This is a genomic window from Klebsiella pasteurii (genome assembly GCF_018139045.1).
GTDB classification, from domain to species: Bacteria; Pseudomonadota; Gammaproteobacteria; order Enterobacterales; family Enterobacteriaceae; genus Klebsiella; species Klebsiella grimontii.
Genome location: NZ_CP073236.1, coordinates 288,357 through 400,968, shown reverse-complemented (window position 1 = coordinate 400,968; position 112,612 = coordinate 288,357). Strand labels below are relative to the sequence as shown.

Sequence of the window (112,612 nt, the reverse complement as noted above, 5' to 3'; positions counted from 1 at the left end):
CCCGGCAACAACGGGAAAGACAATATGGTGAGGTGTCCGAGTGGCTGAAGGAGCACGCCTGGAAAGTGTGTATACGGCAACGTATCGGGGGTTCGAATCCCCCCCTCACCGCCATACTCAAAGAAGAGCTCGTACGCAAGTACGGGCTTTTTTTTCGCATATAGCACCTGCCGGGGGGAGGAGAAGCCCCGACCGGGGTTCGACAACTGGCGACAGCCAGTTGGACAGATGACGAGCCTGCGAGGAATCTGCCCCCCTCACCGCCATCTTCGAAGAAGAGCTCGTACGCAAGTACGGGCTTTTTTTTCGCCTGTTGCACTCCGCCCGGTAGCCCGGACAGGCGCATCGCGCCGCCTCCGGGAACAGTCGCCATCCCGCGGCTTCAGACTCTCTCCGATAGCGCAGCGCCGCCGGGATAGCGGCAAATGCTAATCCTCCTCCATCCGCTGATACTCTTCGCTCAGGAAATCAACCAGCGCCCTGACCGAGGGCAGCAGCCCGCGGCGCGAGGCAAACACCGCATGGATCACCTCCCTGCGCGGTTGCCACTCATCAAGGACAACCACCAGCTCTCCGGCGGCCAACTGATCGCGCACCATTAATAAAGGAAGCTGTACCACCCCAACGCCGGCAATGGCCGCTTCACGAAGCGCCAGCATATCCGTGGTCACCAATCGGGGAGTGAAATAGATCTCCGCCCTTGCGCCCTCTGGACCGGTCAACTGCCACTTATGCTGATGTTTACCTGCGCCCAGGCTCAACCCCGGCCAATCGCTTAATTCTGATGGAACCCGCGGCTGCCCTTGCCGCTCAACCAACCCGGGACTGGCGACCAGACGGTGCCCGCGATCGGCCAGGACACGCATCACCAGGTCGCTGTCTTCTATCGGTCTTGGGCGCACGCGAATCGCCACGTCGACGCCCTCGCCAACGACATCCACTCGCCGATTGGTGGCTTCCAGTTGAAGATTGACGCCCGGGTAGCGCACCATAAACCGTGCCAGCATCGGCCCAATATGCGCATGCAATAACGTTACCGGACAGGTCAGCTTCACGCTGCCGCGCGGTTCGGAACGCAGGGTTTCCACCGCCTGTTCTGCCGCTTCCGCCTCGATCAGCATCGCCTTGCAGTGTTGATAAAAAGTAAGCCCAACTTCCGTTACCGCAAATTGGCGGGTTGTACGTTGAATCAAACGTACGCCAAGGCGTTCTTCTAACTGGGCGATTCGACGGCTCAATTTTGATTTGGGTTGATCGATCGCCCTTCCCGCCGCAGCAAATCCACCGTGATCGACCACCTGCACAAACCAGGCTAAATCATTAAGATCCTGCATCCTTCCTCCATCGTTCCATTTTTAGAACAGTATAGGTCGTTTTTGCTATCTAGCGGACTATTAGTGGCGAATATATGCTTATTCACATCAGAAACAGACATTCAGGAGACTGCCATGAAACAAATTACAGGTATCTACACTGCGCCTTCACAGCACTGGGTAGGCGACGGTTTCCCGGTTCGCTCAATGTTCTCTTATCAGACACACGGCGAACAGCTAAGCCCCTTCCTGCTGCTTGACTATGCAGGACCGCATCACTTCCCGGCGGGAACGGAGAAACGCGGCGTCGGCGAACATCCGCATCGCGGATTTGAAACCGTCACCGTGGTCTATTCCGGCGAAGTTGAACATCGTGACTCAACCGGTAGAGGCGGCGTTATTGGGCCGGGTGATGTGCAGTGGATGACCGCGGGCGCCGGGATCCTGCACGAAGAGTTCCACTCCGCGGCGTTCACCCGTACCGGCGGCGAGCTGAAGATGATCCAGCTCTGGGTCAACCTTCCGGCTAAAGACAAAATGACGCATCCGGGATACCAGAGCATTACGGCTGATGTGATTCCTGACGTTGACCTGCCGAACAATGCCGGCCGCATACGGGTTATTGCCGGGCGCTACGAGGATACGGTTGGCCCCGCCCACACGTTTTCTCCGCTGAACGTATGGGATCTTCAGCTTAACCAGAGTCAGGAGATCACCCTGCATCAGCCTGCTGGCTGGAGTACGGCGCTGGTCGTCCTGGAAGGTGAGATTGTCGTGAACGGCGAGGGCAACGCCCACGAGGGACAGCTGGTTGTGCTCAGCCAGAAAGGAGAAGCGCTCCACCTCGCGGCCAGTACCAACGCAAAAGTACTGCTGATGGCCGGCGAGCCGCTGCAGGAGCCGATCGTGGGCTACGGCCCGTTTGTGATGAATACCAAAGCGCAAATCGCAGAAGCGGTTCGTGATTTTAATAGCGGCCACTTCGGCCAAATCTGATACTGAATGAGGTGAAGAATATGTCTACCCCAGCTAACTTTAATGGTTCTCGTCCGGTTATTGATGTCAATGATACCACCATGCTGCTGATCGACCACCAGAGCGGTCTGTTCCAGACCGTGGGCGATATGCCGATGCCGGAGCTACGGGCGCGCGCCGCCGCGCTGGCGAAGATGGCCTCGTTAGCCGGCATTCCAGTGATCACCACGGCGTCAGTGCCGCAGGGCCCGAATGGCCCGCTGATCCCTGAGATCCATGAAAATGCGCCGCATGCGCAATATATTGCGCGTAAAGGAGAGATTAACGCGTGGGATAACCCGGAATTTGTTGCCGCGGTAAAAGCGACCGGGCGTAAAACGCTGATTATCGCCGGTACCATTACCAGCGTCTGCATGGCGTTCCCGTCCATTGCCGCCGTCGCCGATGGCTATAAGGTTTTTGCCGTCATTGATGCTTCCGGTACCTATAGCAAGATGGCGCAGGAAATCACACTCGCCCGCGTCGTCCAGGCTGGCGTCGTGCCAATGGATACCGCGGCGGTTGCTTCTGAACTGCAGCGCACCTGGAATCGACCGGATGCCGCTGAGTGGGCCGAGGTGTATACCAAAGTCTTCCCGGCATACCAGCTGCTGATCGAGAGCTACGCCAAAGCTCAGGACGTGGTCAAGAACAACGAACAGCTTGATTCACAGCGTTAAAATGCCTGCCTCGCCGCACTACGGCGGGGCAGTGTTCATTGCTTAACCGAACGATAGCAAAAGAATAAATACTGCTTGACCGTTTTAGCACAACTCCCTATAGTAGCGCCCCGTTGCCCACCCAAGGTGAGCAGCAAAACAATATGGTGAGGTGTCCGAGTGGCTGAAGGAGCACGCCTGGAAAGTGTGTATACGGCAACGTATCGGGGGTTCGAATCCCCCCCTCACCGCCATATTCAAAGAAGAGCTCGTACGCAAGTACGGGCTTTTTTTTCGCCTGTTGCACTCCCCCGGGGGGGGATGAGAAGCCCCGACCGGGGTTCGACAACTGGCGACAGCCAGTTGGACAGATGACGAGCCTGCGAGGAATCTGCCCCGACAAAATTGCCGGGAGCAATTTTGAACAGCGCCTGCGCTGACCCCGAAGGGGCGAGGCCCAGGGATGGGCCGAGTAACGGCGAGCGCAGCGAGTCAATCCCCCCCTCACCGCCATATTCAAAGAAGAGCTCGTACGCAAGTACGGGCTTTTTTTCGCCTGTTGCACTCCACCGGGGGCAACCTGTTTTATCAAGCGGCGTGACGCCTTTTCCAGTATCTCCCCATCTCCAGCAACATGCTAAAAGACGCCGGAAGCACGGTTAACGTGACGAGCGTGGCGACGATGAGCCCGCCAATGATGGCATACGCCATCGGCCCCCAGAAGACCTGGTGAGAGATGGGGATCATGCCCAGGATCGCGGCGCAGGCGGTCAGAAATATTGGCCTGGCCCGGTGCTCTGCGGCGGCAATAATGGCGGCCTCGCTTTCCATACCCTGAGCCAGATTATTATCGACCTCACTGATAAGTATCACGGCATTGCGGATAATCATCCCCGCCAGCGCGATCGCGCCGAGCAGAGCCACAAATCCCATTGGCGTATCGCTCGGCAGCATGGCCATGACGATCCCCGGTAAGCCGAACGGGGCCATTAACAGAGCCAGCAGCATACGAGAATAGCGCCGTAGCTGGAGCATCAGCAGTAACAGCATCACCCCGAGGGTGACGGGTAAAATATCAAAAACCGAGCTATTGCCTTTTTCGGACTCCGCGACCACCCCGCCTTCTACAATGCTGTAACCGATGGGTAGACCCGCGCGCAGTTTATCCACCGTCGGGCGCAAACCGTCCGATACGCCTTCTGCCCGCATCCCCGGCGCGAGGTCGGTTTGTACGGTGATGAACGGCAACCTTTGCCGACGCCAGAGTACCGGATCGTCCACTCCCCAGTCCGGCGTGGCTACCGCGCCAAGGGGAATTTTTTGTCCATCGCGCCCCTCCACCGTCAGCGATGACAGGGTAGCAAGATTCAACCGCTCGCTATCATTCGCCCGCAGCACCACGTCAATCAGCCGATCGTCATCCCTTATCGACGTCACCGTCGTGCCGGACCAGACAGTATTAAGCGTCTGCGCCAGACTCTGCGACGACACCCCCGCCGCCCGCGCAGCAGTCTGGTTCACCTGCAGAACGAGGGTTCTCTCCGGCTCGCCCGCGGTCTGATTCACCTCCCGGGTTAACGGCGAGCGCCCTATCGCCTCGGCCAGACGCCCGGCATACTCTCTGACCTTGAGATAATCCGGACCGCTGATCCGGTATTTGATCGGCCAGCCCACCGGCGGCCCCAGCTCCAGCGGCGAAACGCGCGAAGTCAGATCGCTGAATTGCGTCGCCAGCAGCGTATTTAACTGTTCCCGCAGGCGGTCCCGGGCGGCAAGATCCTTCGCCACCACCACCAACTGCGCCGTATTTTCATTATCCAGCAGAACATCCATCGGTAAGTAAAAGCGTATAGCGCCCGAACCCACATAGGTCGAGTAATGATCAATATTGCGATTCCCGGCAAGCGCCCGTTCCAGCCTTTCCGTTTGTTTCTCCGTGGCAGACTGCGAAGCATTGGCCGGCAGCGTCAGGCTGACCAGCAGCTCCGGACGATCGGATGAAGGGAAAAACTCCCCCTGCATAAACGTTGTGCCATACACCGATACCCCTAGCGCGGCCAGCGCAATTCCCAGGGTGGCGAGCCGGTGGCGCAGCGCCGTTCGCAGAAGTCGTCCATATCCCCGCGCCATTCGGCCCGGGCCCGCGGCATGATGTTTAAACTTTTCCGGCAGCAGCCATGCTCCGGTCAAAGGAGAGAACAGAATCGCCACGATCCATGAACTCAGCAGCGCCATCAGTACCACGGCAAACAGCGAAAAGCAGTATTCGCCAGCGCTGGATGAGGCAAAACCGACGGGAATAAACCCGGCAATCATAACCAGCGTACCGGTCAGCATTGGAAATGCCGTGGTTTTGAAAGCATAGGTCGCCGCCAGCCGTCGCGTATCCCCGGCCTCCAGCCGGGATACCATGGTTTCCACGGCGATCATGGCATCATCCACCAGCAGCCCAAGCGCAATAATCAGGGCCCCGAGAGAGATTCGCTGCAGGCCGATGCCTGCCAGCATCATTCCGGCAAAGGTCATCGCCAGCACCAGCGGGATCGCCGCGGCCACCACCAGCCCGGCCCTTAATCCCAGGGAGACAAAAGAAACCGCCAGCACAATCAGCACGGCTTCCACCAGCACCCGGACAAACCCGCTTACCGCGCCGCTGACCACCGCCGACTGGTCAGCCACTTTCACCATCTCGATACCGTGCGGCAGCCCGGCGCCGATGGCGCTCATTCTGTTGTTCAACGTCGCGCCAAAGCGCAGCATATTTCCCGTTGGCGCCATGGAAATCGCCAGTCCAATGGCAGGACGCCCGTTAACGCGAAACGCCGCAGAAGGCGGTTCGGCCGCTCTTCTCTCGATGGTGGCAATGTCGGTCAGGGGAAGATAGCGATCGTTAATGCGCAGGGTGACGGCGCGTAAGCTCTCTTCGCTCCTGAGCGCCCCGCTGACTTTTATCGTCATCTTCTCCTGCCCGGTGCGCAGAACGCCGGCCGGAACTACCGCATTCTGGGCCCGCAGAGCATCCGTAACCTGCTGAATGCTGAGCCCCATACCGGCCAGTCGGGCGGGTGAAAAAGCGATCGCAATCTGCTCCTGCTGTTCGCCAAGCAGAACCGTTTTGCCGATATCCGGCACGGACATCAGTTCACGGCGGATCGTCTCCACCTGCTGGCGCACCTCCTGAAGGGTATATCCGTCAGGAACAAAGCCATAAATCGTGCCGTACGTGTCGTCAAACTCATCGTTCACGCTCGGCCCCTGCGCGCCTTCGGGCAGCGATGGCGCGATATCCTGCATTTTTTTGCGGATCTGATACCAGATCGCCGGGACTTTTTGCGCTGGCGTGTCATCGCGGAGATTAATATAGATAACCGTTTGTCCGGCCCGGGTTTCACTTTCGATATAATCGAGCCAGGGCGTTTCCTGCAATTTTTTTTCCAGCACATCCGTCACCAGATGGGTCGTATCCGTTACCGATGCGCCCGGCCACTGTGCGGATACCACCGCCGTTTTGATAGTGAACGCCGGATCTTCATTACGCGGCAGCAGCGTATAGCTGAGCGAACCGATAACTATAATCAGCAGCATAAAAAAGCTGACCATTTGCGGATTTTCCAGCGCCCAGGCGGAGAGGTTAAAGGTATATTTTGACGACGCTATTTTCACGGCTGCTTCTCTCCGGCGACGACTTTTTCCCCCGGACGAAGTTTACTCACGCCAGCGGTAATAACCCGGTCGCCGGGCATAAGGCCTGAGGCGATGATAACGAAAGAAGCCGTGTAGCTAGCGGGAACGACAACGCGCAGCTGCGCCTGCATCTGCGGGGAAATCACAAAGACGGCCGGTTTTTCTCCGCAACGGCTCAGCGCCGAAGCCGGTACCGCGTAACCCGCCGAGCCTGATGCCGGTAGCCTTACCGTGACGCTGGAGCCCAGCGCCATCGCAGCGGGCGGTTTCTTGAGAGTAGCCCTGACGCGCCATGTCCGGGTCTGGGGATCGGCCTGTGGGCTAATATCACGCAAAATGGCGAAAGCGTTCACTCCGGCATCGCTGAGCAAAGCAACCTGAAATTCCTCCGCCTTTTGCGCCTCAATCTTAGCGGGATCCGGGATATCAAACACCACGTCGCGCGCCTGCCCGGCCGCCAGCGTCACCACCGTCTCACCGGCGTTGACGACCTGACCGGGAGAGGCGCTGACCGCCGTAATGATCCCCTCGCCCGGAGAGGTCAGCCGAGTCCAGCCAAGGCTTTCCCTGGCGTTGCGCAAAGCGGCCTCGCTGCTCTTCACCCGGGCGCTGGCGACCAGCCAGTCCGCCCGCGCGCTGTCGAGCTGGGAGCGGGCGATTGCCCCTGTCGCGATGAGTTTTTGCATCCGGCTAACGTTCAGCGCGGCTACCCGGGCGGTCGCTCTGGCGCTCTCTTCGTCAGCCGTCGCGCTATCCAGCTGGTTTTGTGCGCTGGTATCGTCAAGCGTGGCCAGCAGTTGCCCGTAATTGACCCGATCGCCAATATCCACCGCGCGCGTCATCATCCTGCCCGCCGTACGGAAGCTCAGGGCCGTCTCATCGTGCGCATGGATCTCGCCGGTTCTTTCCAGAGAGGGAAGCGTTGCCGGGGAGCCGATGACCACGTAGCGCACCGGGCGGGCGGGAGCCGGCTTATCGCCGCTTTTATCGCCACAGCCCACCAGCGGTACGATCATCAGGGCCAGTACGATCGGCGGCAACAGCGCAAACCAGGGTAGCGACCGCTCGGCGCCGAGCAAAGCGTACACGCACTGACGAAGGGAAAGAACTAACTCATATAACATAACGCCACTCCGTTCGGGAAATGGCGCCATTACATGACACATTAATCGAGAATGGCTCGACGTTCTGTCAAGGGATTATCAAGACGGGCTCTTTTCTTCCACGCCGGGATCGTACGGCAGATGAACGCGAATCAGCAGACCGCCGCTCGCCGGTAACGACGCGCTAATGCGCCCCCCGTGCGCCGCGCAGATAGCGCGCGCAATGGATAATCCCAGGCCGCTGCCGCCGGAATGTCTGGCGCGGGACGCCTCCTCGCGGGTGAAGCGCTGGAACATTTCCGGTAAAAAATGCCGCGCCACGCCGGGCCCGTCATCAACAAAATCGATGAGGTAAGCCCCCTCTTCGCGGCGCAGTTTAATGGCGAGATGGCCCCCCTTGCGCCCATAGCGAACGGCATTTTCCATCACGATGGTAAAGACCTGCCCCATGCGGAAGGCGTCGCCGCGAAAGGGGCATGACGGCGAAGGCTGAATGGCGATCGTGACGCGCTGAGCGTCCGCCTGCGGCGTTAACCATGCGGCTCGCTCCTGAAGGAGCTCATCCAGAGAGAATGGCTGGTCATCCAATACCAGATTGCCGGCATCCGCGAGGGAAAGGAGATGCAGCTCATCCGTCAGCCGATTCAGATGCTGGAGCTGTTTCATCACCATCTCCAGCTGCTGCGGCTGGGTATCAAAAACGCCATCCAGCATGCCCTGCAGACGGCCAATCGCCGCCGTCAGCGGGGAGCGAAGCTCATGCGCCATCGCCACATGCGAGGCGCGGAGTTCTTTATCGTAGCGGGCCAGCTGGCCGGTCATTTTGTTAAAGTCGGCGGCAAAGCGGATCATTTCCGCCGGCGCGTCCTCAATCAGCTCCGCCTGGCGGCCAAATTGCCCTCCGGTCACATCCTTCGCCGCATCACGAAGACGGCTGAACTGCAGCGATAGCGGACGGGCGTAGCGCAGCCCCATAACAACAATGAAGGGGATCATGACCAGCACCAACACCGCTACGGTCACCCAGTCCGCCGAGGCGATAGAGGGAGTGGAATAACTCAATCCCCACCAGGTATCGACAATCTGATGAAAACGCGCCGGGTTGGCCTCGGGATTGCGGCTGAGCGCGACAAATTCCTCGCGCAAGGCGGGCGGCATTTTGTGCATGATCCAGTAGTTCTGCACGGCAAAGCGCAGCCACATACAGGTGGCGATAACAATCACGCTGCCGATAGCCAGCGCCAGAATACGCCCGCAAATCCAGCGCCAGAGAGAAGAGTGTCGGGTCTTGATCATGGTTGTCTGAACCTGTAACCCACGCCGCGAACGTTGACCAACGCGCCGGATACTCCCGCGGCCTCCAGTTTTTTACGCAGGTTATAAATATGCGTATCCACCACGCGCTCCAGCGCTTCGCTCTCGGGAAGGCAGCGCTCCAGCAGATATTGTCGCGAAAAGGGGCGAACGGGGGCGCGCATCAGCGTGGCCAGAAGCGAAAACTCGGTCGGAGTCAGGTCGAGAATAGACGCAGGTTCCCCCGAGCGACTGACGGTCGCGACAATGGCCGCGACATCGACCTCCAGCCCCTGCCAACGCAGAATGTCTTCCCGGGCGTCGTCTTTGCGACTACGCCGGAGCACGGCCTGAACGCGCGCCACCACTTCGCCAGGGTGGTAGGGCTTGACCACATAATCGTCGGCGCCGTAGCGCAGCGCGCCAATACGATCGGGCATGTCTCCCATTGCGGTCACCATAATCACCGGCACATCGCTTTTTCGCCGCAAGCTGGCCAACACCTCGGTTCCGTTTAGCCCGGGCAGCATCACATCCAGCAAGATCAGGTCAGGCTTCCAGCGCTGCGCCATATCCAGCCCGGAGAGTCCGTCCATGGTCACCGCCACGTCATAGTTTTCCCGGCGTAAATAGGCCTCAAGCACGCCGGCCGCGTCGGCGTCATCTTCAATTATCAGCACTCTTCTGGACAACATCTGTTCACCTTGACCGTTTCTTAACACTATCCCGACCGTTTATTGATTTAGCAAAACCATACTGCAGCGGCATTCTGCGGCGTCCCCGATCGGACGGCGCCCGTTTCCATATGGAGAACAGTATGATAGCCAGAAAAATTTCGCCGTATATGGTCGTGCCGTTTTTAATGGTGATAACGCCCGGCGCGCGCGCCGATGAAGCCGCCGCGCCTTCCGATGGGCTGACTATCGGGGTGGGGGGAAAGTACGCGCCTCGTTACAGCGGTTCTGACAAGCAGATTTGGCAGGTGGTTCCCGTAATACAGGGTCGGAAAGGCGCTTTCTTTATTGATAGCCAAAAAGGCATAGGCTACGACCTGTCAGGCGACAGCGGCCTCTACTTCGAGCACACGCTCGGTTACGACCTCGGGCGAGCGGAAAAAAACTCGAGCTGGCGCGATGGGGCTAATACGCTGAAGGGGATGGGTAATATTAAAGCCACCATGAATACCGCCTTTGCCGTCGGCTGGTCGGTCACGCCGTGGCTCACCGTTGAAGGCAAGGCTACACTTCCGCTCACCGACGCCCAAGGCGTGCATTATCAAACTTCCGCCACCCTCCTGCTGGTTCAAAACACGCAAGATATCGTTGCTTTAAAGTCCGCCGCGCTGTTTGGCGACAGCCGGTACGTCAATACGTTTTACGGCGTTGACCACCAGCAGAGCCTCCGTTCCGGCTATCGCCCCTATCGCTCAGCCGGCGGATTTTACGGCATCGATAACGCGCTGACCTGGAGCCATCAATATGACGAGCATTGGGGTTCCACGCTCAGCGCCGGCTATAGCTGGCTCGGGGAACACGCCGCTGACAGCCCGCTCGTCTCCCGGCGCAATGAAGGTTCCGTAACGGCGGCAATCACCTGGACATTTTGAGCTATAGGTCAGCAACAATTATCCGCTCTATAGCAGTAAACCGCCGTTATTTTCGTTTGTAGCGCGCCTGGATAACGTGATGAAAAAAGCCAGAAACCCCATCCACGCTAATGATAAACTTCTGCAGCGTTACCTTTAAATGTTAAGGAAGGAATATGAGCACCATTGCCGTTGTTGTTCTGACTTACGTTAAACCGCTTGAGGAAGTTGACGCCCAGCTTGCTGCACACGTGGAGTGGCTGAAGCAAGGGTACGCTGACGGAATATTTCTCGCTTCGGGGCGTAAAATCCCCAGGTCCGGCGGCGTGATTCTGGCTAAAGGCGATGATCTGGATGCGCTGCAAAACTGGCTGAGCCAGGATCCGTTTCAGCAATCGGGCGTAGCGAAAGTCGAGATCGTTCCTTTTGAAGCAACGATGGCCAGCCCCTCGCTGCAGGCTCTTCTGTAGTGCGCTAAAAACAAAGCCCGGTCGCCCGGGCTTTGCAGACTCAAAAGGACTCAGTAATAGGCTTTCAGCGCGCGCTGGCAAAGCGTTGAGCGCACGCAATCGTCGGTCGTAAAACGCACAATACCGACCATCTCATCCTCCTCAAAACGCGCCAGCGCATCGCTCAGGCCCGAGCGGACTCCAGAAGGCAGGTCGCACTGGGTAATATCGCCGTTGACGATAACCGTCACGTTCTCCCCGAGGCGGGTCAAAAACATCTTCATTTGCGCAGCGGTCACGTTCTGGGCCTCGTCCAGAATCACTACCGCATTTTCAAATGTACGTCCGCGCATGTAGGCGAACGGCGCGATTTCCACCTTGCCGATTTCCGGGCGCAGGCAGTACTGCATAAAGGAAGCCCCTAGCCTTCTCACCAGCACGTCATAAACCGGGCGGAAATAGGGAGCGAACTTCTCGGCGATATCTCCCGGTAAGAAGCCGAGATCTTCGTCGGCCTGCAGAACGGGACGGGTAACAATAATTCTGTCCACATCCTTATGGATCAGGGCTTCAGCTGCTTTTGCCGCGCTAATCCAGGTCTTACCGCACCCGGCCTCGCCCGTGGCGAAGATCAGCTGTTTATTGTCGATGGCATTCAAATAATGCGCCTGAGCCTCATTCCGTGCTTCGATTGGCGATGCATCGCGGCTGTCCCGCGCCATGCCAATGGCTTCTACGCCACTCATTTGCACAAGCGATGTGACCGATTCTTCTTCGCGCTGCTTATGGCTTCGCGAATCCTGTCTCAGCACACGTTTGGCCTCACGACGAGCTCTGGTCACTGCTTTTTGTCTTCCCATGGATAGCACCTTGCGTTGTTGGTTTACATCACACGCGCCACGATCGACGCGATTATGCGCACTAACGATTGAGGTTTGGCTTCCTTGTAAGCCATTGCTTGCCTGACGAATTGGCAGAGGGTCACGGCTACGCGCACCGGTAACCTTGCCTGGGTTCGGGTTTTCTTTGCGAGAGGAGGAGGATTTTGCGGTGTGAAAATCGCGGCCGGAAGTTGGGCTCCCGTGCTGATGAGTACGGTCTGGGGTTTGACGTTTTCCGTTACAGCAATCGGGCATTCGCGATCTCCATAATGAAACGAGACTACTGCCGAGAACTACCGCGCCTGTAATAAGTACATCAGAAATAATTCTAAGCGCAACTTATTTTTCACATACAGACAACAAATAATTCTCATCACAGCTGAGGAGAGTTTCCGACTATAAGATTACAGAAAAATGAAACAAGGCAGGAAATACAAAAAATGAATGGAAAAACAGCAGAAAACGCCCTGCCCTTGCGGGCAGGTACGTCAGGCTTCGAGCAACGATTGCCCAAGATAATGCCGATCGTTGATAACCCCCGGCAGAACAAAGAAATAGCCGCCGCCAATGGGCTTCACGTACTCCTCCAGCGCTTCTCCGTTCAGGCGCTTTTGCACCGTCAGGAAGCCTTTTTCCAGATCGTGCTGATAGCAGACAAACAACAGCCCCATATCCAACTGCCCGGAATTGGTCACCCCCAGCGAATAGCTGTAGCCCCGGCGCATCATCAGGCTGGATTGCGTTTCCGGGGTGCGCGGATTGGCCAAACGAATATGGCTATCGAGCGCAATGGTATCGCCGTCAGGGTCTTTGCTGTAATCCGGCACGTCGTGCTCGTGCTGCATCCCAAGCGGCGCGCCGCTCAGCTTATCGCGGCCAAAAATGGTCTGCTGCTCTTTCAGCGGCGTACGATCCCAGAACTCAACGTGGAACTGAATAATCCGCGCCGCCTGATAGCTGCCGCCCGTCGCCCACGCGGGCTCTCCCTGGTCGGCGGTAACCCACACCACCTTATCCATTAGCGCCTTATCGGTGCTGATCGGATTCGCGGTGCCATCTTTGAAGCCCAGCAGATTCACCGGCGTCTCTTTACCCTTGCTGCGCGCGGCGCTGTCGGAGATGAACCCTTCCCGCTTCCAGCGCACGCTGAGCAGATCCGGGGTGTGCTTAATCACGTCCCGCAGGGCGTGAATCACCGTATCCTGGGTATTGGCGCAAATTTGCAGCAGCAGATCGCCGTGGCACAGCGCCGCATCCAGCGAATCGTTCGGAAAACGCGTCATCTTCTGCAGCGCCTTCGGCGCCTGATTAGCCAGGCCGAAACGCTCGTCAAACAGCGAATGCCCCACCGAGACGGTGATCGTCAGGTTATCCGGCGCGATCCACGGCCCGAGAATGCCTGAGTCCATCGGCGGCAGCCGCGGGTTCGGCGTATCCGGCGCAGGGCCGCCTTTGGTCAGAAAGGCGATACGCCCGGTCAGCAGGCGAAACAGCCGCTCAAGGTCCGCTTTATCGCTGGCGAGCACGTCAAAAGCGACCAGCATCATCGACGCCTGCTGCGGCGTCAGCACGCCGGCCTGATGCGGACCATAAAACGGCTGCGCTTCCATACGCGCGTTTGGTGACAGCGTGCCCGGAGAGCTATTGTCTTTTGCCGCGTGCGCCACCGGACAGCCGCCGGTTATCGCCAGCGCGCCGCCAAGCGCGCCGATCCCTTTTAATAACCGCCGCCGGGACGGTTCATTAACATCATATTTTTGCTCAGCCATCGACTTAGTCCAGACCCAGGATCCCGCGCAGCTGGGCCAAATCTTCCGCCAGCGTGGTGATCGGGCCTTTCAGCGCGTTACGATCGGCATCCGTCAGCTTGTCATAGGTCTCGAAGCCGTCTTTGGTGCGGTATTTGCTGAGAATGGTATCCACTTTTTTGAAGTTGGCGTCCACCTTCGCCAGCAGCGCGCTGTTCTCTTTCTGCAGCTGCGGACGCAGCAGGTCGACGATTTTCTGCGCGCCGTCAATGTTGGCCTGGAAATCCCACAGGTCAGTATGGCTGTAGCGATCTTCTTCGCCGCTGATTTTGCTGGCGGCCACTTCTTCAATCAGACCGGCAGCGCCGCCGACCACTTTTGACGGCGGGAACGCCAGTTCGCTAATGCGTTTTTGCAGATCGAGAACGTCGGCGTTCAATTGATCGGCATAGTTATCCATTCCCTTGACGCTATTATCGCCAAACAGCGCTTTTTCCAGCCGGTGGAAACCGGTGAATTTCGGATCTTCGGCTTTTTTCTCGTAGTCATCCTCGCGGGCGTCGATGCTACCATCAAGATCGGAGAACAGCTCGGCGATCGGTTCGATACGCTCATAGTGCTGGCGCGTCGGCGCGTACAGCGCTTTCGCCTTCTCGATATCGCCCGCTTTCACCGCATCGGTAAAGGCTTTGGTGCCGCTAACCAGCTCCGCGGTCTCGGCGGTAACGTAGGCTTTATAGGCGGTAATAGCCTCACCCAGGCTGAGCAGCGCATCGGCTTTGGCGGCATCTTTGGTCGCCTCGCCGGTCACCGTCAGTTTGCCTTTCGGGTTGGTCAGCAGACCACAGGTCATATCATATTCGCCCGGCTGTAGGTTGGCCGTCAGCTTTTGCGTAAAACCGGGAGCGATATTCTCCCGCTCCTCCACCACCATCACCCCTTTCAGAATTTCCCACTCCAGCGCTTTCTGGCTGTGGTTCTGAATGATGAACTGGGTTTTACCCGCCTTCACGGTGACGTTCATCGGCTCGCACTGTTTGTCGGTGACGGTCACTTTGACCTGCGGAATATCGGCCGCCTGGGCGTAAAAAGCCGAGCTGAACAGCGCAGCGAGCGTAAGCTGCAGCGCATTACGACGAAAATGATTCATCATGACCATCCCTTTCGATAAGTATGTTGTCACTATTGCAATCCGCGATGCCCGACTACGCTGCCCGGGATGCGGTGGTTTTTTTACCCGGCGGCGAGACGTACAGCGCCAGCGCCGGGATCAAATAGATAAAGTAGACCGCCACTTCGCTGACGGTCGGCGTTTCCTGATAGCCAAAGATCCCCTCCAGCAGCGTGCCGAATAGCGTGTGCGTCGAAATGACGTTGCTCAGGTCGAAGGCGACCTCCTGGAAGTGGTTCCACAATCCGGCCTCATGGAAGGCGCGGATAGCTCCCGCGGCGAGGCCAGCGGCCACCAGCAAAATAAACAGGCTGGTCCATTTGAAGAAGACGCCGAGATTCATGCGGATACCGCCCCAGTAGATCAGGAACCCTAAAACGATGGCCGTCGCCAGACCGAGCATCGCCCCAATGGGCGGCCAGATCCCGACATCCTGCTGGAAGGCGGCGAGCAGGAAAAAGACCGATTCCAGGCCTTCACGCGCGACGGCGAAAAAGACCATCATCACCAGCGCCCAGCCGTGATTATTCCCGCGCTGGAGGGCATTATCGACCGCCTGCTCAAGCTGCTGTTTGACGTTGCGCGACACTTTACGCATCCAGAACACCATCCACGTCAGAATGCACACCGCCACCACCGCCACGATGCCCTCAAACAGCTCCTGCTCGCGCTGCGGAAACTCGCCGGTGGTTTCGTTGATAAAGATTCCCAGGCCCAGGCACAGCGCCGCCGCAAGCAGCACCCCAATCCACATTACGCCAATCCAGCTGCCGCGCTGGGTGCGTTTCAGATAGCTGGCAATCAGGCTGACAATCAGCGCAGCTTCCAGGCCTTCACGTAACATGATGAGAAATGGGACAAACATGCCAACACCCTTAAATGTGAACCGCAGTCAACTGATGCAAAGATAGGTAAATATTTCTGATAGTGATTATCATTACAATAATCAGAAACACAAGTGAAATGTGGAGTGAATGATGACGATTTGTAAATTAGTCGCGAACAAATAATGACTTGCGCGATTATCTCGCAGCCCTGGCCCCACGGGTCAGGCGGACGGGATTTTTAGCGCCAGATATTTACCCGGCAGCCCAGCTGTGGCTAAATGGCGGCCTTATTGACCTGCGAAATAAACGACATGACTCAATTCTTGCACTTCCTGCTGGCGCTGGTGGTTATCCTCGCCCTTGCCTGGCTTGCCAGCTATGACCGTAAAAAAATCCGCATTCGCTATATTATCCAGTTAATTGTTATTGAAGTTGCCCTGGCTTTCTTTTTTCTCCACGCCGAAAGCGGCCTGTGGCTAGTGAAAAATATCGCTTCCTTTTTTGAGTCCCTACTCGGTTTTGCCGCCGAAGGTACCAATTTTGTATTTGGCGGCATGAGTGAAAAAGGACTGGCGTTTATTTTCCTTGGCGTGCTGTGCCCCATCGTCTTTATCTCCGCGCTCATCGGTATTCTTCAGCACTGGCGTATTCTGCCGATTTTCATTCGCCTGATTGGCACCCTGCTGTCAAAGGTTAACGGAATGGGTAAGCTGGAGTCCTTCAACGCGGTCAGTTCGCTGATCCTCGGTCAATCAGAGAACTTTATTGCCTATAAAGGCGTGCTCGGCGACCTCTCTTCACGCCGCCTGTTCACCATGTCGGCCACCGCGATGTCGACGGTTTCGCTCTCCATCGTCGGCGCTTATATGAGTATGCTCGACGCGAAATACGTCGTCGCCGCGCTGATCCTGAATATGTTCAGCACCTTTATTGTGCTGTCGATCATTAACCCGACGCGTCCGGGCAGCGAGGAGGAGATCAAGCTTGAAAAACTGCATGAGTCGCAGAGTTTCTTTGAAATGCTCGGTGAATATATTCTGGCCGGTTTTAAAGTCGCGATGATTATTCTGGCGATGCTGATTGGTTTTATCGCCTTAATTAGCGCGATTAATGCCCTATTCGCCACGATATTTGGCCTGAGCTTCCAGCAGATCCTTGGCTACGTCTTTTATCCGCTGGCGTGGCTGATTGGTATTCCGCTTAGCGATGCGCTGAATGCCGGGAGTATTATGGCGACGAAACTGGTGGCCAATGAATTTGTCGCCATGATTGAGCTGCAAAAAATAGCCGCCAGTATGACGCCGCGCGGGCTGGGAATTTTATCTGTGTTTCTGGTTTCCTTCGCCAACTTTGCCTCTATCGGCATTATCGCCGGGGCAATTAAAGGCCTGAATGAGCAACAGGGGAATATCGTTTCCCGCTTCGGTCTGCGCCTGGTGTATGGCGCAACGCTGGTCAGCCTGCTCTCCGCCAGCTTTGCGGGACTGGTACTGTAACCGAAGCGCGTTTGGCCAGTTATCCCGGGGGCGGCGCAGAGCGCCTTACCCGGGAATGTCATCGGATTCAAGTTAAAAATGTACGCACACCGGCTGGTCAACGCGCATCACCGACTCCTGCGCAAAGCGTGATTTATAGGTAGTGCGCAGCGCCTCAATCCCCTCTTCGCTCTTCGCATCTTTACCGTGAATCAGCATCAGCGCCTTGCTCTGCTCGCGCGCCACGGTACCGTCATTGCCCAGCCACTGCCCGCGCGCGTCAAAGACCGTCAGACCATCACGAAAGCGCGGCGTCACGTCGCGGTCAACGAACTGCTGCCACTCCTGAGCGGTGATATCCTTCCCGGCCGGACGGCTTAAGCCGAAATAAAGCGTGGTTTGCACCATCGCGTTATCCGCCGGGCAGGCGTTTGCATCGACCGCCGGGGTGGTCTTCGCGGCAGGCGCTACGCAGCCGCTCAATAATCCTGCCAGCACCAGCGCCACTGCACCCTGTCTGAAACTCATTTCGCTACCCTCATTGTTATTTGTGCTGAGATATCAGCGTATTTTCAAACGATTAGCAAGAGGCATAAATAACAAAGCCCGCAGAGCGCGGGCTTGATGGGGTTGCAGGGGCTTACTCGGCGGTCGCGCGCACCGGCGGCGCGGAGTGATAATGGGCGTCCGCTTCGGCAAAGCGTCGCTGCATCTCGGCGGAAGGCGCTTTACCCAGCAGGCTGACGACCACAATCCCCAGGCTACCAAAGATAAAGCCAGGGATGATTTCATACAGGCCCAGCCAGCCGAACTGCTTCCAGACGATGACCGTGACCGCGCCGATGATCATCCCGGCCAGCGCGCCGTTACGGGTCATTCGTGACCACATCACCGAGAACAGCACTACCGGGCCAAACGCCGCGCCAAAGCCTGCCCATGCGTAGCTTACCAGGCCCAGTACGCGGTTCTCCGGGTTGGCCGCCAGGGCGATCGCAATTAACGCGACGACCAGCACCATAAAGCGTCCTACCCATACCAGCTCTTTCTGACCGGCATTTTTACGCAAAAACGCTTTATACAGATCTTCGGTAATCGCGCTGGAGCACACCAGCAGCTGGCAGCTCAGGGTCGACATTACCGCCGCCAGGATCGCCGACAGCAGGATCCCGGCAATCCATGGATTGAAGAGAATTTGCGCCAGTTCGATAAAGACGCGTTCGGCGTTCTGATTAACCGCACCGGCAAGGGCCGGGTTGTTATTGAAGTACGCAATACCAAAAAAGCCGACGGAACAGGCACCTGCCAGGCAGAGGATCATCCAGGTCATGCTGATGCGACGAGCGTGAACGATGCTGTGATGCGAATCCGCCGCCATAAAGCGCGCCAGAATATGCGGCTGACCAAAATAGCCCAGCCCCCAGCCCATCAGCGAAATAATCGCCACGAAGTTCAGGCCCTTGAGCATATCAACGTTCTCGATGCTCTTTTGCTTAATCACTTCCAGGGAATCGCCAAAACCGCCGACGGAAATCACCACCATCACCGGCGTCAGGATCAGGGCGAATATCATCAGGCTGGCCTGAACGGTATCGGTCCAGCTCACCGCGAGGAAGCCGCCGACAAAGGTATAAATAATGGTTGCCGCCGCGCCAGCCCACAGCGCGGTTTCGTAGCTCATGCCAAAGGTGCTTTCAAACAGACGCGCGCCGGCCACAATACCGGAAGCGCAATAGATGGTGAAAAATAACAAAATCACCAGCGCCGAGATAATTCGCAGCACGCGGCTTTGATCTTCAAAGCGGCCGGTAAAATAATCCGGCAGCGTCAGGGCGTTATTATTCGCCTCGGTATGCACCCGCAAACGCCCCGCCACCAGCTTCCAGTTAATCCATGCGCCTAACGTCAGGCCAATGGCAATCCAGCTTTCGGAAATACCGGAAATAAATATCGCCCCCGGCAGCCCCATCAGCAGCCAGCCGCTCATATCTGAGGCCCCGGCGGAGAGCGCGGTGACGAATGGGCCAAGGCTGCGGCCGCCGAGAATATAATCATCAAAGTTCTTTGTCGAACGCCATGCAATAAAACCGATGAGTACCATGCCAAAAATATAAACAATAAAAGTCACCAACATGGGTGTGCTAATAGCCATGTAAAAATCTCCAGAATTTTTGTCGACAGCGTCCAAATTTGTCGTTTTATCCACTACCGGAACGGGGCAATGGCCTATTGGTTGTATTGGGCGACCGTATCCTGACGGAAGCTTTGTTTTTTCACAAACGATTTAACACAGCATTTACACGAAATGCTTCCAGGACCAAACTTCATTTTGTTATAGGTTGCACTCTCTCACGTTTTTAACGGTTGCACCACGCAAAAGTGTTAACTGACGCATAGAAATACCTTATTAGACAGGGGATAAATACCTGCTATTTTCGTCATTATTTTTAACATTACCGGCGTTTTACTACCTGCCACACATTTATCAATTAACAAGGTTGCACAAAGTTGCAACATGGTAGATATTTCTACGCAACCTCATCTTGGCACGAAGACGTTCTATTACAGGAGTTCCTGACATGGGCACCACCACCATGGGTGTAAAACTTGACGACGCGACGCGCGAACGCATTAAATCCGCGGCGAGCCGTATTGACCGCACGCCGCACTGGCTGATTAAACAGGCCATTTTCAACTATCTGGAAAAGCTGGAAAACGACGAGACGCTGCCGGAGCTGCCGGCGCTGCTGTCAGGCGCGGCCAACGAAAGCGATGAGGCCGGTAACCCGGCTGACGAACCTTATCAGCCCTTCCTCGATTTCGCCGAGCAGATCCTGCCGCAGTCCGTTTCCCGCGCGTCGATCACCGCCGCCTGGCGCTGGGCCGAAACCGACGCCGTACCGATGCTGCTGGAGCAGGCTCGCCTGCCGCAGACTCTCGGCGAACAGGCGCACAAGCTCGCGTATCAGCTGGCGGAAAAGCTGCGCAATCAGAAAACCGCCAGCGGCCGCGCCGGAATGGTTCAGAGCCTACTGCAGGAGTTCTCGCTCTCCTCGCAGGAAGGCGTGGCCCTAATGTGCCTGGCGGAAGCCCTACTGCGCATTCCGGACAAAGCCACCCGCGATGCCCTCATCCGCGACAAAATCAGCAACGGCAACTGGCAGTCGCATATCGGCCGCAGCCCGTCGCTGTTCGTCAACGCCGCCACGTGGGGACTGCTGTTTACCGGCAGGCTGGTCTCGACCCATAACGAAACCAGCCTGTCGCGCTCGCTGAACCGCATTATCGGCAAGAGCGGCGAACCGCTAATCCGCAAAGGCGTCGATATGGCGATGCGTCTGATGGGCGAGCAGTTCGTTACCGGCGAAACCATCGCCGAAGCGCTGGCCAACGCCCGCAAGCTGGAAGACAAAGGCTTCCGCTACTCCTACGATATGCTGGGCGAAGCGGCGCTGACCGCCGACGATGCCCAGGCCTATATGGTCTCCTACCAGCAGGCGATCCACGCCATCGGCAAAGCCTCCAACGGACGGGGCATTTATGAAGGACCGGGCATTTCGATTAAGCTCTCCGCGCTGCACCCGCGCTACAGCCGCGCCCAGTACGACCGGGCGATGGAAGAGCTGTACCCGCGCCTGAAGTCGCTGACCCTGCTGGCGCGCCAGTACGATATCGGCATCAACATTGACGCCGAAGAGGCCGATCGGCTGGAGATCTCTCTCGATCTGCTGGAAAAACTCTGCTTTGAGCCGGAGCTGGCGGGCTGGAACGGGATTGGCTTTGTGATCCAGGCCTACCAGAAACGCTGCCCGTTCGTGATTGACTACCTGATCGACCTCGCCACCCGCAGCCGTCGTCGCCTGATGATTCGTCTGGTAAAAGGCGCCTACTGGGACAGCGAAATCAAACGCGCGCAGATGGACGGCCTTGAAGGCTATCCGGTCTATACCCGCAAGGTCTACACCGACGTCTCCTATCTGGCCTGCGCGAAAAAGCTGCTGGCGGTGCCGAACCTGATCTACCCGCAGTTCGCGACCCATAACGCCCACACCCTGGCGGCGATTTATCAGTTGGCCGGGCAGAACTACTACCCTGGACAGTACGAATTCCAGTGCCTGCACGGCATGGGCGAGCCGCTGTACGAGCAGGTCACCGGTAAGGTCGCCGATGGCAAACTGAACCGCCCGTGCCGTATTTACGCGCCGGTTGGCACCCACGAAACGCTGCTGGCGTATCTGGTGCGCCGTCTGCTGGAAAACGGCGCCAACACCTCATTTGTTAACCGTATCGCCGACAGCACCCTGCCGCTGGATGAGCTGGTTGCCGACCCGGTCGCCGCGGTGGAAAAACTGGCCCAGCAGGAAGGTCAGGTGGGTCTGCCACACCCGAAAATCCCGCTGCCGCGCGATCTTTACGGTAAAGCGCGCAGCAATTCCGCCGGCCTGGATCTCGCCAACGAGCATCGTCTGGCCTCACTCTCCTCCTCGTTATTAAACAGCGCGCTGCATAAATGGCAGGCGCTGCCGATGCTGGAGCACCCGGTGGCCGAAGGCGAAATGCAGGCGGTCGTGAACCCGGCGGAGCCAAAAGATATCGTCGGCTACGTGCGCGAAGCCACCGATGACGAAGTTCAGCAGGCGCTGACCAGCGCGGTTAACAACGCGCCAATCTGGTTCGCCACCCCGCCGCAGGAGCGCGCGGCGATCCTCGAACGCGCCGCGGTGCTGATGGAAGGCCAGATGCCGACTCTGATGGGCATCCTGGTACGCGAAGCGGGGAAAACCTTCAGCAACGCGATTGCCGAAGTGCGCGAAGCGGTGGACTTTCTCCACTACTACGCCGGTCAGGTGCGTAACGATTTTGACAACGAAACTCATCGCCCGCTGGGCCCGGTCGTCTGTATTAGTCCGTGGAACTTCCCGCTGGCGATCTTTAGCGGACAAATTGCCGCCGCGCTGGCGGCCGGCAATACCGTGCTGGCAAAACCCGCCGAGCAGACGCCGCTCATCGCCGCTCAGGGCGTGGCTATCCTGCTGGAAGCGGGCGTGCCGCCGGGCGTTATTCAGCTGCTGCCGGGCCGCGGGGAAACCGTCGGCGCCGCGCTAACTTCCGACGAGCGCGTACGCGGCGTGATGTTCACCGGCTCTACCGAAGTCGCCACCCTATTGCAGCGCAACATCGCCAGCCGGCTTGACGCTCAGGGCCGCCCGACGCCGCTGATCGCCGAAACCGGCGGCATGAACGCGATGATCGTCGACTCTTCAGCATTAACCGAGCAGGTGGTGATTGACGTACTCGCCTCGGCGTTCGACAGCGCGGGACAGCGCTGCTCCGCCCTGCGCGTACTCTGCCTGCAGGATGATATCGCCGACCATACGCTGACCATGCTGCGCGGCGCGATGGCCGAGTGCCGGATGGGTAACCCGGGCCGTCTGACTACCGATATCGGGCCAGTGATTGACGCCGAAGCCAAAGAGAATATCGAGCGCCACATCCAGACGCTGCGCGCCAAAGGGCGCAAAGTCTTCCAGGCGGTGCGCGAAAACGGCGAAGATTCCCGCGAATGGACCAGCGGCACTTTCGTTCCGCCGACGCTTATCGAGCTCGACAGCTTCGACGAGCTGAAAAAAGAGGTCTTCGGTCCGGTGCTGCACGTGGTGCGCTATAACCGCAACGAGCTGGACGGGCTGGTCGAGCAGATCAACGCCTCCGGCTACGGCCTGACCCTCGGCGTGCATACCCGTATTGACGAAACCATCGCTCAGGTCACCGGCAGCGCCAACGTCGGCAACCTGTACGTCAACCGCAATATGGTCGGCGCCGTGGTCGGCGTGCAGCCGTTCGGCGGCGAGGGCCTGTCGGGTACCGGTCCAAAAGCCGGCGGTCCGCTGTATCTGTACCGACTGCTCTCCAGCCGCCCGCAGAACGCCGTCGGGATCACCCTCGCCCGCCAGGACGCGGAGTACCCGCTGGACGCGCAGCTGAAGACGCTGCTGGAAAAACCGCTGGTCGCTTTACAGCAGTGGGCGGCGGATCGCCCGGAACTGCAGGCTCTGTGCCAGCAGTTCAGCGAGCAGGCGCAGGCCGGAACCCAGCGTCTGCTGCCGGGGCCAACCGGCGAGCGCAACACCCTGACCTTTATGCCGCGCGACCGGGTGCTGTGCGTGGCCGATAATGAGCAGGATGCGCTCACCCAGCTGGCGGGCGTGACCGCCGTTGGCTGCGAAGTGCTGTGGCCGGACGCCCCTCTGCAGCGCGAGCTGGCGAAAAAGCTGCCGCGAGAGGTCAGCGAGCGGATCCACTTCGCTAAAGCGGAAACCCTGACGACCGAGCCTTTCGATGCGGTTATCTACCACGGCGATTCCGATCAGCTGCGGGAGCTGTGCGAACAGGTAGCGGCGCGCGATGGCGCGATCGTTTCGGTGCAGGGCTTCGCCCGCGGCGAGAGCAATCTGCTGCTGGAGCGCCTCTATATTGAACGTTCGCTCAGCGTCAATACCGCCGCGGCCGGCGGCAACGCCAGCCTGATGACGATTGGCTAAGCCTGCTTCCCGGGTTGCGGCTGATGCCTTACCCGGGCTACCCCAACGCAGGCCGCGCGTACCTGTAGCCCGGGCAAAGCGCTTTGCGCCGGCCCCGGGAAAGCAGACGGCACGATGTCAGCTAATGACACCAGACGCAGGCTGTGGTTAATTAAGGCTCCCGGACGGGAGCTTTTTTTATGGGAGTTGACCAATGAAACGCACTTTACTCGCTTTTGCCGCGCTGCTGGCAAGCACCCATGCGCTGGCGGACGAATGCAGCAACGCCAGCAATCAAACGGAAATGAACCAGTGCACCGCCGCGCAGTACCAAGCTGACGACAAAAAATTAAATGAAACGTATCAGGAAGCGCTGAAGCGCGCCTCCGGCAAGCAGCAGGAATTGCTGAAAAAAGCGCAGCTATCGTGGATTGCGCTACGCGACGCCGACTGTCAGTTCCTCGCCTCCGGCGCTGAGGGCGGCAGCGTACAGCCGATGCTGATCAACCAGTGCATGTCCGATAAAACCGTCGAGCGCGAGTCGTTCCTCGCCTCGCTGCTGCAGTGCGAGGATGGCGATCAGAGCTGCCCGCTGCCGCCCGCCAATTAACGCACACGGATCCCTTCAATAATCATCCGCTGGACATTATCGACGGTTTGCTGAAAAAACGTCTCATCGCGCAGCGTCGCGCCGGTTACCGCCTCAACCTGAGTGGCGAAATCGGCGTAATGCTGTGTGGTCGCCCAGATCATAAAGATCAGATGCTGCGGGTCAACCGGCGCCAGCCGGCCGCTCTCGACCCAGCCGGAAATAATCGCCGACTTTTCATCCACCAGCGCTTTCAGATCGCCGGTCAGTTCGCCCATCAGCAGCGGCGCGCCCTGCAGCATCTCCAGGCAGAACAGCCTTGACGCTTGCGGGTGATCGCGGGACACCTCCAGCTTGAGGCGAATATATTCGCCGATAGCCACCAGCGGACTGATATCTTCGCGAAAGGCCTTCAGCGGCGCCAGCCAGATAGCCAGAATCTGCTGCAGCACGGCAATATACAGCGCCTCTTTCGACGGGTAGTAGTAGAGCAGGTTCGTTTTCGATACCCCGGCCAGCTCGGCGACCTGCTCAAGCCGCGTACCGTGGATACCAAACTGCGAGAACGCATCGAGCGCGGCGGCCAGGATCGCCTCTTTTTTCGCGCTCACCGCCAGTGAACGTTTGCCGATCTTTTTCACGCTGCCCTGTGCCATTCGTCATCTCCTTCTTTTCACGCCATCAGCATAGCAAATGCCCAGCGCCGACACGACTCTCTGCACCCTGATTGCGCACGACTGCGGTTTTTTCGTGCACCGATTTTGACCATTCAGTCCACTTTTATTGCTGCTATTTTCGGCAACCATCCAGTAACACATTAATAACATTAGCCTTTGTAAAACTGGCATCGCCTTTGCTTTATTTTTCAGGCGAGGTGATTGAGGGAGATGCAGGATGCAGCGCCGCGCGCCTTCTTGTTCAACGACATGCAGAGAGGTAGGTATGAAAATTGGTGTTTTCGTTCCGATTGGTAATAACGGCTGGCTGATTTCCACCCATGCTCCCCAGTACATGCCGACGTTTGAGCTGAATAAGGCCATCGTGCAAAAAGCCGAACACTACGGCTTCGATTTCGCGCTGTCGATGATTAAACTGCGCGGCTTCGGCGGTAAGACCGAATTCTGGGATCATAATCTGGAGTCCTTCACCCTGATGGCCGGGCTGGCTGCCGTCACTTCGCGCATTCAGATCTACGCCACCGCCGCCACGCTGACGCTGCCACCGGCGATCGTCGCCCGCATGGCCTCGACCATCGACTCCATTTCCGGCGGCCGCTTTGGCGTCAATCTGGTGACCGGTTGGCAAAAACCGGAATACGAGCAGATGGGTATGTGGCCGGGCGACGACTACTTCGCCAGCCGCTACGACTATCTCACCGAATATGTCCGGGTGTTGCGCGACCTGTGGGGGACCGGGCGTAGCGACTTTAAGGGCGACTACTTCACCATGAACGACTGTCGCGTCAGCCCGCAGCCGTCGCAGCCGATGAAAGTGATCTGCGCCGGGCAAAGCGATGCCGGTATGGCGTTCTCCGCCCAGCACGCGGACTACAACTTCTGCTTCGGTAAAGGGGTCAACACCCCAGCCGCCTTCGCCCCCACCGCCGCGCGCATGATGCAGGCGGCGGAAAAAACCGGCCGCGACGTCGGCTCCTACGTCCTGTTTATGGTGATCGCCGACGAGACCGACGAGGCGGCCCGCGCCAAATGGGATCATTACAAAGCCGGCGCCGATGACGAGGCGCTGGCGTGGCTTACCGAACAGAGCCAGAAAGACACCCGTTCCGGCAGCGACACCAACGTGCGCCAGATGGCCGACCCCACCTCGGCGGTCAATATCAACATGGGTACCCTTGTCGGCTCTTACGCCAGCGTCGCCCGCATGCTCGACGAAGTGGCGGCAGTTCCCGGCACCGACGGCGTGCTGCTGACGTTTGATGATTTCCTGATCGGAATTGAAGCTTTTGGTCAGCGCATTCAGCCGCTGATGCGCTGCCGCGACCATATCGCCACCATGACTCAAGAGGTTGCCTGATGATTACCCTACCCGCTCGCCCGGAATCCCTGACCTTCGCGCCGCAGCAGAGCGCGCTGATCGTCGTCGATATGCAGAACGCCTACGCCAGCCAGGGCGGCTATCTCGACCTCGCCGGATTTGACGTTTCCGCCACCCGACCGGTTATCGACAATATCAACCTCGCCGTGGCCGCCGCGCGTGCCGCCGGGATGCTGATTATCTGGTTCCAGAACGGTTGGGACGACCAGTACGTAGAAGCAGGCGGCCCCGGCTCGCCGAATTTTCATAAATCCAACGCGCTGAAAACCATGCGTAAGAACCCGGAGCTGCAGGGTAAGCTGCTGGCAAAAGGCGGCTGGGACTACCAGCTGGTCGATCAGCTGAAACCGCTGCCAGGCGATATCGTGCTGCCGAAACCGCGCTACAGCGGCTTCTTTAACACCGCGCTCGACAGTATCCTGCGCAGCCGCGGCATCCGCCATCTGGTGTTTACCGGTATTGCCACCAACGTCTGCGTGGAATCAACCCTGCGCGACGGCTTCTTCCTCGAATATTTCGGCATCGTGCTGGAGGACGCCACCCATCAGGCCGGTCCAGCGTTCGCCCAGCAGGCCGCGCTGTTCAATATTGAAACCTTCTTTGGCTGGGTCAGCGATGTCGCCAGCTTCTGTACCGCCCTTGAGCCCGCCGCGCCGCGCGCCTTTTCCGAGGAGAAACGTTATGCCTAAACAGGTGATTATTCCGCCAGGCACCACCACGCCTATCGCCCCATTTGTCCCGGGCACGCTGGCCGACGGCGTGGTTTACGTCTCCGGCACCCTGCCGTTCGATAAGCAAAACAACGTGGTGTATATCGGCGACCCAAAGGCGCAAACCCGCCACGTGCTGGAAACCATCAAGAGCGTTATCGAGACGGCGGGGGGCAGTATGGCGGATGTGACGTTCAACAGCATTTTTATCACCGACTGGAAAAACTACGCCGCGATTAATGAGGTCTACGCGGAGTTCTTCCCCGGCGACAAACCGGCGCGTTTCTGCATTCAGTGCGGGCTGGTGAAGCCCGATGCGCTGGTGGAGATAGCGACCGTCGCGCATATCGGGAAACCGGCATGATGAAGCTGAACATCTCCCCGGCGCCTTATCCGGGCGCGCCGGTGGTGGTTCTGAGCGCCGGGCTCGGCGGTGCGGGCGGCTACTGGCTACCGCAGCGGGCGGCGCTCGAACCGCACTATCAGCTGGTGAGCTATGACCATAACGGCACCGGCGAAAACGGCGGCCCGCTGCCGACAGGCTACAGCATGGCGGCCATGGCGCAGGAGCTTAACGCGGCGCTGCAGGCGGCGGGAATCGAACGTTTTGCGCTGGTCGGCCACGCCCTGGGCGCGCTGATTGGCCTACAGCTGGCGCTGGACTATCCCGCAGCGGTAAGCGCCCTGGTACTGGTAAATGGCTGGCTGACGCTCTCCCCGCATACCCGCCGCTGCTTCCTGGTACGCGAACGCCTGCTGCACGCGGGCGGCGCGCAGGCATGGGTGGAGGCGCAGCCGCTGTTCCTCTACCCGGCGGAGTGGATGGCCTCGCGCCTGCCGCGGCTGGAGGCCGAAGACGCGCTCGCCATCAGCCATTTCCAGGGCAAAGAGAATCTATTGAAGAGGCTGAACGCCCTCAAGCAGGCCGACTTTTCGCGCCGGGCGGCAGCGATAACCTGTCCGACGCTGATTATCAGCGCCGCTGACGATCTGCTGGTCCCGGCCTCCTGCTCCCGGGTGCTTCAGGCGGCAATCCCCGGCAGCCAGCTGGCGGAAATGGCCTGGGGCGGCCACGCCTGCAACGTCACCGATACCGCCACCTTTAACCCTATTTTATGCGACGGGCTGGCCGCGATGCTGCCCGTCCCCCAGGAGAACCTATGAGCGAAGCCATTAGCCCGGCCGCCTGCGCCGCGCTGTTTACCGAGGCCCGAACCCACAACGGCTGGCTGGATAAGCCGGTCAGCGACGAGCAACTGCGTGAAGTCTACGACTTGCTGAAAATGGGGCCGACCTCCGCCAACTGCTCCCCGGCGCGCATCGTCTTCGTGCGCACGGTGGAAGGCAAAGCGAAGCTGCGCCCGGCCCTGTCGAGCGGCAATGTCGAGAAAACCATGCAGGCGCCGGTCACCGCTATCGTCGCCTGGGACCGCGCATTTTACGATCGGCTGCCGGAGCTGTTCCCCCACGGCGACGCCCGCAGCTGGTTTACCTCCAGCCCGCAGATGGCGGAGGAAACCGCCTTTCGCAATAGCTCACTGCAGGCGGCATACCTGATTTTCGCCTGCCGCGCACTGGGCCTGGACACCGGCCCGATGTCGGGCTTTGACCGCGACAAAGTCGATGCGGCGTTTTTTGCCGACGGCGCCTGGAAGAGCAACCTGCTGATCAATATCGGCTACGGCGATCCCGGCAAGCTGTACGGCCGCCTGCCGCGTCTGCCGTTTGATGATGCCTGCCAGCTGGCATAAGGAGCCCGTATGTCTCTTGCCGATAAACAAAGCTTTCGCGACGCCATGGCCCACGTCGGGGCGGCGGTGAACATTATCACCACTGATGGTCCGGCTGGCCGCGCCGGCTTTACCGCCAGCGCAGTCTGCAGCGTCACCGACGCGCCGCCCACGCTGCTGGTCTGCCTGAATCGCTCCGCCTCGGTGTGGCCGATCTTCAGCCAGCACCAGGCACTGTGCGTCAACACCCTGGCGGCTGGCCAGGAGGAACTCTCGAACGTTTTCGGCGGTAAAACGCCGATGGCGGAGCGCTTCGCCGCCGCCGACTGGCAAACCGGCGCGACCGGCTGCCCGCGTCTGGAAGCGGCGCTGGTCAGCTTCGACTGCCGCATCAGCCAGATCGTCAGCGTCGGGACTCATGACATTCTGTTTTGCGAAGTGGCGGCGATTGTACGCCATCCGGAACCGCGCGGACTGATGTGGTTCGACCGCGGCTACCACACGCTGATGCGTCCAGCCTGTTAACCCTAAACCCAGGATCTCATCATGGCTCTCTTCGATTTTCCTCGCTGGCAGTTAACCTCCCCCTCCGCCGCCTCCGGCGTCGTCGCTCCCGATGAACGGCTGTCGGTCGGGCAAACCGTGGTGATGGGCGTGCAGCACGCGGTGGCGATGTTTGGCGCAACCGTTCTGATGCCAATCCTGATGGGGCTGGATCCCAATCTGTCGATCCTGATGTCCGGCGTCGGCACCCTGCTGTTCTTTTTGGTTACCGGCGGGCGCGTGCCGAGCTACCTGGGCTCCAGCGCCGCCTTCGTCGGCGTGGTGATCGCCGTCACCGGCTTCAACGGCCAGGGGCTTAACCCGCACCTCAGCGTCGCGCTGGGCGGGATTATTCTCTGCGGACTGGTTTATACCCTGATTGGCCTGGTGGTGATGAAAATCGGCACCCGCTGGATCGAGCGGCTGATGCCGCCGGTAGTCACCGGCGCGGTAGTCATGGCGATCGGTCTTAACCTCGCGCCAATCGCGGTGCGCAGCGTATCAGCGACGCCATTTGACGGCTGGATGGCGGTGCTGACTGTGCTGTGCATCGGTCTGGTGGCGGTGTTTACCCGCGGAATGCTGCAGCGGCTGCTGATCCTCGTCGGGTTGATTATCGCCTGCGCGCTCTACGCGCTGCTGGCCAACGGCCTCGGGCTGGGCAAGCCCCTGGATTTTAGCTTGCTTGCGCAGGCAGCGTGGTTTGGCTTGCCGCAGATAACCGCCCCGACCTTTAACGGCCAGGCGATGATGCTGATCACCCCCGTAGCGGTGATTCTGGTGGCGGAAAATCTCGGTCACCTGAAGGCGGTGGCCGGGATGACCGGACGCAATATGGACCCGTATATGGGGCGGGCGTTCGTCGGCGACGGACTGGCAACGATGCTCTCCGGCTCGGTTGGCGGCAGCGGGGTGACCACCTACGCGGAGAATATCGGCGTAATGGCGGTCACCAAAGTGTACTCAACGCTGGTGTTCGTCGCGGCGGCGCTGATTGCGATGCTGCTTGGATTTTCACCGAAATTCGGCGCGCTGATCCATACCATTCCGGGACCGGTGATCGGCGGCGCATCGATTGTGGTGTTTGGCCTGATTGCCGTCGCGGGCGCGCGAATTTGGGTGCAGAACCGCGTGGATTTGAGCCAGAACGCGAATCTGATTATGGTGGCGGTGACGCTGGTGCTGGGGGCGGGCGATTTCGCGCTTTCTCTCGGCGGCTTCACCCTCGGCGGGATCGGTACGGCCACCTTCGGCGCGATCCTGCTGCACGCTCTGCTTAACCGCCGTCCGCGTGAGGCCGGGCAAACCAACGTCACCCCGGTATGAAAGCGTGCGACGCCTGAAGACCCGTTAACGGAAGCGGCGCTTAACGCGCCTTGCCCCGGATACCGGTCCGCAGGCAACGGTAAACCCGTAGCCCGGTTAAGGCGTTTACGCCGTGAGCCGGGCGTTCCTCCCGCTCAACGGCAGCTGCGAAGAGAAAAAAAACCGCCGACGTGACGTCGGCGGCGAGGGTGATGGGGTCGGGCCCGGGAGATTAACCCCCATCAGCAAACAATCAGGGGACGCTAGCTTTCGCGGCTACCATGACTGTTTTTACCCCCTTTCTTACCCGCTTCGGATGCGCGTTGAGGATCGTTTTTAAAGTTCCCCCCGCTGTGCTGGCCACCTTTACGACCTGCTTCTGATGCTCTTTCACGGTCTTCGGCAAAGTTGCCGGCACCGCCACGATGGTTTGCCATTACTGACCTCCATTTAGGTTAGACATCATGCTGCATTAGGTGAAACACGAGGCTCAGGCCTCCGCGATACGGGTTGCGTATCACGTGCTTTTAAGGTTAGCGAAGGAAAACCGCGTCGGAGGGATATCGTCACATTCTGAAATAGATTTTGTATAAGAACTGCTGCTATTACGCCGGGCGCGCGCTAAGCGGCTCTTATGACAGCCTAAAATGGCGCCACTAAAGATGTATCTTTTTGCAACAGCCCTCGTTTTTTGCAATTTTGTTATAAATCAAATAAATGATTGTTGCATTTGCACTCTTCGCCACAAGTCTTATCTTTAAAGATAGCCAGTCAACTGGCTGGCACATAACGCAACCGAGGAGTGATGCAAATGGCTAAGATTCTGGTCATCTTACATACCTAAACACGATATGTAAAGAATCAAATACTTGGCTTACCAAATGATGAAACTTTAATCAAAATAGGTAAGCTTTATGAAACACATTCGTTTAACTCGCGGTCACGTGATTGGCCTTGCTCTGTCCGCTGGTGTCATCCTTGGTGCTGCTCTTTCTGCTCCTGCCCGTGCTGCTAACCTTGACGCACAATATGAAGTCCGTGGTGGTCGTGTATGCGTCTACATCGTCAAGGTCGTGAATACTTCCTGTCTATCCCGTGGTCTCAACGGTGCTCTTTCTATCTCCCAGACGCTGACGTTGTAGAAGGAGGTGACACCGAATGATTATCATCAATACTCAAAACCTGTTCGACCTTCTGACTATCCCTATGGGAATACTTGCCGCATTGATGCTCGTAGCTGACAGACTCTGGATAAACAAAATCTCTCCTCCGAAGAAGAAAGATGACTCTGACAAGAAGGATGGTGAGTGATAGCACATCTCCCCTTCTGTCAATTGACGAATTTTCAACAGGTGAGACTGTAGAAATTATCGGTGGTCAATTTCAGATGGTGAATAGAAAGCTATGCTCAGATGAAAATACAAGACAGGTGATAGCATGAAGTTGAATAAATTTGTGGCGGGATTTGTAGCAGTGGCGGCTTTGTTTGGTGCATACCGTTATGGTGCATCTCTGGGTTCAGACTGGCGCGATGAGTACCACCTGAAGAATGACCTTCGGGGGAGTGTCCTTTATGAGTGTGAGTCTCAGTTTTCAGATAAAACACGGAACCGTGATATCTATGTTGACTATGGTAATCAGCGTGTTTTCTATTCGAATGATGTTGATATCTACTACACGACCCACAACACAACGGTCACGAAGGGTGCCATCTCCATTGATGTCATGAACAATGGTTATTATGTGTCTCTGATGACGATGGACAATGGCGTGACTCGCATCTTCCTGAAGAGTAATGCACATATTATCGATTCTCTGTTCTGTACTGCAAAGGAGTAGAGATATGGGTAAAAAGAAGAAGGTGAAGCCTGTTGAAGCTCCGAAGAGACGACTGACCAAAGTGGAAAGAGCATTGCGACAGTCAAACATCTCTCTGCGTGGTGCAATAGTGTCTGAGTTTCCTTCCGCACACTTACCTCCAGAGCCTTCTGTTGAATTCATCGAGAAACAGGGCGTCAATCACGCTCATCACGACACGTGGACAGGTGTTAAGAAGTTTACACATTATCGCAGAAGACAAGCACGGAGACCTTGACAAAGAGTATGCCCGTAATCGTCGTCTGTACGCGCTGTAAGAGAGAAGAATTGTGAAGTGACAGATTGCCAATAGAACGACAAAAACCCCGTATAGAGCGTCCTGTGAAGGATTTGACCTATACGGGGTTTCTTTTTACATGACCGACTCTACGGCTCGTTTAAAGCAACTTGCCAATGCTATTGAACAGAGTGACCTGCTCCCCGTTGATTAATACACCCCGATGTTAGTAATGTCTTCATAAGCCACATGAGGACATCCCCATGAAGAAGCGTTTTTCCTGCTGTTCGGGGCTCTTTGGCGGCACGAACTGCATTGTCGGTTGCATCAGAGCCACTGCGATGGCCTGCGCATCATTACCATCATTTTTTTGCCCGCGGACAGCTGATGCGCATTTATCAGGGCGCATCGCTGAGCTGGCACTGGAGCGCAGGCGTTTTGGCTACCGCCGCATCTGGCAGCTGTTGCGTCGGGAGGGCCTTCACGTCAATCACAAGCGGGTATAAATGCCATTCGTGCCAACGGTAATCTTGCAGATGTTGATGAAGAAGCCATTGTTGGTGGTGATTACATTGCCATTAAAACAACCGCAAAACTCCAAGAAGTTCACCATGCAATTGAATGTCTGCTGATTAATTACGGGCAAGATTGCGAGATTGTCAGCTTCCAGAAAGCTGCACTTGAATTCCTGAAAATAAAACTGCTGGCAAACATCTACATAAGCACCATTAAACTAATCGGAAACTCCTACATGCTTATAAAATAATAAACCCGCCTTTTGAGCGGGTTTTGTCGTTTCTGTTATTTACCTTCTTCCGGTAAATATCCCGGTTCAGGTTCTACTTCCGGGAATTCCCTGTCATCGACACCACTATCAGATTCTTTCTCATTGGCATTGTAAACCGCTGGCAGGTTCTGCCCGATGATATCCAGCACTTCACGGTGTTACTCTTCGTCCGTCGCTTCTGTGAAGGATAGCGTATGGTCATATTTCCCTTCGAGTGAGAAACCTTCGATGACGTTACCGTTGTGAAGGTAGACATCAACCAACTTGTCACGACTATTGACGACAATTTCCCTCACCAACTTCTTGATGATGATATGCGCTTCAGTTCGACCTTCGACAGTCTCAAAATTCAATTTGGACAAATCCATGTCAACAACAGAATCAACACGTGCTTTCTCCCGTTTGAGTTCAAACAGTACAGAATCTTTCTCTTTATGCTTAGCATCCAGAGCATCACGAATCTGTGTGATGTTGGGAAGTGCAATCAGGGTCTCTGTCAGTTTGGCTAACTCATCATCAATCCGCTGAATATCACGCTGCAACTCTTCCAGTCTGGTAGCGTCAACATGCTCATCGAAAAGCTGTGACAGCTTGCTGAAGAGTCTGTTGCAAAGCTCTGTATCAAGCGTTTTACGGCTTACAGCACCATAGGGACAACGTTTCTCAGACATACCATTACAGCGATATGTTCCTTGATAGTTTGGTTTGCGAATCCCTGAAGGCTGCATTGTAAGACCGCAGGCACACCTGATGATTGTCCTGAAGATATTCGTATATAGCCAATGCTCGCCTTTGGTGATTCTGCCCTTCCCCGTTTCTGACAGGAGCTGTTGAACAGCGTAGAAAGTCTGGTCATCGACAATGCGCGGATAATAGTCAGGAATCTCTTCCCGCAACACTGTCTTGTAGTCTTCCTTGGATATTTTTGCAGGAAGGTAACCAAGCGTTGCACGCGATGTCAGGAGACACTTCACAGACAATGCTGACCAGTTTCCTCCGCCCGGTTTAGCAGTCTTGGAGATACGAACCTTCCTGTCATTGATGGGAGGCTTCCCGCTCTCGTTAAGCCACTTGGTCACAGCGAACATCGACATACCTGAAAGACGCTTCTTGAAGATGTCACGAACAAGTTCAGCCTTGTCTGGGATGATGTAGAAAGCGGTTCGTTCTTCGTTGAGTTCTAACCAACCGGGTGCTTGCTTACCAAGTGGTTTCTTTGACAGTTTCGCTTCCTTGGTCTTAGCGCTCCACACCTCTAATGTGCGTTGCTGTTTGACAAGGGATTCCTCATGCGCACGTTGCGCTATCAGGATGTGTTTAATCAGTTTGAACGGGTCAGAAAGCGATGATTTATCATAGGTCTCGTTGTCTGACAAGGTAATAATCTCGACACCTTTGTGCAGAATCTGGCGAACATCTTCAACAGCATCGTCATTATCTGCGCGTGACATACGGTCGAAACCTTCACAGGCAATGACACTACCCGCCTTGATAGTCCCGTTCATGACGTTGTCAAACATCCGTTTAAACTCGCCATCTGCTTTGTGTTTCTGATGGAAGCCTGATTTCCCTTTGTCTACATAACGATGTGTAGGCGAAGTGTAGAATTTATGACTATGCTTTTTATAGAAGTTGTCGAACATGGAGTTCTGACGACGCAACGAATCGCCTGAATCCTGCTCTGATGTGCTCCATCTGACATACTGAACTAACAGTTCCAATTTTGATTTCTCCAAAAACGATTACATAAGGATAACACACATGTCATCATCTGAACTACGCGGCAAGCCACGTATACTGGTGCTTTATTATTCTATGTACGGACACATCGAGACCATGGCGCATGCCGTCGCCGAAGGGGCAAACAAGGTAGATGGCGTTGAAGTGGTCGTGAAGCGCGTACCGGAAACCATGCAGGCAGAGGTGTTTGCCAAAGCAGGCGGGAAAACGCAAAACGCGCCCGTCGCCACGCCGCAGGAGCTGGCGGAGTACGACGCCATCATCTTTGGTACCCCTACCCGTTTCGGCAATATGTCCGGACAAATGCGCACCTTCCTCGATCAGACCGGCGGCCTGTGGGCATCCGGCGCGCTGTACGGCAAGCTGGCCAGCGTGTTCAGCTCAACCGGCACCGGCGGCGGCCAGGAACAAACCATTACCTCAACCTGGACCACCCTTGCGCACCACGGGATGATTATTGTGCCGATCGGCTACGGCGCCCAGGAGCTATTTGATGTCTCGCAGGTTCGCGGCGGTACGCCTTACGGCGCCACCACCATCGCCGGCGGCGACGGCTCGCGTCAGCCGAGCGAAGAGGAGCTGGCGATTGCCCGTTATCAGGGAGAGCACGTTGCTGGCCTGGCAGTAAAACTACACGGTTAATCTTCAGCAGGAGGAAAGCATGCCGAATCAAGAAGCAAAGGCCCATCGCGTCGGTGAGTGGGCAAGTCTGCGCAATACGTCTCCTGAAATTGCCGAGGCGATTTTTGAATTAGCCCATTACGATGAAAAGCTGGCGGAGAAAATCTGGGAGGAAGGCAGCGATGAAGTCCTGCCCCTCGCCTTCGCTAAAACGGACAAAGACTCCCTGTTCTGGGGCGAACAAACTATCGAACGCAAGAACGTGTAGCCCGAACAGGTACACAGTACCGCCTCCGGGAGTTCTTGCATGAGCTTCCCGGAGGCGACGCGTTGCGCCTGTCCGGGCTACAAGACCAGGCTAAACATCGGCAGTAAGACCCGGATTGCTCCGGGTTTTTTATGCTCTGTTATTTTGTCGCCTCGGCCATCACCTTTTTAAAGGTGTCCATCGGGCAGAAGCCGTTATCATCGACCGGACAGCCGTTCAGCGCCAGCGTCACCCGCTGCGGCGGCGACTGCAGGGTTAACGCATCGGCATTGCGCAACTGCTCGGTGCTTTGATAGACGTACTCAATCTTCATCAAATCACGATTGCCGCCGTTATCATGCCAGCGCTGGAATACCAGCTTGCCGCCGATAGGCGTGCGCTCGTACTGGTTATGCAGCTGATAGGGTTTAAAATCCAGCGCCGTCAGCAGCGAAGCGATGTTGGAGTCGTGTCCCACCAGCAGCGTCACTTTCGCCGCCTTCGCCGCATCGCCCACCAGCGCGTTATCAATATATTTCACCAGCGGCTTAGCCACGTTGCGCGCCACTTCAGGGGAAGTAAACAGGCTATCCTGATAGCCGTTTTTCAGCTTCGACAGCACCTGCCACTGCTTATCGGTTTTGATTTCGCCCCAGGCGACCTGGTCTTTCGGGAACCCCTCGTAATACTGCAGCGTAAAGGCGTCAACCAGCGAGTTACCGACCTTAAGCGGACCGGAAACGCCCGGTTCCTGCTGATATTTGGCGCTAAAGGTATCTTTCCCTTCGCTCAGGGAGCACTGCTGTTTCTCTTTGCAGGACGGAGAATTGCGGTAGTCGGTAATCGCCTCCAGCAGCTTATAACTTTCGCCCAGCTGCATCCCCTGCCGCTCTTTCTCCATCGCTTGCACCGCCTTTTCGCTGAAAGCGGCGGAATCGTCGACGATCACCGGATTAAACGTTGGGTCCATGGTGCCCATTTTTTCCTGATGGTGCACCGTCACCCCGCAGCCGGGAAACGCGCCGGTAATAAAGAACTGCGCGGTCGCGACGGTACGCTGCAGGCTATTGGCATAGGCGTAGACCGCGTTCTCCGGCGGACATTCGCCGCTGGTCACTAGCCCCTGCTGCGCCAGCCATTCACGCATATAGTGCCCCATATAGACTTCCAGTACCCCGCCCTTGGTCGTCAGCTGACCGCCGGGAACATCCCACTCCGGCCAGGATTTCGGCGTGGATTGCTCCAGCACGCTGCCGTTGTTCGCCAGCGGCGCGCGCAGGTTATGGCGGCTCATGATCAGTACCTGCTGAAGCTGATACCCTTCCGGTGCGGCCTGCTCCTGCGCCTGGACGCCAGCGGACAGTAAGACAACGCCGGCCACGGCGGCGGCGAGTAGACTTTTTCTCATCCCTTAACCCTCAGTCAGTGATTATCATCGCCTTAATTGTGACAAATTTATGACATTTTTCCGGGCAATGGCTCGCAAAGTGCGGAAAGAATTACACTTTCCGCCATGACGCAGGAAGAGTGAAATCAGAGGGATGGCGTTACTCCGGCAGCGGCACCGCCGCAAGGGTACAGATAGCTTCATGCTTGCCGCCGCGATGGTCGACGATCAGCACTTTATCGCCGGCTTTTTTACCTTCGCAGGGTTTTAAAACCTGATCGACAATACGTTCGCGAATTGACGGGTTCCCGGGATCGGCCAGGCTATTGAATGACGTCAGAACCAGCAGTGGCCCAACAACAGCGATGATTTGCTTATTAACCATTTGTTACTCTCACCCCTTATTTAGCGGGCCAAGGGTAGCAGCCCGTCGCGCGCTCGTCTGTAAATTCGCTTAACCGAGTGTTACTCGTTCATTTTTTCACCATCACCGCGCTTTACTCTTCACATTTATTCATGTAAATAATAATTTCAGTGCATTGCTGGCAGTCTATTCTCGTCTGATTCATCGGGTCATCTTTAAGAAATATCCCGATGCTATTATCCCGATATCACGGTATTTTTTCTTCATGTTAAACATAACATTAGGTTAATCTATGTCAGGTATCCTGCTCTTTATCGTCGCGGTGGTTTTGCTGGGAGTAGCCATCTACAGCCTGGTCTCCTATGTCAAGGATCGGCGCTCCGCACAGCTGCCAACCCATAAGAAAAAGAAATAATTCATCCTCACTATTCTTACCTTCTGCCCCTGCTATTTCTCCCCGACTGCCTGATTTCAAACGAGAATGAAAAAAAGAAGGCAGGCTCGCCGGCCTGCCTTTATGTGTGAGTTAAAAATCGTTACGATTCCCAGGCCTGTTCCGCTTTAGCCCCGTCAAACTGCGGCGGCGGCTTACGGAAACGGCGGGTCAGATAAGTCAGATACAGCAAACCCAGCCCCGCCCATATCAGACCGAGCGTCAGCGAGGTCGCCTCCAGGTTAATCCACAGAACGCCCACCGTCAGCGCACCGACCATCGGCAGCAGCAGATAGTGAAAGCGATCTTTCCAGGTTTTGTTAAACCCCTTACGCCGCCAGAAGTGATTAAACACCGACAGGTTAACGAAGGTGAACGCCACCAGCGCGCCAAAGTTAATTAGCGCCGTGGCGGTAACCAGGTCGAAGAACAGCGCCGACAGTGCGACGATGCCCACCATGATCACATTCAGCGCCGGAGTCCGCCATTTTGGATGGACATAGCCGAAAATGCGCTCCGGGAAAACGTTATCACGGCCCATAACGTACAGCAGGCGAGAAACGCTGGCGTGTGAGGCCAGGCCTGACGCCAGGGTATTCACAAAGGTGGTGCACAGGAAAATCGACTGGAACAGCTTGCCGCCGACGTAGAGGGCGATCTCCGGCAGCGCCGCGTCCGGGTCTTTAAAACGGCTAATATCGGGGAAAAAGAGCTGCATAAAGAACGAGGCGGCAATAAAAATCACCCCGCCGTAGACCGCGGTCAGGAAGATGGCTTTCGGGATCACCCGCGCGGCGTCCGGCGTCTCTTCGGAAAGGGTCGTCACCGCATCAAAGCCGAGGAACGAAAAGCAGACTATCGTCGCCCCGGTAATAATCGGGATCAGGTGCGCATTCTGGCTAATAAACGGCTGGAGCGACCAGACGGTACCGACGCCCTCCCCCTTATGCAGCCCCTGCACCACCAGCACGATAAAGACCACCATGATTGAGATCTGCACCAGCACGAACAGGGTATTGAAGTTCGCCACCAAATTGACGCTTTTCAGGTTCGCCGCGGTCAGAATGGCCACAAACGTCACCACCCATACCCAGGGCGGCACGTCCGGAAACAGCGCGGAAAAATAAATTTTGGCCAGCAGAACGTTGATCATCGGCAGGAACAGATAATCCAGCAGCGAAGACCAGCCCACCATAAACCCGACGTGCGGGCTGATCGACTTTTGCGCGTAGGTATACGCCGATCCCGCCTGCGGAAACTGGCGTACCAGCTTACCGTAGCTAATGGCGGTAAACAGCACGCCGGCCAGCGCCAGCAGATAGGAGGCCGGAACGTGGCCGTTGCTAATGCCGGAAACGATGCCGAAGGTATCAAAAACCGTCATCGGGGTCAGATAGGCGAGGCCCATCATCACCACCTGCCACAGCTTGAGAGACTTGCGCAGCCGTGGTTTGCCCGCTTCAGAGGCGTTATCGAGAGAGGTGTTAATAGCCATGGCCATTTCCCCCGCTGCACATCCGGGTTTGCGGTCGTAGAGACCGGGAAACCAACCTGCTTCGCAACGGGGTTAATGGCAAATCAAAAGGTAAAAAGAACCGACGAGCGGTGGCGGCGCACTCCATGCGGCCATGACGGCCCCCTTCTCCCTGCGGATATTTAAACATCTGCATCATTTCCTACCTCGTTACACACTGTGTCGTTAACTGAAGCCCCGTTGCCGCCTGCGCTCCTTAACGCGGCATCCGGGAATGGCTGGGCTCCCAGCAAAAACGTCCGACCAGGCTCCGCTCAGGCCGTATGATGCTACTCGTGATAACGCTAAGCTGCCCCCTGCGGGGCGGCAATCAGGCGTTTTTCAACATCCACTCGATTTCGGTTTCCGTGATCAGCCGCTCAAACTGCAGTAATTCGTCGTTTTTACAGGCGTGATAAACGTGGCAGAAACGTTCGCCAAGCCGTTCGCGCAGGTGATCGTTTTGCATAAACTCCCACAGCGCATCGCTCTGGCGAATCGGGAACGGCAGCCCCTCCTGCTCAAGGCCGTTGCCTTCCACCTCTTCCTGTAACGGCAGCGGATTATCCAGACCGTGGAGGATGCCGGCGAAAATCGCCGCCATCACCAGGTACGGGTTGGCGTCCGCCCCGGCCACGCGATATTCGACGCGGTGGTTGTGCCGATCGCCGCACGGAATGCGCAGCGCCACCGTTCGGTTGTTGTGCCCCCACGACGCCTGGGTCGGCACGTACATTCCCGGTTGGAAACGACGATACGAGTTGACGTTCGGTGCCAGCAGCGCCATCGACGCCGGCATCAGATCAATCATCCCGGCGAGCGCGCGTTTTAACATCGCGGAATCTTCGCCGTCCGCGTCCGCCAGCACGTTCTCGCCTTTGTTGTTCTGCATGCTGATATGGATATGCATCCCGCTACCGGCGTGCTCTTCATAGGGTTTGGCCATAAAAGTGGCGTGCATCTTATGCTTCTCCGCCATTAAACGCACGAGACGTTTTAACGCCAGCGCGTCATCGCAGGCGTCGAGCACGTTATCGGTATGGTGGAGGTTGATTTCAAACTGACCGGGAGAGGCTTCCGCCACCGCGCCGTCGGCGGGGATCAGCTGAAGCTGGGCGATCTCATCGATTTCGTTCAGCACGTCGGCAAAGTGGTTGAGGTTGTCGACGGAGTAAACCTGGCTTTGGGTATTGCGATCGCCGGTTCCCGGCGCGCACGGCGGCTGCAGGTAACCTTCCGCGTCGCGCTTGCGGTCAAGTAAATAGAACTCCAGCTCTACCGCTACCACGGGGAACAGCCCGCGCTGGCGCAGCTGCTGCCAGAGCCGGTTAAGAACGTTCCGCGGCTCAACGTCAAAGGGAGCGCCATCTTCATCAACCATGGTCAGCAGAACCTGACCAATGTATTCCGGGTCCGCCGCCGACGGCGTTAAGGTTCCCAGCACCGGTACGCAGGTGCGATCCGGTTCGCCCATCTCCTGGCCGAGTCCCGCCTCTTCCACCACGTTGCCGAGAATGTCCATCGCGAACACCGAAGCCGGGAAATAGCAGCCCTTCTCCAGTTTGCTCAGGCCAGACACCGGGATCCGCTTACCGCGGAAGCAGCCGTTCAGGTCGGTTAACAGTACATCTACGTATTGCGTATTGGGGTAACGCTCGAGGTAGCGCTTCACTTCCCAGGTGAATGCGCTGACCCGTCTCTCTTCCGACTGCTGAACAAAATTCTCAACTTCTACGATATTGGTTTCCATGATTCACCGCCGTTGTTTTAGTTTCGGACCCTGAATGGCACTGTTAAATATAATGTCCACCATTGGAATGTGTATGCAAACAAATTGTTTGTCAAATGTTAAATTAAGTTTGCAAAGGGCTATATCCACTGCTAGATTGAGAAAATATTGAACGAAATGGCCGTTTTACCCGCTAATCCGGTCATAATTTAGTCCACTTTGTGAGGGCGATCATGGAAAATATAATGTACAAGCCAGTTATTGGCGTGGTGATGTGTCGAAACAGGCTTAAGGGTCACCAGACCCAGACTCTGCAAGAGAAGTATCTGAACGCGATTGTTAACGCCGGCGGCGTGCCGATTGCCCTACCGCACGCGCTGGCGGAGCCGGAACTGCTTTCCGCGCTACTGCCAAAACTGGACGGCATTTATCTGCCCGGCAGCCCGAGCAACGTACAGCCGCACCTCTATGGTGAAAACGGCGATGAGCCTGACGCCGATCCCGGGCGTGATCTTCTGAGCATGGCGCTGATCGACGCCGCGCTCGAAAGGCGCATCCCCATTTTCGCCATCTGCCGTGGACTACAGGAACTTGTTGTCGCCACCGGCGGGACTCTGTATCGTCGTCTGTTCGAGCAGCCTGAGCTTCTTGAGCACCGCGAGGACCCCGAACTTCCCGTCGAGCAGCAATATGCGCCCTCGCATGAAGTTCAGGTTCAGGAAGGAGGATTACTTTCTCAGTTAATACCGGGCTGCAACACGTTTTGGGTAAACTCGTTACACGGACAGGGAGCGAAAACCACGGGTCCACGGCTGCGCGTGGAGGCGCGTTCTCCCGACGGGCTGGCGGAAGCGGTCAGCGTTAACGACCATCCTTTCGCCCTCGGCGTGCAGTGGCATCCTGAATGGAACAGTAGCGAATACGCCCTGTCGCGAATGTTGTTTGAGGGTTTTATCACCGCCTGTCAGAACTATAGCCAAAATAATTCAAGTTGCAGGAAAGCGGCAAGTGAGCGACAAATTCGTCGGGAACGAATTTGACCAGCCGAAGGCTGGCCTCCGGTGAGAGGCAGGAGCCTCTCATTAATCCCCAGGAGCTTACTGGAGTAAGTGACTGGGGTGAGCGAGCAAAGCCAACGCGCAAGCGACTTGAAGTATGACGGGTATATGTCGCTGAAAAACAGCGACTCTGACCACTACCGTTAAGGAAATGCAAATATGAGCGATGACGGACTGGCGCCAGGGAAACGTCTGTCAGAGATCCGCCAACAGCTGGGTCTCTCACAGCGTCGTGCCGCCGAACTGTCTGGGTTAACACATAGTGCCATCAGCACCATAGAACAGGACAAAGTCAGTCCTGCCATCAGTACGCTGCAAAAGCTGCTGAAAGTCTACGGGCTGTCGCTCTCGGAATTCTTTTCTGAACCAGAAAAACCGGCTGAACCTCAGGTGGTTATCAATCAGGACGATCTGATTGAAATCGGCAGTCAGGGGGTGTCGATGAAACTGGTTCACAATGGCAATCCGAACCGCACGCTGGCGATGATTTTTGAAACGTACCAGCCTGGAACCACAACCGGGGAGAGGATTAAGCATCAGGGTGAGGAGATAGGCACCATACTGGAGGGTGAAGTCGTGCTGACCATTAACGGTCAGACGTATCACCTGGTGGCTGGGCAAAGCTATGCCATTAACACCGGCATACCGCATAGCTTCAGCAACACCTCGGCGGGTATCTGCCGAATCATCAGCGCCCATACTCCCACCACATTCTGATTTTTTAGCCTGAGGTTTTCTCAGGCTTTCTTCAGGCCTGCACCGTCGGAGTTTATTCCGGCGGCGCGAAGAAAACGCAGTTCACCTTGCGCGATGCGGAAAAACGTATTCCGCTGGCCCCGGATAATTTACGCCCGTTAACGGGCAATTTAAACGGTACTCAACCCCGGGGACGCCCTACGCCCTGAGGGTCTGAAATCACCACTTTTTTATTTTTCCGATTATGTCATTAAGGAGTCATGATGGATTTTCACAACCTGGCTTACTGGCAACAAAAAGCTCGCGAATTGACGATTGAAACGCGGCTATTTATTAACGGCGAGTACAGCGCCGCCGCCGATAATAGCGTGTTTACCACCGTCGACCCGGCGGCGCAGCAGACCCTTGCCGAGGTCGCGCGCGGCAAAAAAGCCGACGTCGATCGCGCGGTCCAGGCCGCCCGCGGCGTTTTCGATCGCGGCGACTGGTCGCAGGCGTCTCCTGCCCAGCGCAAAGCGGTGCTGACAAAATTCGCCGACCTGATGGACGCCCATCGCGAAGAGCTGGCGCTGCTGGAAACCCTCGATACCGGCAAACCGATCCGTCACAGCCTGCGCGACGATATCCCCGGCGCCGCTCGCGCGATTCGCTGGTATGCCGAAGCTATCGATAAAGTCTACGGCGAAGTCGCCCCCACCAGCGGCAACGAACTGGCCATGATCGTTCGCGAACCGATTGGCGTGATTGCGGCGGTAGTGCCGTGGAATTTCCCACTGCTGCTGGCCTGCTGGAAGCTTGGCCCGGCGCTGGCGTCAGGCAACAGCGTGGTGCTTAAGCCGTCGGAAAAATCCCCCCTTACCGCTCTGCGTCTGGCGGGCTTAGCAAAACAGGCCGGACTGCCGGACGGCGTATTTAACGTGGTGAGCGGTTTCGGCCATGAAGCCGGTCAGGCGCTGGCGCTGCATCCGGACGTCGAAGTGATTACCTTTACCGGCTCCACCCGCACCGGTAAACAGCTGCTGAAAGACGCGGGCAACAGCAATATGAAGCGCGTCTGGCTGGAGGCGGGCGGTAAAAGCGCCAATATTGTCTTTGCCGACTGCCCGGACCTGCAAAAAGCGGTTAACGCCACCGCCGGCGGTATTTTTTACAACCAGGGTCAGGTCTGTATCGCCGGTACCCGCCTGCTGTTGGAAGAGAGCATCGCCGACCGCTTTCTCGACCTGCTAAAAGAGCAGGCAAAGGGCTGGCAGCCGGGCAATCCGCTCGACCCGAATACCACCATGGGCATGCTGATCGACAACAGCCACGCCGATAGCGTCCACAGCTTTATTCGCGCCGGCGAAGCGCACAGCACGCTGCTGCTGGATGGACGTAAAAATCCGTGGCCCGCGGCGGTCGGCCCGACCATCTTCGTCGATGTCGACCCCGCCTCCCCGCTCAGCCAGGAGGAGATCTTCGGCCCGGTGCTGGTGGTGACCCGCTTTCACACCGAAGAGCAGGCGCTGGCGCTGGCCAACGATAGCCGCTACGGCCTCGGCGCAGCGGTCTGGACCCGCGATCTCTCCCGCGCTCACCGCGTTAGCCGCCGTCTGAAAGCCGGCTCCGTCTTCGTGAACAACTACAACGATGGCGATATGACCGTGCCGTTCGGCGGCTATAAGCAGAGCGGTAACGGACGCGATAAGTCCCTGCACGCCCTGGAAAAATTCACTGAACTGAAAACTATCTGGATTGCCCTGGAGTCTTAATCATGAGCGAACATACCACCAGCTATTATGCCGCCAGCGCTAACCGCTATGAGCCGTTCCCGATGCTGGACGAATCAATCAGCTGCGACGTCTGCATCGTCGGCGGCGGCTATACCGGCCTCTCATCGGCGCTGCATCTGGCCGAAATGGGCTACGATGTGGTGCTGCTTGAAGGCGCGCGCATCGGCTTCGGCGCCAGCGGGCGGAACGGCGGCCAGCTGGTTAACTCCTATAGCCGCGATATCGACGTTATCGAGAAAACCTACGGCCCGGACGCCGCGAAGATGCTCGGCAGCATGATGTTTGAAGGTGGCGACATTATTCGCGAGCGCATCCAACGCTATCAAATCCAGTGCGACTATCGCCCCGGCGGGCTATTTGTCGCGTTGAACCATAAACAGCTGGAGACGCTGGAAGAGCAGAAGGCGAACTGGGAGCGCTACGGCAATACCCAGCTGGAGCTGCTGGATGCCAGCGCTATTCGCCGCGAAGTGGACAGCGACCGCTACGCCGGCGCCCTGCTGGACCACAGCGGCGGCCATATTCATCCGCTGAACCTGGCGATTGGCGAGGCGGACGCCATTCGGCTGAACGGCGGTCGGGTTTACGAACAATCACCGGTCACCCGCATTCAGCACAGCAGCCCTGCGGTGGTGACCACCGAACGCGGGCAGGTCACCGCCCGCTACGTGATCGTCGCCGGTAACGCCTATCTCGGCGATAAGCTCGAGCCGGAGCTGGCGAAGCGCAGCATGCCGTGTGGCACCCAGGTGGTCACTACCGCGCCGCTGACTGAGGATTTGGCGCGCTCGCTGATCCCGAAAAACTACTGCGTGGAGGATTGTAACTACCTGCTGGATTACTACCGTCTGACCGCCGATAACCGCCTGCTGTACGGCGGCGGCGTGGTGTATGGCGCGCGCGATCCGGACGACGTTGAGCGACTGATTATGCCGAAGCTGCTGAAAACCTTCCCGCAGCTGCAGGGGGTAAAAATAGACTACCGCTGGACCGGCAACTTCCTGCTGACCCTCTCGCGGATGCCGCAGTTTGGCCGTCTCGATAACAATATCTATTATATGCAGGGCTACAGCGGCCACGGAGTGACCTGTACGCACCTCGCCGGACGGCTGATTTCGGAGCTGCTGCGCGGAGACGCCGAACGTTTCGACGCCTTCGCCAGGCTGCCGCACTATCCGTTCCCCGGCGGGCGCAGCCTGCGCATTCCGTTTACCGCCATGGGCGCGGCGTACTACAGCCTGCGCGATCGCCTGGGCGTTTAATCCCCCCGGCCGACGGCACCTGCCGTCGGCAATATTGCCTCGTCGTACTGCTGCGGAAAGCGCTGCTGGAAGTAGCGGCGCAAAAACTCCACGGTGGCGCGAATTTTGGCCGAGGTCGCCAGCCGCGAGACGTATACCGCCCAGATATTGGCGGGCTGATAGTACTCCGGCAGCAGATGCAGCAGATTGCCGCTGGCAATATTCTCCCTGACGTCCCACCATGAGCGCAGCGCGATCCCCTGCCCCTCGAGGCACCACTGATGGACGATTTCGCCGTGGTTTGACGACAGCGGTCCGGTCACCTTAATAGCGTGCTCACCCTCTTTATCGCGTAGCTGCCAGACGCCAAAGGGCCGGTCGCGCTCTTTGATCACCAGACACGGCAGCGCGGCGAGATCGCTGAGCTGTCTCGGCCGGGGATAGCGGGCGACAAACGCCGGCGAGGCGCAGAGGATGCGGTGATTGCTGGCAAGCTGGCGGGCAATCAGGTTGGGGGCGATATCGTCGCCAACGCGAATATCCAGATCGACCCCTTCATTGGCTAAATCCACCAGCCGGTCAGCGACATCAAAACGGATTTCCAGCTGCGGGTAGTGACGGGCCAGCTCGGAGAGCGCCGGCGCGACTACTCGCCGGCCAAAGCCAAAGCTGCTGATAATCCGCAGCGTCCCCTGCGGTACCTGCCGCACATCGGAGAGCTCATCCATCATCTGATCGACGTCCTGCAGGATGCGCTGCCCCCATTCGTAGATGCGCTCCCCCTCTTCGGTGATAGCGACTCGTCGGGTGGTGCGGTGCAGCAGCTGGACGTTGAGCGTTTGCTCCAGCAGCGACACGCGCTTGCTGACGAAAGCCGGAGAGACCCCCAGCTCTTCAGCGACGGCGGCGAAACCGGCGCGGCGGGCAACCAGCATAAAAACGCGCAAATCGTTCAGCAGCGGCAGATTATTCATGATTCGTGTTTTATGTTTCACCAGTTGGCGGGATTAATTATGAATCAGTCAATTATAGGATAGAGATGAAGTCAATTTCCCTTACCTGAAACTGAGAACAATGATGAATAAAACCTTACGTATTGCCGCCATCCCCGGCGATGGCATCGGTAAAGAAGTGCTGCCGGAAGGCGTCCGTGTGCTGCAGGCCGCCGCCGAACGCTGGGGGCTGGCGTTAAGCTTCGAGTATTTTGAGTGGGCCAGCTGCGACTATTACGCGCAACACGGCGCCATGATGCCCGACGACTGGCGCGCGCAGCTGCAAACATTTGATGCGATCTACTTCGGCGCGGTCGGCTGGCCGGATATCGTGCCGGATCACATCTCCCTGTGGGGCTCGCTGCTGAAGTTCCGTCGCGAATTTGACCAGTACGTCAACCTGCGTCCGGTGCGCCTGTTCCCCGGCGTCCCCTGCCCGCTGGCGGGTAAACAGCCCGGCGATATCGATTTTTACGTGGTGCGCGAGAATACCGAAGGGGAATACTCCGCCCTCGGCGGGCATGTGAATCCGGGTACCGAACATGAAGTGGTAATTCAGGAGTCGGTATTTACCCGCCGCGGCGTTGACCGTATTCTGCGCTACGCCTTTGAATTAGCGCAAAGCCGCCCGCGCAAAACCCTGACCTCGGCGACCAAATCTAACGGTCTGGCCATCAGCATGCCCTTTTGGGACCAGCGCGTTGAAGCGATGGCGCAGGAATACCCTGAGGTGAAATGGGATAAGCAGCATATTGATATTCTGTGCGCCCGCTTCGTGCTGCAGCCGGAGCGTTTTGACGTGGTGGTCGGCTCTAATCTGTTCGGCGATATCCTCTCCGATCTCGGCCCGGCCTGTACCGGCACCATCGGCATTGCCCCATCGGCAAACCTCAATCCGGACCGTACCTTTCCGTCGCTGTTTGAAGCGGTGCACGGTTCGGCGCCGGATATCTACGGCAAAAATATCGCCAACCCGATTGCCACCATCTGGGCCGGCGCGATGATGCTCGACTTCCTCGGCAACGGGGACGTGCGCTACCAGGCCGCCCACGACGGTATTCTGGCGGCGATTGAGCAGACCATTGCCAGCGGACCGAAGACGCCGGATATGCAAGGCAGCGCCTCCACCCAGCAGGTGGGCGAAGCGATTTGTCGGGCGATTGCCGGGCAGTAGATCGCCCAGACGGGCGCGGCAGCGCCGCCTCCGGGACGATGTTCGTGCAGCTACGATATGCCTCTGAAACAACGTGATATGCAGCGATGCCCTGGTGCCCGCTGAAATCGGCGAACCGGAGGGCCGAAGACAAGGGCTGGCCGCCAGGGATGGCGGCCAGAGGCGAATCGAGACAGCGATGTCGAGTTGAGCCGACCGCGGGCTGAGGACCGGGAGGTGAGCGCAGTGCGCAGCACCGATTTCTTTGCGGGACCGCGGGGATTGTAAAGGGGGAGACGGTTTTCTCCCCCTTTACCCGTTCACCTACCACGGTGAGACATTTTCTGCAGGATAGCGGTGAACGGAACCCCTGCACGCTTTCCCGGAGGCGGCGCTTGACGCGCCTGTCCGGGCTACCCAATCTGCCTCCCTCAGGCACCGGGCCCGGAAATCCCGGGTCGCGGCGTAAACGCCTTACCCGGGCTACTCCCCACTACCGTTTCGCAAACGGCTGGAAACCCGTAGCCCCGGTAAGCGCAGCGCCACCGGGGAGATGCTCCGGACCGAATTACAACTCCAGTTCGCGCTGCAGCAGCGCCGCGATCGCCTCGCTGCTCTGCGCCGTCACCAGCGATTGCCGGAACTCCGCATGCATAATGCGCCGCGCCAGCCGCGAGAAAATACGCATATGCTGATCGCCCGCCGAATGTTTGTTCAGCGTCAGCATAATTACAAACTGCGCCTCGTCGTCGCCCCACGCTACCGGCTGCGCCAGACGGGCGACGCTGATGGTCGACTGCTCGATATGCTCCGATTTACTGTGCGGAATGGCGAAGCTAAACCCTAACCCGGTGGAGAACACCGCTTCGCGGGCCCACAGATCCGCTTCCAGCTTACGCGGATAGCGGCAGCGACCAGCCAGCAGCAGATTGTCGGTCATGCCCTTAATCACCTCCTCTTTACTGCGCCAGTCGCTGTTCAGCGTAATGCACTGAGGGGTAATCAGCGGCGCGTCCTGCTGGGTCATACGGAACTGGGCCAGCAGGTGCTCGACCTCCAGCGAAGTACGGCACTGCATCGCCTGGTTAAGCAGCTGACGGCAGGCGCGGCTGTCAAGCTGCGCCAGACGCGCCTTGGTCGCGGGGATCGACGGCGCGCTCATGCTCAGCTCATCCAGCCCCAGCCCTACCAGCAGCGGCAGCACGGAACCTTTAGCCCCGAGTTCACCGCACAGGCCGATCCATTTCCCCTGACGATGCACCGCCTGAACCGCGTAATCCAGCGCGCGCAAAAAGGCCGGATTGAGGCTGTTGTAGTGGCGCGTCACCTTGGCGTTATCGCGATCCACCGCCAGCAGATACTGGGTCAAATCATTGCTGCCGATACTAAAGAAATCAATCTCTTCGCAGCACTGGTCGATGATAAACATCACCGACGGCACCTCGAGCATAATGCCCAGCGGGATCTTTTCATCGAACGGAATATGTTCGCTGCGCAGCGACTGCTTTGCATCCGCCAACTGCTCCTTCACCCACAGAATCTCCTCCATCGAGGAAATCATCGGGATCATGATTTTCAGCGCGCCGTGCGCCGAAGCGCGTAGAATCGCCCGCAGCTGGGTGCGGAACAGCGCCTGATACTCTGCGTAAATACGTACCGCCCGGTAGCCGAGAAACGGGTTGTTCTCCGCCGGAATGTTGAGGTAGGCCACCGGCTTGTCGCCGCCGATATCCATGGTGCGGATGATAATGCTGCGCCCGTTGGCCGGCTCCAGCGCCTGGCAAAATATGTTGTAGAGCTCGTTTTCCGACGGCGCGCTGGGCCTGTCCATATAGAGCATTTCGGTGCGGAACAGGCCTACCGACTGCGCGCCGTTGTTAAAGGCCGCCGTCGCCTCTACCGAATGGGCGATATTCGCCGCCACTTCCAGACGAATACCGTCTTCGGTACGCCCCTCTTTATCCAGCCAGGCCTGCTGCTGGCGGCGGATCTGCGCCTGCACCCAGGCCTCCTGCTGATAGTAACGCGCCACCGCTTCATCAGGATTCACCACCACCAGCCCGGCGTTACCGTCAATCTGCACTCGCCGATCGACCCACGGCAGCAGCGCCTCCATATCGACACCCACCAGGGTGGGAATATTGAACGAACGCGCGAGAATCACCGTATGTGAAGTTGTGCCCCCACTGCGCAGCAGCAGGCCTTTCAGCAGGGTTTTATCCAGCTCAAGGAACTGGCTGGGAGTGAGCTCATCGGCGAGGCAGATGGCCTCTTCCGTCAGCTTACCCGGCGCCGGAAAGCGCGCTTCGCCGTAGATATGCTGCAGCAGCTGGAAGCAGACATCGCGGACGTCCAGCACGCGCTCCTGCAAATAGTCGTTGCCGGAAGCGCTGAACTGGGCGCAAAAATGCTCCCCGGTGGCGACCACCGCCTCGGCGCAGCTCAGGCCGCTCAGCAGCCCGCCCAGCAGATGCTGGCGCAGCGAGGCGTCGGTGGCCAGGGAGCGATGCGCTTCCAGGATCGCGCTGGCGGTGCCGTCGTTATCCAGCAGGCGAAACTCAATGTTTTTTACCAGCAGGGTCAGCCCTTTATCGAGCGCCGCCTGCTCCTGTTCGGTGCCGCCCGCCGCCGGTAGCGCGCCTAAATCGCGCAGATCGAGGGACTTAAGATGGGTAAGCCTGCCGCCCGCGCTGCCGGCGCAGACCGGTAAGGCGTGAAACAGCGTGGGATTAAGGCGCGAGAGGGATTCAGGAACCGGCTGAACGTCCATTTGTTCCACCGTCGGCAGCGGCGCATCGCAGTGCGGAAATTCGTCGCGGATAAACGCCGACAGCGCGGTGAACGCCTGTTCTTCGTCTTCCCCGCTGACGATCAGCTCACAGCGGTCCCCCTTTAAGGTATTAGTGCCGATAATCGCCAGCGCGCTTTTCGCGTTCCCGCGCCCTTCCGTGCGGATATTTAACCATTCGACCGAAGACGAAAAAGTATTGCACAGCGTTTCGACCAGGCTTGCCGGGCGCGCATGTACGCCGTTGGGCAAATCACATATGAATTCAATTACCAGAGCCATCGCCTTCCTCCTGAATAATGCGTATTAGCCAAAAGGTAAAGAAAGAAGTCGCCCGCCACTACGCGATAAAAGTGGTAATTACTGGATAATTGTATGCCAGACTCTTTTTTATGCTCGTGGTCACAAATCCCCCCATTAACGTCGTCAGAAAGCCGCCAGGACTAAGATTTGAGGTGGATCGCAATTTTCTTTTCGTCTTACAAATATCCAGTAAATGCACTTTTTCTCTACTATTTTATGCGCCGCCCTTTTTCTAATGTTGAGACATCAACTCAGTCACGGGCCACGCAGCGCTCAGGAGAAAAATAATGAATGAACTGGTGCAAATATTAAAAAATACACGCCAGCACCTCATGACCGGGGTTTCACATATGATCCCGTTTGTCGTGTCCGGTGGGATCTTGCTGGCAGTCTCCGTCATGTTGTACGGCAAGGGCGCGGTGCCCGATGCCGCCACTGACCCTAACCTGAAAAAACTGTTTGATATCGGCGTGGCCGGACTGACGCTGATGGTGCCGTTTCTGGCAGCCTATATCGGCTACTCCATTTCCGACCGCGCGGCGCTGGCCCCCTGCGCCATCGGCGCCTGGGTCGGCAACAGCTTCGGCGCCGGCTTCTTCGGCGCGCTGATTGCCGGGATCATCGGCGGGCTGGTGGTCTACTACCTGAAGAAGATCCCGGTGCACAAAGTGCTGCGCTCGGTGATGCCCATCTTCGTTATTCCGATTATCGGCACTTTTATTACCGCCGGGATCATGATGTGGGGCCTCGGTGAGCCGATTGGCGCGCTCACCGCCAGCCTGACCGGCTGGCTGCAGGGCATGCGCGAAGGCAGTATCGTGATTCTCGCCATCATTATGGGCCTGATGCTGGCCTTCGACATGGGCGGTCCGGTGAATAAAGTCGCCTACGCCTTCATGCTGATTTGCGTTTCCCAGGGCGTCTACAGCGTGGTGGCCATCGCCGCCGTCGGCATCGCCGTGCCGCCGCTGGGCATGGGCCTGGCAACGCTGATTGGACGTAAATACTTCTCCGCGGAAGAGCGTGAAACCGGTAAGGCCGCGCTGGTGATGGGCTGCGTAGGCGTGACCGAAGGCGCGATCCCCTTCGCCGCCGCCGATCCGCTGCGCGTTATCCCGGCCAACATGATTGGCGCCGCCGCTGGCTGCGTGACCGCCGCGCTGCTCGGCGCCCAGTGCTATGCCGGCTGGGGCGGGCTTATCGTTTTGCCGGTCGTTGAAGGAAAAGGCGGATTTATTGCCGGCCTCGCGGTTGGCGCCATCGTCAGCGCCGCCTGCGTCATCCTGCTCAAGGCCCTGGCGAAAAAGAAAACGTCTGACGCCAAAGCCGATGACGAGATGGATCTTGATTTCGAAATTAACTGAGACACTGGAAGGAATATTGTATGACTAAAATTATCGCCGTTACCGCTTGCCCGTCTGGCGTCGCCCACACCTATATGGCCGCCGAATCCCTGGAGAGCGCCGCTAAAGCTAAAGGCTGGCAGGTCAAAGTAGAAACTCAGGGCTCCATCGGCATCGAAAACGAGCTGACCGCGGAAGACATCGCCAGCGCCGATATGGTGATTCTGACCAAAGATATCGGCATCAAGTTCGAAGAGCGTTTTGCCGGTAAAACCATCGTGCGCGTCAACATCAGCGACGCCGTGAAGCGCGCCGAAGCCATTATGAACAAAATCGACAGCCACCTTTCACAAAATGCCTGACTGAATACACGGGGCGCGGCCTGCGCCCCGCAAAATAACATGGAGTTTGTCATGACCAATCGCACTCAACGCTTAAAAGATCGTCTGTTCGCCAACCCGCGCGAAATCTCCCTCGAGCGGGCCCTGCTCTACACCGCCAGCCATAAACAGACCGAGGGGGAGCCCGTGATGATCCGCCGGGCGAAAGCGACCGCATGGGTTCTCGACCATGTGCAGATTTCGATTCGTGATGATGAACTGATTGCCGGTAACCGCACGATCAAACCGCGCGCCGGGATTATGTCGCCGGAGATGGATCCCTACTGGCTGCTTAAGGAGCTGGACCAGTTCCCGACCCGCCCACAGGACCGCTTCACCATCAGCGAAGAAGACAAGCGCATCTACCGCGAAGAGCTGTTCCCCTACTGGGAGAATCGCTCAATGAAGGACTTCATCAACAGCCAGATGACCGATGAAGTGAAGGCCGCCGTCAGCACGCAGATTTTTAGCGTTAACCAAACCGACAAAGGCCAGGGGCATATCATTATCGACTACCCCCGCCTGCTGGAAAACGGCCTCGCCGCGCTGGTGGCAGAGCTTAAGGCGCTAAATAAGCAGCACCCGCAGAACAGTTTTTATCAGGCGGTGCAGATCCTGCTGGAAGCCTCCCAGCGCCATATTCTGCGCTATGCGGCGCTTGCCGATGACATGGCCGCCGGCTGCGTCGACGTTCAGCGGCGCAAAGAGCTGGAGACCATCGCGGAAATTTCCCGCCATAACGCGTTGCACCGGCCGGAAGATTTCTGGCAGGCCTGCCAGCTCTTCTGGTATATGAACATCATTTTGCAGTATGAATCCAACGCCAGCTCCATTTCACTGGGGCGCTTTGACCAGTACATGCTGCCGTACTATCAGGCTTCATTAAATCGCGGCCAGGATCCGCAGTTTCTTCAGGAGCTGCTGGAATCGCTGTGGGTGAAGTGCAACGATATCGTCCTGCTGCGCTCCACCAGCAGCGCGCGCTACTTTGCAGGCTTCCCAACCGGCTATACCGCCCTGCTCGGCGGTCTGACCGAGACTGGGCGCAGCGCGGTCAATATCCTGTCGTTTTTATCCCTCGACGCCTACCAGAACGTGCGCCTGCCGCAGCCGAACCTCGGCGTGCGGGTCAACGAGCTGATCGACCGTCCGTTCCTGCGCAAAACCGCCGAAACCATTCGCCTCGGTACCGGTATTCCGCAAATCTTTAATGATGAAGTGGTGATCCCGGCATTTCTCAACCGCGGCGTCTCGCTGGAAGACGCGCGGGATTACTCGGTGGTCGGCTGCGTTGAGCTGTCGATCCCGGGGCGCACCTACGGCCTGCACGATATCGCCATGTTTAACCTGCTGAAGGTGATGGAAATCGTGATGCTGGAAAACGAAAGCAATCCTGATATCACCTGGGATGGGCTGATTAACCAAATCCGCGACAAGATTCGCTATTACATTAAGCTAATGGTCGAAGGCAGCAATATTTGCGATATCGGCCACCGCGACTGGGCGCCGGTTCCCCTGCTCTCTTCCTTTATTGAAGACTGCGTGCAGCACGGCCGGGATATCACCGAAGGCGGCGCGCGTTATAACTTCTCCGGGGTGCAGGGCATCGGCATCGCCAATCTCAGCGACTCGCTGCACGCGCTCAAAGGGATGGTGTTTGAGCAAAAACGACTGAGCTTCGCCGAACTGATCGCGGTGCTGAAAGCCAACTTCCAGACGCCGGAAGGCGAAAAGATCCGAGCGCGCCTGATCAACCGCTTCGAGAAATACGGCAACGATATCGATGAAGTGGATAACATCAGCGCCGATCTGCTGCGCTTCTACTGCAAAGAGGTTGAGCGTTACCAGAACCCGCGCGGCGGTCATTTCACGCCGGGCTCCTATACCGTCTCCGCCCACGTGCCGCTAGGGTCGGTGGTTGGCGCGACGCCGGACGGACGCCTGGCCGGGGAGCAGTTGGCGGACGGCGGGCTGTCGCCGATGCTTGGCCAGGACGTGCAGGGACCGACCGCGGTGCTCAAGTCGGTCAGCAAGCTGGATAACTTTCTGCTCTCCAACGGGACGCTGCTGAACGTCAAATTCACCCCGGCGACCCTTGCCGGCGACAGCGGCCTCAACAAGCTGGCCGACTTTCTGCAGGCCTTCACCAAGCTGAAGCTACAGCATATTCAGTTCAACGTGGTCAACGCCGACACCCTGCGCGAAGCCCAGCAGCGGCCGCAGGACTTCGCCGGTCTGGTGGTGCGCGTCGCCGGCTATAGCGCCTTTTTTGTCGAGCTGTCGCAGGAGATTCAGGATGACATTATCCGCCGCACCGCGCATCAGCTGTGAGGTGATGGAAACGCGCGCCGATAAGGCGCGCATTTTTAACATCCAGCGCTACTCTTTGAATGACGGTCAGGGGATCCGTACCGTCGTGTTTTTTAAAGGCTGCCCGCACACCTGCCCGTGGTGCGCCAATCCGGAATCGATCTCGTCGAAAATTCAGACCGTGCGCCGGGAGAGCAAGTGCCTGCGCTGCTCCCGCTGCCAGCAGGACGTGGTCGAGTGTCCCTCCGGGGCGTGGGAGCAGATTGGCCGCGACGTCACCCTGGATAATCTGCTTAAAGAGGTGCTGAAGGATGAAGTCTTCTTCCGCGCCTCCGGCGGCGGCGTTACCCTGTCGGGCGGCGAGGTACTGATGCAGGCCGAGTTTGCCGCGCGTTTTCTGCGCCGCCTGCGCGAATGGGGAGTGAGAACGGCGATTGAAACGGCGGGCGATAGCGCCTTTAGCCGTTTTTTTCCGCTGGCGCAGGCGTGCGACGAAGTGCTGTTTGATCTGAAAATCATGGATGAAGCGCTGGCCCGAGAGCAGCTGCGGATGAATATGCCACGGGTGCTGGACAACTTCGCCCGTCTGGTGGAAGCGCATATTCACGTGATACCCCGAGTGCCGCTGATTCCGGGGTTCACGCTGAATGACGCGAATTTCCGTCAGATTCTGGCGTTTTTGGCCCCCTTTAAGCTGCCCGAAATTCATCTTCTGCCGTTCCATCAGTACGGCGAACCCAAATATCACTTACTGGGAAAAACATGGTCGATGTCGATGATTAAAGCTCCTGCGGAATCTGAGATTCAACCATTCAAGACGCTGGCCGAACAGGCCGGTTTTAGCGTGACCATCGGCGGATAACGCCTGGAGGATGCTATGGATTTCAATATCGTTGCCGTCACGGCCTGCGTCAGCGGCGTCGCTCACACCTATATGGCGGCCGAGCGGCTGGAAAAAGTCGGCCACCAGGAGAAATGGAATATCAAAATAGAAACCCAGGGCGCGTTGGGGGTGGAGAACAAAATCACGGCTGACGATATTGCCCACGTCGATGTCGTTCTGCTGGTGACGGATATTGAAATTGACGATGCCCAGCGTTTTAACGGCATCCGCACCATTAAGACCAGCATTAAAACCTTTCTGCTGCAGCCGCAGCAGATTGTCGAGGCGGTGAAATGCATTATGAAAAAACCGGTTGTTTATATCGAGCTCCCCTGAGGGCGTCGGTGATTTTGTCGCCCGGACAAAGCACTTGCGCCGCGGCCCGGGGAAATAGCACTGCGCCCGCTCAGACTTCCCCCGGTCGCGCTGCGCTTACCGGGGCTACAGGTTCACCGCCGTTTGCCGTTTTGTAGCCCGGGCAAGGCGCTTGCGCCGCGGCCCGGGGAAATAGCACTGCGCCCGCTCAGGCCTCCCCCCGTCGCGCTGCGCTTACCGGAGCTATAATTCCATGCGATTTTTACGCCACCCCCAGCAGCCATTTCTGCGCGGGCGTCAGGCGGCTGGCGGTTTCAGGCGTCAGCCAGCGTTGCTGATCCTGCTGCGCGGTATCCGCTCTGTCGATATATAAACCGTGCAGCACGCGCCTTCTGCTGCCAACGCGGTTGCGCGTCCCGCCGTGCCAGGCGTGGGCGTTATAAATCATCACGCTACCCGCCGGCGCGGCGAACACTACCTCATCAGGATGCGCCAGCTCTGGATCGTCCAGCACCTCTTCCGGCAACTCCGGGCGAAGATGGGTACCGGGAATAATGCGCGGCGCGCCGTTTTCCGCACTCAGGTCATCGATAGCCCAGATGGTATTCACCAGATGCACTTTCGGAAAATCGGGACGCGGCTTTTTCCAGTCCGCATGCAGCGGCTGATGGCCGCCGTTAAACAACGCTTCCCGCGCGTTCAGGCTGGAGACTTTAAAATCCCCCTGAAAAACATGCCGACAGGCGGAGAGAATCAGCGGGTGGGACCAGACCTTTTCCCAAATCGCGCCTTTGTTAATCAGGTTGGCGATGCGGGTTGCCGTCGCTTCCTGGTGGTGCTCCATCGCCAGATTATCGCCCTCCCTCTCGACGATGGCGTCGATAAGCGTACGCATCGCCGCCAGCCACTCCGCGTCCGCCACGTTATGCACGACGGTGTAGCCCAGGGTATCCAGCTCCTGTTTCATTGTCGGGCTCAACGTAACGTTCGCCCCCAGCGCATCCAGATAAACCGCAGATTGTTGTTCCATATTTATATTCCTTAACTTATCGATAACACAAAACAAACTCTAATCTGCGGCGGGCGGGAATACATGAGGCCAAAACTACGAAAAACTGGACAAGCGTACGCGGCAGGGAAAAGTGTGATGGCCATCAAAATCCAGCTTTTTCCCCCTTCCTGCAGGGCCATCATTAGTGAAGTCGCCTGATACAGAACAAACCCGTATAGATAAAATAGATTATAATCAACAGGATAATTGCTCTCTTCTAAGGCATACGGAATGATTGACGATCTGGCGGATATTTTAAATCGTTTAGTAAATCAGAAAGATAATCTGCACGTCAGGTTCCCCGACCCGGATATCTCCGAGCCCGCGCTGGCGTTTAAGGTGCCCTTTCCACGGCTGGAAATTGTGCTCGAGGGTGAGCTTAAGGAGAGCGGGCTTCCGCTGTCGGAGACGATGCTCTCCGCCTCGCAGGTACTCTACGTTCAGGCGGGTAAATGGACGCTGCCGGAATGGACCGCGCCGGCGTCGACGTTAAGCATTCTGTTTGGCCGCCAGAAGCTCGGGTTTTGCGTTCAACACTGGGACGGCAGGCAGCTGCGCACGGAAAAGCAGAATGTCGCCCGCCTGGGGCCGCGCGTGGGCTCCTACCTGCTGCTGTCGCTCAATGAAATCTGCCTGCAGCCGGACCCAGTCACCGCCAGGCTGGTGGTCGCGGCCCTGTTGAGCCACTGCCTTGAGCAGCTGGTCGGGCTGGAGATGCGCGTCAGCCGCAGCCGCGATCTCTTTCTGGCGGTACAGGATTATCTCGAAGAGCATCTCAGCCAGCCGCTGACCCGCGAGTCGGTGGCGAAGCGCTTTCATATTACGCCCAACTACCTGTCGCATATATTCCAGAAATCCGGCTCCGTCGGTTTTAATGAATTCCTCACCAGCGTGCGCCTGGAAAAAGCGAAAAAGCTGCTGCGCGGTTACGACCTCAAGGTCAAAGAGATCGCCCACAACTGCGGGTTCGTCGACAGCAACTATTTCTGCCGGGTGTTTAAACGCTATACCGAGCGCTCGCCGTCCGAATATCGCCGCCACTGCCGCAGCGCGCAGCAGGGATAGTTCACACGGCCCATTCAACCCGCCCGCGGCCATTATTTTTTGCTTTATAGAGCGCGTCATCAACCTTTTTAATAAACTGATTCTGCGGCTCGTCTTGATGCCGCAGGCCAACGCCAATGCTAATCGACAGCGGGTTGTCGTGGTTAATCAGGATTGCCCGGGCGTTTTGCAGAATAGAGTGCGCCAGTTCATCCACTTCCTGCGCCGACAGGCCATCAACGATAATGGCAAACTCTTCGCCGCCAATCCTCGATGGCAGCACCTTATCGCTGGTGAGTTTTGCCAGCTGTTTGCCGAGGGCAAACAGCACTTCGTCCCCCACCAGATGGCCGTAGGTGTCATTAATTTTCTTAAAGTAGTCGATATCAACAATCATTAGCGCCTGCGTATTCCCCGCCTTTTCGCGGACGGTGTCGATAAAGAAACGGCGGTTTGGTAGTTGAGTCAGCTCATCCTTAAGCGATTGAGAACGCGCGTCGACGTACAGAAGATTGATGCGCTCGATGATTTTGTAGACCCCGACCGCGCTCAGCAGCATGCCGGTCAGACGCAGCAGATCTTCACAGTAGTATCCCATCCAGCGCGGCTGGCGGAAGATTTCGTCCATCAGATCGAACGTGCCTCCGGCAATCCATAGCAGCAGCCCGTAGCGTACCCAGTTGACCGCCACGTGGTTCATGCGCACCTTGGTTGAGCTCCAGAGCATAAACAGCAGAAAAAGCAGCGCCAGAAGATCGATATACATACCGGGATTAGACAAAATCACGCGCCACGGCCCCAGCGGCGGCGAGACGAACGCGCACAGGCCCGTTACGGCGGCGATCGCCAGCAGCGCCGGAAAGATATGGGTTCGGGAAATAGAAGACGAGGGTTGAATATGGATGTTTTTTTCGCGTTCGGCCATGGTCAGGTCTCTTTACAGCGCGGCTTGCCAGGGTGTTAGCATAACAGCGGAAAGCGTTTGCGCGAACTGTAAAGGCGCGATGCCGGGCGATGCGCAGCAGCGAGCAGAAGAGAGTGGCCTGATCCCGCGGAATGTTCCAACCTACTCCCAATCCATGGCGACGAAGTCAGTGGCGCGAATAATAAAGAGTTAACGCTACGAGGATGTGGCAATCGGTGCTGGGGGAAAGGCCTTTTCTGGACTCCGGGAGCGGTCTTCCATTTTTAGCCCGATGGCCGATGCTGAAGGGGCGGACTCCGCTATGCAAATAAGGCAGTGCTGACGCAGTTTATAACGCTCTGGTCCGCCGCAGACTCAGCCTCAAGGCTATCTCGAACTATCAGCTTCAACGTAAACGCTGACGTTCAGTCTCTTCGCCTCCATGGTTATTATCTTCCGGGCAAGGGCCCTGTCGCCGCCGTGCACCCGATCTATCAGCGCCTGGACGATTGTCATCATAAGAAAGTGCTGATTAGCCGGAGAGAAATCGGTCATATCAATCCCGCAATCCGCCAGCTGCTGGTGCGCATCGCGCTCTGTCTGAGTAATAAGGTCAGTCACTTGCTCTTTCATTTGTTCGACGCGCGCAAAAACCACGCGATTAATGATTTCGATTTGCTCAGGTGTAAAATTTTTGTCCATTATTATGCTCTCATCACAGTCTGAAGTAATTAATCAGCCAACCAGCCTCAACCCTTTCGCCACCACTCTTTTGAACTCTTCACAATGCCTATGCTCCGGCTGCGTGCAGCGCGCTGCGTGCTTCAGCCCGCGGCTTAACAGCTGCAGCTTGCGCACGGTGGCATCAATCTCTTTCGCACGCTGGAGGAGCAGCCCCCGGTCAATCGTGACCCCGGCTTGCGAACCAAACATCGCGGCGAGTTCATCCAGCGTAAACCCTGCCGCCTGCCCCAGCGCAATGAGCTGCAGCTTATTGAGCACATTTTCATGGTACTGCCTTCGCAAACCATTACGGCCAATAGGCTGAATTAATCCCTTTTTTTCGTAATAACGCAATGCTGAGGGTGTAACGCCGGAGAGGTCGGCAATTTGTCGGATATCCAGCGCTTTCATGGTTGACTTAAACCTCGCTTTAAGTTGCACACTGGCTACCAGCCTGACATGCATTGGAAAAGGAGTACACCCTGGATACGATTATTGTTGTTAAAACTGTCATAACGGGTATTGGCGCAACGCTGATCATGGATTTGTGGTCATGGTGTCAAAAATACATCCTCAAGATACCGCCGCTGAACTATGCCCTGGTCGGTCGCTGGATATTATGGCTAGCCAGAGGAAAGCTCTGCCATCGCACCATCATCTCAACGCCGGAAATGGCTGGGGAGAGGCTTACCGGCTGGGTATTTCACTACCTGACCGGGATCGCTTTTGCTTTTGTCCCTCTGCTACTGAGCGGCGCCGTCTGGCTGGACGCCCCCTCGCTTACATTAGGCCTGCTGGCAGGCGGGTTAACCTTATTTGCGCCGTTCATCATTCTTCAGCCCGCATTGGGCTTTGGCATCGCGGCGTCGCAAACACCTCGCCCATCGCTGGCTCGCTTGCTCAGCGTGCTCACGCATCTGGCCTGGGGATTCGGACTCTATATCGCGGCTCTGGCAATCAGAGCGTGGGAATAATGGCTTAACAGACCACCGGGGGTCAGAGTGAGGCTAACTGCCCCCTTCGCGGTACGGGAATATTGCGCGGCTCGCTCACCCGACCAACCGTTAGCAACCCATATCACCTGTTTTGCCGCTGTAGCTGATTATGCTGCTCAAGCTCATACTCAATAAAGGCGTCTATCATGGACCGATACACTTTCTCAATAATCACTTCGGGCAACCCTGCCGCAGCCGCCTTCTCGCGAACCCGATCAATAACCTGCTGCACGCGTTCTGGCGCGCGTACGGCTGCGTGGTCTGTTTTAAATGCGGCGGCGGCCTGAACACACTCAGCGCGCTGAGCAATCAGGCTCACCAGTTCGCTATCAATCGAATCGATCTGACTTCTGACATCGGCAAGGGTGGAAAACGTCATTATTTGAACCTCAAAACTAGTACGTGGGTTCATAATGATATAGTAAATTTCGCCCGATTCCACGCCTGGCGTCTATTCAGGCAGCGTTGGCCAGCTTTTCTTCAAGGCCGATGCCGGCGGCGCGCTGCAGCGGTGACCTTTCGTTTTTATCCGCGGACGCGCGTATTTGTTAGTGATAGAGCTTAGCCGGACAGCGGTGGTCGCTGGGTACGCATAGCCGCATAGAGGGAACAGAGCTCCTGCAGGCTGTTGGTCCCCATACGCTTCATCAGCCGGGTACGCTGGACGCTGACCGTGGACGGACTGACCCCGCGGATACGGGCAATATCATCCAGAGAATGGCCGCGTAAACTGAGCCTCATGATCTGTTGCTCGGCGTGGGTAAAATTAAACGTATCGGGCAGATAAGCAACGCTTTGGTTCTGGGCCGAAAACAGGCCCATCACTTTTAACGCCTGACGCAGTTCTTCGACCGTCAACCTCTCTGACAAACAGAGCTTTAGCAGGCCAGGAAACAGCCGATTGATGGCCTCAAAATGGCGCTCAGAGGTGATGAAGATGGCGTAGTGCTCCGGCGGATGGCGAAAGAACAAAGCATAAATCTCCTGGATATCCATCCCGCAGGTGACATACACACAGTTGCTTAACCCTGCATCCGCGCCATCGCTCAGTTCCTGTAATAGAGTCTCTACGCCAGAAATAAATACACGATCCTTTCCATGAATAGTCATCTTGAAGTCCCGAGGTTACTGTCTTTTATTATCCTTCCATATGGATACTTTTCTGAGAGTGTTATGTCGTCAGTCTGGCAGATCAATAGCGCAATCTTTTCCGTTTAGCTTTCGTTTAGGTTAAAGGAATCGGAAGTATTGACTTCGGTTTAACCATTGAAACTATCAGAGTATTTTTAAGTTTTAACAAAATGAGCATTTAAAAATATAGGAATACGATTACCGCCAGTTCAAATAAAGCCTTAAATTCAGGTATAAAAAAGCGTCAAAAAACCACAAAATAATATGTAACTCCATGATAAAAATGGCAAACACATAATTAGGATTATCTTTATAAATAACATAAAAAATATTTCTCCTCTCTTTTTAATATTCAGATCTCGATCTCAAAACATCATTTCATTTTGTGTAAAAGTTATTTTCAATAAAATTACAAACAGTGTGAGTTAGTCATCATCAGGGAATAAAGAATAATGTGTGGTGAATCCCCCTAAGCGGCGGGGTCATGCTGAATGGAGGAATACCCTCATCTACGTTTCGTTTTTATTGACGAATCAGGAAGTCAGCGCCTGATTCACCGGGAGGCACCCGGCACCACACCACCATCTAATAATTTAATGTGTATCGTTCTGCCTGCTTTACGGCAGGTAATTTCTTGTACCTTTGGAAAATATAAAAAGTAGAGGCACCCTATGTTTCGCTCATTATTATTAGTCACGATTCCTTTTATCAGTATTGCTGCCCACGCGGTGACGTTTGATTATCGTCATGAAACCAATGACAAAGCCGGCAATAATCATAAAGACAGACTGTTGATGTCGCACCGTTTTGCTAATGGTTTTGGCTTGTCGCTGGAAGGGAAATGGAAAGGTTCGCAGGATAAAAATAAAGCCTATGATGAAACCGTCAGTAACGGCACCGAAGTGGTGGCGAGCTATGTGCATAAAATAAATAAAACCTTTCAGATAGAGCCTGGCTTCTCTCTGGATACCAGTTCGTCTTCAAACAACTACCGCCCTTATCTGCGCGGCAAAGCCAACCTGACGGATGACCTCAGCGCCTCACTGCGCTACCGCCCTTACTACAAGCGTAATTCAGGCAATATCGGTACATCTAAAGATACCTCGGAGAACGGTTATAATCTGACCAGCGTTATTTCCTGGAAATTCCTCAAAGATTATCAGCTCGATTATGAACTGGACTATAAAAAAGCCAACTCCGCCGGGGTTATTTTAGCGGATAACGAAAGCTACGACTGGACCCATGATTTTAAGCTGACCTATAAATTCGATAAAAACTGGTCCCCTTATATGGCCATCGGCAACGTTTCCGGCAGTAAAGCCACCGATGAACGCCAAACGCGTTATCGCGTTGGTGTGAAATACTCCTTCTGATAACTTCCTGTCAGCCAGATAATAAATAAGGGTTTCATTAAACCCTTATTTTCATTAAGAGGAAAATAATGAAGATTGCAAAAATCACCCTGGCATTGGGCGCACTGAGTCTCTTCTCGCTGAGTGCTGGCGCCCAGGAGAACGCGCGGCTGAGCAGCGTAAAGCAGTTCGCCGACGTCGTGCTGGATAAAGCGGGAGATCGGTACGGCCATCACTCTCCTCTGCTGGCAAACGGCGTGGATCCTCGCACCGGCAAGCAAATGGAGTGGGTTTTTCCGGACGGTAAAGTTACCGTACTGTCGAACTTCTCCGCCCAGCAAAATTTGATGCGGGTGCTGGTAGGGTTAAGCAACCTGACCGGCGAAGCAAAATATAAGCAGCGGGTCGCGGAGAATATTCGCTACTACTTTGACCACTATCAGGACGCCAGCGGGCTGCTGCTGTGGGGAGGGCATCGCTTTGTTGATTTGAAAACGCTGCAACCTCAAGGCCCAAGCGAAAAGGAGATGGTCCATGAACTTAAAAACGCGTACCCCTATTACGACATGATGTTTGCCGTCGATGACAAGGCCACCGCGCGCTTTATCAAAGCGTTCTGGAATGCCCATGTTTACGACTGGAAAACGCTGGAAACCAGCCGTCATGGGGAGTACGGCAAAGCGATGGGCGCGCTCTGGCAAAGTGATTTTGAGCAACAGCCGCCGTTTTTCGCCACCAAAGGCCTGAGCTTTCTCAATGCCGGCAACGACCTTATCTACTCCGCATCGCTGCTCTATAAATACGATGGCGACGCAGGCGCGTTGACGTGGGCGAAGCGTCTGGCCGAACAGTATGTACTGCCGCGAGATAAGAAAACCGGACTGGGCGTCTACCAGTTTACCCAACCGCTAAAACGCGCCGACACCACCGATGATAGCGACACGCACTCGAAATACGGCGACCGTGCGCAGCGTCAGTTTGGTCCCGAACTGGGCCCGGACGCGCTGGAAGGCAATATGCTGCTGAAGGGCCGGACCAGCACGCTCTACTCAGAAAATGCGCTGATGCAGCTTGCCCTGGCCAAATCGCTGGGCACAGCCGGCGACGATCTCAAAAAATGGACCCTTGATGGCCTCAAGGCCTTCGCGACCTACGCTTACGATGAGCAGAACAATACCTTCCGCCCTCTGCTGGCCAACGGCACGGACCTCTCCGGCTATGTGTTAAAACGCGACGGCTATTACGGTAAAAAAGGCACGGTGCTGAAAGCCTATCCGGCAGGAAATGAATTTCTTCTCTCCTACGCTCGCGCCTGGACGCTTGAACCGGATCATGCCATCTGGAAAGTCGCCCGCGGTATCGCCAAAGGCCAGGGACTGGGTGATATTGGCGAACCTGGCGGCGCGAACCGCAGGCTGAACAGCCAAACGGAGAATCATCAGCCGTATGCGATTTTCGCGCTTATCGACCTGTGGCAGGCCACCGGGCAGCAGGACTATTTGATGCTGGCGGATCGGATCAGCGCTAACATCATCAAAAACCAGCGCATCAACGGCTTTTTTGTCGATGATCCTGAGGCCGAATATGCCAGTATCGATAGTATCGCCCCCTATGCGCTTCTCGCCCTGGAAGCCGCCTTCCGCAACACCCCAGAAGCGGTGGCGCCGTTCCTGAACGGCGCGGGATTCACCGAGGGTGCTTATCGACTGGCTGACGGAACGGTTCGCTACTCCACCCGCGATGACGAGCTATTCCGCCTTAAACCCGGTGAACAGCTCAAACCGAACGGCAAAAAATAAAACGGTCCCCCACCGCCACCGGTGGGGGACCGTTCCGCGACGGGACAGCTCCACTTGCACAGCGCCGGACCGCCCGGCGCTTACTTCCCGACATCCAGCGCCGACACCGCGCGCGAATAGGCGTCTATCGCCAGCGCCACATCGTCGGCGGTGACCGACTCGGCGGGATGATGGCTGATGCCGCCTTTGCAGCGCACAAATAGCATCGCTGATGGCCAGCGTTCGGCAATGGCGATGGCGTCATGCCCGGCGCCGCTCGGCAGCGTTAGCGAACGCCCCTGCACCGCCTGCACCGCTTCGCTCAATACCTGCTGCAATCCGCTTTCGCAGGCGGTAGCGGCAATCCGGTAAAACTCTTCGGCGCTGAACCGCAGCTGGCGACGGGAGGCAATGACCTGCGCCTCCATCAGCAGCGTATCCAGCAGCGCATCCAGCGGCTGGTCGTTCGGCCCGCGAATGTCGAGGGTCAGCGTCACTTCGCCGGGAATGACGTTAACCGCGCCGGGCGCGCAGCGCAGCGTCCCCACCGTGGCGACCAGGTTTCCGCCCTGTTCGCGGGTCAGCGTCTCTATCAGCACCATCCACTCGGCGGCCGCGGCCAACGCATCTTTCCGATGGCTCATCGGTACGGTCCCGGCGTGTCCCGCCTCGCCGGTAAAGCGGCAGTTCAGGCGACGCGCGCCGTTAATCGCTTCCACTACGCCTAAGGCCAGTCCTTCCTGCTCCAGGCACGGCCCCTGCTCGATATGCAGTTCCAGATACGCGGCGATCTCCTCCTGGCTGCGGGCGGCCAGGTGAATGCGCGCCGGATCCAGCCCGGCCAGCACCATCGCCTGCGCCACGCTGACGCCATCGGCATCGGTCTGCGCCAGCCAGCTCTCGGGCCAGGTGCCGGTCAGCCCGCGGCTGCCGAGCAGCGTAATACCGAAACGCGTCCCTTCTTCATCGCAAAAGCCGACAATCTCGATCGCCTTTTTCAGCCTACGCCCCTGTCGATGCAGGCTGTCCACCACCTCGATCGCCGTCAGGACGCCGAGCATACCGTCATAGCGCCCGGCGTTGCGCACCGTATCAAGGTGCGACCCCAGCAGGATGGCGGGCGCCCCCTCCTGCTCTCCCTCGTAGCGCCCGCAAATATTGCCGACGCTGTCCTGCCAGACGGTCATCCCGGCCTGGGTCATCCACAGCGCCGCCCGCTGGTTTGCCGCAAGATGCTGAGGAGAGAGATAAACCCGGGTCAGGGCATCCGGCGTTTCGCTGATCGCCGCCAGCTCGTCGGCGCGGGCCATCACTCGCGCCGCGGCCTGCTGCATATCCGCCTGCTGGCGTTGTGTTTGACTCATTGCGCGCGCTCGCTGCGATAGTGGTCCCACGCGGCCTGCATCGCGGCGCCCTGGGTGGTCGGGAATTTGAGGTAGTTCAGCACCGACTCCAGGGCGCTGAGCGTAGTCATCACGCAATCTTTCCGCGCGTTATAACCCATGGTGCCGATCCGCCACACCTTGCCGTGCAGCGGGCCAAATGAGGTACCGATTTCAATGCCGAAATCTTCCAGCATCAGCTTGCGCGCCTGGTCGCCGTTGATGCCCTGCGGGATGACGACGCCAAGCACGTTGTTCATCTTGTGTTTCAGATCGCCGAAGGTCTCCAGCCCCATCGCCTGGATGCCTTTAACCAGCGCATCGCCGTGCAGCTTATGCCGGGCAATGCCGTTATCCAGCCCCTCCTGGAGGATCAGGCGGGCGCATTCCCGGGCGCCGAACAGCGCGGTAGTGGCCTCGGTATGGTGGTTAAGGCGCTCCGGCCCCCAGTAGTCCATCACCATGCCGAGATCGAAATAGTTGGAGTAGATCATCTCCTCGTCGCCGTCGCGGTGGGCATCGGTGCGGATCCCCTCTTCCACGCATTTGCGGCGGCGAATCGCCTCTTCCATGCGCGCGCTGAGGGTAATCGGCGAGGTGCCGGACGGGCCGCCAAGGCATTTTTGCATCCCAGCCGAGACCGCATCCAGTCCCCAGCCGTCGGTTTCCAGCGGGTTGCCGCCCAGCGAGGCGGTGGCGTCGGTGTAAAACAGGACGTCATAGCGGCGGCAGATCTCCCCCAGCTCCGCCAGCGGCTGCAGCATGGTGGTCGAGGTATCGCCCTGCACCGTTAGCAGCAGACGCGGACGAATACGTTTGATGGCATCTTCCACCTGGTCCGGGGTGAACACTTCGCCCCACGGCACTTCAATGGTATGCACTTCCGCCCGGCAGCGGCGGGCGATTTCGCACAGCAGATGGCCGAAGCGGCCAAATACCGGTACCAGCACCTTGTCGCCCGGCCGAATAGCTGAAACCAGGATCGCCTCAATCCCGGCCCTTGAGGTTCCATCCACCAGCATCGTCCAGCGGTTTTCGGTACGAAATACGCCGCGGTACAGCGCCATCACTTCGTTCATATAGTGGGTCATCGCCGGGTCGTACTGGCCGATCAACTGGCTCGACATGGCGCGCAGCACGCGCGGGTCGGCGTTAATCGGGCCGGGCCCCATCAGCAGGCGCGACGGTGGGTTGAGTTGCGAAAACTGGGAGATATCCATCTTTAAGTCCTTATTGATTGAGGCCGCGCACGGAGGAAATAAACTGCTTCAGTTCGCTGGTTTGCGGGTTGGCGAACAGCGTTTTGCTATCGCCCTGCTCCCAGACGCGTCCCTGATGCATAAATACGACGCGGTCGCCCACTTCGCGGGCAAAATTCATTTCATGGGTCACGAGAATCAGCGTCATGCCCTCCGCCGCCAGCTGCTCCAGCACCTTGAGCACTTCGCCCACCAGCTCCGGATCCAGCGCCGAGGTGATCTCGTCGCAGAGTAAAACTTTTGGCGACATCGCCAGCGCGCGGGCAATCGCCACGCGCTGCTGCTGGCCGCCGGAGAGACTGGACGGGTAGTAATCGAGCCGGTCGCCCAATCCGACCTTTTCCAGCATCCGCTGGGCCAGTTCACGGCACTCGGCGGCGCTCTTCTTCAGCACCCGACGCGGCGCCAGCATCACGTTTTCCAGCGCCGTCATATGCGGGAACAGATTAAAGTTCTGGAACACCATGCCGATAGAGCGGCTGATCTCACGCGCCTGCGAGTCGCGGTCGGTAATGGTCATCCCGCCGAGCTTAATGCTGCCTTCCTGATAGCCTTCCAGCCCGTTGATGCAGCGCAGCAGCGTGCTTTTTCCGGACCCGCTGCGGCCGATAATCGAAATAACTTCGCCCATATCGATATCCAGATCGACGCCCTTGAGCACGTGGTTATCGCCGTAATACTTCTGCATCTGATTAATGGTGATGAGAGGCATTGAATTTGTTCTCCAGATAACGGCTGTAGCGGGACAGCGGATAACACAGAATGAAATAGCCTAGCGCCACCAGCGCAAAGACTTTAAACGGCTGATAGGTGACGTTGGTCAGCATGGTGCCCGCTTTGGTCAGCTCGACGAAGCCGATAATCGACGCCAGCGCCGTGCCCTTGATAACCTGCACAGCGAACCCCACCGTCGGGGCGATGGCGATCCGCAGCGCCTGTGGCGCGACGACGCGATACAGCGTCTGGCCAAAGCTCAGCCCCAGACAACGCGAGGCTTCCCACTGCCCCTTTGGCAGGGCGCGAATGCTGCCGAACCAGATATCGAGCAAAAAAGCGCTGGTGTACAGCGTCAGCGCCAGCGAGGCCGCGGTCCACGCCGAAACGTCGATGCCGAAAAGCGCCACGCCGAAAAAGGCGAGGAACAGCTGCATCAGCAGCGGCGTCCCCTGAAACAGTTCGATATAGCCGCGGATCAGGCGTTTTACCTGGCGCCCGCCGGTCATGCGCAGCAGCAGGAGCGGCAGAGTCACCAACGCGCCGCCGAGAAACGCCACCAGCGACAGCAGCACCGTCCAGCGCCCGGCCAGCAGCAGATTGCGGACAATGTCCCAATCGGTAAAGGTGGTCATCATGCCTGTACCCCCAGCCATTTACGTCCCGCCGCCAGCAGCAGCTGACGCATCGTTATCGATAGCGCTAAATAAATCCCTGTCGTCACCAGATAGACCTCAAAACTGAGGAAGGTGCGCGACTGAATCAGGTTGGCGGCAAAGGTCAACTCTTCATAAGAGACCTGCGACACCACCGACGAACCGAGCATGACGATGATGCACTGGCTCACCAGCGCCGGATAAATGCGCTGTAGCGCGGGCGGCAGAATGACCTGAATGAAGGTCTGCGACCGGGTCAGCCCCAGCACGCGCCCCGCCTCCCACTGCCCTTTCGGCGTCACCTGAATACCGGCGCGCACGATCTCAGTACTGTAGGCCCCGAGGTTCACCACCATCGCCAGCAGCGCGGCCTCGCCCGCCGTCATCTTCAGCCCCAGATTCGGTAAGCCGAAGACGATAAAAAACAGCTGTACCACAAACGGCGTGTTGCGAATCAGTTCGACATACCCGCCCCATATCCGGCTGAACCACGTCGGACGTCCGCTGCGAACGGCGGCGCCGAAAATGCCAATCGTCAGGCCGCCTATGGTCGCCAGCACGGTCAGCTGAATGGTCACCCACAGCCCCGCCAGCAGCTCCGGCCAGTGCGGCCAGAGCTCAGAGAAATGAAGTTGCTCCGTCATGCCGGAACCTTACGCGCCGAGGCTGGCAGGCAGCGGCGCTTTCAGCCACTTCTCGGACAGCCCGTTGAGGGTGCCGTCTTTTACGCCCTGCTCAATCAGCGCATCCACTTTCGCCTTCAGGGCCGGTTCATTTTTCTTCAGGCCGATAAAGCACGGCGAGTCCTTCAGCATAAAGCTCGGCACCGGGGCTTTGTCAGCGTTCTGCCGGGAGATCGCCGCCACCACCAGATTGCCGGTCGCGACGTACTGCACCTGGCCGGAGAGATACGCCGACAGCGTGGTGTTGTTGTCCTCGTAGCGCTTAATCTGCGCCTCTTTCGGCGCCACGCTGGTCAGTACCATGTCTTCCACCGCGCCGCGGGTTACGCCAACGCTTTTACCACTCAGCGCCGCCGGATCTTTCAGCTCTGCGCCCTTCGGACCAAATACGCCGAGGAAGAACGGCGCGTAGGCGCGGCTGAAATCGATCACCTTCTCGCGCTCGGCGTTTTTACCGAGGCTGGAAATCACCAGGTCCACCTTATCGGTTTGCAGATAAGGCACGCGGTTGGCGCTGGTGACCGGCACCAGCTGCAGCTTGAGCTTCATCTGTTTGGCGAGGTAGCGCGCCATATCGATGTCGTAGCCCTGCGGCTGAAGGTCGGTACCCACCGAGCCAAAAGGCGGAAAATCCTGCGGCACCGCAATGCGGATCGTGCCGCGCTTTTCAATATCCTGGAGCTGGTCAGCCTTCGCCGCCGAGAGGTTGGTTAACAGACAAGCGGCCCCGGCCAGTGCGATCAACAGTTTCTTCATGATGTTTACCCGTTACGTTAGCATGAAACAAAAGATTCTTTAAAGTCACTTTTGCAACTAATGTGCCAGATAAATCGCCGCGCATCGTGTTAGCCCGGCATTTGGCTAAGCAGAGGTAAAACAAGGGAAAGTGAGGAATTAAGAGGAAACGACTGCGCGTTTCCTCATTATTTTATCGCACCAAAACCATGCAAGGCACCACGCTGGCGCCCCATTATCGTTGTTCCAGCTCGTCCAGCTGCTGATAGAGGGTGGCAATATCGTGAATCCGCGGGCGGCCTTTATCGAGAATTTCGTGCAGAAATGCGTTCGACAGTAGATTGATCAGGCTATTGACCGACGCGTAGCTATCGTAGGCCGATACGCTATCCAGCGGCGCGCAAAGCTGCCAGCGCGCCAGCGGAAACAGGCCGTGGGCCTGCGGTTCGCACATCAGCAGCGCCGGAATACCGCTGCTCTGTAGCTGCTGCAGCAGCGGGCGAATAATTCGCGGACGGCGGCGAAACGCCATCACCACCACCACATCGTCGGCGGTTAAATCCACCAGCTCCTCGCTTAAGCTTTGTCCCGGCTGCGGCAGCACCAGCACCTGCCCGCGCGCCTGTAAAAGCTGCTGGCGCAAATGCAGCGCCGCCGGATAAGCATTGCGCATGCCGATAATCACGATACGCCGGGCGCTCACCAGCGCCTGAATCGCCTCGGCGAACTGCTGGACATCAAGGGCGTTAACCCACTGGGTCAGGTTGGCCATCTCCTGTTTATAATGGCGCGCCAGCAGCGTGTTGCCCTGCACTGCATCGCGATTATCGGTCAGCGGCATTCCGCTCTGGCGCAGGGTGCGCAGCTCATCGCGCATATCTTTATATTTCTCATAGCCCAGGCGCTTGAACAGCCGGCTGACCGTGGCTTTCGATACCCCGCTAAGCTGCGCCAGCTCCGCGCTGTTGTAGCTAATCAGGTCATCAAAATGATCGAAAATAAAATCCGCCACCCGCTGTTCCTGCGGCGATAAAGACGGGTACTGCTCTTTTAGTCGTTCATCAAGCTGTTGCATAAGACCTCTGTAACTTTCGTTTCACCGCACTATACCGTTAACGTCTTTCATAATGCATGCCAGTTCGACAAAAAACGCCCCTCACCAGCAGCGATTGAAACTTTACGTTCAGACATGGAACAGCTTTTGCAACCCTCTCGGACGATTTGGTTAATTGAGGACACCCCATGCAAAGTCATGTTGCCGCCCACGGGATGGCGGTCGCGCCCCATCATCTGGCCAGCCAGAGCGCGCTGGCGGTTCTGCGCGAAGGCGGAAGCGCGATAGAAGCGATGGTCGCCGCCGCCGCCACCATCGCCGTGGTTTATCCGCATATGAACGGCCTCGGCGGCGACGGCTTCTGGCTTATCGTGCCGCCCGAAGGCGACCCCATCGCCATTGACGCCAGCGGCGCGGCGGGCTCGCTGGCGACGCCGCAGGCCTACGCCGGCCTGGCGCAGATCCCCCACCGGGGTCCACAGGCGGCCCTCACCGTGGCGGGTACCGTCAGCGGCTGGGAAGAAGCGCTGAAGGTTTCGCGCGAGTTAAGCGGAAGATCGCTGCCGCTGTCGCGGCTGCTGGAAGACGCCATCGGCTACGCCGCAAGCGGCATCCCGGTTACCGCCTCGCAGGCCAGCGCCACCGCCGGGAAATTCAGTGAACTGCGCGACCAGCCCGGCTTCGCCGAAACCTTTCTGGTGGACGGCCAGCCGCCGAAAGCCGGGAGCCGCTTTTTGCAGCCGGCGCTGGCGAACACCCTGCGCCGGCTAAGCGAGGAAGGATTGGACAGCTTTTATCGCGGGCCGCTGGCGGAGCATCTGGCCCGCGGCATGGAACAGTATGGACTGCCCGTGACCCTCAGCGATCTGCAGCAGCATCGCGCCCGCCGCCCGCTGCCGCTCAGGCTTGAGCATCAGCACGGGGAACTGTGGAACCTCGCGCCGCCGACCCAGGGGCTGGTTTCGCTGGCCATTCTCGGCATCACCGACCGGCTGGCGATGGCCGAGGCCGACGATGCGATGACCATCCACCGCATTGTTGAGGCGACCAAGCTGGCCTTCGGCCTACGCGACGCGCATATCACCGATCCGCGTCACCTTGATGTCGATATCCAGAGCCTGCTGGCAGCGGCGGCGCTGCAACCGCTGGCGGATAACATCGACGACCAGCAGGCCGCTCCGTGGGGCGCGGGCAAAGGTCCTGGCGATACCGTATGGATGGGGGTTATCGATAAAAGCGGACTAGCGGTCTCCTTTATTCAAAGCCTTTATCACGAATTCGGCAGCGGCGTGGTGCTGCCGGAGAGCGGAATTGTCTGGCAGAACCGCGGGGCCTCTTTCAGCCTCGACCCGAGCCACCTGCTGGCGCTGGCGCCCGGCAAACAGCCGTTTCACACCCTCAACCCCGCCGCCGCAAGGCTGAACGATGGCCGGGTGATGGTGTACGGCTCCATGGGCGGCGACGGCCAACCGCAAACCCAGGCCGCTATTTTCACCCGCTACGTGCTGCAAAACGCGCCGCTGCAGGAGAGCATCACCCGACCGCGCTGGCTGCTGGGACGTACCTGGGGGCAAACTTCCGACTCGCTCAAGCTGGAAGGCCGCTTCAGCGCCGAATGCGTTGCCCGCCTGCGTCAGCTGGGGCACGACGTTGAAGTGCTGGCCGATTTCAGCGAAGCCATGGGCCACGCCGGGGCGATCGTTCGCCACCCCAACGGTCTGTTCGAGGGGGCCAGCGATCCGCGCAGCAACGGCTCCGCCGCCGGATATTAGGAGCTGATGATGAACACACCGCACAACGAATGGGACGCTTACCTCACGCAAATGGAACAGCTGTTGGCGCTGGAGCTGGACGATGCGAGGCGCGCAGAGCTCAGGGTGCAGTTTAGCCGCATTGCCGCCATGGCCGGGCCGCTGCTGGCCTTTCCCCTCGACGATCGCGTCGAAATCGCCGGAGTTTATAAAGCATGAAGCTGCCTGAAATGACGATTCACGAAATCCAGCGCGCGCTGGCCAGCGGCGAACTCAGCGCCAAAGAGATCGCCCGCCACACCCTGGAGAACATCGCGCGGGTTAACCCGCAGATCAACGCCTGGACCCATGTCAGCGAAAAACGCATGCTCGCTGAGGCGGAGAATATCGATACCTTGCGGCGGGAAAAAAAGCCCCTGCCCGCGCTGGCAGGCGTTCCCTATGCGGTGAAAAATCTTTTCGATGTCGCCGGACACACGACCCTTGCCGGGGCCCAGCTGCTGAGCGATCGCCCCGCCGCCGTTGCCGACAGCTGGGCGGTGCGCCAGCTGCACAGCGCGGGCGCGCTGCTCTCCGGGATGCTGAATATGGATGCCTACGCCTACGGGTTTACCACCGAAAACAGCCACTACGGGGCGACGCGTAATCCGCACGATCTCTCGCGGATCGCCGGGGGTTCCTCGGGCGGGTCGGCGGCAGCGGTGGCCGCCGGGCTGGTGCATTTTTCGCTGGGAAGCGACACCAACGGATCCATTCGCGTCCCGGCATCGCTGTGCGGGATCTTCGGCCTGAAGCCGACCTTTGGCCGCTTGTCGCGTTCCGGGAGCCATCCTTTCGTCGCCAGCCTCGACCACATCGGTCCGTTTGCCCGCTGCGTCAGCGACCTTTCCGCGGTTTACGATGCCCTGCAGGGTCGCGATCCGGGCGATGGTTTTCAGGCCGACAAGGCCAGCGAGCGCACGGCGAATCTGCTGTCGCGCGGGCTCGAAGGCCTGCGCTGCGCCACCCTCGGCGGTTATTTTACAACGTGGTGCGATAATGACGCCCGTGCGGCCGTCGCTCGCGTCGCCGGGGCGCTGGCGGCGCATGAGGAGCTGATCTTCCCGGAGGCGGAGCTGGCCCGCTCGGCGGCGTTTATTCTCAGCGCCGCCGAGGGCGGCAACCAGTACCTGCCCGCGCTGCGTAGCCAGCCCGAACGTTTTGAGCCGAACTCACGCGAGCGCCTGCTGGCGGGCGCGATGATCCCGTCGGCCTGGTATCTTCAGGCCCAGCGCTTCCGCCGCCACGCGCAGCAGGCGTTTAAAGCCTTGTTCGCCCATGCGGATGTGCTGATCGCCCCGGCCACGCCGTGCAGCGCGACGCTCATCGGCGCGCAGACCATGGAGATCAACGGCCAGCCGCTGCCGATCCGCGCCAGTATGGGGATGCTGACCCAGCCCATCTCCTTCCTTGGTCTACCGGTGGTCACCGTACCGCTGCGCACGGCGAGCGGGCAGCCGATCGGCCTGCAGCTGATTGCCGCGCCTTTTAATGAACAAGCCTGTCTGCGGGTCGCGCGGGCGCTGGAAGAGACGGGCGTGACCGACGCCCGCCCCCTGGAGATAGCAGCATGATGACGCAAGAGCATATTAATCGCCCGCGGATCCTCGCCGAGGTCACGGCGGCGTTTTACCGCTATGAGGAAGCGCTGGTCAGCAACAATATCGCGGTGCTGGATGAGCTGTTCTGGCACGACAAGCGCACGGTGCGGCTGGGGGCCGGCGAAAATCTCTACGGTATCGACGAAATCCGCGCCTTTCGCGCCGCCCGTCCTGCCGCCGGCCTGCAGCGCGAGCTGCGGCATACCACCATCACCACCTTCGGCGAGGATTACGCGGTGTGCAGCACCGAATTTACCCGCGATGGCAGCGAACGCATTGGCCGCCAGCAGCAAACCTGGGTGCGTTTCCCCTTCGGCTGGCGCATCGTCGCCGCCCAGGTCAGTTTGATGAGTTAAGCCCCGCGCCTTTCCCGGTATCCCCCGGGTTGCGCTGCGCTTACCCGGGCTACGGGTTAACTCGCGCCTGCAGGCCAGTACCCCGGGTAAGCCGCTTGCGGCGCGACCCGGGGAACGATTTTACCCTCTAAACGGATGAACCTCGCGCCAGTGTTCGGCGATCTGCTGACGGGTGCAGACCCAGACCCGGTCGTGCTGCTGCACATAATCGAGGAAACGCTGCAGCGCGCGAAAGCGGCCCGGTCGTCCCAGCAGGCGGCAGTGCATACCGATGGACATCATCTTCGGCGCGCTGGCCCCCTCTTCATACAGCACATCGAAGCTGTCTTTCAGATAGGTGTAAAACTGCTCGGCGGTATTAAACCCCTGGGCGGTGGCAAAGCGCATATCGTTGGCATCGAGGGTATAAGGCACGATCAGGTGCGGCTTACGCGTCCCGTCGCCGCACGCCACCTCGCTCCAGAACGGCAGGTCGTCGCCATAATAATCGCTGTCGTAATCAAAACCGCCGTGCTCCACCACCAACTGGCGGGTCTGAGGACTATCGCGCCCGGTATACCAGCCGGTGGGCGGCTTGCCAAACAGATCGGTTAACACCTGAACGGCTTTATTGAGATGCTCCCGTTCCTGCTCGACGGGCATATTCTGGTAATGGATCCAACGCCAGCCGTGGCTGACCACGTCATAGTTCGCCGACTTAATCGCCTCGACCACCCCGGGATGACGCGCCAGCGCCATGGCGACGCCGAACACGGTCAGCGGCAGTCCCCGCTTGCTGAACTCATTATGGATGCGCCAGAAACCGGCGCGGCTGCCGTACTCATACAAAGAGTCCATAGACATATGCCGGTCAGGGTAGCTGGCGGCGCCGATAATATCGGACAGAAACTGTTCAGAACCGGCATCGCCGTGCAGCACGTGGTTTTCCGAGCCCTCTTCGTAGTTCAGCACAAACTGCACAGCGATGCGCGCGTTGTTCGGCCACCGGGCGTGCGGCGGCTGTCCGCCGTAGCCGCGCAGGTCGCGCGGGTAATCTTCTGTCAAAAATGCCATCTGCCACCTCTTTAATTTAAAACGGGGTTAATGCCTGAAATTTGCCGCTCAACGCCTTGGTTTCGGGAAAAGCTAAATCGCCGTGCTTGCTGGTCGACAGGCCTAATGCCACCAGTGACTCAACCATTTTGACCGCCGCGCTGACGCCATCGATCACCGGTACGCGCAGCTCGCGAGTCAGCTCCTGGGCCAGCGTCGCCATCCCACCGCAGCCCAGCACGATGGCCCCGCAGCCGTCCTCTTTTAGCGCCTGAATACAGCGCGCGCGTACCTTCTCCTGCGCCACACCGCTGCCGTCCTCCAGCGCCAGCACCGGTAAATCAATGGCGTGCAGGGCCGCGCAGTGGTCATGAAAACCATACTGATGCAGCAGATGACGGGCGATGATCAGAGTGCGCGGCAGCGTGGTCACGATGGAGAAACGGGTGGCCACCAGCGTCGCCATATGCATCGCCGCTTCGGCAATGCCCACCACCGGCCCCTGCGCCAGCTCGCGCGCCGCCAGCAGACCGGGGTCGCCAAAACAGGCGATCACGTGCCCGTCGACCCCCTGTTGACGACCGGCGTTGATCTGCTCCAGCACGCCCACGGCAGCGATGGCTTCATCAAAGTGGCCCTCTATCGATGGGACGCCTTCGCGGGGGCAGACCGCCAGAATCTCGGTTCCCGGCGCGGCGACCGCCCGCGCGGCGGCGCCGATGGTTTCCGTCATGGCCAGGCTGGTGTTGGGGTTGATGACTTGTATACAAACAGCGGCCATTACGGCTCCTTATAACCGGCAAACAGCCGGGCAAAATCAGGTAGGGTCACGCCAGAACGCTCAAAGCAAAGGCTGGCGACGATATGTTCAAAATGGTGACTTAACGCATCGCTCAGCGGCTGCAGCGCCTTGTCGCGCAGCAGTTGGACAAGCCGTTCGTGATCGTCGCAGCGGCAGCCCTGACGCCACGGCGATCCCCACGCTGCGATAACTAATGAAGAGCGCTGGCTCAGGCGGGTCACCATCTCGGTGAGCACCTGATTGCCGGAGATCGCCTGCAGCTGAATATGAAACTCGGCGGAGTAGCGGATCGCCGCCGGGCCGTCATAGCGTTCATGGGCCTGCTGCTCCTCACGGATAATGGCCTCCAGCGCCGCGAGGTGCGGCGGCTGACAGCGGGCCAGCACATCCGGCAGGTTGGCCACCTCCAGCAGCGCGCGGGTGCGGAAGATCTCTTGCGCCTCTTCTACCGTCGGGCTGGCGACCTGTGCACCACGTTTGGGCGTCAGGGCGACCATTTGCACAGTCGCGAGTCGTTGCAGCACCTTTCTGATCCCGGTACGGCTTACGCCGAACACTTCCGCCAGCGCCTCCTCCGGCAGTTTGCTCCCCGGCGGCAGCTGATGCTCGACGATCGCGGTCATCAGCGCCTGATAGATGGATTCGTCTTTATCCTGCAGTTCTGGCGCGGCCTGCAGACGATGTTGGTTGCTCATTCACCACTCCGGTTTTTACTTTTTGATATCGGATCGTATACATAAAATTTAATTCTTGCATACAAAAATAACTACTTTGGCCTAAATCCTGCAACAGCCTCAGCAATCCATTTAAACGGGTGTTCATTTACAGGAGCAGGTTTCATGCCAAATCAACAAAATACGCATCAGGTTAAGGCCGCTGATCCCCACGCTGGATACAGTCCGCGACTTTGCAATGAGGATCTGGCGCCGACGCGCGACCAGAACTGGAGCTGGTACAACATCTTTTCTTTTTGGATGTCGGACGTGCACAGCATGGGGGGCTACGTGGTGGCGGCGAGCTTCTTTACGCTCGGGCTGGCGAGCTGGCAGGTGCTGCTGTGCCTGCTGGTGGGGATTTGCATCGTTCAACTGTGCGCCAACCTGGTGGCGAAGCCCAGCCAGATGGCGGGCGTGCCCTACGCAGTCATTTGTCGTCAGGCGTTTGGCGTGTTTGGGGCCAATATCCCGGCGGTGATCCGCGGGCTTATCGCCTTCGCGTGGTACGGCATTCAGACCTATCTCGCCGCCAACGCGCTGATGCTAGTGCTACTGAAGTTCTGGCCATCGCTATCGACGCTCACAGCATCCAGCGTCCTCGGCCTGTCGCATCTGGGCTGGCTCTGCTTCGCCACCATGTGGCTGCTGCAGGCGATGGTGTTCTGGCACGGAATGAACGCCATCAAGCGCTTTATCGATATCGCCGGCCCGGCGGTCTACGTGGTGATGCTGGCGCTGGCGGGCTGGATTGTATACAAAACCGGTTTTGACGGGATCTCCTTCACCCTCGCCAGTAAGTCGCTGAGCGCCGGGGAGCAGACCTGGCAGATGATCACCGCCACCGCGCTGGTGGTCTCCTACTTCTCCGGCCCGCTGCTCAACTTTGGTGATTTCTCGCGCTACGGCAAAAGCATGGGTGATATCCGCCGCGGCAACCGCTGGGGCCTGCCGTTTAACTTCCTGCTGTTCTCCATCGTGACCGTGGTGATTGTCTCCGGCACGCAGTCGCTGTTTGGCCGCATGATCACCGACCCGATTGAGACCGTGAGCCGCGTGGGCAACGACCTGGCGGTCGCCATTGGCCTGCTGACCATGATCACCGCCACCATCGGGATTAATATCGTGGCCAACTTTGTCTCCCCGGCGTTCGATTTCTCGAACTGCTCGCCGCAGAAAATCAGCTTCCGCACCGGCGGGATGATTGCCGCCGTGGGGTCTATTCTGCTGACGCCGTGGAACCTGTTTAATTCGCCGGAGCTTATCCACTACACCCTTGATGTGCTGGGGGCGTTTATCGGCCCGCTGTTCGGCATCCTGATTGTGGATTTTTACATCATTAAGCGCGGTAAAGTTTCCGTCAACGACCTGTTTGACGACACGCCAAAGGGCCAGTACTGGTACCGCAACGGCTTTAACCCGAAAGCGATCGCCGCCCTGATACCCTCCGTCGCTATTGGTCTGGTCATCAGCTTTATTCCGGCCCTGCACGAAGTGGCCAACTTTAGCTGGTTTATTGGCGTCTTCTTGAGCGGCGTGGCCTACCGCTGGATTGCCCGCGACGAGCTCGTCGGCGCGACGGCCGGTTTCAGCGCCCTCGCCCAGAAAGAGTAACCCCGTCCCCCCGCCGCGGCGTCACGTCGCGGCGGCTCTTCGCCTGCGCAAACTGGCATTATTCTTGCTGAATCAACCTATCCTTTCGCTAACCCACAGGGCAGCTATGATGTTTGACTACCATGCCGCAGTTCGCGGCGCATTTTTCGATATCGCCGCCGTTGCCGAGAGCGCTGACGATATCGCCCGCCATGCGCGCTATCTGGAGGATGGCGTGCTGTTTCTTCGCGACGGACGCGTTCAGGCGCTCCTGCCATGGCAGGAGGGCGAAAGGTACCTGCACCCGCAGAAGGGCTATCGCGACCTGCGCGGTAAGCTGCTGCTGCCGGGGTTTGTCGATGCCCACGTCCACTATCCGCAAACCGAGATGATTGGCGCATTTGGCGAGCAGCTGCTGGAGTGGCTCACCACCTATACCTTTCCGGTGGAGAGCCAGTTTGCCGATGCCGACTACGCCGCCGAGATCGCGCAATTTTTTGTCAACCAGCTGCTGAGCCACGGCACCACCACCGCGCTGGTTTTTTGTACACTGCATCCGGAATCGGTGGATGCCCTGTTTAACGAAGCGCTGCGCCTGAATATGCGCCTGCTCGCCGGGAAAGTGATGATGGATCGCCACGCGCCCGATTATCTGAGCGAAAGCGCGGAGCAGAGCTACCGGCAAACCCGCGAACTGATTGAACGCTGGCACCAGCGCGGCCGCCTCGGCTACGCCATTACGCCGCGCTTCGCGCCGACCTCGACGCCGGAGCTACTGGCGGCGGTGCGGCAGCTACGGGAAGAGTTTCCTGATACCTGGCTGCACACCCATCTGAGCGAAAACCTCAACGAAGTGGCGTGGGTAAAAAGCCTGTGGCCAGAGCATGAGCACTATCTCGACGTCTACCATCACTATCGGTTGACCGGCGAGCGCAGCGTGTTTGCCCACGGCATTCACCTTGCGGACGCCGAGTGGCAGTGCCTGCACGAAACCGGTTCAGCGCTGGCCTTTTGCCCAACGTCGAACCTGTTCCTCGGCAGCGGGCTGTTTCGTTTACCGGTCTGCTGGCAGAACAAGGTGCGCATGGGCATCGGTAGCGATGTTGGCGCGGGCACCACCTTCAGTATGCTGCGCACCCTCGGCGAGGCGTATAAGGTCAGCCAGCTGCAAAGCTATCGCCTTCGCGCCAGTGAAGCCTTCTACCATGCGACCCTTGGCGGCGCGCGCGCTCTGCGCCTTGATGAGAAGATTGGCAATTTCCAACCCGGCAAAGAGGCCGATTTTGTGGTTATCGACCCGGCGGTCACGCCGCTGCAGCGCTTACGCAGCGGGCGCTGCAAGGATATCTATGAGCAGCTGTTCGTGCTGATGACCCTGGGCGATGAACGCAATATCAGCGAGACGTGGGTAAACGGCGAGCGCGTGTGGGGGGATGCAGCTGCGCAGTAGTCCTTTTCCCGGGTCGCGGCGCAAGCGCCTTACCCGGGCTACCAGAGGACAAATGACATTGAACGCGCGGCGCCGCCTCCGGGGAAATTTAGCTGCCGCGATAGGTGGACCAGCCGCCGGGAGCGATTAAAAACGGTAAGTGATAGTGCCCGCCAGCCGCTTCGCGGATGGCGAAATCAATCTGCGCGCTCAGGTAGAGCGTCTCGCGCCCGCTGGCGGTAAACCACTCGCCAATTTCCGCACTCAACCGGTAACGCCCCATCGCCAGCGGTCCGGCGCCGAGTTCGCCAATGCGGCCGTTCTCATCGGTAGTCCCGCGGGCAATCAGCGCGCCTTCGCGCTCCAGCACAACCTTCACGCCCTGCGCCGGTCGGCCGGTAGAGATATCCAGAATATGGGTGCTTAAGGTACTCATTCGCCAATTGCTCCTTCCAGTCTTAATAAGGTGATTTCGCGCAGCTGCGCTAACGCATCCTGAACTTCTGCGCGATCGCTGTTTTGCAGGCGACGCGACAGCGCCGCTAAGATTTCATCCCCGCTGCGCCCTTTCGCGCGAATCAAAAAAATCCGGCCAAATCGCGCTTCGTAGCGGGCGTTGCCCTCTTTCAGCGCCAGCGCCAGCGCAGCATCGCGCTCATCAACGCTTCCCTGCTCCTGACGCGAGAGCGCCGCGTGCGCCTGAGACCCGGCGGGCTTTTCGCCGATACGCGGATGGGCGCTTAGCGCCTCGGTCAGCTCCGCTTCGCCCCACGCCGCCATCAGCCGCTCGGCGGCGCTGAGCAAATCAGCGCGGCTGCGCCAGGGCCGGCCGGCGGCGAGCGCCGCCGCCCAACCAGCAACGGCAACGCAGGGCGCCAGCAGGGAAACGGCCTCTTCGCCGCTCAGTTGGTTAAAGTGATTCAGCGCGATCATCGGTGCTCCTTGTGGCCGCCGCCGCGGCCGGTTTCTCTTCCGGAATAATCAGATTCAGGACAATCGCCACCAGCCCGCCGCTGGTCGCCGCAGAGCCGAACAGGTTACCCACGATCGGCGGGAAGTGGGTCAGAAACGCCGGGACTGCCTCAATGCCAAGACCAAAACCGAAGGCCAGGCCAACGATCAGCATATCGCGGCGGGTCAGCGGTTTCTGGGTGATAATGCGGATCCCTGCCGCCACAACGCAGCCAAACATCACCATCGTCGCGCCGCCCAGCACCGGCACCGGGATCTGGCGCAGTATCTCGCCGAACGGCGGAAACAGTCCCAGCAAAATCAAAATCACCCCAATGTAGCGGCCAACGTAGCGGCTGGCGACGCCGGTCATCTGAATCACGCCGTTGTTTTGCGCAAAGGTGGTATTGGGGAACGCGCACAGCATCGCCGCCACCATGCAGCTTATGCCATCGGCAAGAATGCCGCCTTTCAGCCGGGAACGGAAGGCCTCGTCATCTATCGACTGCTGAGAGATCAGGCAGTTAGCCGTCAGATCCCCCACCGCCTCAAGAATGCAGACCAGCGACACCAGCGCAATCGGCAGAAAAATCGCGCTGTTAAACTGAAAACCAAACGGAAACAGCTGCGGCAAGCGGAACCAGACATCGCCGACGCCTTTAAGCTGGAACGATCCGCTCAGCGCCGCCGCCGCGCAGCCGACGGCAATCCCCACCACCACTGAAGAGAGGCGCAGCCAGCGGTTTTTCGCGCAGCTTAGCAGGACGATAGTCCCGAGTGTGCCCGCGCCGAGGGCGATATTGCTCATGCTGGCAAATGCTTTCGCCTGCTCGCCGCCGCACCAGTTAATGACGCTGACTTTAATCAGGCTAATGCCGATCAGCGCTATCACGCTACCGGTAATCACCGGAGTAAAAATGCGCTTCAGCGGTTCAATAAAGCGGCTGACGAGGCATGGCACCAGCGCGGCGACGAAGTTGACGCCAAACAGCATGGCCATAATATCCTGCGGCGTACCACCCTGCCCTTTTACCCACATACCGCCGGCAATGGCGACGCCGAGGAACGCAAAGCTAGTGCCCTGCATACAGATCATGCCCGCACCGATCCCCCAAACGCGGTTGGATTGCAAAAAGGTGCCAATGCCGGAGGCCAGCAGGGACATGCTGATCAAATAGGGCAGCCACTCCCCCAGCCCCAGCGCCGCGCCGATAATCAGCGGTGGGGTGATAATGCCCACCAGCCCGGCGAGTACGTGCTGTAAAGCGCTAAAAAAAGCCGGAAGCGGCGGTATCCGCTGCTCGAGGCCGTACAGTAAGCCGCCGTTTTTTTCATCTGACATGGTCGTTTCATCCCGTTGCGAATAAGCGTGCGGGAACGGGTGCACAAAACAGGCCAAATTCGCTCACACTTGCGCAACATTTAATTTTTCCTCTGTTTTACAAAGAGATAAATCATCTACCGGGTTAACACCTGTGCGCCCGGGCTGGCCACCGTAATGAAACTTTAGATTCTACATTCCCAATATAGAAATTATTGATTCATAAAAAGGCAACAAAACCCCCATCACGCACCACGACTGTGCAACCGCACGATGGCGGGGAGGCCGAATCGGCGAAATCCGCGCCTGCGCCAAAGTGGTACGCAAATTGCTCAAGCCAATCACGACGTATGTAAAGGAGAAGCAAATGAAAGCATTAGTTATCGGCGGCGGAATCGGCGGCCTGAGCGCGGCGGTGGGGTTAAAAAATGCAGGTATCCATTGCGAAGTCTTTGAAGCGGTGAAAGAAATCAAACCGGTGGGCGCGGCCATCTCCATCTGGCCGAACGGCGTGAAGTGCATGAAGCATTTAGGTATGGGCGATATTATCGAGAACTACGGCGGGCCGATGCATTTTCTCGCTTATAAGGATTATCTGCGCGGGGAGGATCTGACCCAGTTCAGCCTCGCTCCGCTGGTAGAGCGTACCGGCGGCCGCCCCTGTCCGGTTTCCCGCGCTGAACTGCAGCGCGAGATGCTCGCCTTCTGGGGACGCGACGCCGTGCAGTTTGGTAAACGCGTCACCCGCTGCGAAGAACACGCCGACGGCGTTCGCGTCTGGTTTACCGACGGATCGATGGCAGAGGGAGATTTTCTGATTGCCGCCGACGGTAGCCATTCGGCGTTGCGTCCGTACGTGCTCGGCTATACCCCTGAGCGCCGCTACGCGGGTTACGTTAACTGGAACGGTCTGGTAGAGATTGATGAAGCGATTGCGCCGGGCAACCAGTGGACCACTTTCGTCGGCGAGGGGAAACGGGTGTCGCTGATGCCGGTCTCCGATGGCCGGTTTTACTTTTTCTTTGATGTTCCGCTGCCGGCAGGGCTGGCCGAGGATCGCAGCACGCTACGGGCGGATCTCAGCCGCTACTTTAGCGGCTGGGCGCCGCAGGTGCAGAAGCTGATCGCCGCCCTCGATCCGCAGACCACCAACCGTATTGAAATCCATGATATTGAACCTTTTGCGCGGCTGGTTCGCGGCAAGGTAGCGCTGCTGGGCGATGCCGGGCACAGCACCACGCCGGATATCGGCCAGGGCGGCTGCGCGGCGCTGGAGGATGCGGTGGTGCTGGGAGACCTGTTCCGCGAGAGCCGCGACATCGCCGAGGTATTGCGCCAGTACGAAGCGCTGCGCTGCGATCGGGTCCGCGACCTGGTGCTGAAGGCGCGGAAACGCTGCGATGTGACCCATGGTAAAGATATGGCGCTGACGCAAGCCTGGTATCAAGAGCTGGAAACCGAGACCGGAGAGCGGATTATCAACGGCCTGTGCGAAACCATTCAGGGCGGCCCGCTGGGGTAAAAATGTTGGCATCGGCGCCCTTCCCGGCTCGCGGCGTAAACGCCTTAGCCGGGCTATCGGCCAACAGATGGTAGTGAACCCGCTGCCCCGGCCTGCATCTCCTCCATCACGGCGGTCAGCTTCTGGATCGCCATCTGCGCCGGGCGGGAGAGCTGGCGCGACGGCGCGGCGCACAGGGCCAGGGTGAGCGGGCGCAGCAGCTTGTTGCGTAGCGGGACAAACGCCAGCTGCCCGAGCTTCACCTCTTCCAGCACGTCCAGACGGCTGAGAATCGTCACGCTGCCGCCTTTCAGCACCAGCGATTTGATCAGCCGGATATCGTTACAGCTAATACTGTTGGCCGGAGCAAAATCATAATGGCGATAAAGCATCGCGACCCGATCATGGACGATCAGCGGCGCACCGGGGACAATATGCCGCTCCTCGCTTAGCTCCCCTGGCGACAGCATCGCGGCCTGCGCCTGAGGATGATCCGGGCGCATTACCGCGCCCATCTCCAGCTCGGCAAAGGCCAGCACGCTCAGCCCCGCCTGACCTTCAGGATCCAGAATCAGGCCGAAATCGAGATCCGCCTGCCGCACCTTCTGGCTGATGGTATGGCTATCCGCCACCTGCAGATTCAGCTCCAGCCACTGCCAGCTGGCGATAATGTCCGCCAGCGCGGCGGCAAAGCTCCCTTCCGCCAGCGCCTGCACCATGCCAAGACTAACGCTGCCGCGCTTCAGCCCCTGCAGCTCATCAAACTTTTGCCGCGTCAGATGAAACTCCTTTTGCCAGCGCAGCAGATTGTCGTACAGCAGCTCCCCGGCGGTGGTCATGCGCAGCCCTTCCGGCAGGCGCTCAAACAGCGGCGTGCCGAAGGCCTCTTCCGCCTGCAAAATTTGCCGGTTGATGGCCGAAGCGGAAATATGCAGCTTTTCCGCCGCCCGCCGCAGGCTGCCGCTGCGGGCCACTTCGGCAAAATAGATAGCGAAACGTGAAAATGGGCTCATCGGTAACCTGTTCTCTTTTTTGCAACGGCTGGGTGAATTCTTGCTGATGGATGTCAACACCCTAATATGGCAACAATAAACTCACAACAATTAAACAAATGTTTTTGTGAGCAGGAAGAGAAGCCATGAACAAACCACAACCCACCCCGCCCGCCCATTGCACCTTTGAGCCCGAGGACTGGCTGCGCCTGGCGAAATGCTGGCATCCCGTCGCCCGCGCCTGCGATATCGGCCCCGCGCCGGTAAAAGCCACCCTGCTTGATGAACAGCTGGTTATCTATCGTATCAAGGGCCAGGTGGTGGTCGCTCGCGACGTCTGTCCCCACCGCGGCGTGCCGCTGACGCTCGGTTTTCACGACGAAGAAGGGATCGTCTGCCCGTACCACGGCCTGCGCTTCGGCGAAGATGGCCGCTGTAACCGTATCCCGTCCAGCCCCGACCAGCCGGTACCGGCGAAGCTCAACCTCACCAGCTTTGCGGTTGAGGAACGCTATGGCCTGATCTGGACCTGCATGGCCTTCGACCCGGAGAACCCGATGCCGCTGCCGGTGATGCCGCACTGGCACGACGACGGCTTTCAGCAAATCAACTGCCCGGCCTTTGAGGTCAACGGCTTTGCGGGCCGCCAGGTCGAGGGCTTTCTGGACGTCGCCCATTTCGCCTGGATCCACACCGATACCTTCGCCGACCCGGATAACCAGGTGGTGCCAAACTACACCCCGCAGGAGACGCCGTTTGGTTTTATCGCCGATTACTGGAGTTCGGTCGGCAACTATCCCGCCAGCTCCGAGTTTCGCGCGCCGGAAGGCTTTCAGTGGCTGCGCCATTTCGAGATGCATCTGCCGTTTACCGCCACCCTGACGATTCATTTTCCCGGGGAGGCCCGGCTGGTGATTATGAACGCCGCCTCGCCGGTTTCTTCACGGATCACCCGGATGTTCGCGCCCATCGCGCGTAATTTCGATCTGCACGTGCCGGTAGAGGATGTTCACGCCTTTAACCTGCGCGTCTTTGAGGAAGATCGCCTGATGGTGGAGACCCAGCGCCCGGAGAGACTGCCGCTGGATTTAACGCTCGAAGCGCATATCCCCGCCGATCGCAGCTCCATCGCCTATCGCCGCGGGCTGAAAAAAATGGGCTTCGGCGACTTTTTCCTCGTTTAAGTGGAGAGCCATCATGAGCGATGTAGTAGAGGTTATCGTTGACGGCATCTGGCGCCAGGGTAGCCAGAGCCTCGCCGTCAGGCTGGTGGCGCAGGACGGCCGACCGCTCCCCGCCTGGCAGCCCGGCGCGCATATTGACGTACATCTGCCGTGCGGCATTATCCGCCAGTATTCCTTGACCGGCCCGGACGATCCTGACGACGGCTACCTGATCTGCGTGGCGCTGGAGAAAGCATCTCGCGGCGGCTCGCGCTATATCCACCAGCAGCTGCGCCCCGGCCAGACGCTGTTGATTTCTCCCCCGCGCAATCTGTTTCCTTTACGTACGGCGGAACGGGTGACGCTGCTGGCGGCCGGGATCGGCATTACGCCGCTGTACGCGATGGCGCTTAGGCTTAAGGCGGAAGGCGTGCCGTTTACCCTGCACTATTACCTGAAAAACCGCGCGCAGGGGGCGTTTGTCCGCGAACTGCAGCGGCGATTCAGCGCCGAAAGCGTGGTGATTCACAGCTCTTGCGAAGGAGACAGCGCCCGGCAACATTTAGCCGCCGCGCTGAACAAGACGCATACCGGATATCCGATTTATCTCTGTGGACCTGAGGGATTTATGGTTGCCGCGCGTCGGGCGGCCATGGAACGGGGCTGGGCGGAAACGCAGATCCATAGCGAAGCCTTTCAGCCCACCGCTGCGCCAGCCGGCGCTGGGGAGGGAGAAACCTTTAACGTGACGCTTGCGTCCTCGGGAGAGCGGTGGCCGGTGCCCCCGCATAAAACCATCGCCCAGGTGCTCCAGGAAAACGGCGTCGCCGTCCCGCTCTCCTGCGAGATGGGGATTTGCGGCGCCTGCCTGACGCCGGTTATCGAAGGGGTTGTCGATCATCGCGACACCGTACAGTCGGAGGCGGAGAAATCCGCCAGCGCGCAGCAGATCGCCCTGTGCTGCTCGCGCAGCCGGTCGGCGAATCTGTGCATTGATTTATAGCCCGGCGCCGCTAGCGGGCGAAAACTCGCGCCTCGCCCACCACCTCAATACGTACCGCTGCCCCCGGCCGCCATAACTGCCGGCTGACGGTTTTAACGAGCAGCGGCTCGCGCTGGCCGGGCAGCGTCAGGGTTAACGTGGAGAGATGGCCGCTAAAGTCCACATCGCGTACGGTAAGCTGCGGGTCATCCGCCCGGCAGGGAGAAATAACCAGCTGCTCGGGGCGCAGCATCACCCTTCCCTGGCCGACGGCCTGCGGATTGTCGGTTAAGACTTCACCTATCGCGCAGCGCGCTCGGCCGCCGCACAGTTCGGCGGGCAGCACCAGCGCATCGCCGAGAAAAAGCGCGGTCTCTTCATCAACCGGGTGACTGTAGACCTCATACGGCGTACCAACCTGGGCAAAGCGCCCCTGACGCATCACCGCGACCTGGCTGGCAAAGGAGAGCGCTTCATTCTGATCGTGGGTGACCAGAATCGACGCGATACCGGCCTGCGCCAGTAAATCAGCGGTGGCTTTACGCGTAGCCGCGCGCAGTCCGGTATCGAGGGCGGAAAAAGGTTCATCCAGCAACATCAGCGCGGGCCGCTGTGCCAGCGCGCGCGCCAGGGCCACGCGCTGCTGCTGACCGCCGGAAATTTCGTGCGGCCAGTGGTTCGCCAACTGACTGTCCAGCGAGACCCTCTCCATTAGCGCCGCCACCTGCTGGTATTTCTCCTGGCGACTGCCATCGAGCCCCCAGGCGATATTGTCCGCGACGTTCAGATGGGGGAACAGCGCGCCCTCCTGCGGCACGTAGCCCACCCCGCGCAGGTGGGCGGGAATAAATGTCCCCTGCGCAAACAGCGTGCGCCCCTGCATAACAATCCGCCCGCTATCCGGCGTTTCGAAACCCGCCAGGATCCGCAGCAACGTGGTTTTACCGGAGCCGGAGGGGCCGACAATCGCCGTGCGGCTGCCTGCGGCCACCGTCAGATTGAGGTTTTCGAGCACCCGCGTACCGGCAAAAGATTTTGAGATTGAGGAGAGTTCAAGCATTTACAGGCCTGCGATTTTTTTCGACTGAATATAGAGAATGCCGGTCAGCGGCAGCGAAAGCAGAATCATCAGCATCGCGTAAGGGGCGGCGGCGACATAATCAATTTCGCTGGTCAACGCCCAGAAGCCGGTTGACAGCGTGCGGGTGCCGAGCGGAGAGAGCAGCAGCGTGGCGGTCAATTCATTGGTGATGCCGAGAAACACCAGCGCCGCCCCCGCCGCCGCGCCCGGCGCCGCCAGCCGCATGGTGACGCTCCACAGCGCCCGGCCGGGGCTGCGGCCTAAACTGCGGGCGACGTTTTCCAGCTCGACAGGGGCCTGCGCGATCCCGGCCCGCAGGTTAACCAGCGCCCGGGGCATAAACATCAGCAGCCAGGCGAGCAGCAGCGTGACCTCGGTCTGATAGATGGGGCGCGCGTAGTGAATGGTGACCGTCACCAGCGCCAGCGCCGTCACGATGCCGGGCAGCGAGCTGGTCATGTAGTTACACCCTTCCAGCAGACGAAAAAGAGGCTGCGGATAGCGAACGCCCAGCCAGGCGATGGGAATTGCGCAGGCGGTGGTAAGGAGCGCGCCCACCGCGCCGAGCAGCAGCGTTTGCCGCAGAGAGAGCCACAGGTCGGCGCTCATCCAGTTTTCCACGCCGCCCAGCCAGAGCCAGCGGCAAAGCACCATCAGCGGTATCCCCAGCGCCAGCATCACCAGCGTCAGCAGCGCGAGCTGGAGAGGGATCGCCGCCAGCCGACTCAGCGGCTGCCGCTGCTGTTCGCGCGCGGCGCCCGAACCGATGCGGGCATAGCGCGCCTTCCCCCGCGATGCTCCTTCCAGCAGCAAAATGGCCAGGCAGCAAAGCGCCAGCACCCCGCCCAGCATATTTGCCGCCGGGCCGCTGAAGGTTGACTGGAACTGATCATAGATAGCGGTGGTAAATGTATCGAAACGGACCATCGCGAAGAGGCCGAACTCCGCCAGCAGATGCAGCGCCACCAGCAGCGCTCCGCCGCATATCGCCAGCCTGAGCTGCGGCAAAACCACGCGGAAAAAGATCCGCCACGGCGGCGTACCTAATGAAGCGGCAACATCTTCCAACGTCGGGTCCAGCCGCCGCAGAACGGCGGCAACCGGCATATAGATAAACGGGTAATAGGCCAGCAGCGAGAGAAAAACCCCGGCAGACAGTCCGTGCATTGCCGGTACCGCGCTGACCCAGGCGTAGCTTTGTACAAAGGCCGGGATCGCCAGCGGCGCAACCGCCAGCACCGACCAGACTCGCCGCCCCGCCAGCAGCGTACGCTCCGTCAGCCAGGCCAGGCCAACGCCCAGCACAATACACAGCGGTACCGTCAGCGCGATAAGCCACAGGGTGTTGCTCAACAGCTCGGCGACGCGGGGGCGAAAGACCAGCGCCTGGATTGTCTCCCAGCCGGTATCGACCCCTACGGCAATAACAAAACCCGGCGGCAAGAGCGCCAGTAGAGAAAACAGAACGGCTAACGCGATCATCGGAAAAGCAGGACGCCTGCGCTCGGGCAGGCGTTGGGCTTTTTTTCCGAGCGCGAAACTCAGAGAAGACATAGCGTATTCACTTTAACGGACGATTACAGCAGGCCAGCCTGGGTCATCAAATCGACCACTTTTTTGCTGTTCAGCGAAGACGGTTCAACTTTCGGCGCCTCTAACGCCTGCAGCGGCGTCAGCTTCGGGTTGGATGCGGCGTTAACGCCAACGGCATATTCAAAGGCGTTGTTGGTGCGCAGCTCATCCTGCCCCTGCTTGCCGGTGATCCACTTGATAAAGGCCTGAGCCTGTTCCTGATGTTTGCTGGAGGCCAGAACGCCGCCACCGGAAATGCTGACAAAGGCGCCAGGATCCTGGTTTTTAAAGTAGTGGAGACGGGTATTTTTGCTGTTCTCGCCGGTTTTCGCCTGATCGACAAAGCGGTAGTAATGATAGATAACGCCGCCATCAATCTGACCGGCATTCACCGCTTTCATCACCGTGCTGTTGCCCTTGTAGGCCACAAAATTGGTTTTCATCGCTTTAAGCCATGCCAGGGTGGCCTGCTCGCCTTTCAGCGCCAGCATCGCGCTGACGATGGCCTGGAAATCCGCGCCGGATGGTGAAGCGGCCCAGCGCCCTTTCCACTGCGGTTGCGCCAGGTCCATCAGCGACTTCGGCAGCTGCGCTTCGCTGATTTTCGCCGGATTGTAGACGAATACGGTGCTGCGAGCGGCAATGCCTATCCAGCGGCCGTGCTCAGGGCGGTACTGCGGGGCGACCTGCTGAAGGGTCTCGGCCGCCAGCGGCGCAAACAGCTTCGCGTTATCCACCAGCACCATCGCCGGGGAGTTTTCGGTCAGAAAGACATCCGCCGGGGATGCCGTCCCCTCCTGCACCAGCTGATTCCCCAGCTCACTATCGCCGCCGTTCCGCAGCGTCACTTTAATTCCCGTCTCTTTGGTAAAACCGTCAACCCAGGACTTAACCAGATTTTCATGCTGCGCGTTGTAGACCACAATCCCGTCGCTGCTGGCCGCCGCCAACGCCTGCGGAGCAATAAACGCGGAAGAAGCCATCAATGCAGCGGAGCAATAAGACACCAGACGAAAACGCATACGCTAATCCTTAATAGAGGTGGGCAAAAGGTAACTGGCAGCCGGCCGGCAAGGATTAAATCACAGAGAAATGTGAATGATAATGCAAACAATTACCATCTAATTAAAAAAGAGAAATATACTGCGCGCGGGCGGCAACAGGCGAGGAAAATGCTATAAAAAAATAGCTGCCGCGATGAACATTAAAATAACCTTAAGACAGCTTAAGTTTATTTTACACTGCCTTCAAAACCCCACTGCGGGCGGGTTTTCGCCACTGCGTTAGCGAAAACTCCACTGCACGCTCACCACAAAGACGGCAGGAAGAATAATTCCGCTTTCCACGCCGAAATAATCGGTAAAGTTGTACTGAAAACCATGGTAAATATAGGGAGAAAAGCCAATACCGGTCGCATCTTTAAAATCCTTGTAAGAACCATGGTCGCCGCAGTGCTCAAAGGCCGAGAAGAAAAACTCGCCAACGTAGCCATAAATTCCCTTAAATACCCAGCCGTTGCCCAGCGAGGCCCAGTCGCGGCGTACCCCCAGCGCGATGCAGCGATCGTCAAAGCTGTTTTTCATCGTTCCGGCCAGCAGGCTGTACTGAGAATCTTCGGAGAACTTGCGCTCAACGGAGGCAAACTGGTTGTCAAAGCCTTCGGTGTACTGCCCGTGGTTGTTCGACAGATGGTAAATCCAGGAGCCGGTATTCACCGAATAAAGATTGATTTCATCCGCTCGTAGGGCCGTAGAAGACATCAACAGGGCGGCGGCGGCCACCGCAGGCTTCATCATTTTTCTGCGCATCAACATCATCCCCTGATTCAGGCGTCGGCCCGGCTGGATAATAAGAGTATATACCCGTCGTCTTTCAAGTTGCTTCTTTGTTGGCTACGTTAGTTCACCCCAGTCACTTACTTGAGTAAGCTCCTGGGGATTAATGAGAGGCTCCTGCCTCTCACCGGAGGCCAGCCTTCGGCTGATCAAATTCGTCCCCGACGAATTTGTCACTCCCTTGCCGCCTCGAAGCAACTCGACATCTATTGGGTATAGAAACCGCCGGTTGGCTCTGCCGGACAAATGCGCGATTTTCTGCAAAGAGATATTTTAATGAAATTCTGGCGGGTTAATTTTAGTAATACAGCGTATTTCATCCGGTCATCATTGTCTGATGAACAAGAGTAAAGCGAGTTAGCTTAAATAGTTTTCAGAGGAGGAGTTGAGCGTTAATAATAAAATACCTGGCGTCTTACCAGGCATTTCTTCAGGTCTGTTTAGCGCTGGCAAATTTTTATCAACAGTTCCGCCATCCAGCGGTGGCTTCTCTCCTGGCCCGCCGTTTCATGCCACGAAAGATAACAGGTACGGCTGTCCATGTCTAAAGGCAGAGGCAGCAGCTGTAGCGCAAACTGCTCTTCAAACTCTTTCGCCAGCCATTCCGGCGCGATAGCCACCATATTGGTTTGCGACACGACGCTCAACACGCTGACCATCGCATTACCGTGAAAAGCGACGCACGCCCGCTGCTCTTCAGAGCTATACCAGGGATAGCTGAAGGAGGCGTAGCGATCCAGCGCGACGGTGGCGTGCTGCTCGCGATAAATATCCTCCTCGCTCAGCGGCGATGCGATACGCGGATGGTTGCGTCTGGCCACCAGCACCATCCGGTCATGGAACAGCGGGATACTGGTAAATTCCGGATGATTGAATTTGTTGTAATCGAGTACAAATTCCACCTCCTGATAGCGCAGCTGATTTGTCACCTGCTGACTTAGCGAAGATTTAAAGGACAGACTGACCCTGGGCGCAATCTCACTTATTTTGTTAAAAATAAGCGGCGTCAGATAGTTATCCAGCGGGCTACAGACGCAAAGGTTGTAGAGACGTTCGCAGTCCAGCGGATCGAAAAGCGTATCCGGTAGCTCATTTTGCACCAGCGATAGCGCGCGTCGAACCGAGCTAAAGAGTTGAAAGGCGCGCTCTGTCGGTTTAATGCCGCGGCCGTTGCGGACAAACAGTTCATCCTTAAACAGCACCTTCAGGCGAGAGACCGCGCTGCTGACCGCAGGCTGAGACATGCCCAGCGTTTGCGCCGCTTTGGTTAGGCTTTGTTCCTGCATGACAGTATCAAAAATGGTCAGCAGGTTGAGGTCGACTTTCCGCAATACCGGCTGCAGGACTTTCGGTTCAGAGGTTGGCTTAGATGTTGTATTTTCACTCATGTAGGGAACTCCACCAGCACATTAATCAGCGATTCTGCTGCGTAACACTGAGACTTTTCGCCAAAGGAAAAAAATGGGCAGATAAATCACCATCGGCCCCAGCAGCCATGTGTTATCGGTTTCCAGCAGCACGCTCAAATGTATGAAACTTATTATCAAAATGGTAAACAGCAGAAGAATATGAAACGTATTATGTTTTCTGGAGAAAACGGCATAGCGGTAAAGCATTCATTTTTCCTTCGTTCACTCCTTGAACAACGGAGAATACCATATAAAAAGTGATGAAATTTCTGAAAAATACGCGACTTAATCCTAATAAGTAAATTCTCATTAAAATTAATCGACTGGACTTAGCTAAATCGAGAAGCAGGCAGGACGCTGATATTCCTTTGCCGCAAAGGGGGGGCTAAAACCGGATAATAACCTTCTGTGACTCACAGAGGCTAAAGAATAGAAATGATTTCACAGGAAATAGTCACGTATAAGCAGCAATAGCCGGGAGGAGACCAGGGCGCTGGGCGAAATAAAAATTGTGCGGAAGCGGGAAGCACTCTGTTAACGTACTAAGTCGATATTGGGCCGCCATCGAGGCCTCGAACCCCGTTCCCTACAACGTATGTCGTTCGCTCTTCCAGATGAGCTAATGGCGGTCAGGTGCTAATCAGCAAAGTTCAGCAGTGGCGTGCCGATACCAATTAGCGACGCGCATACTAGCCCGTTGAATGGGCGGTGTAAATAATATAAATGCACGAAATATCTGGATCCCCCCTCTCTGCGCCGCCGATTCGGGTCACCTTTGAGGATGCAGACAAAACCTTACACGCCAGCCTCTTGTGCATTGATAAGGATTGTTTATGATCCCCGGGTTCTGAAATGTCCTGGTACCCTATGCGCAACCGTCGACTCCCTGGTAAATGGTTTTTGATACTGACCTGCTTCGTCATGGCTTTCTGCCTTGTTCAGCGGGCGGCCTATCTGCACCATTTTTTGGCGGACGCCAGCGCCCAGGCGCAGGACAGCGCTCTCAGCGCGCAGGCCAAGCAGCCCTCTTCAGAGGAGGCTGAGCAAGGGCCTTCGCCCTGTCAACTGAGCGCCAAATCCCTGCTCTGCGCGCAGCCGCTTTTCTTCGATGGCGCGTTACCGGCCGTTATTTTATTCCTTGCCCTGCTTCAGCTGCTCGCCGCGGGCCGTACGGTGGTTTTCCGGGACGATCCCGTCCGGCCTCCCACGCTGCGAATACATCTCAAAAACTGCGTTTTCCGTGAATGAAAAAATCGTTCTCAGACGATTAGTTTTTTAAATTCACGGAGAAAAAAATGCTGAATATCTTCAGGGGCTTCGTCTTCCTGGTGTTGACCTGCGCGGGCGTTGCCCACGGGGCGGACACAGGATGGCTGACATCCCCGCAAAACGACCACGCCCGGATCCGCTTTCAGGCGGAAAAAGGCAAAGATCGGATCGACGGACTGCTCTCTATTGAGCTGGCTTCCGGCTGGAAAACCTACTGGCGCTCGCCGGGTGAAGGCGGCGTCGCCCCGCAAATAATCTGGAACAACGGCGAACGGGCGCGGTGGTACTGGCCTGCCCCGTCAAGATTCAAGATTTCCGGCCTGACGACCCAGGGCTATCACGATCGGGTAGCGATCCCGATAACGATCGCCGCCGCGCCCGGCGACGTGCTGGAAGGCACGCTCACGCTGTCGACCTGCAGCAACGTCTGTTTGCTGACCGACTATCGGCTGCGTCTCGATTTCAATCAGCCCGCAGACGGCGAGTTCCGGGAAGCCTTTGCCCGGGCCATGCGCGCCGTCCCGGTGGATAACGGGGTGACGAACGATGTCGCCGCGCATCTTGTCGGTAGCCAGCTGGTCATCACCGCGACCACGACCGGCGGATGGAAAAATCCCGGGATCTATTTTGACCCGATGGACGGTGGGATTGTGGCCGGCGATCCGGACGTACGCGCCGAGGGCGACCGCCTGAAGGTGACGGTGCCGGTCACCGATGAATGGGGAGAAATACCTGCCACGCTGGCGGGAAAAGCGCTGTCGTTGGTGCTGACAAATGGCGAAAAAGCGCAGCAGATGAACCTTATCACTGGTGCGGATCTCGCGCCAACGGCGACGGTTAGTCTCGGGAAAATAGTGCTTTTCGCGCTGCTCGGCGGCGTCATCCTTAACCTGATGCCCTGCGTGTTGCCGGTGATGGGTATGAAGCTCAGCGCGGTGCTGCAGGCTGGGGCAGATCGGGGCCCGGTCCGGCTACGTTTTCTGGCCACCAGCGCGGGCATCCTGACCTCGTTTGCCCTGCTGGCGCTGATGGTGACGATGCTCAAGCTCACCGGCGCTTCACTGGGCTGGGGGATCCAGTTCCAGAATCCCTGGTTTATCGGCGTAATGGTTGCCGTCACCTTTCTCTTCGCGCTGAATCTGTTCGGGATAGTCGAGATGCTGCTTCCCTCGACTGCCGTTAGCCGGATGGCGACCGCCGGCGGCGCCGGGATAGCGGGGAGTTTCTGCGAGGGCGTTTTTGCCACGCTGCTGGCAACGCCCTGCTCGGCCCCCTTTCTGGGCACGGCCGTCGCTTTCGCGCTTGCCGCTCCGCTTCATGAGCTGTGGCTGATTTTCATGGTGCTCGGGCTGGGGATGGCTGCGCCGTGGCTGTTCGTCGCCCTGTTCCCGCAAACCGCCGCCCTGCTCCCCCGCCCCGGCCGCTGGATGAACACCCTGAAAATGGCGCTTGGCGTCATGATGCTGGCCTCCAGCTTCTGGCTGGCGACGCTGCTCGGCGTTCACCTCGGCGAGACCGCCAGCGGCGTGATGGCGCTGGCTCTCACCGTAGCGGCCCTGATCGCCTTGTTAGTCGCCCATCAGCGAACGACTCCCGCCCTCTGGCTGGTGGTTATCGTCCTGGCGGCGTATGGCGGTTTTCAGGTTCGCGATCTGCTGGCGCAGGGTTCCACCGTCTCGTCGCCGCAGGCTAACGCTCAGCAAATTCGCTGGCACCCCCTCAGCGAGGAGGCCATCCGCAGCGCGCGGGCTGAGGGCAAACGGGTGTTTATCGATATCTCCGCCGACTGGTGCGTAACGTGCAAAGTGAATGAACACCGGGTGTTAAATCAGCCCGCGATCATCCGCGCGCTGGCTCAGCCCGATGTCGTGGCGCTGCGCGGCGACTGGAGCAAGCCTTCTGAGCCGATCGCCCGTTTCCTGCAGAGCCGAAATCGCTACGCCATTCCCTTCAACCAGGTCTACGGTCCGGGCCAGCCGCAGGGAGAAATACTGCCGCCGCTGCTCGATCAACAAACCGTCCTCAACGCCCTCAATCATGCCAAAGGTTAAATTAACGATGAAAAAAACGCTGCTCACCCTCGCTCTCCTCCCGGCATCTTTGACGGCTGTGGCGTCTTCGCCCCTTACGCCGGCGCAGGAGGCCCGCGTGCAGGAACTGGTTCAGGAGACGCTCATCGGCCACCCTGAAATTTTGATCGCCGCGGCCGAAAAACTCGATCGGCAGAATGCCCAGGCCGGGCAGGAATCGCTAAAGCAGGTGCTGTCGCAGGACGGCGATTTTCTCTTTCACGATCCCAACTCACCGCGAATCGGCGCGCAAAATCCGAAGCTGACGCTGGTCGTCTTTACCGATCATAACTGTCCGTATTGTAAAAAGTTTGACCCCTATCTGGAGAAAATTGTGGAAAAATACCCGGATGTTGCGGTGATCTTTAAGTTTCTGCCCTGGCGCTCCGAAAGCTCAATGACCGCGGCCAGGGATGCGCTCACCCTGTGGCGCACGCATCCTGCACAGTTTGTTAAATTTAACCATATCCTGATGGCGAAAAAGGGGTATCACGACAGTGCCAGCATTGAGCAGGCGAAGAAGAAGGCGGGAGTCATTGTGGCTCAGCCGGATGCGCAAAGCCTGGAGACGATTAAGCGCAGCTTTGCTGTCGCCGAAAAGCTTGGCATTCAGGGAACGCCGGCCACGCTTATCGGCGATGAGATGCTCTCAGGCTGGATCCCCTGGGAACAATTTGATGCCACAATCGGCGACGCGCTGAAAAAACAGTAACCCACGTCAGGGGGAGCGATCCCCCTGCATTGCGAGGCGATATGATGAAATACTTTTTACTGCTGGCGGCCTGGATGATGCCAGGCCTGGCGCTTGCCGAGGGGGCGATCCCCCAGATAGTTAAAAATTTTGGTGAACAGCAAGGGATTAAAATTATTAAGGAGATAGATTCCCCCGGCGGCGTGAAAGGCTGGGTCGGTCAGTATCAGGATATGGGGGTGACCCTGTTTTTGACGCCGGACGGGAAGCACGTTATTTCCGGGTATCTTTACGATGATAAAGGGCAAAACCTCAGCGAGGGCTACTTTAAAGAAGCGATCTATACCCCGCTAGGCCGCGAAATGTGGAAAAAGCTGAACGATGCCCGGCCGCTCAAGGAAGGCGCTGATTCCGCTGCCAGAAAAGTGATTGTCTTCGCCGATCCGTTCTGCCCCTACTGTAAGACGTTCTGGTCAGCGGCGCAGCCGTGGGTAAAAGCCGGTAAGGTCCAGCTGAATACCCTACTGGTTGCCTTTCTCAACCCGAAAAGCGGCCGCTACGCCACGGCAATCCTGAATGCCAAAGATCCGGTAGCCGCCTGGCAAGAGTATGAACTCTCTGGCGGCAAAAAAATCCCGCGCTTTGACGGCGTGACGCCGCGGGAAACCTTTACTCTTCTTCAGCATAACCAAAAGCTGATGGATGATTTGGGCGCCAGCGCGACGCCGGCTATCTATTACATGAATGAACAAAACGAGCTCCAGCAGGTGATCGGCATGCCCGATAAGAAGCAGCTGGTGGAGATGTTCGGGCCCGAGCCCTGATGAAGAGCGGGCGTCCCGCGGGGCGCCTTGCTAACCCAAGCCTGACTGCGTATTTTTAGTCTTACGCTGCCCTTCCGGGCATTCAACGTTTGAATGAATGAGGAATAATGGAACGCTTATTTGTCTACGGTACGCTGCGTCCGGGCCACTCGAATGCCCATATTATGGACAACATTGGCGGAGAGTGGCTGCCCGGCTATGTGAAGGGTCTGTTTTATGAACGCGGCTGGGGAGCAGCCGCGGATTTTCCGGGGATCGTGCTCGACAACAACGGGCCTCGGGTCAACGGCTACCTGTTCCTGTCCGCGAATCTTAGCGCCCACTGGCCAATGCTGGATGCGTTTGAAGAAGGCTACGATCGCGTTGCCGTGGACGTTACCACGGAAGACGGTCAGCGCGTGACCGCCTGGATCTATCAGCTACAGCCGAAGGTCGCAGCGTAAAACCCTTTCGCCCCGCGCGTGCGGGGCGTCGCTCAGCGCGGGTTTATGCGTCGCGCCAGCCCATTGCCGGCGCAACGTGCTTCAGTATGGACTCAATCACGTGGGCGTTATACTCCACGCCAAGCTGGTTCGGCACCGTCAACAACAGCGTATCCGCTTCGGCAATCGCCTCGTCCTGCTTCAGCTGTTCGACCAGCTTTTCCGGCTCTGCGGCGTAGCTGCGGCCAAAAATGGCGCGGGTCTTCTCGTCGAGGAAACCTATCGAATCGCTCTCGTCACGGCCTGAACCGAAATACATCCGGTCGCGATCGTTCATTAGCGCGAAAATGCTGCGGCTGACCGACACCCGCGGCGTGCGCGTATGGCCCGCTTCTGCCCAGGCCTCGCGATAGGCGCGGATCTGCTTCGCCTGCTGAATATGGAACGGTTCGCCGGTTTCATCGTCTTTCAGCGTCGAACTTTGCAGGTTCATCCCCAGCTTTGCCGCCCACATTGCCGTCGCATTCGAACCGGCGCCCCACCAGATTCGCTCGCGCAGCCCTTCAGAATAAGGCTCAAGCCGCAGCAGGCCCGGCGGGTTGGGGAACATGGGCTGCGGGTTAGGTTTCGCAAACCCCTCTCCGCGCAGCGCGTCCAGCAACACTTCGGTGTGGCGGCGCGCCATGTCCGACTCGTTTTCGCCTTCGCCGGGAACATAGCCAAAATAGCGCCAGCCGTCGATCACCTGTTCCGGCGAGCCGCGGCTGATACCCAGCTGTAAACGGCCGCCGGAGATTAAATCCGCCGCGCCCGCATCCTCGGCCATATACAGCGGGTTTTCATAGCGCATATCGATCACGCCGGTGCCGATTTCAATACGTTTGGTTTTCGCCCCGACCGCTGCCAGCAGGGGGAACGGCGAGCTGAGCTGGCGGGCGAAATGATGCACCCTGAAATAGGCGCCATCCGCGCCCAGCTCTTCGGCGGCAACGGCCAGATCGATGGATTGCAGCAGCGCGTCAGCGGCCGAACGCGTCCCGGACTGCGGCGACGGCGTCCAGTGACCAAATGATAAAAAGCCAATCTTTTTCATGACGTGGGTGTCCTGGGTTGCAGGGAAGTCGTCGGCAGATGGCGCATAATGAAAAACGTGTCTGCCACATTATGCCTCTACTCTACGCATAACCAGGTGAGAATAAATATCGTTTGTTTAACCGAATGCTTCAAATAAATTGATTGAGTCTGCTCGGCGGCGCAGACCGCGGCCCGGGCAATAAACACGGGCTCACAGGCCGAATATCGCCTCAATTTCAATTTTGAGATCCGCAGAAAACAGACGGCTGACTTCTACGAGCGAGCTGGCGGGTAGGTGATCGCCGTAATTCCGGTAAAGCACTTTGCGCAGCTCGCCGATCTCATCAAAAGAAGTGATAAAGATCGTGACTTTGATAAGAGACGAAAAATCAATGCCTTCGGCGCGGGCAACGGTTCGTATCTGCATAAAAATCTCCTCCGCCTGGGCGGCAATACCGTCGCGCTGCGCCCGGGTGCCGAACGCGGTGAGCCCTGAAATGTAGAGCGTGTTTCCGTGCTTAACCGAATGGACATAGGGCGCCTTGACCTCGCCCAGTTCGGGGTAATTTTTTCGTACCATCTGACTCATACCGATATCCTTATTTAAGTTAAAACTGACAACCCTCTGACGCGCTGTTGTGACCACCCAGCGTTGCCGTATCAACGGTATTTTTACCGATTCACTAAAAGCCGGTTCTTACTGGCGCCAGCCGCGAACGCGTTTGATTTCACGCCAGGGCTGGTCACAGCCAGCCTGCTCCATCTCCACTCCATAATCTGAACAATATCACTCAATCCTCCTTCGTCAGAATGTTCATTACGCTCAGGAGGAACCATGAACAAGCTGAACTACTCTCTTAAATACGTCGAATACTTATTCAGAAAATACCGGGGAATGATGACTTCGGATCTTTATTTTCATACTGCCAAACTCAACAAAACGTCACAAACCTTTGCTAATCTCAAAAAACCCATCACGCTGAGTGAGAAGATATGCCACCGCCTCGTCTTCGATCATAACGCCCTTTATACTCTGCTGGCCGACAAACTGGCGGTCAGAGAATATGTCCTCACACGAACGCAGCTTGTGCAGGTGATACCGTTAATTGGCGTTTACCAGCGCGCAGAGGATATTAATTTTAGCAGACTCCCGGCGAAATTCGTGTTGAAGTGCAATCATGACTGCGGCAGCACCGTTATATGCAGCGACAGAGACAATTTTAATCCAGCCAATACCTTAAACCGACTCAAGCTGGCGCTTAAAAAGAATATGTATTACACAACCCGAGAGTGGCAATATAAGCATATTGCCCCGGTTATTCTCTGTGAGATGTTTATCGACTTATTTTCTGACCGAGATAAAAACGTTACGCCTGAGATGTTAAGAATACATTGTTTTCATGGGGTAGCCTGCTTTGTGGAGGCTGATTTCACCGATAAACAGGGGCGCGAATATATTAATGTCTATGACAGTTCGTGGCGGCTGCAGCCTTTTCAGATGGAATATCCAAACACACTGGGGCCGGTTCCTGAACCCGAATCCTTTCATCGCGCCGTCACTGCCGCGCAGGAATTGGCAAAAGAGATTGATTACTGTCGTGTCGACCTGATGCTAAAAGAAAATGAAATTTATTTCAGTGAAATAACATTAAGTCCGAAGCGAGGTAAACTTAATATCACACCGGCGATATGGGATGCTAAACTCGGAGACATGTGGCACTGATGTCTCCAGAAACAGGCTCAATTGAGCCTGTTTTCTCAGGGCAGGTTGACAGGCCATGATAATTTAAAAATCGAGTGATTTTCTCGTGACAACCGATAGCTCACACTACCGCCGTGAGCGAGCATAATCGCTTTGACGACCGATAATCCCAATCCGCAGCCTTGAGGATTAATATGTCTGGCATATTCTCCGCGCTGAAAAGGTTCAAATAACAACCGCTGGAGTTCTTCAGGGATTCCGGGACCACGATCCTGAACCAGAATATAATTTTCTTTGCCAGAGGTTCCATTCTTTATCAGCAAAGTTCGGGAGGTGGAATATTTTAACGCATTATCGAACAGCACCGTCAGGCACTGCGTCATACGCAAAGGATCGCAAACGCACAACTGCTGCTTGAGTTCAGTGATAAGGGTGAACTGCTTGCTGCGAAACTCCGGTAAAAAAGTGTCAAGCGCGCTGGTAATCGTCGCTTCGAGATCGACCTCACTGAGCGTCAGCGTATAACCGGCGCCGCCGGAGGAACTCACGACCCGCAGATCCTCAATTAAATTAGTCAGGCCTTCCGTTTGTCTCAGCAGGTTTCTGAATAGCGCGGGCTCTGGCTCAAATACCCCTTCTACAAGCCCCTGAAGCCTTCCGCGCAGAATAGTGACGGGGGTTCTGAGTTCGTGAGCGATGGCCGCGTTCCACAGGTTCCTCTGAACATCGAGGGTCTGCAGTTTTTCCGCCATTTCATTGAAATCATTAACAAGATTATTAATCTCGCCCAGCTGAGAGCTGGTGCCAGACGCTCGTGCGCCAAGATTGCCCTGCGAAATTTGTTTCAGGCTCTGGGCGACGGCATTTAACGGCGTCAATATTCTGGCGGAGAGTTTAACGGTAAAAAACAGCGATACCACCAGACTGGTGACTGAAGCTATCGTGATCCACAGCCAGTCCAGCAAGGTCATATCATCTTCGCTCCCGGAGACGGCGCCTCCCGGCAGGTAATCAATCAAGAAGCTATAAAATAGATAAGAGCCCACCACGGCGATAGCGATAATAATGAAGGTTAACGACAGCATATAGGTCAATATCTGACGGCTCAGAATCGTTTCTTTGTTCATTTTTTCTCACCTAACCGATAGCCCACTCCTCTGATGCTCTCCGGGATGCCTTTGAGCCCCGCGTGTTCAAGCTTTTTCCGCAGCTTACTCATATGGCTATCAACGGTTCGATCGAGTGAATCCCCCTCGGGCAGGCAGGCATCCAGTAACTCTTCGCGTGAGCACACCTTTCGCGGACTGCGCGCCAGGTAGGTCAAAAGCTTAAATTCGGTGGTGGTCAACACCGGGGTGACAATCTTATTCTCGACGGTAATTTCCACGTAAAATTCATCGGGATAGATTGTCAGAAACGGCAATCTCAATGGCCTTGAATTGGCGACTTCGGCATTCGGCCGGGTTCTGCGGAGTACCGCTTCCACTCTGGCGATCACCTCGGAGGGATTAAACGGTTTTATCACATAGTCATCTGCGCCGAGCCTCAGTCCCATCAGTTTATCGACATCCTGGTCAAGCGCGGTCACCATGATAACCGGCACGTTAGTCTCTTTGCGTAAGGTCGTCAGCACGTTCCAGCCATCATAAACGGGTAGATGGATATCCAGTAACACGAGGTCCGGTTTATGCAGACGGGTAAGATTGATCGCCTGCTCGCCGTCCTCCGCCCGACAGGTTTTCATTCCCGCCCGATGTAAATAGCCTGTCAGAATAGCGGCAATTTCATCGTCATCCTCGGCGATAATTATCAGATTGCTTTTGTTCATTTTAGTTTCCACATTACCGATAATAGATTTTATTTTATCTTAAAAAGATTTTATGCCGTACTTGTTTAAAGGTTCTACAACCAAATCTCAGGCACCTGCCGCGAGCGGATATTTTTCCGGTTAAAAGCAATGTGACAAGCCCGGAGTTAAAAAGTTGCACACGCCGCATTTTTTCCTGCCGATATAAAGCACGCGGAACGCGTCTCCATACTGGCTACACAATCACGAAATAAACAATCAACATACCGCTGCGACAATCCATCATCGAGGAAGAAAAGTGCAAGCGTGAGTGTGACACGCACGCCTGTGAATTCAGCTCGCCAGACAACTGATGTGGGCCCCTGTCAGAGAAAACATTATGGAAAGCTTAAGTAATATTCGTCGTGAAAAAGTTCTCGCTGCCTTTATATTTTCCCTGACAGCATGGGGGTTACTTTATTTATGGTTATACCTGGTGCATGCCATTGATGAAAAGGTAGCTTCCACGACGCTGTCATCGCCATTGGTCGATGCCAGTATCACCTTCTCAGTCCTGGCGTTTATATTCCAAAAGAAACCTGGCGCGTTAAGAGAATTAGCGATTATCGTCTTCTGGCTGGTATTAATATTTATTTATAGCATTGTTGTTTTTAATATTCTTTTGAATATTACACCCGGCATATATGATATTGTCTTTTATTATGAGTGTTTTTTGCTGATCGTTTTCTGCGGTTCCCCGGTGTATTTATTGATGCGGATGATTTGATTTTACGCCATGAGAAAGATAGCCCTCTTAAGCAGAGTGCGGTAGCCGCGCTCATAAGGTTAACCGGGAGTACGCATACACACTCCCTCCATAAATTGGCCATTGGCGGTCAACATCGCGCATTTAGACTTCGCCTCTTCCTCCTCGACCTCGTTCTGGCCGGATCGCGATATATGCCATTCGCGCAGGAGACAATTGCTCGAACGTTGCCGCCCGGATGACGCTATCGCGCGAGTTTACCGGAGGATAGACCCCGGGAAACCGAACGGTCATCCTGAATTTACTGACCTTTTTGTTTGTTGACTGGATGTCTATCTGATGCCGCACTTTTTTATTGAACGTCCTATTTTCGCCTGGGTGGTCGCGCTGTTTATCGTGCTGACGGGAATATTGTCCATTCCGCGCCTGCCGGTTGCGCAATATCCTGCCGTCGCACCGCCGGGCATTATTATTTCGCTCAGCTATCCAGGGGCCAGCCCGGACGTGATGAATACGTCGGTTGTTTCACTTATCGAGCGTGAGATTTCTGGCGTGGATAATTTGCTTTATTTTGAATCCACCAGCGATACCACCGGAATGGCTTCCATTACGGTAACCTTCAGGCCGGGAACGGACATTAAGCTCGCGCAGATGGATCTGCAAAACCAGATTAAAATCGTCGAGCCGCGTTTACCGCAGGCGGTAAGGCAAAATGGCATAACGGTTGAGGCGGCAAATTCCGGCTTTCTGATGATGGTGGGGTTAAAATCCCCGACGGGAGAGTATCAGGAGGCTGATTTAAGCGACTATTTTGCCCGCAATGTGATCGATGAGCTGCGCCGCGTCCCTGGCGTTGGCAAAGTTCAGCTCTTCGGCGGGGAAAAAGCGCTGCGTATCTGGCTGGATCCTATAAAGCTCCACGGTTACGGGCTTTCCGTCACGGACGTCGTGACCGCTGTCGGCCAACAAAACGTGATTGTTTCTCCCGGCAGAACGGGAGATGAACCAACAACGCCGCAGCAGGCCGTTACTTATCCGATAACCGTTAAAGGTCAGCTCTCATCCGTTGAGGCGTTTCGCAACATTACCTTAAAATCTGAGGTGACTGGCGCACGGCTAAAGTTGGCTGATATTGCGCGCGTGGAGTCTGGGTTACAAAGCTATGCGTTTGGCATACGAGAAAACGGCGTTCCCGCCACGGCTGCCGCTATTCAGCTCTCTCCCGGCGCAAATGCGATCGGCACGGCATCGGGGGTCCGCGCGCGGCTCGCAGAGCTTTCAGGCGTGCTTCCTGAAGCAATGGCGTTCACGGTTCCGTTTGATACCGCCCCCTTTGTGAAGCTTTCTATTTTGAAGGTGGTGGAAACATTTGCCGAAGCAATGGTGCTGGTGTTTCTCGTTATGTTGTTGTTTCTGCACAAAATCCGCTGCACGTTTATACCTGCTATCGTGGCCCCGGTGGCGCTACTGGGCACCTTAACGGTGATGCTGCTTAGCGGCTATTCCATCAATATCCTGACCATGTTCGGCATGGTGCTGGCAATCGGCATCATTGTTGATGACGCTATTGTTGTTGTGGAGAACGTTGAGCGCCTCATGGAAGAAAAGGGGCTCTCCCCGAAGCAGGCCACGCGGGAAGCGATGAGCGAAATCACCCCAGCCATTATGGGTATTACACTGGTGCTGACCGCGGTATTTATTCCCATGGGTTTTGCCGACGGGTCGGTAGGGATTATTTACCGGCAATTCTGCATTTCTATGGCGGTGTCCATTTTATTATCGGCATTCCTGGCGCTGACGCTCACCCCTGCCCTTTGCGCTACGTTACTTCGGCCTCATCAGCCTGACCGGAGTAAAGGCGGCAGGTTTTCCGCATGGTTTAACGCCCGTTTTGACCGCCTCGCCTCATTTTACGCCTCCGGGCTCGGGTTTGTTCTGAAACGGACCGGACGCATGATGTTGCTGTATACCGCGCTCTGTCTCGCGCTGTATGCCGGTCTATCCTCATTACCTTCGTCATTTTTACCGGATGAAGACCAGGGTTACTTTATGTCGTCGATCCAGCTCCCTTCCGACGCCACGATGCAGCGTACACTTAAAGTGGTACAACGATTTGAAGATGAAATCGCCGCGCGGCAGGTCGTTGAAAGCAACATCATGATCCTGGGATTTGGCTTTTCAGGCTCGGGGCAGAACTCGGCCATGGCTTTCACCACCCTGAAGGACTGGAAAAATCGCGAGGGCGCGACCGCCCAGGGTGAAGCAGAGTATATTCAACGCAGTATGGAAAGCGTTCCCGATGCCGTAACGATGAGCCTGCTCCCTCCGGCTATCTCCGACATGGGGACCTCATCCGGGTTTACCTGGTATTTGCAGGACCGTGGCGGCAAGGGCTATCCGGCCCTGAAAAAGGCAGCGGATGAGCTGGTAAAGCGTGCGAACCAGAGTCACCTGTTGAACGATGTCTATATCGATGGGCTCCCTGAAGGGAGCAGCCTGATGCTTAACGTCGACAGGGAAAAAGCGGAAGCGATGGGCGTATCGTTTGATGAGATTAATCAAACGATTTCCGTCGCAACGGGCTCCAGTTACGTCAATGACTATATCAATAATGGCCGGGTTCAACAGGTGATCGTTCAGGCGGATGCGCCCTACCGTATGCAACCGGAGCAGTTATTGACGCTGTCGGTGAAGAACCGCTCGGGGCAGATGCTTCCTTTGGCGACGTTTGTGACGCTCTCCTGGAACGTTGCCCCACAGCAGCTCAATCGTTATCAGGGATATCCGGCCATCCGCATTAGCGGAAGCGCCGCCGCGGGCGAGTCCACGGGTAGCGCAATAGGGGCGATGGAGAGGCTGGCGGACCCGTTGCCGGCGGGTTTCGCCGGAGAATGGGCGGGGAGTTCGTCACAGGAAAAGCAGTCCGCGTCACAGCTGCCGGGGCTGATAATACTCTCGGTGCTGGTCGTATTTATGGTGCTGGCCGCACTCTATGAAAGCTGGTCGATTCCCTTCGCGGTAATGCTTGTGGTTCCTCTCGGCCTGCTCGGCGCGGTTGTGGCCGTGACGGTGGCGAATATGACCAACGATGTCTTTTTTAAAGTGGGCCTGATAACCCTGATTGGCCTTTCCGCTAAAAATGCGATTTTGATTGTGGAATTTGCCAGACAACTGATGAGCCAGGGAATGAACGTGGTGGATGCAACATTACTCGCCTCAACCCAGCGCTTACGCCCAATACTCATGACCTCGCTGGCATTTACATTAGGCGTCGTACCGCTGATGCTGGCCAGCGGAGCGAGCGACACGACTCAGCATGCCCTGGGAACGGGCGTCTTCGGGGGCATGATAAGCGCAACGGTGCTGGCTATCTTCTTTGTCCCCGTCTTTTTCGTGATGATTACGCGGTGCATTGAACAACGTCGGAAAGGGGAAAACACCCCGCGCCATATTAAATAGCACGAGGTTGGTACGAGCGTTGCCGGAACGACAGGATGAGTTTTACGCCGCGTTAAGGGGAAGTATGTCGCCGCGCTTTAGACTCGCTTGCCTCACTCGTCCGGCGGTCTGGTCGTCATCCATTATTCTGGCCAGTCGCTAAAAAGCGGCTGGCTAATGGCGCGCGCTTTTCATTGCATCCTGCCTGCCCGGATTGCACGGTTCTTTTGTGCCCGGGAGATAAAATTTTCCGGACGAGTCAGGCTGCGTTCCGCCCGGGCACCCAGGGCGTCCAGACGCGGTCGCGCTGCCATCAGAGCCATTGCCCCCATCCGAGTTATTCCCATTCCCACCGTCGCCGCCATTACCGCCGTTAGCGGCATGGACTGAGAATGCGCACAGCATGAAGAAACACACCACAAAGCGTCTGACCATCACCATCCCCTGTCATCGGATTTAAATACTGACTGAAAGCCGGTGAATTGTACTCGCTTCCAGAATCCGTCGAACGCATTTCTGCCGCATTGCCGGATAAGAAAAACCGTACGCGACGCGACGGTCGTGGTGCTCAGGGACAGGGCATGGAATAAGAGAGGAATAATCCAGAGACAGGCCGTCGCGATATCGCCAACACGGCTTTCACTATCGCGGCCGTAACGCTATAAATCGTTATTTATCGCACAGTATAACATGGGTAGCAGCAGGACCTTTGTCGTCTCTATGGAGTACAGCATATTCAACTTTCTGGCCTTCAAACAGGGTATTAAAATTATCCCCACGAAGCGCCGAGCAATGGACCGAAATATCTTTGCCGCCATCGAGAGGTGAAATGAAACCAAATCCCTTCGACTCATTATACCACTTGACCAGACCTTTAATTCTTGAGGACATACTGACTCCAGTTGCGCATCAGGTAATTGACAGAAAACGTGTCGGATTAAACGTATGGACTCAAAAGAAAGGGGGTATCAGCGATAGCGCCTGGTAATGAGAACGGCCGATAAATTTTTTAAGCTCATGCGTTTTTTTCGAATTAATAATTTCATTAATGCATGAATACCATTCATAAGCAAATTAAATTTTAGCCATCCAGATGCCCCACTGGGGATAAAATAATGAGAAATGGCCTTAAATTTATCGCGCTGCGACGCATGATATGGCTTCACCACCGCATGAGCCTGTTCGCAAAAATAAAAAAATACCCCCTCCAGATTCATCCACGTTATCGTAATCCAAAATCCAGTTAACCTAATGAAACTATGATAGTTATTATCATTAAACCCTCAACAAGGCGCTGGCGAATCACTCCCCCTCTTTCCGTATTACTCTCCGTCCCGGCCATACCAATTGAAATAAGTCTTGCTATCCGCGGTGAAGTATGTGACTAATGATTAGTCGGTTAAGTACACAGACATAATAAAGCGGTTTAGTAAAGCAGTCCTCATCTCAAGTGTTATCCGTTGATAATTCTTCCTTTTGAGTCTCCTTATCGTTATTAATTAGATTCTGTGCGAAACCTTTTCGCCGTAAGGCTCAGATATGTTGAGGTATTATCAATGTCTAATAAAATGACTGGTTTAGTAAAATGGTTTAATGAGTCGAAAGGCTTTGGTTTCATCACCCCGGACAACGGTAGCAAAGATGTGTTTGTACATTTTTCGGCTATCCAGAGCGGCGGTTTTAAGACCCTGAACGAAGGCCAGAAAGTCGAATTCACCATTGAAGATGGCCAGAAAGGCCCTTCAGCGGGTAACGTCTACGCCATCTAAGCTGCGCTTTATTCACTGGCGTAGATTTCAGCTTCGCTGCCGATGATGAAGTCACGCCAGTTCAAAAACCCTGACATCATGTCGGGGTTTTTTCGTTATGTCGCGAGCCGCCAGGTTCAAATAAAAATGCAGGCCGGCCTCAAAGTATTCCGTGCTGAATCAAAAAGCCCCACCACGGAATGCCAACAACCATATGAACCAGAAAAGTTAACAACGCTATTATGGTCCCGGTTAACCACCAGGATTTAATATCATTATAACCGGCGGCAAAAATAATCGGCCCGGCGGCACCACCATAGTGCGTGATACAGCCCCCGTAAGAGTTAGAAAACAGGATCGCGAGCGCCAGCAGCGCAGGCGCCGTTCCGGTAACCAGTCCGACGGTAGCGAAGACGGGAACCATAGCCGCGACGTATGCACCGCCGGAGGCGAATAAATAGCGCACGATGATGCTTAAAAAAACAATAATCACAATGGTCGTGTTACCGGCGCCGAGGAAATCCAGATGCGCGGACATAAAGGCGGCAAGCCATTTAAAAAATCCCTCTTTGCTTAAGGTCGCACTCAGTCCAATAATGCCGCCGTACCAGATTAACGTATTCCAGCCGCCCTTATTTTGCAGCACATCATTCCAGCAAATAACATTCGCGAGCAAAGCGCCAGCCATGGCGATCACCGCAACGGAGGATTCATTCAGCCCCAGATAATGAGAAAATATCCAGCCTGAGAGCGCGGAGATAAATACGACGATCAGCCCTTTCTCTTTCGAACTGATGGCACCCAATTCATTCAGGCCCGCAGTGGCTATTTTTATATTGTCTATTTCTTTTAATTGCGGGCGCACTATTTTGTAGGTGATATAAGGAATAACAGTTAACATCAATAGCCCGAGCGGTACCCCCGCCAGAGCCCATCCTACCCAGCTTATGCGAATATGAAAAATATCGGAAATTAACTGTAACGCTAAGGCATTTCCGGCAAACGCGGTCAAAAACATATAGCTGGTGGTCTTAGTCACCATATACACATTCACCATCAGGTAACGTCCGGCCTTACGCGGACTCTCTTTTGGCGTCGAACCTAACACCAGGGCAATGCTATTGATAATCGGGAATACGACGCCGCCGGCGCGCGCAGTGTTAGAAGGCGTCGCCGGTGACAACATTAGATCCAACAGCGCCGTGACGTACCCTAGCCGTAGGGTTGTCCCACCAAATTTTAAAATAAACCAGTACGCCAGACGTTTCCCCAACCCGGTAGTGACAAAAGCGGCGCTCAAAGTAAACGCGCTAAATACCAACCATGTCGTTCCCGAGGAAAAACCGCTCAGTACATCCATTGACTTGACGGGAGAGTCATCAAATCTTGCCACCGTTAAGCATGACAAGCCTACCGCCGACATCATAATCACGGGCTCAGGATAAGGCTTACTCACCAGCCCTATAATGGACGCCAGATAGATGCCGGCCAGTATCCAGGCTTCTTTCGTCAATCCGTCGGGGGGTGGAATTATTATAGCTAATATAATAATAAAAATAAGCACCGCTATTTTTATTAGCTTGGACTTCAACATGCTTCACCTCGGCTACAATCCGTGTCGTTAAAAGCAGAAGCCTCATTCTTCTGAAGCTTCCGCTGAACAAGTGAGCTATTCACCGTTATTGTTTAATGCAGTAAAGAATTAGCCAGCAAATGTTTTAATAATATTTTTTTCATTATTCGTTGACTGATACTCTGGCAGCCGATCGAAGTTCAGGTAACGATAAATGTCGTCCCTTGTTGCTTTGATTTTATCCATGTGCCAGAAATATTGTTCAACGGTCGGCATTTTCCCTATCATCGCCGCCACGGCGCACAGCTCCGCCGACGCTAAAAAAACGTTCGCATCGGTGCCAAGACGATTCGGGAAGTTACGAGTCGATGTTGAAACAACGGAACTGCCCTGACGTACCCGCGCCTGGTTCCCCATACACAGCGAACAGCCGGCGGGTTCGATTCTGGCGCCCGTTTTTATGAACTGATTAAAGTACCCTTCACTGGCAAGCTGACGCGCATCCATTTTCGTCGGCGGAGCCAGCCACAGCCGTGCGGGTATCTCGCGGGCGTCGGCAATAATTTTACCGGCGGCGCGGAAATGGCCAATATTCGTCATGCAGGAGCCAATAAAGACTTCATCTATCGGCGTACGCGCGACTTCCGACAGCAGCCGGGCGTCATCCGGATCGTTCGGCGCACAGACGATAGGTTCGGTAATTTCCCTAAGATCGATCTCAATCACCGCGGCATATTCGGCGTTCTCATCGGCCACCAGCAGCGACGGATTCGCCAGCCACGCCTCAATTTCCGCAATTCGCCGCGCCAGCGTGGCGGCATTTTCATAACCCTGATTAATCATCCAGCGTAGCAATGTGGCATT

105 protein-coding genes, 2 tRNA genes and 3 pseudogenes (1 of these 110 running past the window's edge) are annotated in these 112,612 nt (G+C 57.2%); 55 read left to right on the top strand and 55 right to left on the bottom strand.

The window, feature by feature from the left end:
* Nucleotides 1–26 precede the first annotated feature (26 nt).
* A tRNA-Ser gene (locus KCG39_RS01765) sits at nt 27–114 on the top strand.
* Nucleotides 115–428: 314 nt separating this feature from the next.
* Here KCG39_RS01765 and KCG39_RS01760 read toward each other — a convergent pair.
* Complete coding sequence (locus tag KCG39_RS01760) at nt 429–1,334, bottom strand: LysR family transcriptional regulator (protein ID WP_004131328.1); 906 nt, start codon at nt 1,332–1,334, stop codon at nt 429–431.
* A gap of 114 nt (nt 1,335–1,448) precedes the next feature.
* Here KCG39_RS01760 and KCG39_RS01755 point away from each other — a divergent pair, with 114 nt between their 5' ends.
* The 3 genes from KCG39_RS01755 (at nt 1,449) to KCG39_RS01745 (ending at nt 3,240) form a co-directional block, all read left to right on the top strand.
* On the top strand, nt 1,449–2,309 hold the full coding sequence (locus tag KCG39_RS01755) for a pirin family protein (RefSeq protein WP_142467729.1): 861 nt from the start codon (nt 1,449–1,451) through the stop codon (nt 2,307–2,309).
* A 20-nt stretch (nt 2,310–2,329) separates the two neighbouring features.
* Nucleotides 2,330–3,007: an isochorismatase family protein gene (locus tag KCG39_RS01750; RefSeq protein ID WP_004131326.1), complete on the top strand. Its 678-nt coding sequence runs from the start codon at nt 2,330–2,332 to the stop codon at nt 3,005–3,007.
* A gap of 145 nt (nt 3,008–3,152) precedes the next feature.
* A tRNA-Ser gene (locus KCG39_RS01745) sits at nt 3,153–3,240 on the top strand.
* 334 nt (nt 3,241–3,574) lie between these two features.
* Here KCG39_RS01745 and KCG39_RS01740 read toward each other — a convergent pair.
* The 4 genes from KCG39_RS01740 to KCG39_RS01725 form a co-directional block, all read right to left on the bottom strand.
* Nucleotides 3,575–6,649 carry an efflux RND transporter permease subunit gene (locus tag KCG39_RS01740; RefSeq protein WP_142468715.1) on the bottom strand — a complete coding sequence of 1,025 codons (3,075 nt, stop codon included), beginning with the start codon at nt 6,647–6,649 and terminating at the stop codon, nt 3,575–3,577.
* Entirely contained in the window at nt 6,646–7,794 is a 1,149-nt protein-coding gene (locus KCG39_RS01735) for an efflux RND transporter periplasmic adaptor subunit (RefSeq protein ID WP_049112835.1), read from the bottom strand. Before KCG39_RS01735 ends, KCG39_RS01740 begins: the two co-directional genes overlap by 4 nt.
* A 78-nt stretch (nt 7,795–7,872) precedes the next feature.
* Complete coding sequence (locus KCG39_RS01730) at nt 7,873–9,069, bottom strand: sensor histidine kinase (RefSeq protein WP_004131319.1); 1,197 nt, start codon at nt 9,067–9,069, stop codon at nt 7,873–7,875.
* Nucleotides 9,066–9,761, bottom strand: coding sequence for a response regulator (locus tag KCG39_RS01725; RefSeq protein ID WP_004131317.1), 696 nt, complete (start codon nt 9,759–9,761; stop codon nt 9,066–9,068). The genes KCG39_RS01730 and KCG39_RS01725 overlap by 4 nt, the downstream gene beginning before the upstream one ends.
* Before the next feature lie 122 nt (nt 9,762–9,883).
* On the opposite strand from KCG39_RS01725, the gene KCG39_RS01720 reads away from it, so the two are divergent.
* Together KCG39_RS01720 and KCG39_RS01715 are read left to right on the top strand one after the other, a co-directional pair.
* Nucleotides 9,884–10,672 carry a MipA/OmpV family protein gene (locus KCG39_RS01720; RefSeq protein ID WP_142467731.1) on the top strand — a complete coding sequence of 263 codons (789 nt, stop codon included), beginning with the start codon at nt 9,884–9,886 and terminating at the stop codon, nt 10,670–10,672.
* Between the two features lie 155 nt (nt 10,673–10,827).
* Nucleotides 10,828–11,121, top strand: a complete 294-nt coding sequence (locus KCG39_RS01715) for a YciI family protein (RefSeq protein ID WP_004131314.1) — start codon at nt 10,828–10,830, stop codon at nt 11,119–11,121.
* A 50-nt stretch (nt 11,122–11,171) separates the two neighbouring features.
* Here the strand turns inward: KCG39_RS01715 and phoH are convergent, their stop codons facing one another.
* The 4 genes from phoH to efeU all read right to left on the bottom strand — a co-directional run bounded on the left by phoH (nt 11,172) and on the right by efeU (nt 15,765).
* Complete coding sequence (phoH, locus tag KCG39_RS01710; RefSeq protein WP_032742089.1) at nt 11,172–11,960, bottom strand: phosphate starvation-inducible protein PhoH; 789 nt, start codon at nt 11,958–11,960, stop codon at nt 11,172–11,174.
* A 509-nt stretch (nt 11,961–12,469) separates the two neighbouring features.
* On the bottom strand, nt 12,470–13,750 hold the full coding sequence (gene efeB / locus KCG39_RS01705) for an iron uptake transporter deferrochelatase/peroxidase subunit (protein ID WP_142446122.1): 1,281 nt from the start codon (nt 13,748–13,750) through the stop codon (nt 12,470–12,472).
* A 4-nt stretch (nt 13,751–13,754) separates the two neighbouring features.
* The gene (efeO, locus tag KCG39_RS01700) at nt 13,755–14,882 is read right to left on the bottom strand and encodes an iron uptake system protein EfeO (RefSeq protein WP_004131308.1); all 1,128 of its coding nucleotides are present in this window, start codon (nt 14,880–14,882) and stop codon (nt 13,755–13,757) included.
* Between the two features lie 52 nt (nt 14,883–14,934).
* Nucleotides 14,935–15,765, bottom strand: coding sequence for an iron uptake transporter permease EfeU (gene efeU, locus KCG39_RS01695; protein WP_004131307.1), 831 nt, complete (start codon nt 15,763–15,765; stop codon nt 14,935–14,937).
* A 273-nt stretch (nt 15,766–16,038) separates the two neighbouring features.
* Between efeU and KCG39_RS01690 the strand changes: the two genes are divergently transcribed.
* Nucleotides 16,039–17,223: a NupC/NupG family nucleoside CNT transporter gene (locus KCG39_RS01690; protein WP_024359575.1), complete on the top strand. Its 1,185-nt coding sequence runs from the start codon at nt 16,039–16,041 to the stop codon at nt 17,221–17,223.
* Nucleotides 17,224–17,295: 72 nt separating this feature from the next.
* On the opposite strand, the gene KCG39_RS01685 is transcribed toward KCG39_RS01690, so the two are convergent.
* Together KCG39_RS01685 and putP are read right to left on the bottom strand one after the other, a co-directional pair.
* Entirely contained in the window at nt 17,296–17,730 is a 435-nt protein-coding gene (locus KCG39_RS01685) for a DUF3574 domain-containing protein (protein ID WP_004131305.1), read from the bottom strand.
* 112 nt (nt 17,731–17,842) lie between these two features.
* The gene (gene putP, locus KCG39_RS01680) at nt 17,843–19,351 is read right to left on the bottom strand and encodes a sodium/proline symporter PutP (protein ID WP_004131304.1); all 1,509 of its coding nucleotides are present in this window, start codon (nt 19,349–19,351) and stop codon (nt 17,843–17,845) included.
* Between the two features lie 427 nt (nt 19,352–19,778).
* Here putP and putA point away from each other — a divergent pair, with 427 nt between their 5' ends.
* Both putA and KCG39_RS01670 read left to right on the top strand, forming a co-directional pair.
* Entirely contained in the window at nt 19,779–23,741 is a 3,963-nt protein-coding gene (putA, locus tag KCG39_RS01675; protein WP_087829302.1) for a trifunctional transcriptional regulator/proline dehydrogenase/L-glutamate gamma-semialdehyde dehydrogenase, read from the top strand.
* 193 nt (nt 23,742–23,934) lie between these two features.
* Nucleotides 23,935–24,330 carry a lysozyme inhibitor LprI family protein gene (locus tag KCG39_RS01670; protein WP_004131302.1) on the top strand — a complete coding sequence of 132 codons (396 nt, stop codon included), beginning with the start codon at nt 23,935–23,937 and terminating at the stop codon, nt 24,328–24,330.
* On the opposite strand, the gene rutR is transcribed toward KCG39_RS01670, so the two are convergent.
* A complete protein-coding gene (gene rutR / locus KCG39_RS01665; protein WP_004131301.1) occupies nt 24,327–24,965 on the bottom strand; it encodes an HTH-type transcriptional regulator RutR in 639 nt (212 codons plus the stop codon). The two genes, KCG39_RS01670 and rutR, sit on opposite strands and share 4 nt — an antisense overlap.
* A 286-nt stretch (nt 24,966–25,251) precedes the next feature.
* On the opposite strand from rutR, the gene rutA reads away from it, so the two are divergent.
* The 7 genes from rutA to rutG are packed head-to-tail and all read left to right on the top strand — an operon-like array spanning nt 25,252 to nt 30,673.
* Nucleotides 25,252–26,343: a pyrimidine utilization protein A gene (gene rutA, locus KCG39_RS01660; protein WP_211811533.1), complete on the top strand. Its 1,092-nt coding sequence runs from the start codon at nt 25,252–25,254 to the stop codon at nt 26,341–26,343.
* Entirely contained in the window at nt 26,343–27,053 is a 711-nt protein-coding gene (rutB, locus tag KCG39_RS01655) for a pyrimidine utilization protein B (protein ID WP_004131298.1), read from the top strand. Before rutA ends, rutB begins: the two co-directional genes overlap by 1 nt.
* Nucleotides 27,046–27,438, top strand: coding sequence for a pyrimidine utilization protein C (gene rutC, locus KCG39_RS01650; RefSeq protein WP_004131297.1), 393 nt, complete (start codon nt 27,046–27,048; stop codon nt 27,436–27,438). Before rutB ends, rutC begins: the two co-directional genes overlap by 8 nt.
* Nucleotides 27,435–28,238, top strand: coding sequence for a pyrimidine utilization protein D (rutD, locus tag KCG39_RS01645; protein WP_112166300.1), 804 nt, complete (start codon nt 27,435–27,437; stop codon nt 28,236–28,238). Before rutC ends, rutD begins: the two co-directional genes overlap by 4 nt.
* Nucleotides 28,235–28,825, top strand: a complete 591-nt coding sequence (locus KCG39_RS01640) for a malonic semialdehyde reductase (protein WP_004131293.1) — start codon at nt 28,235–28,237, stop codon at nt 28,823–28,825. The genes rutD and KCG39_RS01640 overlap by 4 nt, the downstream gene beginning before the upstream one ends.
* A 9-nt stretch (nt 28,826–28,834) precedes the next feature.
* Nucleotides 28,835–29,329 (top strand): NADH-dependent FMN reductase RutF, encoded by a 495-nt coding sequence (gene rutF / locus KCG39_RS01635; protein ID WP_004131291.1) that lies wholly within the window; start codon nt 28,835–28,837, stop codon nt 29,327–29,329.
* 21 nt (nt 29,330–29,350) lie between these two features.
* Complete coding sequence (rutG, locus tag KCG39_RS01630; protein WP_049122997.1) at nt 29,351–30,673, top strand: pyrimidine utilization transport protein G; 1,323 nt, start codon at nt 29,351–29,353, stop codon at nt 30,671–30,673.
* A gap of 242 nt (nt 30,674–30,915) precedes the next feature.
* Here rutG and KCG39_RS01625 read toward each other — a convergent pair whose 3' ends face one another.
* The gene (locus tag KCG39_RS01625; RefSeq protein WP_004131287.1) at nt 30,916–31,089 is read right to left on the bottom strand and encodes a con-10 family general stress protein; all 174 of its coding nucleotides are present in this window, start codon (nt 31,087–31,089) and stop codon (nt 30,916–30,918) included.
* A 477-nt stretch (nt 31,090–31,566) separates the two neighbouring features.
* Here KCG39_RS01625 and KCG39_RS01620 point away from each other — a divergent pair, with 477 nt between their 5' ends.
* The 3 genes from KCG39_RS01620 (at nt 31,567) to KCG39_RS01610 (ending at nt 32,491) form a co-directional block, all read left to right on the top strand.
* Entirely contained in the window at nt 31,567–31,794 is a 228-nt protein-coding gene (locus tag KCG39_RS01620; protein ID WP_142467734.1) for a hypothetical protein, read from the top strand.
* A 16-nt stretch (nt 31,795–31,810) separates the two neighbouring features.
* Nucleotides 31,811–31,963, top strand: coding sequence for a hypothetical protein (locus KCG39_RS01615; RefSeq protein ID WP_185910486.1), 153 nt, complete (start codon nt 31,811–31,813; stop codon nt 31,961–31,963).
* Nucleotides 31,964–32,089: 126 nt separating this feature from the next.
* Nucleotides 32,090–32,491 carry a hypothetical protein gene (locus tag KCG39_RS01610; RefSeq protein ID WP_142467735.1) on the top strand — a complete coding sequence of 134 codons (402 nt, stop codon included), beginning with the start codon at nt 32,090–32,092 and terminating at the stop codon, nt 32,489–32,491.
* A 533-nt stretch (nt 32,492–33,024) separates the two neighbouring features.
* On the opposite strand, the pseudogene KCG39_RS01605 reads toward KCG39_RS01610, so the two are convergent.
* Nucleotides 33,025–33,129: pseudogene (locus KCG39_RS01605) on the bottom strand (IS110 family transposase); the annotation flags it as partial.
* A gap of 1 nt (nt 33,130) precedes the next feature.
* Between KCG39_RS01605 and KCG39_RS01600 the strand changes: the two are divergent.
* Nucleotides 33,131–33,250, top strand: a pseudogene (locus tag KCG39_RS01600) (IS3 family transposase); the annotation flags it as partial.
* 298 nt (nt 33,251–33,548) lie between these two features.
* Here KCG39_RS01600 and KCG39_RS27885 read toward each other — a convergent pair.
* Complete coding sequence (locus KCG39_RS27885; protein WP_259474236.1) at nt 33,549–33,683, bottom strand: hypothetical protein; 135 nt, start codon at nt 33,681–33,683, stop codon at nt 33,549–33,551.
* A gap of 9 nt (nt 33,684–33,692) precedes the next feature.
* The gene (locus tag KCG39_RS01595; protein ID WP_142467736.1) at nt 33,693–35,255 is read right to left on the bottom strand and encodes a recombinase family protein; all 1,563 of its coding nucleotides are present in this window, start codon (nt 35,253–35,255) and stop codon (nt 33,693–33,695) included.
* 40 nt (nt 35,256–35,295) lie between these two features.
* Between KCG39_RS01595 and wrbA the strand changes: the two genes are divergently transcribed.
* Both wrbA and KCG39_RS01585 read left to right on the top strand, forming a co-directional pair.
* On the top strand, nt 35,296–35,916 hold the full coding sequence (gene wrbA / locus KCG39_RS01590; protein ID WP_142467737.1) for an NAD(P)H:quinone oxidoreductase: 621 nt from the start codon (nt 35,296–35,298) through the stop codon (nt 35,914–35,916).
* A gap of 19 nt (nt 35,917–35,935) precedes the next feature.
* On the top strand, nt 35,936–36,163 hold the full coding sequence (locus KCG39_RS01585; protein WP_004131277.1) for a YccJ family protein: 228 nt from the start codon (nt 35,936–35,938) through the stop codon (nt 36,161–36,163).
* Between the two features lie 139 nt (nt 36,164–36,302).
* On the opposite strand, the gene agp is transcribed toward KCG39_RS01585, so the two are convergent.
* Both agp and KCG39_RS01575 read right to left on the bottom strand, forming a co-directional pair.
* Nucleotides 36,303–37,550, bottom strand: coding sequence for a bifunctional glucose-1-phosphatase/inositol phosphatase (gene agp / locus KCG39_RS01580; protein ID WP_004131275.1), 1,248 nt, complete (start codon nt 37,548–37,550; stop codon nt 36,303–36,305).
* 139 nt (nt 37,551–37,689) lie between these two features.
* Nucleotides 37,690–37,914, bottom strand: coding sequence for a hypothetical protein (locus KCG39_RS01575; protein ID WP_049115196.1), 225 nt, complete (start codon nt 37,912–37,914; stop codon nt 37,690–37,692).
* A gap of 271 nt (nt 37,915–38,185) precedes the next feature.
* Here KCG39_RS01575 and KCG39_RS01570 point away from each other — a divergent pair, with 271 nt between their 5' ends.
* Complete coding sequence (locus tag KCG39_RS01570; protein ID WP_004131271.1) at nt 38,186–38,308, top strand: small membrane protein; 123 nt, start codon at nt 38,186–38,188, stop codon at nt 38,306–38,308.
* A 121-nt stretch (nt 38,309–38,429) separates the two neighbouring features.
* On the opposite strand, the gene KCG39_RS01565 is transcribed toward KCG39_RS01570, so the two are convergent.
* The 3 genes from KCG39_RS01565 to puuA form a co-directional block, all read right to left on the bottom strand.
* Nucleotides 38,430–39,821, bottom strand: a complete 1,392-nt coding sequence (locus tag KCG39_RS01565; RefSeq protein ID WP_211811532.1) for an APC family permease — start codon at nt 39,819–39,821, stop codon at nt 38,430–38,432.
* The gene (locus KCG39_RS28020) at nt 39,811–39,948 is read right to left on the bottom strand and encodes a hypothetical protein (protein WP_420799049.1); all 138 of its coding nucleotides are present in this window, start codon (nt 39,946–39,948) and stop codon (nt 39,811–39,813) included. The genes KCG39_RS01565 and KCG39_RS28020 overlap by 11 nt, the downstream gene beginning before the upstream one ends.
* Nucleotides 39,949–40,170: 222 nt before the next feature.
* The gene (gene puuA, locus KCG39_RS01560; RefSeq protein WP_004131267.1) at nt 40,171–41,589 is read right to left on the bottom strand and encodes a glutamate-putrescine ligase; all 1,419 of its coding nucleotides are present in this window, start codon (nt 41,587–41,589) and stop codon (nt 40,171–40,173) included.
* A gap of 224 nt (nt 41,590–41,813) precedes the next feature.
* Here puuA and puuD point away from each other — a divergent pair, with 224 nt between their 5' ends.
* The 4 genes from puuD (at nt 41,814) to KCG39_RS01540 (ending at nt 46,356) form a co-directional block, all read left to right on the top strand.
* Nucleotides 41,814–42,608, top strand: a complete 795-nt coding sequence (gene puuD, locus KCG39_RS01555; RefSeq protein WP_227631392.1) for a gamma-glutamyl-gamma-aminobutyrate hydrolase — start codon at nt 41,814–41,816, stop codon at nt 42,606–42,608.
* A gap of 177 nt (nt 42,609–42,785) precedes the next feature.
* Entirely contained in the window at nt 42,786–43,343 is a 558-nt protein-coding gene (puuR, locus tag KCG39_RS01550) for an HTH-type transcriptional regulator PuuR (protein WP_004131263.1), read from the top strand.
* 242 nt (nt 43,344–43,585) lie between these two features.
* Nucleotides 43,586–45,073 carry an aldehyde dehydrogenase PuuC gene (puuC, locus tag KCG39_RS01545; RefSeq protein ID WP_142467866.1) on the top strand — a complete coding sequence of 496 codons (1,488 nt, stop codon included), beginning with the start codon at nt 43,586–43,588 and terminating at the stop codon, nt 45,071–45,073.
* Between the two features lie 2 nt (nt 45,074–45,075).
* Nucleotides 45,076–46,356, top strand: a complete 1,281-nt coding sequence (locus KCG39_RS01540; protein ID WP_142467738.1) for an NAD(P)/FAD-dependent oxidoreductase — start codon at nt 45,076–45,078, stop codon at nt 46,354–46,356.
* On the opposite strand, the gene KCG39_RS01535 is transcribed toward KCG39_RS01540, so the two are convergent.
* Nucleotides 46,353–47,330 (bottom strand): LysR substrate-binding domain-containing protein, encoded by a 978-nt coding sequence (locus KCG39_RS01535; protein ID WP_185910487.1) that lies wholly within the window; start codon nt 47,328–47,330, stop codon nt 46,353–46,355. The two genes, KCG39_RS01540 and KCG39_RS01535, sit on opposite strands and share 4 nt — an antisense overlap.
* A gap of 82 nt (nt 47,331–47,412) precedes the next feature.
* Here KCG39_RS01535 and KCG39_RS01530 point away from each other — a divergent pair, with 82 nt between their 5' ends.
* Nucleotides 47,413–48,501, top strand: coding sequence for a tartrate dehydrogenase (locus KCG39_RS01530; RefSeq protein ID WP_142445556.1), 1,089 nt, complete (start codon nt 47,413–47,415; stop codon nt 48,499–48,501).
* A 547-nt stretch (nt 48,502–49,048) separates the two neighbouring features.
* On the opposite strand, the gene ptsP is transcribed toward KCG39_RS01530, so the two are convergent.
* Nucleotides 49,049–51,550 (bottom strand): phosphoenolpyruvate--protein phosphotransferase, encoded by a 2,502-nt coding sequence (ptsP, locus tag KCG39_RS01525; RefSeq protein ID WP_004131255.1) that lies wholly within the window; start codon nt 51,548–51,550, stop codon nt 49,049–49,051.
* A 308-nt stretch (nt 51,551–51,858) separates the two neighbouring features.
* Between ptsP and KCG39_RS01520 the strand changes: the two genes are divergently transcribed.
* The 5 genes from KCG39_RS01520 to KCG39_RS01500 are packed head-to-tail and all read left to right on the top strand — an operon-like array spanning nt 51,859 to nt 56,823.
* Entirely contained in the window at nt 51,859–52,935 is a 1,077-nt protein-coding gene (locus tag KCG39_RS01520; protein ID WP_004131253.1) for a PTS fructose transporter subunit EIIC, read from the top strand.
* 20 nt (nt 52,936–52,955) lie between these two features.
* On the top strand, nt 52,956–53,276 hold the full coding sequence (locus tag KCG39_RS01515; RefSeq protein WP_004131252.1) for a PTS fructose-like transporter subunit IIB: 321 nt from the start codon (nt 52,956–52,958) through the stop codon (nt 53,274–53,276).
* Between the two features lie 51 nt (nt 53,277–53,327).
* Nucleotides 53,328–55,625: a formate C-acetyltransferase gene (locus KCG39_RS01510; protein WP_142445466.1), complete on the top strand. Its 2,298-nt coding sequence runs from the start codon at nt 53,328–53,330 to the stop codon at nt 55,623–55,625.
* On the top strand, nt 55,591–56,466 hold the full coding sequence (locus tag KCG39_RS01505; RefSeq protein ID WP_112165274.1) for a [formate-C-acetyltransferase]-activating enzyme: 876 nt from the start codon (nt 55,591–55,593) through the stop codon (nt 56,464–56,466). The genes KCG39_RS01510 and KCG39_RS01505 overlap by 35 nt, the downstream gene beginning before the upstream one ends.
* Nucleotides 56,467–56,481: 15 nt before the next feature.
* Nucleotides 56,482–56,823 (top strand): PTS fructose-like transporter subunit IIB, encoded by a 342-nt coding sequence (locus KCG39_RS01500; RefSeq protein ID WP_004131246.1) that lies wholly within the window; start codon nt 56,482–56,484, stop codon nt 56,821–56,823.
* Nucleotides 56,824–57,064: 241 nt separating this feature from the next.
* Here the strand turns inward: KCG39_RS01500 and KCG39_RS01495 are convergent, their stop codons facing one another.
* Entirely contained in the window at nt 57,065–57,832 is a 768-nt protein-coding gene (locus KCG39_RS01495; protein ID WP_004131245.1) for a phytanoyl-CoA dioxygenase family protein, read from the bottom strand.
* A gap of 252 nt (nt 57,833–58,084) precedes the next feature.
* On the opposite strand from KCG39_RS01495, the gene KCG39_RS01490 reads away from it, so the two are divergent.
* Entirely contained in the window at nt 58,085–58,918 is an 834-nt protein-coding gene (locus KCG39_RS01490; RefSeq protein ID WP_004131244.1) for a helix-turn-helix transcriptional regulator, read from the top strand.
* A 1-nt stretch (nt 58,919) separates the two neighbouring features.
* Here KCG39_RS01490 and KCG39_RS01485 read toward each other — a convergent pair whose 3' ends face one another.
* From KCG39_RS01485 to KCG39_RS01475, 3 genes are all read right to left on the bottom strand, one after another.
* A complete protein-coding gene (locus KCG39_RS01485) occupies nt 58,920–59,822 on the bottom strand; it encodes a GGDEF domain-containing protein (protein WP_004131242.1) in 903 nt (300 codons plus the stop codon).
* Between the two features lie 366 nt (nt 59,823–60,188).
* Nucleotides 60,189–60,503 (bottom strand): hypothetical protein, encoded by a 315-nt coding sequence (locus tag KCG39_RS01480; RefSeq protein ID WP_004131241.1) that lies wholly within the window; start codon nt 60,501–60,503, stop codon nt 60,189–60,191.
* Between the two features lie 33 nt (nt 60,504–60,536).
* Nucleotides 60,537–60,935 (bottom strand): MerR family transcriptional regulator, encoded by a 399-nt coding sequence (locus tag KCG39_RS01475; protein ID WP_004131239.1) that lies wholly within the window; start codon nt 60,933–60,935, stop codon nt 60,537–60,539.
* Between the two features lie 83 nt (nt 60,936–61,018).
* On the opposite strand from KCG39_RS01475, the gene KCG39_RS01470 reads away from it, so the two are divergent.
* The gene (locus KCG39_RS01470) at nt 61,019–61,498 is read left to right on the top strand and encodes a DUF2938 family protein (RefSeq protein ID WP_032721784.1); all 480 of its coding nucleotides are present in this window, start codon (nt 61,019–61,021) and stop codon (nt 61,496–61,498) included.
* Between the two features lie 103 nt (nt 61,499–61,601).
* On the opposite strand, the gene KCG39_RS01465 is transcribed toward KCG39_RS01470, so the two are convergent.
* Both KCG39_RS01465 and KCG39_RS01460 read right to left on the bottom strand, forming a co-directional pair.
* Nucleotides 61,602–61,898: a chorismate mutase gene (locus KCG39_RS01465; protein WP_004131235.1), complete on the bottom strand. Its 297-nt coding sequence runs from the start codon at nt 61,896–61,898 to the stop codon at nt 61,602–61,604.
* A gap of 182 nt (nt 61,899–62,080) precedes the next feature.
* Complete coding sequence (locus KCG39_RS01460) at nt 62,081–62,629, bottom strand: helix-turn-helix transcriptional regulator (RefSeq protein WP_004131234.1); 549 nt, start codon at nt 62,627–62,629, stop codon at nt 62,081–62,083.
* Between the two features lie 692 nt (nt 62,630–63,321).
* On the opposite strand from KCG39_RS01460, the gene KCG39_RS01455 reads away from it, so the two are divergent.
* Both KCG39_RS01455 and KCG39_RS01450 read left to right on the top strand, forming a co-directional pair.
* Complete coding sequence (locus tag KCG39_RS01455; protein WP_004131233.1) at nt 63,322–64,023, top strand: oligogalacturonate-specific porin KdgM family protein; 702 nt, start codon at nt 63,322–63,324, stop codon at nt 64,021–64,023.
* 68 nt (nt 64,024–64,091) lie between these two features.
* A complete protein-coding gene (locus KCG39_RS01450) occupies nt 64,092–65,801 on the top strand; it encodes a pectate lyase (RefSeq protein ID WP_004131232.1) in 1,710 nt (569 codons plus the stop codon).
* Between the two features lie 80 nt (nt 65,802–65,881).
* Here KCG39_RS01450 and hpxK read toward each other — a convergent pair whose 3' ends face one another.
* The 7 genes from hpxK to hpxU form a co-directional block, all read right to left on the bottom strand.
* Nucleotides 65,882–67,144, bottom strand: coding sequence for an allantoate amidohydrolase (hpxK, locus tag KCG39_RS01445; RefSeq protein WP_112165279.1), 1,263 nt, complete (start codon nt 67,142–67,144; stop codon nt 65,882–65,884).
* Nucleotides 67,141–68,382: a pyridoxal-phosphate-dependent aminotransferase family protein gene (locus tag KCG39_RS01440; protein ID WP_142467740.1), complete on the bottom strand. Its 1,242-nt coding sequence runs from the start codon at nt 68,380–68,382 to the stop codon at nt 67,141–67,143. The genes hpxK and KCG39_RS01440 overlap by 4 nt, the downstream gene beginning before the upstream one ends.
* A gap of 10 nt (nt 68,383–68,392) precedes the next feature.
* Nucleotides 68,393–69,133, bottom strand: coding sequence for an amino acid ABC transporter ATP-binding protein (locus tag KCG39_RS01435; RefSeq protein WP_004131222.1), 741 nt, complete (start codon nt 69,131–69,133; stop codon nt 68,393–68,395).
* Entirely contained in the window at nt 69,114–69,770 is a 657-nt protein-coding gene (locus KCG39_RS01430) for an amino acid ABC transporter permease (RefSeq protein ID WP_004871411.1), read from the bottom strand. Before KCG39_RS01430 ends, KCG39_RS01435 begins: the two co-directional genes overlap by 20 nt.
* Entirely contained in the window at nt 69,770–70,435 is a 666-nt protein-coding gene (locus KCG39_RS01425) for an amino acid ABC transporter permease (protein WP_049114166.1), read from the bottom strand. The genes KCG39_RS01430 and KCG39_RS01425 overlap by 1 nt, the downstream gene beginning before the upstream one ends.
* Before the next feature lie 9 nt (nt 70,436–70,444).
* A complete protein-coding gene (locus KCG39_RS01420) occupies nt 70,445–71,230 on the bottom strand; it encodes a transporter substrate-binding domain-containing protein (protein ID WP_004871415.1) in 786 nt (261 codons plus the stop codon).
* 214 nt (nt 71,231–71,444) lie between these two features.
* The gene (gene hpxU / locus KCG39_RS01415) at nt 71,445–72,284 is read right to left on the bottom strand and encodes a MurR/RpiR family transcriptional regulator HpxU (protein ID WP_004131213.1); all 840 of its coding nucleotides are present in this window, start codon (nt 72,282–72,284) and stop codon (nt 71,445–71,447) included.
* A gap of 167 nt (nt 72,285–72,451) precedes the next feature.
* Between hpxU and hpxW the strand changes: the two genes are divergently transcribed.
* From hpxW to hpxZ, 4 genes are read left to right on the top strand one after another with little or no spacing between them, the layout of a single operon-like run.
* Nucleotides 72,452–74,035, top strand: a complete 1,584-nt coding sequence (hpxW, locus tag KCG39_RS01410) for an oxamate amidohydrolase (protein WP_087829307.1) — start codon at nt 72,452–72,454, stop codon at nt 74,033–74,035.
* 9 nt (nt 74,036–74,044) lie between these two features.
* Nucleotides 74,045–74,233 carry an oxalurate catabolism protein HpxX gene (hpxX, locus tag KCG39_RS01405; protein ID WP_004131209.1) on the top strand — a complete coding sequence of 63 codons (189 nt, stop codon included), beginning with the start codon at nt 74,045–74,047 and terminating at the stop codon, nt 74,231–74,233.
* The gene (locus KCG39_RS01400) at nt 74,230–75,627 is read left to right on the top strand and encodes an AtzE family amidohydrolase (protein ID WP_004131202.1); all 1,398 of its coding nucleotides are present in this window, start codon (nt 74,230–74,232) and stop codon (nt 75,625–75,627) included. The genes hpxX and KCG39_RS01400 overlap by 4 nt, the downstream gene beginning before the upstream one ends.
* Complete coding sequence (gene hpxZ, locus KCG39_RS01395; protein WP_004131200.1) at nt 75,624–76,010, top strand: oxalurate catabolism protein HpxZ; 387 nt, start codon at nt 75,624–75,626, stop codon at nt 76,008–76,010. The genes KCG39_RS01400 and hpxZ overlap by 4 nt, the downstream gene beginning before the upstream one ends.
* A gap of 120 nt (nt 76,011–76,130) precedes the next feature.
* Here the strand turns inward: hpxZ and puuE are convergent, their stop codons facing one another.
* The 3 genes and pseudogenes from puuE to KCG39_RS01380 form a co-directional block, all read right to left on the bottom strand.
* Nucleotides 76,131–77,063 (bottom strand): allantoinase PuuE, encoded by a 933-nt coding sequence (puuE, locus tag KCG39_RS01390; RefSeq protein ID WP_123828280.1) that lies wholly within the window; start codon nt 77,061–77,063, stop codon nt 76,131–76,133.
* A 40-nt stretch (nt 77,064–77,103) separates the two neighbouring features.
* Nucleotides 77,104–77,823, bottom strand: a pseudogene (gene hpxA, locus KCG39_RS01385) (allantoin racemase); the annotation flags it as partial.
* Entirely contained in the window at nt 77,823–78,539 is a 717-nt protein-coding gene (locus KCG39_RS01380; protein ID WP_024359599.1) for a GntR family transcriptional regulator, read from the bottom strand. The pseudogene hpxA and the gene KCG39_RS01380, both read right to left, overlap by 1 nt.
* Nucleotides 78,540–78,683: 144 nt before the next feature.
* Between KCG39_RS01380 and KCG39_RS01375 the strand changes: the two genes are divergently transcribed.
* Together KCG39_RS01375 and guaD are read left to right on the top strand one after the other, a co-directional pair.
* Entirely contained in the window at nt 78,684–80,171 is a 1,488-nt protein-coding gene (locus tag KCG39_RS01375; protein WP_142445471.1) for an NCS1 family nucleobase:cation symporter-1, read from the top strand.
* A 109-nt stretch (nt 80,172–80,280) separates the two neighbouring features.
* The gene (guaD, locus tag KCG39_RS01370; RefSeq protein WP_032742088.1) at nt 80,281–81,600 is read left to right on the top strand and encodes a guanine deaminase; all 1,320 of its coding nucleotides are present in this window, start codon (nt 80,281–80,283) and stop codon (nt 81,598–81,600) included.
* Nucleotides 81,601–81,688: 88 nt separating this feature from the next.
* Here the strand turns inward: guaD and uraH are convergent, their stop codons facing one another.
* The 3 genes from uraH to KCG39_RS01355 are packed head-to-tail and all read right to left on the bottom strand — an operon-like array spanning nt 81,689 to nt 83,872.
* Nucleotides 81,689–82,015, bottom strand: a complete 327-nt coding sequence (gene uraH / locus KCG39_RS01365; RefSeq protein ID WP_004131187.1) for a hydroxyisourate hydrolase — start codon at nt 82,013–82,015, stop codon at nt 81,689–81,691.
* Nucleotides 82,012–82,512 (bottom strand): 2-oxo-4-hydroxy-4-carboxy-5-ureidoimidazoline decarboxylase, encoded by a 501-nt coding sequence (gene uraD / locus KCG39_RS01360; RefSeq protein WP_049112143.1) that lies wholly within the window; start codon nt 82,510–82,512, stop codon nt 82,012–82,014. The genes uraH and uraD overlap by 4 nt, the downstream gene beginning before the upstream one ends.
* Nucleotides 82,490–83,872: a nucleobase:cation symporter-2 family protein gene (locus tag KCG39_RS01355; RefSeq protein WP_142446129.1), complete on the bottom strand. Its 1,383-nt coding sequence runs from the start codon at nt 83,870–83,872 to the stop codon at nt 82,490–82,492. Before KCG39_RS01355 ends, uraD begins: the two co-directional genes overlap by 23 nt.
* A gap of 346 nt (nt 83,873–84,218) precedes the next feature.
* Here KCG39_RS01355 and hpxO point away from each other — a divergent pair, with 346 nt between their 5' ends.
* Nucleotides 84,219–85,373 (top strand): FAD-dependent urate hydroxylase HpxO, encoded by a 1,155-nt coding sequence (gene hpxO, locus KCG39_RS01350; protein WP_004131182.1) that lies wholly within the window; start codon nt 84,219–84,221, stop codon nt 85,371–85,373.
* Between the two features lie 53 nt (nt 85,374–85,426).
* Here hpxO and hpxR read toward each other — a convergent pair whose 3' ends face one another.
* Nucleotides 85,427–86,365: a LysR family hpxDE operon transcriptional regulator HpxR gene (hpxR, locus tag KCG39_RS01345; protein WP_142467741.1), complete on the bottom strand. Its 939-nt coding sequence runs from the start codon at nt 86,363–86,365 to the stop codon at nt 85,427–85,429.
* A gap of 125 nt (nt 86,366–86,490) precedes the next feature.
* Between hpxR and hpxD the strand changes: the two genes are divergently transcribed.
* Both hpxD and KCG39_RS01335 read left to right on the top strand, forming a co-directional pair.
* On the top strand, nt 86,491–87,528 hold the full coding sequence (gene hpxD, locus KCG39_RS01340) for a molybdenum cofactor-independent xanthine hydroxylase subunit HpxD (RefSeq protein ID WP_004131179.1): 1,038 nt from the start codon (nt 86,491–86,493) through the stop codon (nt 87,526–87,528).
* Nucleotides 87,529–87,541: 13 nt separating this feature from the next.
* Nucleotides 87,542–88,510: a PDR/VanB family oxidoreductase gene (locus KCG39_RS01335; RefSeq protein WP_112165287.1), complete on the top strand. Its 969-nt coding sequence runs from the start codon at nt 87,542–87,544 to the stop codon at nt 88,508–88,510.
* A gap of 10 nt (nt 88,511–88,520) precedes the next feature.
* Here KCG39_RS01335 and KCG39_RS01330 read toward each other — a convergent pair whose 3' ends face one another.
* The 5 genes from KCG39_RS01330 to leuO all read right to left on the bottom strand — a co-directional run bounded on the left by KCG39_RS01330 (nt 88,521) and on the right by leuO (nt 94,365).
* Complete coding sequence (locus KCG39_RS01330) at nt 88,521–89,549, bottom strand: ABC transporter ATP-binding protein (RefSeq protein ID WP_049112165.1); 1,029 nt, start codon at nt 89,547–89,549, stop codon at nt 88,521–88,523.
* Nucleotides 89,550–91,124 carry an ABC transporter permease gene (locus KCG39_RS01325; protein WP_004131173.1) on the bottom strand — a complete coding sequence of 525 codons (1,575 nt, stop codon included), beginning with the start codon at nt 91,122–91,124 and terminating at the stop codon, nt 89,550–89,552. It lies immediately after the preceding gene.
* A gap of 23 nt (nt 91,125–91,147) precedes the next feature.
* Complete coding sequence (locus KCG39_RS01320) at nt 91,148–92,164, bottom strand: iron ABC transporter substrate-binding protein (protein WP_004871451.1); 1,017 nt, start codon at nt 92,162–92,164, stop codon at nt 91,148–91,150.
* A gap of 261 nt (nt 92,165–92,425) precedes the next feature.
* Nucleotides 92,426–92,902 (bottom strand): hypothetical protein, encoded by a 477-nt coding sequence (locus KCG39_RS01315; RefSeq protein ID WP_162626023.1) that lies wholly within the window; start codon nt 92,900–92,902, stop codon nt 92,426–92,428.
* Nucleotides 92,903–93,417: 515 nt separating this feature from the next.
* Nucleotides 93,418–94,365: a transcriptional regulator LeuO gene (leuO, locus tag KCG39_RS01310; protein ID WP_004131162.1), complete on the bottom strand. Its 948-nt coding sequence runs from the start codon at nt 94,363–94,365 to the stop codon at nt 93,418–93,420.
* An 888-nt stretch (nt 94,366–95,253) separates the two neighbouring features.
* On the opposite strand from leuO, the gene KCG39_RS01305 reads away from it, so the two are divergent.
* The 5 genes from KCG39_RS01305 to KCG39_RS01285 all read left to right on the top strand — a co-directional run bounded on the left by KCG39_RS01305 (nt 95,254) and on the right by KCG39_RS01285 (nt 99,682).
* Complete coding sequence (locus KCG39_RS01305; RefSeq protein ID WP_123829409.1) at nt 95,254–95,634, top strand: hypothetical protein; 381 nt, start codon at nt 95,254–95,256, stop codon at nt 95,632–95,634.
* Between the two features lie 47 nt (nt 95,635–95,681).
* Entirely contained in the window at nt 95,682–97,706 is a 2,025-nt protein-coding gene (locus KCG39_RS01300) for a protein-disulfide reductase DsbD family protein (RefSeq protein ID WP_142467742.1), read from the top strand.
* A 7-nt stretch (nt 97,707–97,713) separates the two neighbouring features.
* Nucleotides 97,714–98,436 carry a DsbA family protein gene (locus tag KCG39_RS01295; protein ID WP_195321875.1) on the top strand — a complete coding sequence of 241 codons (723 nt, stop codon included), beginning with the start codon at nt 97,714–97,716 and terminating at the stop codon, nt 98,434–98,436.
* Between the two features lie 44 nt (nt 98,437–98,480).
* Nucleotides 98,481–99,239, top strand: coding sequence for a thiol:disulfide interchange protein DsbG (dsbG, locus tag KCG39_RS01290; RefSeq protein ID WP_004131154.1), 759 nt, complete (start codon nt 98,481–98,483; stop codon nt 99,237–99,239).
* A gap of 107 nt (nt 99,240–99,346) precedes the next feature.
* Nucleotides 99,347–99,682 carry a gamma-glutamylcyclotransferase family protein gene (locus KCG39_RS01285; RefSeq protein WP_004131153.1) on the top strand — a complete coding sequence of 112 codons (336 nt, stop codon included), beginning with the start codon at nt 99,347–99,349 and terminating at the stop codon, nt 99,680–99,682.
* A gap of 43 nt (nt 99,683–99,725) precedes the next feature.
* Here KCG39_RS01285 and KCG39_RS01280 read toward each other — a convergent pair whose 3' ends face one another.
* A complete protein-coding gene (locus KCG39_RS01280; protein ID WP_004131152.1) occupies nt 99,726–100,754 on the bottom strand; it encodes an LLM class flavin-dependent oxidoreductase in 1,029 nt (342 codons plus the stop codon).
* Nucleotides 100,755–100,946: 192 nt separating this feature from the next.
* A complete protein-coding gene (locus KCG39_RS01275; RefSeq protein ID WP_049112743.1) occupies nt 100,947–101,324 on the bottom strand; it encodes a RidA family protein in 378 nt (125 codons plus the stop codon).
* 246 nt (nt 101,325–101,570) lie between these two features.
* On the opposite strand from KCG39_RS01275, the gene KCG39_RS01270 reads away from it, so the two are divergent.
* Entirely contained in the window at nt 101,571–102,458 is an 888-nt protein-coding gene (locus tag KCG39_RS01270) for an ATP-grasp fold amidoligase family protein (RefSeq protein ID WP_211811531.1), read from the top strand.
* A 35-nt stretch (nt 102,459–102,493) separates the two neighbouring features.
* On the opposite strand, the gene KCG39_RS01265 is transcribed toward KCG39_RS01270, so the two are convergent.
* The gene (locus tag KCG39_RS01265; RefSeq protein ID WP_004131147.1) at nt 102,494–103,564 is read right to left on the bottom strand and encodes an ATP-binding protein; all 1,071 of its coding nucleotides are present in this window, start codon (nt 103,562–103,564) and stop codon (nt 102,494–102,496) included.
* Nucleotides 103,561–104,265, bottom strand: coding sequence for a response regulator (locus tag KCG39_RS01260; protein WP_004131145.1), 705 nt, complete (start codon nt 104,263–104,265; stop codon nt 103,561–103,563). The genes KCG39_RS01265 and KCG39_RS01260 overlap by 4 nt, the downstream gene beginning before the upstream one ends.
* Before the next feature lie 358 nt (nt 104,266–104,623).
* On the opposite strand from KCG39_RS01260, the gene crrC reads away from it, so the two are divergent.
* Together crrC and KCG39_RS01250 are read left to right on the top strand one after the other, a co-directional pair.
* The gene (gene crrC / locus KCG39_RS01255) at nt 104,624–105,010 is read left to right on the top strand and encodes a colistin resistant protein CrrC (RefSeq protein WP_142467746.1); all 387 of its coding nucleotides are present in this window, start codon (nt 104,624–104,626) and stop codon (nt 105,008–105,010) included.
* A 318-nt stretch (nt 105,011–105,328) separates the two neighbouring features.
* Entirely contained in the window at nt 105,329–108,448 is a 3,120-nt protein-coding gene (locus KCG39_RS01250; RefSeq protein ID WP_142467747.1) for a multidrug efflux RND transporter permease subunit, read from the top strand.
* Between the two features lie 648 nt (nt 108,449–109,096).
* Here the strand turns inward: KCG39_RS01250 and KCG39_RS01245 are convergent.
* Complete coding sequence (locus tag KCG39_RS01245) at nt 109,097–109,318, bottom strand: cold shock domain-containing protein (RefSeq protein ID WP_004131140.1); 222 nt, start codon at nt 109,316–109,318, stop codon at nt 109,097–109,099.
* A gap of 665 nt (nt 109,319–109,983) precedes the next feature.
* Here KCG39_RS01245 and cspE point away from each other — a divergent pair.
* On the top strand, nt 109,984–110,196 hold the full coding sequence (gene cspE, locus KCG39_RS01240; protein WP_004131139.1) for a transcription antiterminator/RNA stability regulator CspE: 213 nt from the start codon (nt 109,984–109,986) through the stop codon (nt 110,194–110,196).
* Between the two features lie 139 nt (nt 110,197–110,335).
* Here the strand turns inward: cspE and KCG39_RS01235 are convergent, their stop codons facing one another.
* Both KCG39_RS01235 and acnB read right to left on the bottom strand, forming a co-directional pair.
* The gene (locus KCG39_RS01235) at nt 110,336–111,769 is read right to left on the bottom strand and encodes an anion permease (protein ID WP_049112751.1); all 1,434 of its coding nucleotides are present in this window, start codon (nt 111,767–111,769) and stop codon (nt 110,336–110,338) included.
* Nucleotides 111,770–111,877: 108 nt separating this feature from the next.
* On the bottom strand, nt 111,878–112,612 hold the 3' end of the coding sequence (acnB, locus tag KCG39_RS01230; protein ID WP_142467748.1) for a bifunctional aconitate hydratase 2/2-methylisocitrate dehydratase. Its footprint extends 1,866 nt past the window's final position; only the last 735 of its 2,601 coding nucleotides appear in the window; its start codon lies beyond the right edge, outside the window; the stop codon is at nt 111,878–111,880.

Excerpts from the sequence above, each read along its gene's own strand:
- KCG39_RS01760 (WP_004131328.1), bottom strand. The coding sequence starts at position 1,334 with ATGCAGGATCTTAATGATTTAGCCTGGTTTGTGCAGGTGGTCGATCAC.
- KCG39_RS01755 (WP_142467729.1), top strand. The coding sequence starts at position 1,449 with ATGAAACAAATTACAGGTATCTACACTGCGCCTTCACAGCACTGGGTA.
- KCG39_RS01750 (WP_004131326.1), top strand. The coding sequence starts at position 2,330 with ATGTCTACCCCAGCTAACTTTAATGGTTCTCGTCCGGTTATTGATGTC.
- KCG39_RS01735 (WP_049112835.1), bottom strand. The coding sequence starts at position 7,794 with ATGTTATATGAGTTAGTTCTTTCCCTTCGTCAGTGCGTGTACGCTTTG.
- KCG39_RS01730 (WP_004131319.1), bottom strand. The coding sequence starts at position 9,069 with ATGATCAAGACCCGACACTCTTCTCTCTGGCGCTGGATTTGCGGGCGT.
- KCG39_RS01725 (WP_004131317.1), bottom strand. The coding sequence starts at position 9,761 with ATGTTGTCCAGAAGAGTGCTGATAATTGAAGATGACGCCGACGCGGCC.
- KCG39_RS01720 (WP_142467731.1), top strand. The coding sequence starts at position 9,884 with ATGATAGCCAGAAAAATTTCGCCGTATATGGTCGTGCCGTTTTTAATG.
- KCG39_RS01715 (WP_004131314.1), top strand. The coding sequence starts at position 10,828 with ATGAGCACCATTGCCGTTGTTGTTCTGACTTACGTTAAACCGCTTGAG.
- phoH (WP_032742089.1), bottom strand. The coding sequence starts at position 11,960 with ATGGGAAGACAAAAAGCAGTGACCAGAGCTCGTCGTGAGGCCAAACGT.
- efeB (WP_142446122.1), bottom strand. The coding sequence starts at position 13,750 with ATGGCTGAGCAAAAATATGATGTTAATGAACCGTCCCGGCGGCGGTTA.
- efeO (WP_004131308.1), bottom strand. The coding sequence starts at position 14,882 with ATGATGAATCATTTTCGTCGTAATGCGCTGCAGCTTACGCTCGCTGCG.
- efeU (WP_004131307.1), bottom strand. The coding sequence starts at position 15,765 with ATGTTTGTCCCATTTCTCATCATGTTACGTGAAGGCCTGGAAGCTGCG.
- KCG39_RS01690 (WP_024359575.1), top strand. The coding sequence starts at position 16,039 with ATGACTCAATTCTTGCACTTCCTGCTGGCGCTGGTGGTTATCCTCGCC.
- KCG39_RS01685 (WP_004131305.1), bottom strand. The coding sequence starts at position 17,730 with ATGAGTTTCAGACAGGGTGCAGTGGCGCTGGTGCTGGCAGGATTATTG.
- putP (WP_004131304.1), bottom strand. The coding sequence starts at position 19,351 with ATGGCTATTAGCACACCCATGTTGGTGACTTTTATTGTTTATATTTTT.
- putA (WP_087829302.1), top strand. The coding sequence starts at position 19,779 with ATGGGCACCACCACCATGGGTGTAAAACTTGACGACGCGACGCGCGAA.
- KCG39_RS01670 (WP_004131302.1), top strand. The coding sequence starts at position 23,935 with ATGAAACGCACTTTACTCGCTTTTGCCGCGCTGCTGGCAAGCACCCAT.
- rutR (WP_004131301.1), bottom strand. The coding sequence starts at position 24,965 with ATGGCACAGGGCAGCGTGAAAAAGATCGGCAAACGTTCACTGGCGGTG.
- rutA (WP_211811533.1), top strand. The coding sequence starts at position 25,252 with ATGAAAATTGGTGTTTTCGTTCCGATTGGTAATAACGGCTGGCTGATT.
- rutB (WP_004131298.1), top strand. The coding sequence starts at position 26,343 with ATGATTACCCTACCCGCTCGCCCGGAATCCCTGACCTTCGCGCCGCAG.
- rutC (WP_004131297.1), top strand. The coding sequence starts at position 27,046 with ATGCCTAAACAGGTGATTATTCCGCCAGGCACCACCACGCCTATCGCC.
- rutD (WP_112166300.1), top strand. The coding sequence starts at position 27,435 with ATGATGAAGCTGAACATCTCCCCGGCGCCTTATCCGGGCGCGCCGGTG.
- KCG39_RS01640 (WP_004131293.1), top strand. The coding sequence starts at position 28,235 with ATGAGCGAAGCCATTAGCCCGGCCGCCTGCGCCGCGCTGTTTACCGAG.
- rutF (WP_004131291.1), top strand. The coding sequence starts at position 28,835 with ATGTCTCTTGCCGATAAACAAAGCTTTCGCGACGCCATGGCCCACGTC.
- rutG (WP_049122997.1), top strand. The coding sequence starts at position 29,351 with ATGGCTCTCTTCGATTTTCCTCGCTGGCAGTTAACCTCCCCCTCCGCC.
- KCG39_RS01625 (WP_004131287.1), bottom strand. The coding sequence starts at position 31,089 with ATGGCAAACCATCGTGGCGGTGCCGGCAACTTTGCCGAAGACCGTGAA.
- KCG39_RS01620 (WP_142467734.1), top strand. The coding sequence starts at position 31,567 with ATGAAACACATTCGTTTAACTCGCGGTCACGTGATTGGCCTTGCTCTG.
- KCG39_RS01615 (WP_185910486.1), top strand. The coding sequence starts at position 31,811 with ATGATTATCATCAATACTCAAAACCTGTTCGACCTTCTGACTATCCCT.
- KCG39_RS01610 (WP_142467735.1), top strand. The coding sequence starts at position 32,090 with ATGAAGTTGAATAAATTTGTGGCGGGATTTGTAGCAGTGGCGGCTTTG.
- wrbA (WP_142467737.1), top strand. The coding sequence starts at position 35,296 with ATGTCATCATCTGAACTACGCGGCAAGCCACGTATACTGGTGCTTTAT.
- KCG39_RS01585 (WP_004131277.1), top strand. The coding sequence starts at position 35,936 with ATGCCGAATCAAGAAGCAAAGGCCCATCGCGTCGGTGAGTGGGCAAGT.
- agp (WP_004131275.1), bottom strand. The coding sequence starts at position 37,550 with ATGAGAAAAAGTCTACTCGCCGCCGCCGTGGCCGGCGTTGTCTTACTG.
- KCG39_RS01575 (WP_049115196.1), bottom strand. The coding sequence starts at position 37,914 with ATGGTTAATAAGCAAATCATCGCTGTTGTTGGGCCACTGCTGGTTCTG.
- KCG39_RS01570 (WP_004131271.1), top strand. The coding sequence starts at position 38,186 with ATGTCAGGTATCCTGCTCTTTATCGTCGCGGTGGTTTTGCTGGGAGTA.
- KCG39_RS01565 (WP_211811532.1), bottom strand. The coding sequence starts at position 39,821 with ATGGCTATTAACACCTCTCTCGATAACGCCTCTGAAGCGGGCAAACCA.
- KCG39_RS28020 (WP_420799049.1), bottom strand. The coding sequence starts at position 39,948 with ATGGAGTGCGCCGCCACCGCTCGTCGGTTCTTTTTACCTTTTGATTTG.
- puuA (WP_004131267.1), bottom strand. The coding sequence starts at position 41,589 with ATGGAAACCAATATCGTAGAAGTTGAGAATTTTGTTCAGCAGTCGGAA.
- puuD (WP_227631392.1), top strand. The coding sequence starts at position 41,814 with ATGTACAAGCCAGTTATTGGCGTGGTGATGTGTCGAAACAGGCTTAAG.
- puuR (WP_004131263.1), top strand. The coding sequence starts at position 42,786 with ATGAGCGATGACGGACTGGCGCCAGGGAAACGTCTGTCAGAGATCCGC.
- puuC (WP_142467866.1), top strand. The coding sequence starts at position 43,586 with ATGGATTTTCACAACCTGGCTTACTGGCAACAAAAAGCTCGCGAATTG.
- KCG39_RS01540 (WP_142467738.1), top strand. The coding sequence starts at position 45,076 with ATGAGCGAACATACCACCAGCTATTATGCCGCCAGCGCTAACCGCTAT.
- KCG39_RS01530 (WP_142445556.1), top strand. The coding sequence starts at position 47,413 with ATGAATAAAACCTTACGTATTGCCGCCATCCCCGGCGATGGCATCGGT.
- ptsP (WP_004131255.1), bottom strand. The coding sequence starts at position 51,550 with ATGGCTCTGGTAATTGAATTCATATGTGATTTGCCCAACGGCGTACAT.
- KCG39_RS01520 (WP_004131253.1), top strand. The coding sequence starts at position 51,859 with ATGAATGAACTGGTGCAAATATTAAAAAATACACGCCAGCACCTCATG.
- KCG39_RS01515 (WP_004131252.1), top strand. The coding sequence starts at position 52,956 with ATGACTAAAATTATCGCCGTTACCGCTTGCCCGTCTGGCGTCGCCCAC.
- KCG39_RS01510 (WP_142445466.1), top strand. The coding sequence starts at position 53,328 with ATGACCAATCGCACTCAACGCTTAAAAGATCGTCTGTTCGCCAACCCG.
- KCG39_RS01505 (WP_112165274.1), top strand. The coding sequence starts at position 55,591 with ATGACATTATCCGCCGCACCGCGCATCAGCTGTGAGGTGATGGAAACG.
- KCG39_RS01500 (WP_004131246.1), top strand. The coding sequence starts at position 56,482 with ATGGATTTCAATATCGTTGCCGTCACGGCCTGCGTCAGCGGCGTCGCT.
- KCG39_RS01495 (WP_004131245.1), bottom strand. The coding sequence starts at position 57,832 with ATGGAACAACAATCTGCGGTTTATCTGGATGCGCTGGGGGCGAACGTT.
- KCG39_RS01490 (WP_004131244.1), top strand. The coding sequence starts at position 58,085 with ATGATTGACGATCTGGCGGATATTTTAAATCGTTTAGTAAATCAGAAA.
- KCG39_RS01485 (WP_004131242.1), bottom strand. The coding sequence starts at position 59,822 with ATGGCCGAACGCGAAAAAAACATCCATATTCAACCCTCGTCTTCTATT.
- KCG39_RS01480 (WP_004131241.1), bottom strand. The coding sequence starts at position 60,503 with ATGGACAAAAATTTTACACCTGAGCAAATCGAAATCATTAATCGCGTG.
- KCG39_RS01475 (WP_004131239.1), bottom strand. The coding sequence starts at position 60,935 with ATGAAAGCGCTGGATATCCGACAAATTGCCGACCTCTCCGGCGTTACA.
- KCG39_RS01465 (WP_004131235.1), bottom strand. The coding sequence starts at position 61,898 with ATGACGTTTTCCACCCTTGCCGATGTCAGAAGTCAGATCGATTCGATT.
- KCG39_RS01460 (WP_004131234.1), bottom strand. The coding sequence starts at position 62,629 with ATGACTATTCATGGAAAGGATCGTGTATTTATTTCTGGCGTAGAGACT.
- KCG39_RS01455 (WP_004131233.1), top strand. The coding sequence starts at position 63,322 with ATGTTTCGCTCATTATTATTAGTCACGATTCCTTTTATCAGTATTGCT.
- KCG39_RS01450 (WP_004131232.1), top strand. The coding sequence starts at position 64,092 with ATGAAGATTGCAAAAATCACCCTGGCATTGGGCGCACTGAGTCTCTTC.
- hpxK (WP_112165279.1), bottom strand. The coding sequence starts at position 67,144 with ATGAGTCAAACACAACGCCAGCAGGCGGATATGCAGCAGGCCGCGGCG.
- KCG39_RS01440 (WP_142467740.1), bottom strand. The coding sequence starts at position 68,382 with ATGGATATCTCCCAGTTTTCGCAACTCAACCCACCGTCGCGCCTGCTG.
- KCG39_RS01435 (WP_004131222.1), bottom strand. The coding sequence starts at position 69,133 with ATGCCTCTCATCACCATTAATCAGATGCAGAAGTATTACGGCGATAAC.
- KCG39_RS01430 (WP_004871411.1), bottom strand. The coding sequence starts at position 69,770 with ATGACCACCTTTACCGATTGGGACATTGTCCGCAATCTGCTGCTGGCC.
- KCG39_RS01425 (WP_049114166.1), bottom strand. The coding sequence starts at position 70,435 with ATGACGGAGCAACTTCATTTCTCTGAGCTCTGGCCGCACTGGCCGGAG.
- KCG39_RS01420 (WP_004871415.1), bottom strand. The coding sequence starts at position 71,230 with ATGAAGAAACTGTTGATCGCACTGGCCGGGGCCGCTTGTCTGTTAACC.
- hpxU (WP_004131213.1), bottom strand. The coding sequence starts at position 72,284 with ATGCAACAGCTTGATGAACGACTAAAAGAGCAGTACCCGTCTTTATCG.
- hpxW (WP_087829307.1), top strand. The coding sequence starts at position 72,452 with ATGCAAAGTCATGTTGCCGCCCACGGGATGGCGGTCGCGCCCCATCAT.
- hpxX (WP_004131209.1), top strand. The coding sequence starts at position 74,045 with ATGAACACACCGCACAACGAATGGGACGCTTACCTCACGCAAATGGAA.
- KCG39_RS01400 (WP_004131202.1), top strand. The coding sequence starts at position 74,230 with ATGAAGCTGCCTGAAATGACGATTCACGAAATCCAGCGCGCGCTGGCC.
- hpxZ (WP_004131200.1), top strand. The coding sequence starts at position 75,624 with ATGATGACGCAAGAGCATATTAATCGCCCGCGGATCCTCGCCGAGGTC.
- puuE (WP_123828280.1), bottom strand. The coding sequence starts at position 77,063 with ATGGCATTTTTGACAGAAGATTACCCGCGCGACCTGCGCGGCTACGGC.
- KCG39_RS01380 (WP_024359599.1), bottom strand. The coding sequence starts at position 78,539 with ATGAGCAACCAACATCGTCTGCAGGCCGCGCCAGAACTGCAGGATAAA.
- KCG39_RS01375 (WP_142445471.1), top strand. The coding sequence starts at position 78,684 with ATGCCAAATCAACAAAATACGCATCAGGTTAAGGCCGCTGATCCCCAC.
- guaD (WP_032742088.1), top strand. The coding sequence starts at position 80,281 with ATGTTTGACTACCATGCCGCAGTTCGCGGCGCATTTTTCGATATCGCC.
- uraH (WP_004131187.1), bottom strand. The coding sequence starts at position 82,015 with ATGAGTACCTTAAGCACCCATATTCTGGATATCTCTACCGGCCGACCG.
- uraD (WP_049112143.1), bottom strand. The coding sequence starts at position 82,512 with ATGATCGCGCTGAATCACTTTAACCAACTGAGCGGCGAAGAGGCCGTT.
- KCG39_RS01355 (WP_142446129.1), bottom strand. The coding sequence starts at position 83,872 with ATGTCAGATGAAAAAAACGGCGGCTTACTGTACGGCCTCGAGCAGCGG.
- hpxO (WP_004131182.1), top strand. The coding sequence starts at position 84,219 with ATGAAAGCATTAGTTATCGGCGGCGGAATCGGCGGCCTGAGCGCGGCG.
- hpxR (WP_142467741.1), bottom strand. The coding sequence starts at position 86,365 with ATGAGCCCATTTTCACGTTTCGCTATCTATTTTGCCGAAGTGGCCCGC.
- hpxD (WP_004131179.1), top strand. The coding sequence starts at position 86,491 with ATGAACAAACCACAACCCACCCCGCCCGCCCATTGCACCTTTGAGCCC.
- KCG39_RS01335 (WP_112165287.1), top strand. The coding sequence starts at position 87,542 with ATGAGCGATGTAGTAGAGGTTATCGTTGACGGCATCTGGCGCCAGGGT.
- KCG39_RS01330 (WP_049112165.1), bottom strand. The coding sequence starts at position 89,549 with ATGCTTGAACTCTCCTCAATCTCAAAATCTTTTGCCGGTACGCGGGTG.
- KCG39_RS01325 (WP_004131173.1), bottom strand. The coding sequence starts at position 91,124 with ATGTCTTCTCTGAGTTTCGCGCTCGGAAAAAAAGCCCAACGCCTGCCC.
- KCG39_RS01320 (WP_004871451.1), bottom strand. The coding sequence starts at position 92,164 with ATGCGTTTTCGTCTGGTGTCTTATTGCTCCGCTGCATTGATGGCTTCT.
- KCG39_RS01315 (WP_162626023.1), bottom strand. The coding sequence starts at position 92,902 with ATGTCTTCTACGGCCCTACGAGCGGATGAAATCAATCTTTATTCGGTG.
- leuO (WP_004131162.1), bottom strand. The coding sequence starts at position 94,365 with ATGAGTGAAAATACAACATCTAAGCCAACCTCTGAACCGAAAGTCCTG.
- KCG39_RS01305 (WP_123829409.1), top strand. The coding sequence starts at position 95,254 with ATGCGCAACCGTCGACTCCCTGGTAAATGGTTTTTGATACTGACCTGC.
- KCG39_RS01300 (WP_142467742.1), top strand. The coding sequence starts at position 95,682 with ATGCTGAATATCTTCAGGGGCTTCGTCTTCCTGGTGTTGACCTGCGCG.
- KCG39_RS01295 (WP_195321875.1), top strand. The coding sequence starts at position 97,714 with ATGAAAAAAACGCTGCTCACCCTCGCTCTCCTCCCGGCATCTTTGACG.
- dsbG (WP_004131154.1), top strand. The coding sequence starts at position 98,481 with ATGAAATACTTTTTACTGCTGGCGGCCTGGATGATGCCAGGCCTGGCG.
- KCG39_RS01285 (WP_004131153.1), top strand. The coding sequence starts at position 99,347 with ATGGAACGCTTATTTGTCTACGGTACGCTGCGTCCGGGCCACTCGAAT.
- KCG39_RS01280 (WP_004131152.1), bottom strand. The coding sequence starts at position 100,754 with ATGAAAAAGATTGGCTTTTTATCATTTGGTCACTGGACGCCGTCGCCG.
- KCG39_RS01275 (WP_049112743.1), bottom strand. The coding sequence starts at position 101,324 with ATGAGTCAGATGGTACGAAAAAATTACCCCGAACTGGGCGAGGTCAAG.
- KCG39_RS01270 (WP_211811531.1), top strand. The coding sequence starts at position 101,571 with ATGAACAAGCTGAACTACTCTCTTAAATACGTCGAATACTTATTCAGA.
- KCG39_RS01265 (WP_004131147.1), bottom strand. The coding sequence starts at position 103,564 with ATGAACAAAGAAACGATTCTGAGCCGTCAGATATTGACCTATATGCTG.
- KCG39_RS01260 (WP_004131145.1), bottom strand. The coding sequence starts at position 104,265 with ATGAACAAAAGCAATCTGATAATTATCGCCGAGGATGACGATGAAATT.
- crrC (WP_142467746.1), top strand. The coding sequence starts at position 104,624 with ATGGAAAGCTTAAGTAATATTCGTCGTGAAAAAGTTCTCGCTGCCTTT.
- KCG39_RS01250 (WP_142467747.1), top strand. The coding sequence starts at position 105,329 with ATGCCGCACTTTTTTATTGAACGTCCTATTTTCGCCTGGGTGGTCGCG.
- KCG39_RS01245 (WP_004131140.1), bottom strand. The coding sequence starts at position 109,318 with ATGTCCTCAAGAATTAAAGGTCTGGTCAAGTGGTATAATGAGTCGAAG.
- cspE (WP_004131139.1), top strand. The coding sequence starts at position 109,984 with ATGTCTAATAAAATGACTGGTTTAGTAAAATGGTTTAATGAGTCGAAA.
- KCG39_RS01235 (WP_049112751.1), bottom strand. The coding sequence starts at position 111,769 with ATGTTGAAGTCCAAGCTAATAAAAATAGCGGTGCTTATTTTTATTATT.